This is a genomic window from Flavobacterium sp. PL002, from assembly GCF_054165825.1.
On the sequence record NZ_CM135110.1, the window covers coordinates 4,247,574 to 4,362,916 of the forward strand.

The following is a 115,343-nucleotide window of genomic DNA, read 5'->3' on the forward strand; positions in this document are numbered from 1 at the left end:
CCTTACTTCCTGTGGCGGTTCTTGCTGCTGAGCTGCGGGTATTGGCTGCACTATTATAATCATATCCTGCCAACGAAATTTTATGTGCTGACATGTTTGTCTGGATCTTAAAACTATGTAATGATGCCCCGTTGATGAGTTTTATATTACTGGTTTTAGTCTGTCCAAACTGCATGCGCATCCCGTCAAAATAAAACCATTGGCCATAACGGGTTGCTAATCTTTTTAAGAAATTAAAACTGGTCTCATTATATTGAGCCATGTATTTGAACTCCTTAAGATAGGTAGATTTTATTGAATCTCTTTGATAAAATTCGCCTGGACCTTCGGCAAAAATTCCCAAAGCAATATCGTCCATTCCGCGCTCTAAGAAGGTTCTTGATTTTTTCATGTCGTCTAGAACGATACTGTGACTTATTCCTTTTACATGTAATCCTACAGGGCTACCATGTAGATCTACAGAGGAAAGCTCCGTAATGATCCCTTTGCTCATTAACTTGATGCCAGTAAGACTCTTGAAGGTAAAAATCACTTCATCCCCTAGATAACTTCGTAAAGCTTTGGCTTGATCAGCTGGTTTGATGATTGCTTTACCAGTGTATTGCCAAACGAATGAAAAATGATGATGATCAGCCATTTTTTGCGATAGCTCTAAATCATAATATACAACATTCTGGGTAAAACTTCCTATTGTTATTTGTACTTGTTCTGAAAAATGTGCCATAATACTAAGTCTTGTTTTTAATTAGCCTTTACAATTTAATCTAAAGCGATCCAGTTATTAGAGAATTTTGCATCTCCAAATGTCAATTCTTTCGCTACTAACTCCATCGTTATCTTCATAGGAACATCTGTAGTGCTGGTAAATTGCTCATCATAACTAATACAAAATGCTTTGGTAAACGTAAGCTCTTTCATTTTGCTTAAAGCATCTCTTCTATAAAAAACAATTTTTCCATCCTTAGTCAAATCGCCATTTAACATCCAAGATAAAAAGTGGCTGTTTTGAGTGGCCTCAATAATCATTATAATCACACCACCTTTAGCGTTTCCGGTGGGTTTACTTGTGGTATCAATTTCTTGTTTGAAACTGATTTTAAAATCAAGAACGTTGTATTCTTCTCCGTCGATATGTAATTTTGATAAAAAACTCATGGTAAAAATATTAGATTGTTAAAAAAATAAAAACAGTGCAGCTTTGCAACTATCTTATGAAAATTTAAGCTTATTTAAAACAAAAAAAGGAAGCCCAATTACTGGACTTCCTTACTAGTTTCAAGCTTAATAAAGTTTGATAAAGTCCAAAGGATTATACCCAAGCATTATCAAATTCTCCTCCACCCATCGAGATTTTACGTGCAGAGATCATAAATGTTTCCGTTAACGGAGTTGCACTGTTGTGATCAAAGTTTTCTTTGTACTTAACCATGTAAGCTTCTGTAAACTTTAGTTCTTTTAAAGTAGCATTAGAATCACGCTTGATGAATTTTACTGACCCGTCTTTTCTTTCGAAATTGTTTGTCATCCATTCGAACAATTCTGTACCACCTGTAGACTCTACTTCGATCATTACTCTTCCTCCACGTGTAACCGTAGATGGACGTCCTGAAGCGTCTGTCTCTTGAGCTAAGTCATAACTCACATTTAATACTTTGTAATCTTTTCCTGCAACTGTTAATGATGTTAAAAACGACATAATTGTAAAATTTTAATTATTAATTTATTTATTTATACCGTAAATGTAATTATAAAAACAATACGAACACCTTTTTTTTAACGATAATTTACTTACTCAATTAATTTTTTCCTCAGCCCTTTATGTATTGGTACTTGCGAGGATTTTTTATAAAATAAAAGGAGATAAAGCATAAATACTTAACATAAAAAGTAGTTTTAAAATGCTCAAAAGCAGGTCTTACACACTTAAAAAACAAACAAAATGTATCATTTAGTTCTAGAAATATTTTAAATTATGATACTGTTTTTTATTAATAAAAACTACTTATTGGAGGAATAAGTAGACCTACAAAAGCAATTATTACATTGATAACTAGTTAATTTTTATCTAATAAAAATGAATATTTACTAAACTATAAAAAAAAGAGCCTTGAATAATTATCAAGACTCTTTATTATTTGCAAGAACCTTTAACTAATTCTTATTTTTTAGGTAATAAAACAGCATTTACTACGTGAATAACGCCGTTTGATTGATTAACATCAGCGATAGTTACTTCAGCCATACCCCCTTTTTCATCTGTGATGTATAGTTTTTTTCCTTTCATCCAAGCTGTTAAAGTTCCGCCACTTACTGTTTTAAGCATTGCTTTTCCATTTCCTTCTTTTATTGCTTTTGCAATATCAACTGCGTTCATTTTTCCAGAAACTACGTGGTAAGTAAGTATTGTTTGTAACATTTTTTTATTCTCAGGCTTCAATAGTGTTTCTACTGTTCCTGCAGGTAACATATCAAAAGCTGCATTAGTAGGAGCAAAAACTGTAAACGGTCCCATTCCTTGTAAAGTTTCAACTAAATCTGCCGCTTTTACTGCTGCAACTAATGTAGTGTGGTCTTTAGAGTTTACAGCATTTTCGATAATGTTTTTAGAAGGATACATTTCTGCCCCACCTACCATTACTGTTTTTTGTGCGAATGAAGTTGCTCCGAATGCTAATGCTAAAAATGCTACTGATAAAAATTTTCTTGTTTTCATGATTGTAATTATTAAGTTATATAAAAGCATTTACGCCAAAACTTAACTTATGGTTTTAAATCAGTGAAAAAAAATAATATAATACCAAAACCAATGTAATATAGCCTAACTTAATTTCTACCAAATCGAGCAAAGACAAAATGCAATAGTGGTTCACTAAATCGCTTGAACTAACAATTAAATTATTTAAAAATAGTATCATGAAAAAGCTGACTTTGAAACCCAAAAAAAGGTAGTAGGATTATACAATCCAGCTACCTTTTTTTTAGGAATAATAAACTATTTTTTTGCTTTAGATTATTACAAGTTTAAAATTACAAACTCACTTCGTCTATTTAACTCATGTTGTTCTTCAGTACAAGAATCACTTGGCTCACATTTTACAATTTGAACCGTTTCACCATAACCTTTTGCAATGACTCTTTTATCAGCTATTCCTTGATCAATAAAATACTCCTTAGTCGCATTTGCACGTTGCTCAGAAAGGTTCATATTGTAATTAGCATTTCCTCTATTATCAGTATGTGAGCCTATTTCTATAACCATCTCAGGGTATTTCTTCATCAGTTCAATCACACGGTTTAAAATAACTTTAGAATCCCTACGGATGTACCATAAATTGTAATCAAAGTAAATAGGATCTGTTTTTATAACCATACGGTCTTTAACTTTAACAACATCTTTCTCTTTAGAAACAAGTGCTTCAAGTTTTTCTTTTTTCTGAATTATTGCTTTTTCAACTTCGCGTTTATCAGCTAGTACTTTATCTTTCTTTTGTTGTAAAAGCGCTATTTCGTCTTCTTTTTTCTTTTTTTCCAGTACCACTAAAGCTGCTTTGTCTTTAGCTTCTTGAGCCAGTTTAGCTTCTTTTTCTTTTTGCTCAAGTGCTACTAATTCTTCATTTTTAATAATCTCAAGAGAACGTAAAATCATTGAGCCATCGTTTTCTTTGTCTCTTATATTATCAATACGCAGTGTCATAGACTTATTAGTAAACTCCTCTTTGCTTGCGTGGATTGTATAATTAGTATCGCATGGAGAAAGCAAATTAAATTTTCCATCTGCAGCAGTAACAAAACGTTGAATTTCTTCATCTTTATCATTTTTCAACACGACTAACGCATTATCTAATGGTTTTTTTGAATCAAAATCAGTGATTACACCTGCAATATATTGCTTGCAATTTTCAATAAGCAAAGGCAGCGTCTCTATTAATTGATAAATATCATCACTTCCTTTACCACCTTTTCTATTAGATGAAAAATAACCTTCTTTGGTTTTTGAGTCAATTGTAAAGGCAAAATCATCGTAACCAGAGTTTAATGGAAGTCCTACATTTTGAGGTTTCTTAAAATCGTTATTTTCAAATTCACTTACAAATACATCCAGAGAACCGTATCCTTCATGTCCATCTGAAGAGAAATATAATTTACCGTCTTGAGCAATAAAAGGAAATTGTTCTTTTTTTGGCGTATTTATAGTTGTTCCTAGATTTTTTGGTGTACCAAAAGTTTTTCCGTTAATACTCACGCTATATAAATCGAAGGAACCTAATGTTCCCGGCATATCAGAAGCAAAATACAATGTCTTTTCATCAACACTTAAAGCGGGATGTTCTACAGAATAATCTTCACTATTGAATGGTAAAGCAACCGCTTTAGTCCATTTATCGTCTACTAATTCTGATCTAAAAATTTGTAATGTAGAAACTTTTTTATCGTTTTTAGCTTTCCCCCAATTAGTGAAATTATTTCTCGTGAAATACATTGTTTTACCATCTTTTGTAAAGATAGCATTAGCCTCATGTACTGGAGTATTTATTTTTTTAGAGAAAAAATTTGCAGCAGAATCAGCAGCGTTTTGATTGTTAATTGCAATTGTAACTAAATTCAAATACGACTCATTATTCCATTTGAAGGTTTTGCCAAATAAAGGAATATTTTTTCTCACCGCAGAGAAAACTAATTTATCACCAAGTTTAACAGCTCCAAATTCAGACTTCTCGGTATTAAAAGCTAAATTCTTAATTTCGAATCGGTTTCCAATTGCTGATACATTATCCAAAATTTTAGCTTCTTTATTGAATTTCGCTAAAGCATCAGAATTCTTATTAGAAACTAAATAATCATTAATTAATTTATTAGCAGCTTCATATTTCCCTAGACCTTTTAAAACTTGAGAATATTTAAAATAATCAGCTTCGTCAAGATCTTTATTTGAGCGATCAAATAGCAAACTGTAATAACGTTGCGCTTTGTCAAAGTTAGCTATGTAGTAATAACATTCTGCTAAATTTTTAATTACTGTATCGGCGTTATTATAAGTAACTATTTTTTCATATCTAGGAATGGCTTCGCTATACGATGTCTTTTCAAAAAAACGATTTGCTCTTTGTAAATTTCGATCTTGGGCATTTATAGATTGTATTGAAAACACAATTATTAGGAGTAATATTCTTTTCATATTTTTCATTTTAGAAGAATCGTGGTGATTTATCATATCCTTTACTTAATAAATCTAAATCAAACAGTAAAAAAATCTCGTGTGTTCCAGAGTTGAACTGTCCAAGATTAGAAATAGTATAATCATAAGCATATCCCACACGCAAATTAGGTAATACTTTTACATTCATTAATCCGCTCACGGCATCACCTACTCTATAAGATAATCCTAATTCAAACTTTTCATTATACAAAACATTTGCAGAAATATCTAAGTTGGCTGGGGATCCTTTTACAAATTTGGTCATCAAAGCAGGTTTGAACTTAAAAGATTCTGATAAAGTAAAAACATACCCTCCTGTTAAAAAAACATGAAGATTTTCTGAACCATAATTACTTATCCCCGACTTTTGTTCAATATGTTTTGAGTTAAAAATATTAGGAGTCGATAAACCAATGTAATATTTATCACTAAAATAATACCCTCCAACACCTACGTTTGGTTTTAGAATATTAACATCCTCAAAAGCAAAATCTGGCGAAGTACTCTCAAATCTAAATCCATTAAAATTTGTTTGCAATGAGGTTACTCCCGCTTTTAAACCCAGTGAAAGTTTGTGATTATTATTAAATGATAGCACATAAGCAAAATCAGCGTAGAAATTATTTTCTTTTTTAGCACCGTCTCCAATATCATCAGAAATCATCGAAAATCCCATTTCAACTTTATCGTTTACGGGCATGTGAGCAAAAACAGTTAATGTTTTAGGAGCGCCCACAGCACCAACCCATTGCGTTCTATACAAAGAACCTAGATTAAGTACCGATTCATCAGCAGTTGCGTAAGCTGGATTTACAATATTCATATTATACATGTATTGTGTATACTGTGGATCTTGTTGCGCTGCTATTTTATTTATAAAAAAGAAAAAACTAACTAATAGTATTGTTTTTTTCATGAAGTCAAGTTTAAAGAAATGGTTAAATTATCGATTTAAGTACAAACGACCTTGTTTAGGTTTGGCATTATCTTTATTAAAATTAATTACATAAAAATAAACCCCATTTGGTGCTATACCATCAATAGTACTGTGATCAGAATTCTTACCGTCCCAAGAAGGTTTGCTCTTGTTACCGCTGAACATTAAGTTTCCATAACGGTTATAAATTTCTAAAGTAAAATTAGGGAAGATTAAATCAATATTTGGAATATTGAAAGTGTCATTGACCATATCGCCGTTTGGAGAAAAGCCATCAGGAATAAAGAAATCGTATTTTACCACATCACAGTCATATAAAGAAACTTCAACAGCAAGTGCATTGCTGGAATAACAACCTGTAGTACTCACAAAAGTAAAAGCATAATACGTTTTTTTATCTTCTAATGGATCTAATAAACTCAATTCACTACCGCCATTTAAGGAATCGAAATAAACTAAAGTTGTTACTCCTGTGGCAGACTTATCAATATTATTATCTAAGTCTTGTAGCGTTGGTTTGTCTAAACCACAAAATAAACCGCTGCGCTCATCTAATAAAATTGGTGCATTGGAATCATTTATTGTAACCTCCACAACTGCTCTATCAGAAACACAGCCTGAACTACTAGTCTCGCTTACATAGTAGTTATTAGATACTAAAACAACATCATTACTCAAAGCAGTAGTACTAGTTGCTGAAATAAACCATTTATAACTTGGACCATTTGGTAGTAAATCAGCAACTGTTTTATTTTCATCTTTACAATAGCTAACTTCATCCATAACGGTTGGAAGCAACGGAATTTCATTTACATTAAAATTAGTATCATTTGATAAAATTAATTCGCAACCAGTTACAACATCAATAAACTTAGTTATATGCAAAGTATTCGCTCCTGTAGTAGCCAAACTAGTTGCTGGAATAACAATAGTAACAGCACCGTCAACAACTGTAAATACCACGGATTGATTTGCAATTGTATTAGCTCCAGTAACATCATAATCTAAAGTAATTTGAGAAAAACTATTTAGTCCTTTTAGATTAACCTGAACATCATTACCCAAACAAACATCAGTAACAGTTACAACCATATCTGATAAGTTTATCGCTGGATTTACAATAAAATTTTTAGTAATGTTTGAAGTATTTGTGCAGTTAGTTGCAACATTAGTAATATTAGTAATCGAAATTAGCGTATTCCCACTATTTTGTATTAATCCTGCAGCAATAGGAAAAACACCAGTTCCTCCAACTATTGTAACGCTTACATTCTGAGCACTTATAGAATTCGCACCCGACAAATTGTACTTAATTTTATAATCCCCGTCTAAAAGATTACTTGATCCAGAAAATTTGACTAATGCATCAAAACCTTTACAAACAGGATCGATTGTCAAAGTTGCGTTATTTATATTGGGAGTAGTGAAAATATTTACTTCATCATTCAGTATACCTATATTATTACATGCCCCGAGGCTTGTTGTTTTTGCAATCTCAGTTATAGTAACATTATATTTACCAACTTGCTGAAAATTACTACGATCTATTGAAAAACTTAATACTCCATTAACAAAATTTGCAACTATACTATATACTGTAGACACTCCAGTAATACTATATTTAACATTGTAGCTTCCATTAGGTATGTTTTGTGCCCCTTGTGTTATAATAGCATTGTATTGAGCAGTTGCTATTTCATTTTCACAAATATCAGAACTTACATTTAAACTAGCTCCTGTAAAATCCAATTGTTTTTCTATAATTATATTTACACTGGATGATTTTACTATACAAATGGGATTTGTTGGAGAAACACGATAAGAAAAACTATAAGTCCCTTCTCCAAAATTATTATAAATATTTTCAATATTTACAAAATTATCAGCACTACTTGATAATTCTGATGTCCCGTAATTATCAATCCAACTACCATCTGCATCTTCATCAATTAGCAAACTGTTTAAATCAAAATTTGTATTCAAATTACTAGAACTACAGACTAATAAATCAGTTGGTATTCCTGAATTTGCTGCTGGAAACACTCTTACTTGTACAGTAGATTTTTGTTCGATACAAGTTCCTATTGCGGGAATAGTATAGGTGAAAGCATACGTTCCTACACCTGCTTTGTTAGCATTAAAATAATTAGCTGTTAAGGAGTTAGTCCCATTATCATCTGACCACACTCCATTTTGATGAGGACTAGGAAAATTGACCGTATTGAATGCTTGAAATAAATTATATGCCGCATCATCACTACATGCAGAGGTGATTAAAGCTTCTCCAGTATAACCACCAACAGTCACTGTAATTTTTGCAGAATTAATAGCACAACCACTCACACCAGTCACTGTATACGTATAACTGTACACTCCACTATTTTTAATGCTCTGAGCATTTAAATAACCTGTAGTTGTATTTAACCCTCCACTTAAATTGTCGTCTTTCCAAATTCCGCCAATAGTAGGAATGCCTCCTAATTGTGAGAAGAGATCAATTGTTTTACTGCTTGGGTCTGTAATATCACAAACTTCAAAATCATTATCAACACCAGCGCATTGGGCATTAGTATTGGTAGAATTTAGAAACGCATAAAAAAAGAAAAGAAAAAATATAGTTCTAAACTTTATTAAAGAAGGTAGTTTTGAGATCATAGATATTAATTGAGATGCAGTAAAAATAATCTTTTAAATGACTACATATTAAAAAAAAGTTAAATATTTTATTAAACATCTAATTAAATCAAAATTTACATGTTAACATTTAATAAACAAAAAAAGATTTACATATATCAATCAATATCATCATATAACACTGATTACTAAAATTGTATAAATAAGTAAAGCCTCAAGTTAACTTGAGGCTTTATAAACTATAGTTTCAAAATTTTTAAAATTGATTTTACATTGCTGAACTTATTCCAAATATTATAAAAACAATAAAAATTAATGCATAAAATGAGATAAAAACTAAAGAAGTAATCCCCACAAATTTAAAATGTGACTTCATAAACTTAAAGGCATCTTTCAATTTTAAATTATCATTTGTTTTAAGAGCAGCTTTAAGCTTAGTAGAAAATTTAAACATGTAGTAAACTGGAAAGAAGTATACGACTGCCATCACAATGTAGAATGTGCCAATAAAACCACCACCCATTTGATTACCCATCATACCACCAAACATACTTCCCAATTTAGAAAATAATGATTGCACGAAGAGTCCTATCATAAAAAAAATCCCCACACCTGCAAAACCAAGGATCGACAAGAAATATGTCCATTTTGCAGTTTCCTTTAAAAAACCTTGTGATTCAAAATCAATTATTAAATCTTGATTCTCTTTTGGAGTAAATTCATTCATAAATTTTAGTTTAGTTATTAAGTGATAAATATATACATTTTATCAGAAATTACAACATAAAAAAAAGCCTCACATCACTGTGAGGCTTTTCTAATATAAGAAAGTTGAGAATTATTTTTTCTCAGATTTTTCCATTTTAGCTTTCAATGCAGCTAATACATCATTGCTATCTCCTAAAGTAGATGCAGGTGCATTAGATGAATTTGAAGCTGAAGAATTATTTTCAGTGTTAGCTTTCACATTTTTCTCTTCTTCTTCACGGAAGATAGCAGTGTGAGATGCAACAACTCTTTTAAATTCTTTGTTGAATTCGATTACTTTGAAATCAGCAGATTCACCTTTTTTCAATTTCTTACCATCTTCTTTTTCAAGATGACGAGTAGGAATGAAAGCAACGATATCATCTCCAAATTCTACTGTAGCTCCTTTATCAACAATCTCAGAGATCTCTCCGTTGTGGATAGTTCCAACAGCGAATGAATCTTCGTACTGATCCCATGGATTAGGAGTAGTTTGTTTGTGACCTAAAGACAATTTACGTCCGTCAACATCTAATTCTAATACTACTACATCAAGTTTCTCTCCAACATTTACAAATTCAGATGGGTGTTTGATTTTCTTAGTCCAAGATAAATCAGAGATGTAAATTAATCCATCAATTCCTTCTTCAAGTTCTACGAAGATACCAAAGTTTGTAAAGTTTCTAACGATACCTGAATGTTTAGAACCTACAGGATATTTAGAAGTAATATCAGTCCAAGGATCTTGAGATAATTGTTTGATACCTAATGACATTTTACGGTCATCTCTATCTAATGTTAAGATAACAGCTTCAACAACATCACCTACTTTTACGAAATCTTGAGCAGAACGTAAATGAGTAGACCAAGACATTTCAGAAACGTGAATTAAACCTTCAACACCTTCAGCAACTTCGATGAAAGCTCCGTAATCAGCAATAACAACTACTTTTCCTTTAACTTTATCTCCAATAGCCAAGTTAGCATCTAATGCATCCCATGGGTGAGCGTTTAATTGTTTCAATCCTAATTGAATTCTTGTTTTCTCATCATCGAAATCAAGGATTACAACATTTAATTTTTGATCTAATTCAAGAACTTCAGATGGGTGGTTGATTCTAGACCAAGAAAGGTCAGTAATGTGAATCAATCCATCAACTCCACCTAAGTCAATAAAGACACCATAAGAAGTAATGTTTTTAACAACACCTTCTAATACTTGTCCTTTTTGTAATTGACCGATGATTTCTTTTTTCTGTACTTCAATATCCGCTTCAATAAGCGCTTTGTGAGATACAACAACGTTTTTAAATTCGTGGTTGATTTTCACAACTTTGAATTCCATTGTTTTGTTTACGTAAACATCGTAATCTCTAATTGGCTTAACATCAATTTGAGATCCTGGTAAGAACGCTTCAATTCCGAAAACATCAACGATCATACCACCTTTAGTTCTGCATTTTACAAAACCATTAACGATTTCACCTGTTTCGTTTGCAGCAATAACTCTATCCCATGATTTGATAGTACGTGCTTTTCTGTGAGATAAAACTAGTTGTCCAGTTTTGTCTTCACGGATATCGATTAATACTTCAACAGTATCACCTACTTTTAAATTTGGGTTGTAACGGAATTCGTTTAATGAAATAACACCTTCCGATTTTGCGTTGATATCAACGATAACGTCTCTATCTGTAATTCTAACAACTGTTCCATCAACCACTTCTTCTTGGTCAGTAGCGATAAAAGTTTTTGTTACTAATTCTTCGAATTCTTTTAAGTGCTGATCATCAACTGGATCGATACCTTCTTCAAAGTTATGCCAGTTAAAGTTTGCTAAAAATTCTTCTTGAGATTGGATTTGTTCAGACATGCTGATTAAAATTTGTATTCTGCATTCTCTCGAGTTTCATAAAGCAGTAGAAAACAACAGAAGTTGTTTGTATAATTAATTGATACCTAATGGAAACTCTTATCCACCAAAAGGTGTGCAAAAGTAATACTTTTATTTGAAACAACAAAAATATTCAACAAAAGATAACCTACTGAAAATCAGAAGCGAAACAATAGGCTTCTTTACCGGCATGGTTTCCCGCTCTCCCCTTTATCTCTCCGTCCCAAAAAAAGGGACTACGAGGATACCGGCTCCATCGGGGCTCATATCTTTGTTATAGTTACAAAATGATAAAATACTTATCTTTAAAATAGTAATAATTGATAAACAAAATGAAGTTGCAAAATTCTATCGGGGCCAGATACGTTTAGTACGATATTGTAAGTTAGGTTAATCAACTTCATTTTAATTACATTTCAAGTCGCAATAGTACTTAAGCACTAGGTTTTTAATTTAGATGCAGTATAACTAATGAGCCAAGACCCATGTAGTTTTTTGTTTGTCTTAAACAGCCAATGTTATGACTTTAAAGTATTCTGTAGGATTAGATGTTTCTAGTAAAAAAATAGACGGATCTATTTGTGTGATCGACCAAAATCAGCAAGTTCAGTTTATGTCTAAAATTACATTTAACAACACTGTCTGTGGTTTTAAAAATTTAGACTCCTGGATAACAAAATGGCATAAAGCTACGGAGTTACCTTTGGTTGTTTGCATGGAAGCCACAGGTGTCTATCATGAAAATTGTGCCTTATATTTATTTGAAAAAGGATACCAACTATCTATTGTTTTACCCAATAAGGCAAAGAAATATTTAGAATGCTTAGGTTTAAAATCAAAAAATGATAGTATTGACGCTAGAGGGTTAGCACAAATGGGAGCTGAACAATGCTTAGGACTTTGGCAACCGCTAGGTCGGTATTATTATGAATTACGCAATTACACTAGGCAACATCAAAATATACAAGAGTTAAAAACAGTTATAAGTAACCAAATTCATGCATTAAAGCACGGTATGTATCCTTGTGAAATGACAATTGAACAACTTAAAACCACTTTAGCCCTTTTTGATTCTCAGTTGAAAGAGTTAAGTAAAAAGATGAAATTACATTTAAAATCAGATGATGTGGTTTATAGAAAATGCTTAAATATTCTAGCAATGAAAGGCTTAGGTTATTTAACAATTGCAACTTTAATAGCAGAAACTAATGGTTTTGAACTATTCGAAAATTATAAGCAATTGGTATCTTATGCTGGTTATGATGTTGTAGAAGCCCAATCTGGAACAAGAGTAGGAAAGACTAAAATATCAAAAAAAGGTAATTCAAGAATAAGAAGAGCACTTCATATGCCGTCTTTAGTGGTTATAACGTGTAAAGAAAAACCGTTTTTAGATTTATATAATAGGACATTTGAAAAACATGCTATAAAAATAAAAAGTTATGTAGCGGTACAAAAAAAAATATTAGTGATGGTCTATCATTTGTGGAAGAAAAATGAGCGATACGATTCTGATTATCAAATAAATATTCAAGAAAAGGAGCAGGAGCTTTCTTCTCTGCTTGCCTTTGAAAAAGGCACAAACGCAAAAACGGATAAAAAAATTAGCCCCAAACAAGTTGAGGTTAAACAAGGTAAACATTCAACGAAAAATCGCAGTACGTTTCCTCTCTGCTAATCCAAATATATTGAAAATAAATTAAAACAAATTAGGTTTTAAAGATAGTACCTAAGCAGCTAACACCCTTCATTTTCAGCCACAAAAAAACCCGATATCTATCAACATCGGGGTTCTATATATAAAGGTATAAATCTTAGTGATTTAATTTTTCAACTATTTTAGGATCATGCTTGTGCTTAAACAATATCGCAAATGCAATTGCAATAATCAAAGCATACAATGCAAATGAAAGCCAAATTGTATGCCAGTCTTTCATAAATATCTCACGACTAAAAATTCCGTTAGACGCTACCTTTACTCCTTGTCCCTTTATAAAATCTCCCATTAAAGGATTATTAGGTTCTGTTTTTAAAAAAGTAGAAAGCGTTTCAGTCGAATTAAAAGATTTTGTAAAAAAATGATCAATTGCCCAACCCGAAGTAAAACTTCCAAGAATAGCTCCAAAACCATTAGTCATCATCATAAACATCCCTTGAGCCGAAGAACGGTTTTTAGGATCCGTATTCGTTTCTACAAATAATGAACCTGAGATATTAAAGAAATCAAATGCCATTCCGTAAACAACACAAGACATAATAATCATCCATAAACCATCTACTGGATCACCGTACGCAAAAAAGCCAAAACGCAATACCCAAGCCAACATACTGATCAACATTACTCTCTTAATCCCGTATCGTTTCAAGAAAAACGGAATCGCTAATATAAATAAGGTTTCTGAAACTTGAGAAATTGACATAATAATTGTAGAATACTTCACTACAAATGAGTCGGCATATCTAGGAAAATGTTTAAATTCATCTAAAAAAACATCGCCATACGCATTAGTCAACTGTAAAGCGCCTCCTAAAAACATAGAAAAAACAAAAAACAGCGCCATTTTATAATTAGCAAATAACTTAAATGACTCTAAACCCAACATTTCCATTGTAGAAGCATTCTCCTTAATCAAACGTTGTGGCTTGCTTTTAGGTAATGTAAAAGCATAAATACCTAAAATCAATGCCGCAATTCCTGCAATATAAAATTGATATGAAGTTGATTTATTTCCAGTAAGGTTTGTAATCCACATGGCAACAATAAAACCTATAGTACCAAAAACACGAATAGGCGGAAAATCCTTTACAATGTCATTCTTATTTAATATTAAAGCATTATAAGAAATCGAGTTACTTAGTGAAATAGTAGGCATATAGAAACACATTGCTACTAGAATTACATAAATAAAAGTAGTAGGCTCGGTTACCATTGGTAAATAAAACAACACTGCTGCATAAAGTATGTGCAAAACTCCGTATAGTTTTTCAGCATTTACCCATCTATCGGCAATGATACCAGTTAATGTTGGCATAAATAAAGAGGCAATCCCCATGGTACTAAAAACCAAACCAAATTGCGTACCATCCCAATTTTTTGTCCCAAACCAGTAGTTTGCAATTGTAATCAACCAAGCTCCCCAAACAAAAAATTGAAGAAAACTCATTAAAATCAATCTGTATTTAATTCCCATTGTGATGAATTGTATTTATTTCAAAAATTTACAAGGCGTAAATCTAGTATTAAAAATGATATCTACAAAAAATTATAACGTTTTAGTAACTTCATTTGCTAATGCAATCACTAAATCAAACTGCTCGTCTCTACTTAAATTTGAATTATCAATTTCTGTAGCATCCTCAGCAACGATTAAAGGAGAATCAGCTCTGTGCGTATCAATATAGTCGCGTTCTTCAACGTTTTTCAACACCGCTTCATAAGTTACTTGATCACCTTTAGCTTGCAGCTCATCATAACGCCTTTGTGCTCTAGTACTTGCAGTTGCATTCATGAATATTTTAAGTTCTGCTTCTGGAAAAACTACGGTCCCAATGTCTCTTCCGTCCATTACGATTCCTTTATTTCTCCCCATTTCTTGTTGCTGTTCTACTAATTTAGAACGAACTTCTGAAATTTCTGCAACCTTACTTACAAAACCAGAAACTTCAATTTTTCTAATTTGCTTTTCTACATTACTATCATTCAAAAACATTTCACCAAAACCTAAATCAGAATTGAATATAAATTGTAATTTTATTTTTGGCAACGCCTTAATTAAAGCTTCTTTATTAAAAAATTCAGCAGAAATATACTCCTTTTGCATGGCATACAAAGTAACAGCACGGTACATTGCACCAGTATCTACGTAGATATATCCTAATTTATTAGCCAATTGTTTTGCTAAAGTCGATTTTCCAGTTGATGAAAATCCGTCTATTGCAATTGTAATTTTTTTACTCAAAATATTATTATTGAAAATTAATAGTTAATCCAAACAAACTCGAATTTCCGGCTAAAGTATACCTAGAATACGAATAGTTAAATTTTAATTTGTTAAATCTTAATCCAAAACCTAACGAAGCTCCTGAAAAGTTACGCTGGTCTACTATTTTTAATTCTTCTCCTCTTTTAAAGTTATATCCTAATCGCAAATTAAATGCTTTTTTAGGAAAAAGCTCAACTCCTACTATTACATGTCGCAAAGCATTATTTACAAATGACACTTTCTCCTCAGTTACCGTACCATCTATAGCTGTTGTCGCTCTTTCTGGATTTGCAAAAGCAATATTCCACTGTTGTAGATTTTCAAGCGTTAAATGCCATCGTAACGGTACGTGCTCTAATTCCTGTGAAACCCCAGCAATTATTTCTAAAGGCAATTTTTCTCTAAATTCATTATAAGCAGTGAATTGTGTCCCTATATTTTTAATCACTAAAGCCCAATTAACATCATTACGTTCGTCTATGAATATACCTCCTAGGTCAATTGCTCCTCCTAGTGAATTATAACTCTCTAAGGTAGACGAAATCAATTTTGCATTAGCTCCTAAATAGATCGTAGTAAACGGGATATTGTAAGCATAACCAACAGATAAAGCTATTTCGCTCCCTGTAAATGAAGATGTTGCTTGACCGTTTTCATCATATCCTTCAAATGATCCGTAATTTACATAATTTACAGCTGCATGAAAAGTATTTAAATGTTTATCATAGGTGTAAGCGTAAGATGCATTTCCATAAGTTACCTCCCCGTAATAACTTCCATAATTCAAAGCCAAATGATTGTGCATTTCATCATTGATAACCGCAGGGTTAAAGTTGGCTTGATTGACATCATCGTCATAAATTGTAATCGTTTTACCTCCTAAAGCAGCTTGCCTAGGGGAGGAAATTAAATTCAAAAATTGGTAGGTACTCTTTCCTCCTATCTGGCCATACGAGTAGGCAGATACAAATAATAAAAAGTACAAAATCCATTTTTTGAAAACGCTCATAATATTGTTTTGTGCAAACGAAGATAAAATTATAATGCTATAAAAAGCTGTTTTTCTATCGCAAAATTCCAAACAAACAAAATTCCAAAATCCTCGTTTGTGTTTTAAACTTGGATTTTGGAATAAAATTTCATTTTTAGAAGTGTCTAACTACAACTTCTTAGCATTTTTAACATCTTGATCTGTTAAGGCAAATTTTAAAACTTCACTCATTTCTTTTACAAAATGAAAAGTTAATCCCTCAACATACTCTGGTTTTATCTCATCAATGTCACTTTTATTCTCGTGACATAATATGATTTCTTTAATATTTGCTCTTTTAGCAGCTAAGATTTTCTCTTTAATTCCACCTACTGGCAATACTTTTCCTCTAAGTGTAATTTCACCTGTCATAGCAATATTTTTCTTCACTCTCTTTTGTGTAAACAAAGAAACTAATGAAGTCAACATAGCGATACCAGCACTTGGGCCATCTTTAGGAGTAGCTCCTTCTGGAACGTGTAAATGAATGTTGTACTTAGAGATAATATCAGGATTAACACCTAAATGTGCCGCATTTGCTTTAATATATTCTAAAGCAATGGTAGCTGATTCTTTCATCACGGTACCTAAATTTCCAGTGATAGTCATAGTTCCTTTTCCTGGCGAAATTAGCGATTCAATAAATAAAATATCACCTCCTACACTAGTCCAAGCAAGCCCCGTAACAACTCCTGCCACATCATTACTTTCGTACTTATCTCTAATTAATCTAGGAGTACCTAAAACTTTTATGATATCTTCGTCAGTAACTTTTTTATTATATTCTTCCTCCATAGCAACAGATTTTGCTGCATTACGGATTACTTGAGCAATTTTAGCCTCTAGTCCACGTACCCCTGATTCACGCGTATACCCTTCAACAATTTTTTCTAATTGTTTTTTTCCAATGGTTAAGTCCTTGGTTGTTAGTCCGTGTTCTTTTAATTGTCTTGGAAATAAATGTTGCTTGGCAATTTCTACTTTTTCTTCAATAGTGTAGCCAGTCATTTTTATAATCTCCATTCTGTCACGCAATGCGGGCTGTATTGTGCTCATATTGTTGGACGTAGCAATAAACATTACTTTTGATAAATCATAACCCATTTCTAGGAAATTATCATAAAAAGAATTGTTTTGCTCTGGATCTAAAACTTCTAATAATGCCGATGATGGATCTCCTTGATTGCTGTTTGATAACTTATCAATTTCGTCTAAAACAAAAACTGGATTAGATGTTCCTGCTTTTTTTAAACTCTGAATAATCCTTCCTGGCATTGCTCCTATATAGGTCTTTCTATGTCCTCTAATTTCAGACTCATCACGCAATCCTCCTAAAGAAATACGTACATATTCTCTACCTAAAGCTTCTGCAACAGAGCGCCCAATTGATGTTTTACCAACTCCAGGAGGTCCTGTCAAGCATATTATAGGTGATTTCATATCATTACGCAGTTTTAGAACTGCCAGATGCTCAATCATTCTTTTCTTAACTTCTTCTAGACCAAAATGGTCTCTATCAAGAATTTTCTGTGCTCTTTTTAAATCAAAATTATCTTTAGAATATTCACCCCAAGGCAAGTCTAGAAATAACTCTAAATAATTTCTTTGAATACCAAAGTCTGGTGCTTGCGGATTCATACGACGCATTTTTGACAATTCTTTATCAAAATGCTTTTGCGTTTTTTCATCCCACTTCTTAGTTTTTGACTTTTGAAGCATCTCATCCATTTCTTCCTCTTGCGACACACCACCTAGTTCTTCCTGGATAGTTTTCATTTGCTGATGCAAAAAGTATTCGCGCTGTTGCTGGTCTAAGTCAAAACGAACCTTAGATTGAATATCATTTTTAAGCTCTAGTTTTTGCAATTCAATATTCATATATCGAAGCGTCTCTAGTGCTCTATCTTTCAAATTACTAATCGCTAATAAATCTTGTTTCTCTTTAACAGTTAAGTTCATGTTTGAGGTAACAAAATTGATCAAAAAAGACTGACTCTCAATATTTTTTATAGCAAAAGTAGCTTCACTAGGAATGTTTGGACTTTCTTTAATGATCTGGATAGCCAACTCTTTAACTGATTCTAAAATCGCTAAAAATTCGGTATCAGTTTGATCTGGACGACTTTCTTCAAATTCTTTAATTGTCGCTGTTAGATAAGGATCTTCAGCTACAACTGTATCAATTTCAAAACGTTTTTTTCCTTGTAGAATTACCGTAGTATTTCCGTCAGGCATTTTTAAAACGCGTAAAATTCTAGCAACGGTTCCTATAGTATGAATATCGTCTTTAGAAGGATCTTCATCTTCTTCATTTTTTTGAGCTACGACTCCTATTATTTTTCCTGCAGCATTTGCATCGTCGATCAATTTTATCGATTTGTCACGACCCGCTGTAATGGGGATTACAACTCCTGGAAATAAAACCATGTTTCGCAACGGTAAAATAGGTAATGATTCCGGCAATTGCTCGTTAATCATTTCCTCTTCGTCTTCTGGTGTTAATAAAGGGATTAATTCGGCTTCAGAATCAAATTCTTGAAGTGACAAATTGTCAATAGTAAGTATTTTATGGTTTGACATAGTATATTTAAGTCTTTTTGTCATTAAAAATTTCATGGAATGAACAAATATAAGCTAAGCTTTATATAAATATAGCTATAAATCCATATTATTCATTAGATGTTATAAAAAGGCAATCACTATGCCATTTTAACAATTTCGCTTTACGCAAAAGGCAATTAGTATTAATAACGATCAATATCTAAACCTTTAATTCATTGGTTTAAACCAAAAAAAACAGACCATTTTGAAATATTAATTAAATTATTATTTACAAAAGTGTAACAGTTCTAAAAATAATCAGTCTCTTTATAAAACCTTAACTAACTATTTGAAATTAGCCAGCAAACATATTGACGAACTAATTGCGCTTTGTAAAAAAAACGATCAAAAAGCACAATTTGAAATTTATAATCGCTACAGCAAAGCGATGTATAATGTGGCTTTTCGTATTGTAAAAGACTACCATTTTGCCGAAGATATTATGCAAGAGGGTTTTTTAAAGGCTTTCATCAAAATTGATTCTTATAAAAATGAAGTCGCTTTTGGTGCATGGCTAAAAAGAATTATTGTTAACTGCAGTATTGATTTCTACAAACAACAGAATAAATATTACAAAGAAGATTTTGATAATCTTGCAGTAACACTAGTCGAAAACGATAATGACTTTATCGATAGCGCTAGTTTTAATGAGTTAAAAATGCAACAAATCTTGGCAACATTACAAACTATGAAAGAGAGTTATAGCATGGTGCTTACTTTATTTTATATTGAAGGCTACGACCAAGAAGAAATTAGCGAAATACTGAATATTAGTTACGCTAATTGCCGAACCACATTGTGTAGAGCAAAAGAGAATTTACGATCCAAATTGATGAAATTATGAGAAATGAAAATGAAAAATTAGATCAAATGTTTAATGAACACCGATACCAGTGGGATACCGAACATTTAGAATTGAATCACGAACAGCGATTTTTAAAAAAATTAAAAAAGCAAAATCCTATACAGAAATACTTTTTCCAGATAACTGTTGCTGCTACAATTTTAATATTATTGGGAATTTGTACCTTTTATAAAGCAGAAGAAAAGTCAAAAACCTTTGAATTTGCATCTAAAGAAACAAAGCAAACCGATTCTATTTTTACTGTTTTAATAGCGAATCAGTTAAATAAAATTCAAGAAAAAAAATCACCTGAAAATGAAAAAATAATTTCGGATGCATTGAAACAAATGAAGCAACTAGACAATGATTACAATAAAATTATTATTGAATTGCAAAAAAACGGAGAGAATAAAGTGATCATAAATGCTTTGATTAGCAACTTACAAATAAGAATTTCTTTTCTGCAAAATGTATTGCAACATATTGAAACTAATGAGAAATTAATTAGCTTAAAAGATGAAAAAACAACGTAAATACCTTTTTATTTTATTTTCAATTCCTTTTTTGATGTTTTCGAATGGGGAGAAATTTACACATACCAAACAGAAAAACATAAAAAAAACCTATCTCGTTAATACTGATGCCAGTTTAGCCATTACTAACTCCTACGGAAGCATTACAGTGATACCTTGGGATGAAGACAAGATTGACCTTGATATTACGATCAAAGTAAGTAGTAACAACGAGAAATGGGTCAACCAGCGCCTGAATGACATTACAGTTGAAATTAGCGCATTAAAAGGACTCGTGAGCGCTAAGACGATAATTGGTAACTCAGGTTCAAGAAACAATGGGTCCAACAATAATTTTGAAATAAACTACATTATAAAAATCCCAAGAAATAGTAATAATGTCAACCTCAACAATAAATATGGAAGCATTATTTGTACTGATTTGTTATCGAGTACAACCATTTATTGTAAATATGGAAAATTAACATTGGGCAAATTAAGTAGTAATAACAATGACATCCAAATAGAATATTGCGATAATTCGAGCATCAGCTATTTGAATAATGGAACTATTACAGCAAAATATTCCGACTTAAATATCCAGCAAATAAACAAACTTGATTTAACCTCAGACTATACTGATATCGATATTCAAGACGCAAACGAGGTAAAATATACCAGTAAATATGGGGATTTGAATTTTCAAAATATTAAAAACTTAGACGGATTAGGTAATTATTTAAAAATAAAGGTGGGCAACCTCAACGGAAACATAAAAATAAATACCAAGTACAGCGATATTTTAATTCATACCATCACTGCTAAAGCTTCAGCTGTAGCTATTGTTTCAAATTATAGCAACTCAACTATTGGATTTGATGAAAATTTTGATTTTAATTTTGATGTTATTCTGAGTTACGCTAATTTAAAATACTCAGGAGATTTGACATTTATAAATAAAGAAGAAACAAATAACACTAAAAAGTATAGTGGTTATTATAAGAAAAAAGGAAGTAATTTAATTAAGATTTCTTCTGATTATGGAAATGTATCATTAATCAAAAAATAATAAAACAATCATGAAAAATCTATTAAATTCAATGTTGTTAAGCGGATTGCTTTTTACAACTATGGCAAACGCACAGTGGTTTTCTAAAAACACAATCAAAGGGAACGGAAAAATTGTAACAGAAAAACGAAGTACAGCTAATTATGATCAAATAAGAGTTGGAGGCTTTTTTGATGTAGAATTAGTTTCTGGTAAAGAAGGTGCTATTACAATTGTAGGGGAAGAAAACATTCTTCCTTTAGTAAGAATAGAAGTCGAAAATGGAGTTCTACTTATTTATACTGAAAAGAATAAAAGCATTAACACAAGTAAAAAATTACTCATTACGGTCCCTTTTGAAAGCATATCAGATGTTTCTCTTGGAGGATCAGGAAGCATAACTACTAAAAGCACGATAAAAACAACTAAATTTTCAGTAAAATTATCAGGTTCAGGAGATATCAACCTTACTCTTGACGTAAACGATGCAGAGGTTAATATTAGTGGCTCTGGTGATGTAAATCTAAAAGGTAAAGCAACAAACTATGACGGTAAACTATCTGGTTCAGGAGATCTTAACACGTATGAATTAAACGCTGAAAATGCAAATGCTGTTATTTCTGGTTCAGGAAACATACAACTATTCTGTTCTAATAATTTAATTGCAAGAATATCTGGTTCTGGTAGTATCAATTATAAAGGTAATCCTAAAACAAAAGATACTAAAGTTAGTGGATCTGGTAGCATTTCTGCAAAATAAACGCATTGTTATAGCATAAAAAAGCTGTTTTTAAGAATTCTTAAAAACAGCTTTTTTAATTTAATTACATCACTATTCTTTTTCTTCTTTCATAAAACTTAAAACGATAAAACCAAGCAGAAAGAAAACAGCTAGAATGAAAAAAGAATTTCGCATCGAGTCGGTTATTGCTCCTACGAACCCAAAAATAAAGGTACCTACTACAATAGCAATTTTCTCAGTCACATCAAAGAAACTGAAATAAGTAGCATGATCTTCAGTATGAGGTAAAATTTTAGAATAAGTTGAACGTGATAAGGTTTGAATTGCTCCTAATACCAGCCCTATAGTTCCTCCAAGCGCATAAAATTGTAAGTCAATAAATTCACTTTTAGCATCTAATAAATAAGCGGCTATGCAAATTCCGCCCCAAATAATAATAGTTATTTTTAAGGTTTTAATATTTCCAATTTTTTCTGATATTCTTGAAAATATATAGGCTCCTAAGATCGCAACTAGGTTAATCAATAAAATGATTATAATTAATTTACTGGTGTCTATACCTAATTCCTTTTTACCATAAAGGCCCGCTAACAAAATGACTGTTTGCACTCCAATACTATATAGAAAGAAAGCTGTTAAAAATTGTTTTAGCGCTTTTAACTCATTCAAACTCTTTAAAACTCCTTTAAGTTCTCTTAATCCTTTAAAAATATAATCTTTCTCCGGTTTTTTATGAAACACATTATTAGGTAAATAATAGAATGTCACTTGTGCAAAACCAATCCACCAGATTCCTACCGCTAGAAAGGAAATACGAGCAGGTAGCGATCCATCTGTAATACCAAACCATTCTGGTTTCATTACCATTGTTAAACTAAAAGTAAGCAATACTAGCGAACCTAAATAACCAAACATAAACCCTTTAGCACTAACTCTATCATGTTGTTCCGGATAAGCAATTTCAGGCAAATACGAATTGTAAAAAACGATACTTCCCCAGAAACCAATACTCGCCAAGATGGTTCCTAAAATTCCTATCCATAAAGTGTCTTGTCCTGTAAATAAAAACAAACTCATCACGGATAGTGAACCTAGGTAGCAAAAGAATTTTAAAAACTTTTTCTTGTTACCCGTATAATCTGCTATTCCAGATAAAATAGGCGACATTAAGGCTACAATTAAAAACGATAACGATAATGAGTAAGACAGTAGAGATGAATTATTAAATTCGGTTCCTAGAAATTGAACCTTACCATTGTTTCCATTTGTAACTGTCTCATAGTAAATAGGAAAAACAGCCGTTGCTATAACCAAACTATAAACAGAATTTGCCCAATCGTAAAAAGCCCAAGCATTAATTAATTTCTTATCTCCTTTTTGTAATGATTTCATAGGAATCTTTTTTATACGAATTTATTTATTTTATGGAGTAAATATATAAAATCTACTTTAACATTAAGGATAAAAATTTTAACAAAAAAAGCCAACTCGTGAGAGTTGGCTTTACAGATTACAGATAATCTTAATTTATTATTTGAATTTTACTCCAAATTTTGCTGCTGTCGCTTTAGCTTCTGGAACCATTGCTTTTAGATTTGCAATTCTTGTAGCATCAGAAGGGTGGGTACTCATAAATTCAGGTTGTGCAGCTCCACTAGAGTTTGCTGACATTCTTGTCCAGAAAGCAATTGCTTCCTCTGGGTTGTATCCTGCAATAGCCATTAATGTTAATCCTATTTTATCAGCTTCACTCTCATTACTTCTACTAAAAGGTAACATTACACCGTACTGTGATCCTAAACCATAAGCGGTATTAAAAGCCTGTTGTGTAGTTTCACTTTTACCTGCTGTGGCAACAGCAACTCCCATACCTATATATTCTTGTAGTTGAGCATAACCCATACGTTGTGCTCCGTGATTAGCTAACGCATGTGAAACCTCATGTCCCATTACAGTTGCTAAACCAGCATCATCTTTAGTAATAGGTAAAATTCCAGAATAGACTACAATTTTCCCTCCTGGCATACACCAAGCATTTACATCAGGACTTTCAACTAATTTATATTCCCACTCATATCCTTTTAGATATTCTGTTTGACCTAGAGAAGCTAAATATTTTTCGGCCGCTGCTTTAATTTTTAACCCTACAGACTCTACTTTTTTAGCATCTGCTGTTCCTGTTATCACTTTATTTTCTTTTAAGAAAGTACCGTATTGTTGAAATGAACTTGGAAATAATTGATCGTTAGAAACAAGATTTAAAGTTTTTTTACCCGTTAATGGATTTGTACCACAAGAGATCAATAGCGCTAAAACACCTAATCCTACTAATATTGTATGCTTTTTCATAATAGTTTTTTTAATATTTAACAAAAATACAATTATAATTGAGTAATCATTTATAAAATCATCCTCAATTGTATCATTTTAAAACTATTTTAAGCTCCCATGATGTGCAAAACATGGAATTCTTTAGCTACTTTTAAAAAACCATCTTTTAAGAAAGCTTCCTTATCAAAGGCTACTTTTTCATTATTGATTTGGATATCATTAATTTCAAAAGGCAATCCTATTAGGTTAATTTTATAATAATCGTAATTCGTTTCAAACTTACCTTCTTTGTGCAATTGTATAATAACCTCTTTATCACGTCCAGTTACCTGAAATGTTAAAAAGCTAAACCTACCTTTTTTATAATCATATCCGTCTTGTGCATCTTCATAGACTACTGACTTTTCGTTTCCTTCTTTGTAATACACGTCTAATGTCAATTCATCAAAATCCAACTCTTCTACATATTGTTGAACAGGGTATTTTGGAATCACCGCTCCTGCTTTTATAAACACCGGAATCTCATCAAATTTAGTATCTACCCACATCTCTTTTCCTCCAATAACGAGGTTGTTTGTCCAGTAGTTGTACCATTCACCGCGAGGCAAATACATTCTTCTTCCTACCGCATTAGGTTCTAATATAGGACAAACTAGGATTTGGTTACCAAAAATAAACTCATCATTACGATAATGTGTTTGGATGTCGTCTTGATCATAATATACTAAGGGTTTTAACATAGGAACTCCCTCTTCTATATATTGCCAAAACATCGTGTACAAGTAGGGTAGTAATTGGTAACGCAGGTTAATAAACTTACGAGTAATATCAATTACCTCAACATCAAATGCCCATGGTTCTTGATTCCCATGATCACCAGATGAGTGCGTTCTACAAAAAGGATGAAAAACCCCTAACTGAATCCATCTAGCATATAATTCGCCGGAAGGCTGTTCAGCAAAACCACCAATATCAGAGCCTGTGAAACCCATTCCGGAAATAGACATACGTTGCACTTGTATATTTGCAATCCATAAATGCTCCCAGGTAGCTACATTGTCGCCCGTCCATGAAGAACTGTAACGTTGCGTCCCAGAGTATGCGGATCTTGTAATAATAAAGGGCCTTTTAGGATAGGTATATTTCTTAACTCCGTGATAGGTTGCACGAGCCATTTGCATTCCATAGATGTTATGGGCTTTTCTATGACTACAAGGGTTTCCGTCGTAATCATGGCGCACGTCCATAGGGAAAGTTTTATTAGGTACTTCCATAACTGCGGGTTCGTTCATATCGTTCCACACGCCTTTTACACCTACCTCAGCAATTAATTCTTTGAATAATCCAGCCCACCATTCTCTCACTTCGGGATTAGTGTAATCAGGAAAATTACATTCTCCCGGCCATACCTTTCCTTTCATATAGGGACCATCGGCTCTTTTACAGAAATAATCATTCTTTAATGCCTCATTATAAACGTCATAATCTTTATCAATCTTAATTCCTGGATCAATAATTACCACCGTTTTAAACCCATCATCAGCGAGTTCTTTCACCATTCTTTTTGGATCCGGAAAATAGTCTTTATTCCAAGTAAAACATCTAAAACCATCCATGTAATCAATATCTAAATAAATCGCATCACAAGGAATTTTTAACGCTCTAAATTTGGCTGTAATTTCTTTTACATTACTCTCCGGATAATAACTCCATTTACATTGATGATACCCTAGAGCCCATAATGGAGGTAGTTCCGGTTTACCAGTCAGATCAGTATAAGTAGTAACTACGTCCTCCATTTGTGGGCCGTAAATAAAGTAGTAATTCATCTCTCCTCCCTCTGACCAAAAGCTGGTTACATTTCTACGCTCTTGGCAGAAATCAAAAAAGGTTCTGAAGGTATTATCAAAGAAAATCCCGTAAGCTTGTTTATTTTGTAATCCAATATAAAACGGAACTACTTTGTATAACGGTTCCTGATCTTTTTGAAAAGCGTATTGATCTGTAGCAAAGTTTTCAATTCGTTTGCCTTTTAAGTTCATTTGAGTCGCTTTATCGCCTAAACCATAAAAACTCTCTCCCTCCTTTGAAGCTTTACTCATTTTAACAATGTTGCCACCAAATTCATAACTCTCCTCCCAATGAAACCCCAATTCATCCTCAAGCAAAACCAAATCATTAAGATCGTAGATAGAGACTCTTAAGTCGGCTTTTTGAATTTTACATTTAACTTTGCTAGTTTTTATTTGATAAAAAGTCTCCTCATCTGTCATTTCTAAAAAATTGTACCCGTGAGAATGGCTTTGATCAATAGCATACGAAAAGTCATTACTAAAATAACCCTTGGTAGTAAAACGAAACCGAATCAAACTATCTCTTAATACGGTGACTTTTAATATTACATTATTTTCAGTATGAAAGTAAAAAGAATCAACATTTTGTTCAAAAGAAACTATTTTTGAAGGATATAAATCTCCTTTATATTCTAATTCAGTATTTGTAATCATAAGGTATGTTATTAATTTTTAAGCCTTTATTCCTAGGTAAAATTACAAAAAAACTTGATTTCTACTTGGTAATAAAAACAATATTAACGAAAACGTTATAATGAAATAACGGCATCCAAAAGCACTAAATTATTGATTATTTATATTTTATGATTAGAAAAAAAGCATTCAATAATTAGCCGTTATTCTAAGCTAACTAAATTATGAAATTTTAAAAACGTTAACACTTAATGGTCCTAACAATAATGCTGCTGAATAGTCTCTACCATCGTATGGAGAAGACTCAATTGTTACTTTTTCGTTATTTTTCACATCGCTACCGCCATATATTTTAGCATCAGAGTTAAAAATGGATACCAGTTCTCCTTTTTTAGGAATTCCTATTCGATAATTATCACGAACAACCTCTGTAAAATTGCAGACTATTATAAGATCGTCTTTAGGATTATTCCCTTTGCGGATGAAAGAGAAAACTGCATTTTGATGATCAGAATAATTAATCCATTCAAAACCCTCTTGACTAAATTGTTTTTCATACAAAGCGGCTTCCTTTTTATACAAGCTATTCAAATCAGTGACTAGTTTTTTTATGCCACTATGGTAAGGATATTGTAATAAATGCCAATCTAAACTTCCTTCAAAATTCCACTCTTCACTTTGTCCAAACTCACACCCCATGAATAATAGCTTGGTTCCAGGATGGGTAAACATATAACCGTATAACAAACGTAAATTTGCAAATTTTTGCCATTCGTCACCAGGCATTCTTCCTGCAATAGATTTTTTACCATGCACTACTTCATCATGTGATAAGGGCAACATAAAATTCTCTGAAAAAGCGTAGGTCATTGAGAAAGTCAATTCGTTTTGATGGTACTTTCTATAAACGGTTTCTTTTTTAAAATAATCAAGCGTATCATGCATCCAGCCCATCATCCATTTCATACCAAAGCCCAAGCCTCCCATTGAAGTAGGCTTAGATACCATAGGAAAAGAAGTACTTTCCTCTGCAATGGTTTGAACTGCCTCATAATTAGCATAAACTGCCTCATTGAATTCTTTTAGAAAGCTAATTGTGTCTAAATTTTCATTTCCTCCATATATATTTGGCTCCCACTCGCCTTCTTTTCGAGAATAATCTAAATACAACATTGATGCTACTGCGTCAACACGCAATCCATCAACATGATAATGTTGCAACCAGAATAATGCATTACTTATTAAAAAAGAACGCACTTCATTGCGGCCATAATTAAACACTAAACTTTTCCAGTCCGGATGATAGCCTTTTCTTCGATCTGGATGTTCATAGAGATTAGAACCATCAAAAAATCCCAAACCGTGAGCATCATCTGGAAAATGAGAAGGAACCCAGTCAAGAATCACAGCTATTCCCGCTTGATGTAATTTATCAATCAAGAACATAAAATCTTGTGGTTTTCCAAAACGTGAAGTAGGTGCAAAATACCCTGTTAATTGATAGCCCCATGACGGATCATAAGGATACTCCATTACGGGCATAAATTCTACATGAGTAAAACCTGTTTCTTTTACATAATTCACTAAATCATCAGCAAATTCTATATAAGTCAAAAAACGGTTTCCATTATCATGTCTTTTCCATGAACCAAGATGAACTTCATAAACGGAGTAGGGTTTGTCTAATCCATTGTGATTTTGACGCACATTCATCCAGTTCTTATCTTTCCATTTATAGTCTAAGTCCCAAACTACTGAGGCCGTATGAGGTGGCTTTTCACAATAAAAAGCAAATGGATCTGCTTTCTCTGTTACAATATCATTGTTAGTTGATTGAATTTTATATTTATAAATAGCGCCTTGTTGTACATTTGGAATAAAACCTTCCCAAATACCTGATGAATCCCAGCGCACTTCTAATAAATGCGCTCCTTGTGTCCAGTAATTAAAATCACCTACAACAGATACTGTCTTTGCAGTAGGTGCCCAAACGGCAAAATAAACGCCTTGTACCCCCTCTTTTTCTATTAAATGTGCTCCTAACTTTTCATATAAACGAAAATGCTTGCCAGCTTTAAACAAATCAATATCAAAATCAGTAAAAAGAGAATGTGATAATACGTTACTCATATAAGCGTGTATAATGCTAACTATAAATTAGACTATTAGTATAAAAATAATTTTTGATCGCTATTCTATTCTATAATTATCTGGTATAATTGCCCCTTTTTTAATGACTACAATACCTTCTTTAATAGCATATAAATCGTTATTAAAATCTGCAAGATGTTGTCCACCATTGATATAAATATCATTCCCTAGTCTGCAATTTTTATCTACAAGAGCATTATTTATAAAACACCTTTCTCCTATTCCTATTAGTGTTTTGTTGTTGGCTTTATCTTTATCCATATCCTCTAGGCTTTGATAAAAATCATTACCCATTACATAAGTATTTTGAATTACACTTCCTTCTCCTATTCGAGAACGAATCCCAATAACCGACTTCTTTATCTCCTTAGCACTAATAATACACCCTTCAGATATTAAGGATTTTTCAATTAGCGAATTATTAAATTTAGATGGTGGTAATAAACGCGGTCTGGTATATATTTTATTGTCATTATCGAATAAGTTAAATTTTGGAATGTCATCGGTTAGACCAATGTTTGCCTCAAAAAACGAATCTATATTACCAATATCAGTCCAATAACCCTCATATTGATAACTTAATAACTTGCGTTTCCCTACAGCTTGCGGAATAATTTCTTTTCCGAAATCTTTAGTGTCTGGGTCAGCCATTAACTCAATCAACAACTCTCTATTAAAAATATAGATTCCCATAGAAGCCAAGTATAATTTACCCTCGCTTCTCATTTGATCACTCACCTCCGACTCCCAGTCAACTAATAATTCCTTAACTGGTTTTTCTATAAACGATTCAATACCGTTCTCATGGTTTGTTTTTAATATTCCAAAATCAGGTGCATCTTTAGCATTTACTGGTAAAGTAGCCACAGTGATTTCGGCACCAGAATTTATGTGGGCTTCAATCATATCGTTAAAATCCATTTGATACAACTGATCTCCGGATAAAATTAAAGCGTAATCAAAATCATGATTTAAAAAATGTGGCATGCATTGTCTTACTGCATCTGCTGTGCCTTGAAACCACGTAGGGTTGTCTGGAGTTTGCTCCGCAGCTAGAACATCTACAAATGCTTGACTAAAAGCATTAAAAGTATAGGTGTTTTTAATGTGCGCATTTAAGGAAGCTGAGTTAAATTGGGTTAAAACAAACATTCTCTTAATGTCTGAGTTCATACAATTTGAAATAGGAATATCAACTAATCTATATTTCCCAGCAATAGGCACTGCAGGTTTTGACCGTGTAGCAGTTAAGGGATATAATCTTGAACCTTGACCTCCACCTAGAATAATCGAAACAACATTTTTCTTTTTGACTCTCATACTTTTGCTATTAATAATTTGTACATTTCTAAATACTCTTGACAAACTCGCTCCCAGGAATGGTCTGTGCTCATTCCTAATTTTATTATTTTATTTAAATGATCTTTATCTTGGTATAAATTTATTGCTCTTTGAATAGAATAAAAAATGTCTCCTACTGAAGCCTGATCATGACATATTCCATTTCCTCCATCTCCAAAATCGATTACGGTATCTTTTAAACCGCCTGTTCTCCTAACAATAGGCACCGTTCCATAGCGCATAGCGTACATTTGGTTCAAACCACAAGGTTCTACACGTGACGGCATCATTAAGAAATCAGCACCACCGTAAATTAGATGGGCTAACTCTTCATTATACCCTATGTAGGTATTGTAATTGCCTTTATAATCAATTAGCAAACTATTGAGGTCTTTTTCTATTTCAGTATTCCCAGAGCCTAGAATTAGAATATTAATTTCTTTATAATTTTGTGATAATGCTAGTGCAGCAGCTTGTGGCAATAAATCACCTCCTTTTTCTTCCAGTAATCTTCCTATAAATGAAAATAATGGTTTGCTTGGATCCAAATTGAATAATTTACACAAGACTTTTTTATTGTCGCTCTTTCCCGATTCAAATGCTGTAATGTCATAGTTATTTTCTAGCATTTTATCCGTTTCGGGATTCCAAACGTCAGTATCTATTCCGTTTAAAATGCCTATTGATTTATAACGCACCATGTTAAATAACGGTTCAAGACCATTTGCAAACTCATTAATTTCATCTAGATAACTAGGAGAAACAGTAGTTACTTGCCAAGCACACTTTACCCCTACAGCAAGAGAGTTAATACAATTGCCCCATTCTAATAAATTAGCATGTTCTAAATTAAATTCAGCTAAGTAATTTAGTTTATCAAAACCAAATTGCCCTTGATACAAACCATTATGTATGGTAATAATAGAAGGCACTCTTCTTAATTTCTCGTATTTATAACTATACAACATCATAAACGGAATCAAACCTGTATGATGATCGTGACAATTTATAATATCCGGCATACACTCTCGAGAAACAATCCAGTCTAACGTTGCAATTTGAAAGGACACAAAACGCTCTATGTCGTCTTCGTAACTATATACATTAGGTCGGTCAAATAATTCTGGTATGTCAACGAGGTAAAATTCAAAACCCAATATATCTGTGGCTTCTTTAAGTATGTTAAAACAAAAATCAAACTTACCTAGCTTAACACTACCTGAATAAACGCTCTCAAAAACATTCTCTTTTTTAAACTTGGTGTCATAACACGGTATTATAACTTTTACATCTTGGTTGGCTGCTTTTTGATACTTAGGTAATGCACCTACTACGTCAGCTAAACCTCCTACTTTTGCAACTGGGTAACATTCTGCACTAATGTGAAATATTTCCATTCGTTAATTTTGAAATGCTGTTAATTATCTGGTTTTTAAAAGATAGCCTTATTTCTAACACAACAACCGTCATGTAAGTCATAATAAAGGCAGTAATTATTTATAAAATACAGTACATTTATCTTTTTCTAAAATTAGTGAAAAATAAATAAAATAAAAGAGCTCTTAAAAATTTATTGATATGTCAAAAAAGAAACCTAATACTACACAATCCACAAAAATTCCCGCCATAATTACGGGAACAAGCAAACTAATCTCATATATTTCTCCAAAATTAACCACACTTTTTGCTTCTAAATTATTTACAACGCCTATAAAACACAAAACTCCTAAGCGAGAATTTGAAATGATTGCTAACAGTATTCAAAAAAAAATTCTTATCCCTGAAATAAAAAAGGAAGTTGTAGTCTATGAATATGGTATTAGTGACAAAAAAGTTTTACTCGTTCATGGATGGTCTGGTCGCGGGACGCAATTAGTAAAAATTGCAGACGAATTTATAAAAGCAGGCTTTTCAATAATAAGCTTTGACGCGCCTGGACACGGTAAATCTCCTGGAAACAATAGCATCATGGTCGATTTTATTGCCACAATTCATGAAATAGACAAACTATATGGTCCGTTTGAAGCTGCCATTGGACACTCACTTGGTGGCATGTCAGTAATTAATGCCATTAAAGAAGGGCTTAAAGTAAAAAACGCTACGATTATAGGTAGTGGCGATGTAGTTCAGGATATTATTGATGATTTTATATCTAAATTAAAATTACCAGCAAAATATGCAGTATTACTTAGAGAGTTTTTCGAAAAAAAATACGGCGGAAAAATGAGTGACTATTCTGTTTTCAAAGCAGCTCAGAGCCTCACAATTCCCGTTTTAGTAATTCATGACAATCAAGACTATGAAGTTCCTGTATCTGCAGGTCTTAATATATACAAGCATTTAGCTAACGGCGAACTAATGCTAACTGAAAATTTAGGACACCGAAAAATATTAGGCGACACCCAAGTTATCGAAAAAGTCGTTAACTTTACACGTACTCATCTATAAAAAATCACAAAATGGAATATCCTTTAAATAAAACTGAAGAACAATGGAAAGAAGAATTAGGTGAAGAAAGATACCAAATTCTACGCCAAAAAGGAACTGAAAGAGCACACACTGGAGCATATAATCTAAATTACGAAAAAGGGACTTATTGCTGCGGTGCTTGCAAGGAACCGCTTTTTGCAAGTGACTCTAAGTTTGATGCTCACTGCGGTTGGCCCTCTTTTGACGATGCCATTCCCGGAAAAGTAAAAAATGTACTTGATAAATCACACGGCATGATTCGTACCGAAATTGTTTGTGCAAATTGTGGAAGTCATTTAGGACACGTTTTCAATGATGGTCCCACACAAACAGGGCAACGTTTCTGTGTAAACTCCCTTTCTGTGGATTTCGAGAAATAGTAAAATAAGATTAGCTTGGAGGTGCCCTTCCTAAAAAGTCAGGTCGCGCTATCCGCTACAAGTCCGCGCTCTTCCTGCGTCAGGCTGTGGGCTTTTCGCTACTATCCCTCACCCATAAAAGTGTATAAATCACTCATAAAAATAAAAAAGCTATTATATCACAACCGGATATAATAGCTTTTTTTTATAGGATATTTGTCAAAACAAACATTGTAATATTAAGAACAAATTCGGTCAACAATTTTAGAAACAGTACTTATTTCAGTCGTGTTTTCAATTGTAGGACCAGCAACCCAAACCGTTTTATACGTAACCTCAGTTGCCGCTTTTGTCACTGCATTAGAACCTATCATGTAACGGATCATTTTAACCCATTTTTTTAAGGTTTTATTCTTATTTAAGGTTCTTTCAATCCAGGATTGTCTAGTACCTACTTTTTGAACATAAGGCGTGTTAATTACGGTACAAGGCGTTCCTGAAATTTTCTCAGTCAATACAATATCTTTTGCATTATAATCTACACAAGCTTGTTTGTATTCTTCTGAAACTCCCGACTCTATTGTCGCAATAAACGGACTACCCACTGATACCCCTACTGCACCATACGACATCATTAAATCCAATTCTTTCTTAGTACTCACACCACCTGCTGAAATTACAGGTAACATAGTATTTTCGTTTAATTCTTTGATTAATTTCTCTGGCGAAAGATTTCCGCGGTGCCCTCCTGCTTGATTGTTTACTGCTATTAAAGCATCTCCTCCAAGACTCTCTACTTTTTTGGCGAAAGCCAAATCAGTTACGTCACAAAAAACTTTAATTCCAACTTTATGAGCTGCATTAATCGTTTCTTCAGGCGAGCCTAAAGAGGTAATGATAAAGTCTACTTTTTCCTCACATAAAACCGCTAGTTGGTCTTTATATTTGATATTCGATTTATTCACAATTAAATTATAACCAAAACTTCCACCAGGAACTTTAGCCGCTTTCAATTCTTGAATCGAAGCACGCAACTCTTCTAGCGTACGGTAATTCAATGCTGGAATGCATCCAGCAACACCCGCTTTCATTCCTTCGATTACCATTTTAGTATTCGAAACAAGAAACATAGGCGCCATAATTAACGGACGATTAATTTGCAATAGCGATGTAAGCGTAGGTTTTATCATTTTTGGGATTTTTTAATTTAACAAATATATACAAATTTACTATGCGTGCCTAGTATATTTGTCTCAAACCAAATTATAGGAATTCCTTTTAATCACTTTTATACCATACAATTTCAAAAAACACAAATATAAATTACCCTACTTTAAAAGCAATAAATCGTAACTATTTGATAAATAGTATTTTAATTTTTAAATTATTTTAATTTAAAATATCATTTATCATAACAAGAAAATTTAAACACTTTTTCTTTTATTATTTGAAATAAATCATAACTTTGCAATTCAAAGTACTTTAATTATGAGTCAAAAACACCAAGAAGATTTAATGCATATTCGTTCCATGATGGAACGCTCTTCCCGTTTTATATCCTTAAGTGGATTGTCTGGCGTATTTGCAGGACTTTCTGCCTCAATTGGTGGTTGCTATGTGTACTTTAGATTGAAAAACATAGGAGTTGATTATCTAAATAATGAAAATAAGTATTATGATCGTGCCTTGGTCAATGAGTTTTTTATTGTGGCACTGATTGTTTTATTTTTTGCTTTGACTTTTGGGATATTTTTCACTTTACAAAAAAGTAAAAAAAACAAGCTCCCTATATGGACATCAACTACTAAGAAATTATTAGTAAATCTAGCGATTCCTTTGTTTGTAGGTGGTTTATTTTGCTTATCACTATTATTACACGATTTGTTTGTTTATATAGCACCCACAATGTTACTCTTTTATGGTTTGGCGTTAATCAATGCTGAGAAATATACTTTTTCTGATGTGATATACCTTGGATACCTTGAGCTACTTTTAGGCTGTGTATCATTATTTTTTCTAGGAAAAGGACTTTTATTTTGGATTGCTGGTTTCGGGATATTACACCTACTTTATGGAATTATTCTGTATAAAAAATACAAATAACCATGAGTATTATAGGCAAACTAAATAAGGATTTTGAAAGCAGAGTAAGATTGGGCATTATGTCTATCTTACTGGTGAATGATTGGGTAGACTTTAGCGAAATGAAAGCCTTACTTGAAGTAACTGATGGAAACCTAGCCAGCCATTCTGCTGGATTAGAGAAAATGAATTACATAGAAGTAAAAAAAGAGTTTGTAGGTAAAAAACCGAGAACTTCATACAGAGTAACCAATATTGGGCGCATCGCTTTTAAAGAGCATTTAAACTTTCTTGAAAAATTAATAAAATCAAAATAACCTTTTTTTTAACTTTTTACTTTGAAAAACAAAGTACTTTTAAATACTTAATTATGAAAAAACACCAATTAATCCTCGTTTCTACAGCTATCTTCACGTTACTATTTTACAAAGAAGGTATCGGTCTTAATTTAGCGCTCTTTTCTTTACTCCTAATTGGTTTGATTATTTATCAAACGACTAATAAAAGTTTGTTTTTTAAACTCTTAACTGGTACGGCATTATTGTCAGCATGCTCATTTGCTTGGTATGGAGATATAGCTTCTTTTATTGCCGTTTTTTTATCATTAGTTTTTTTACAATTTCAAAATAAAGACAGTCAAATAAAACTTATTCAAACGATTCCCATTGTTATCATTAATGCCATCACATCAATTGGAAGACCGTTTATCTTTAGCCAATGGTTTCCAAAAACAAAAATAGGTAACGATACCGCCAAAAAAATAATAGCGTATTTCTTGATTCCTACCCTTTTTATTGTGGTGTTTTTTGTAGCCTACTCTTTTGGTAGTGATACTTTTTCATCCCTTTTTATATATGAATTAGACATAGATTTATGGCAACTAATTTTAATTTCACTATTAGGCTTTTATATTTCATTCAGTTTTTGGAATTACTTTGTACCTGAATATTCTAATAAAATAAATGTTAAATTAGAAAATGATTTTTCATCAGAATCGAAAGATAAAAACAACCGAAGCTTTTCTTTTTTAGATTTAGAATTTGAACGAAAAAGCGGGGAAATTTCACTGATCTTACTTAATATTATGTTACTCGTTTTTATTGTAACTTATAATTACGAGCAATTTTTTAAAGTAGAAACGGTTACTAATCTTAGTGTCGCAATTCATGATCGCGTAAATGCTGTAATCATTTCGATAATTATGGCTGTAGGAGTTATTCTATTTTACTTTAAAGGAGGTTTCAATTTTGATACTAAAGCAACATTACTAAAGCTTTTAGCAAAAATATGGATTGGCTTAAACGGAATATTGATTATTAGTTCAGCTATAAAAAATTCAGAATACATTATGCAATATGGACTAACCTATAAACGACTTGGTGTTTATGCTTTTTTAGGAATCACACTAAGCGGTTTAATTTTTACTTATTTCAAAATCAAAAAACAAAAAACAAATGCTTATTTATTTAACCAAATGGTTTTATGTTTGTATGGTTTGGTTTTACTATGTGCTTTTTTTAATTGGGGAAATTTAATAACAACATATAATATTAAAACAAATAAAGGAGTAGATGCAGAGTTCTTAAGCGATTTAAATTTTAATGATGAAGCTCGAAGAGCATATTTTATAGATCAAAACTTAAATGGTGATTATAATGAGGTGTATAGAGAAAAAAACATTTATCGAAATCAGAATGAGCATTTTCTATCTAAAACACTTTATTACGAATCAATTCCAAAAATAAAAGTCGTGCCAGTACAGAAAATAAATAGATAATAAAAAAAGCTGACAGAAATTAAATTCTGTCAGCTTTTCTATTAATTAACCAACCAAGTAATTATCTATTATACATACTACTTTTCGGTTATGTTTATAGTAGATTTAGGGCGAAATCTTAACTATTGTATTGTTGTAATTCTCTTCAAATATATGCTTTATTCAGACAAAAGACGAAATAAACCCGACGAAATACATCTTATAATTATGTATTACAGAAAAACATTACATCAAGGAGATAGTCTTTCAATTTTCCAGCTGTAATCATCTCCGCTAGTATAACGTATTCTATCATGCAATCGATTGGGTCTTCCTTGCCAGAATTCAACTTCTACAGGAACCACTAAATAACCGCCCCAATGTTTGGGTCTCGGAATTACAATACTATCATAATCCTTTTCTAATTGCAATAAATTTTCTTCTAAATAAGCACGAGAAGGAACCACCTCACTTTGATTTGAAACAATTGCTCCAAGTTTACTTCCGTCAGGACGTGATTGAAAATAATTATCAGAAACATGCTCGGATACTTTTTGAGCTATTCCTTTTATAATCACTTGTCGTTCCATACTGTGCCAAAAAAATGACAAACAAATATGTGCATTTTCGGCTATAGCCTTTCCTTTTTCAGAATTATAATTGGTATAAAAAATAAAACCTTCTTCGGTAAATTTCTTTAATAACACCACCCTAGCCTTTGGAAAACCATCAATTCCTATTGTAGAAACAGTCATAGCATTTACTTCTTCGGTACCCCCAAAATCTTCTATTTCATGAAACCATTTGTTAAAAAGATTAATTGGATCTTCAGGAACATTTGTTTCTAATAGTTCACTCTTTTCATATGATTTTCTGTAATTACTTAAGTCGTTCATATTGTTTCTTTTTGGATAATAATAAAATTAAAAATTGTCAAACTTTAAAATTCAAAGCTTTTACCATCATCAGCTAACAACACATTTGGAAAAATAGTAATAGCTTGCTCTTTGAATAATTCAATATTGTCATAACGGGTTGAATAATGCCCTAAAATTAACTGTTTCACATTTGCTTTAAGCGCTATTGTTGCCGCTTCCTTAGCTGTAGAATGCATAGTTTTTCCTGCTAATTTCTCTTCTGATTCTAAAAAAGTACTTTCATGATACAATACATCTACGTTTGCGATTAACGGAATAATAGCTTCATTATAAACCGTATCAGAACAAAAAGCATAACGCATAGGTAAAGGTGGATCTAGTGATAATTTAGCATTATCAATCACCCGACCATCATCTAGAGTAATGTCTTTTCCGTTTTTTATATTTTGATAATAACACTTATCTATTTCATAGCTTTGAACAGCCTGAATATTTAATTTACGTGTTTCTGTTTTTTCTTCAAATAAATAACCATTAGTATAAATACGGTGTTTTAACGGAATAGTGCGCACTAAAACCTTGTCATCTTCAAAAACTACCACACTTTCTTTAGCTTCTAGTTCGTTAAAATGAAGATTGAATGTTGGCCAAGAATTCGATAATTTCAATTGCAATTTAATAATCTCTTTAATTCCCTTAGGTCCGTGAATATATAAGTCGGTTTTCCGTCCCAATAACATAAAGGTCGAAATTAACCCAATAAGTCCAAAAAAGTGATCGCCATGTAAATGCGAAATGAAAATATGGCTAATCTTTGAGAATTTAATTTTGTTTTTGCGAAGTTGCACTTGTGTTCCTTCACCACAATCAATAAGAAATAATCGGTTTTTAATTTCTAAAATTTGAGCTGTAGGATTGGTAAATGTACGTGGTGTGGCTGCATAGCAACCAAGTATAGTTAAATTCAATTGTAAAGTTTATTCGGTTAATCCTAATTGGCATTCGATTAAACAATCTAAGAAATAGTTTTTTTTTTAAAACCCTAAATCGCGTTCAATCTCTTCCATTTCTATAATATCATGTGCTTCTAAAAGTGACGGAACAACCGTAAGTTTATCAGAAACAGCATTAAAATCAATGTCATTAGCAACAATTACAAAAGATTTTTTAGCTTTATTATGTAGTGTAGCAAGCGGTAAAAACAATTCAATATCTTTTGCAGTTAAATCACTGTGGTACGAGAGATCAATCGTAATATTTTGTTTTTCGAATGTTTTATATTGATGAGTAACTTTCATTAAGAAAGCAGTAAAATCACCTTGAGTATCTTTAATTATAACAGTATGTGCTTTTTGATCTACTTTCATTATCGTTTATTTTAAAGAATTTATAGGAGCTAAGGTAATACCCTTTTTTTAAATTATTGAATTTTTGAAGCCAAAAGATAAATTACCGCCATTCTAATTGCTACGCCGTTTTCTACTTGATTTAAAATTACAGATTGGCTAGAATCAGCCACGTCAGATGTGATTTCGACTCCTCTATTTATAGGTCCTGGATGCATTACTACGATTTCTTTATTTAAAGAATCCAATAAGGCTTTATCTAAACCATATTGTTGAGCATATTCTCTTGTTGAAGGAAAAAAATTGACATCCATACGTTCGTTTTGCACGCGAAGCATGTTAGCCACATCACACCATTCTAAGGCTTTTCTAAGATTAGGTTCTACAGTAACACCTAATGATTCAATATACCTAGGAATTAAAGTTTTAGGACCACAAACTTTAACTTCTGCTCCTTGCATTTGCAATGCGTAAATATTAGAAAGAGCTACTCTAGAATGCAGAATATCACCTACAATAACCACTTTTTTTCCTGCTACGTCTCCTAGTTTTTCTCTAATAGAATAACTATCTAATAGCGCTTGTGTAGGATGTTCGTGAGCACCATCACCAGCGTTTACAATACTCGCTTTAACATTATTAGATAAAAAATGGGCTGCTCCAGGAGTAGCATGACGCATGACCACCATATCTACTTTCATGGAAAGAATGTTGTTGACAGTATCAATTAATGTTTCTCCTTTTTTTACAGATGATTGTGCTGCCGAAAAACTAATTACATCGGCTGAAAGTCTTTTTTGAGCTAATTCAAAAGAAAGCTTGGTACGGGTACTATTTTCGAAAAAGATATTGGCAATAGTAATATCACGCAAAGAAGGTACTTTCTTTATAGGTCGGTTAATAACTTCTTTAAAATGATCTGCTGTTTCAAAAATAAGGTCAATATCATTCTTGTTAATGTATTTGATACCTAATAAATGATTTACGCTTAATTCTTTCATTCTTTTTCGATTAAATATTTTATAAGATTAACTCTTGAATGGTCTAATTTGTAATTAAATAAACACCGTCTTCACCATCTTTCTCTTTCCAGTTTACCTTCACTTTTTCATCATTAATAGCATCGACTTGTCTGCCTCTATAGTCTGGTTGAATAGGTAAATTGCGACTAAAACGTCTGTCAATTAAAACGAGTAATTCAATTTCTGATGGTCTCCCAAAAGATTGAATCGCTGTCAACGCAGCACGAATACTTCTTCCTGTAAACAAAACATCATCAATAAAAATGACTTTTTTGTTTTCGACAATAAAATTGATTTTAGTTTTATTTGCTTCTAAAGGCTTATCGGTTCTACGAAAATCATCTCTAAAAAAGGTGATGTCTAAATAACCCAACATGATTTCAGGCGTATTGTATTCCTTTTCTAGAATTTCCTTTAAACGTTCAGCCATAAAAGTTCCTCTAGGCTGAATCCCTACTATAATTGTATCCTTAAAATCGAGATGTTTTTCAACTAATTGACAAGCCAAACGGTGTAGAATGATGTTGACTTCTTTTGAATTAAGTAAAACTTTTTGAGTCATAGTAAGATATAATGTTTGGTTGTGCAAATATACAAATTCAAATGTATGATTTCTAAAATAAAGACGGAGAAAATGCATCTCATAATTTCACAACTCTTTAATATAATTATATAATTAGGTCCACACACTAACTTTGTAATTTTACTTTATCAAAATTTAACACTTAAAATCAAAATCATGAGAAATAAATTAACTCGATTATTAATGCTAAGCATAGTATTATTTTCATTCACAAGTTGCGAAGTTGTAGGCGGAATATTTAAAGCAGGAATGGGTGTAGGTATCTTTATTGTGATTGCAATTATTGCCTTAGTTATTTTTGTAGGCGCAAAAATGTTTGGAAAAAAATAAAATCATAAAAAACTCCTGTAAATTTAATTACAGGAGTTACTATTTTAGTATATCAATAAACAATTGTTTATTTAGCGTACATTTTTGTTCTTAATTCTTGTGTTTTCTCGTCATCTAGATACTCATCAAAAGTCATATAGCTATCAATTGCGCCGTTAGGTGTCAACTCTACTACTCTGTTACCAACCGTTTGTGCAAATTCGTGGTCATGAGTGGTAAAAATAACCGATCCTTTAAAGTTTTTCAAAGAGTTGTTAAATGCGGTAATCGACTCTAAGTCCAAGTGATTTGTAGGTTCATCTATCATCAAAACGTTAGCTCTTTCCATCATCATTCGGGACATCATACAACGTACTTTTTCTCCTCCTGATAACACTCTACATGTTTTTAATGCTTCTTCTCCAGAGAAAATCATTTTACCTAAAAAGCTACGAATATTTACTTCATCACGTTCTTCCTCTGTTTTAACCCATTGACGTAACCAGTCTACAAGAGATAAATCATTTTCAAAAAAAGCGTGATTTTCAACTGGTAAATAGGCTTGATTAGTTGTTACACCCCAATCATAGTTTCCAGTGTCTGCTTTTCTATTTCCATTTAATATTTCATAAAAAGCAGTTGTAGCTCGAGAATCTTTAGAAAATAATACAATCTTATCTCCTTTTGCCATATTCAAATCTACACCTTTAAATAAAAGTTCACCATCAATAGAAGCGCTTAGATTTTGGATGTTTAAAATTTGATCTCCCGCTTCACGTTCTTGGTCAAATATAATTGCCGGATAACGACGACTTGAGGGTTTAATCTCTGAAATATTCAATTTCGAAATCATTTTTTTACGAGAAGTAGCTTGCTTAGATTTGGCAACATTGGCACTAAAACGACGAATAAACTCTTCCAGCTCTTGTTTCTTTTCTTCGGCTTTCTTGTTTTGTTGTGCGCGTTGCTTAGCTGCTAATTGACTAGACTCATACCAGAAAGTATAATTACCTGAATAATGATTTATTTTACTAAAATCAATATCCGAAATATGCGTACAAACTGAATCTAAAAAGTGACGGTCATGCGATACAACAATTACCGTGTTTTCATAATTTGCTAAAAAGTTTTCTAACCAAGCAATGGTTTCAAAATCCAAATCATTGGTAGGCTCATCCATGATCAATAAATCCGGGTTTCCAAATAAAGCTTGCGCCAAAAGGACACGAACTTTTATTTTCCCCTCAAGATCTCCCATCAAGTTATAATGATGTTCCTCACCTATACCTAAATTAGATAACATTGAAGCAGCATCTGAGTCGGCATTCCAACCATTCATCTCTTCAAACTGTACTTGTAACTCCCCTATTCTATCCGCATTCTTATCGTTATAGTCTAAGTAAAGTTCGTCCATTTCTTTCTTAACAGCATACAAAACTTTGTTTCCCATTATTATGGTTTCCAAAACAGTGTGCTCATCAAACATATTGTGGTTTTGGTTTAAAACCGACATACGTTTACCTGGTTCAAGATGAATATGTCCTGAAGTAGGATCCATCTCACCTGAAATTATTTTAAGAAATGTTGATTTTCCAGCACCATTGGCTCCAATAACCCCATAAATATTACCGTGTGTAAAGGTGGTATTTACTTCGTCAAATAGGATTCTTTTTCCAAATTGTACTGATAAATTATTAACTGTTAACATGAATGTCTTTTTATAAATTTGTGCAAAATTACAAAAAAAATACGGATTCTAAGAATTGCTTTACGCTTTAAATACACCCCTCAAATTTCTTAATTTTATAAGTTTACCAACCGTTATAAATAGATATAAATCAATCAAATGCTTCAAAAACTATACATTGTATAATTTTATCAAGTTTTTTTTAAATATATTTTTTTTTGATAGCCTTTAAATATACATTTACGTTCGAACTAATAAGCTATTTTAAAACTAATCACTAACTATTATGAATTCAGAAAATGTACAAACCAAATGGGGACAATTCATCTCGCTGATCATTGTTTTCTTTTTTTGGGGTTTTGTTGGGTCTGCTAATGACATACTAATACCCGTATTCAAAAAAGTATTTACATTATCTCAGGTACAATCACAGTTAGTAGCCTGGGCATTTTATGTAGCCTACTTTGTAGGATCAATTATCTTTTTCTTGATTTCATTAAAAGTAGATGTTTTACAAAAATTTGGATACAAAAAAACATTATCAGCAGGTTTGTTACTATCAGCAGTTGGATCATTCTTATTTGTACCCGCAGCTACAATGCAAAGTTTTCCTTTTTTCTTGACTGCCTTATTTACAGTAGGTCTTGGATTTTCTATTCAGCAAATTGTAGCGAATCCATTAGCAATTAAAATGGGAAGTCCCTCTACTGGCGCACACCGCTTGACTTTAGCTGGTGGAATCAATTCATTTGGAACTACAATTGGTGCCATTTTATTAGGAATAGCATTATTTGGAATGGGGAATGATAAAAAAACAACCCTTTCTCTTGAAGATATAAAATTACCCTTCATCATTTTAGGGATAGCGTTTATTGTGGTTGCCATTTTTATGAATTTTTCTAAAATTGAAAATCCTACAAAAATTGAAAAAACAATTATAAATGAAGGTACAGATAAATTCCGAATTCTAGATTACCCACAGTTGTACTTAGGAATGTTAGGGATTTTTATATATGTAGGAACTGAGGTAACTATAATTAGCAACCTACCGGCATTGCTACATACTGCCGAGTTTGGCCGAATTCTAGAAGATGCCATTTCTCCTTTTATCGCTTTATATTGGGGAAGTTTAATGATTGGCCGCTGGAATGGCGGTGTGAATGTATTTAATACTTCAAACCTTGTCAACACAGCGCTTAAATTTATCGTACCCGCAATAGCATTTGGAGTTATAATTGGAGCCAACGTTTTTGCACAACATGATGTTTCTTCCTTTTATATTTACCCAATCTGGATTTTACTATTTATTGGAGTAAGTTTTGTAGGTGGTAAAAATGCTGGAAAAACATTGATGCTTTTTGGTCTTTCTGGATTATTAATGATGTTTGCAGGTCTCGTATGTACCGATACTGAAATTGCTAAATTCTTCTTTATATCTGGAGGGCTATTCTTATCAATTATGTGGCCTTCTATTTTTGATTTAGCTATAGCGGGATTAGGAAAAAATACTGGTAAAGCATCTTCTTTCTTAATCATGATGATTCTTGGAGGAGGAGTTATTCCGCTAATTCAAGGAAGTATTTGCGATATCGATCTTACTAGTCCTAATGGAATATTTGGTATTTCATGGACGCATTTCTCTTATGTAATTCCGTTACTTGGTTTTGCATATTTAGGATGGTACGGTTTTTACTGCCCTAAAATTTTAAAAAGACAAGGAATTAACCATGTCGAAACCGAAGGCGGAGGGCATTAATGATAAACTAACACATCAAAACCATCAAATCTACTTTGATGGTTTTTTTATGGCATCAATTTTGAAATCATAGCTTATATAAAATATATTTGTCTAAAATTAGCATTATGAAAAAAACAATACTCTTATTCACTTTTATACTATTTATCGCTTCCTGTGGGGTTAAAAAAACTCAAAACTTATTAAGTGAAGGTGATTATGATGCCGCTATTGATCGCGCTGTAGAAGGTTTGCGTTCCAATAAAAATGCTAAAGGAAAACAAGATTATGTTTATTTACTTGAAGAGGCTTTCGCCAAAGCTAAAGAACGTGACTTACGCAATTTAGACTTACTTGCTAAAGATGGGAATCCGCGTAACTATGAAGTGATTTACAAAACGTACTTACAATTAAACAACCGTCAAGATAGAATCAGACCCATACTTCCTTTGCCATTATTGAATAAAGGTAGAAATGCTTATTTTCCTTTCGACAATTATAATGACAAGATTATCTCTAGTAGAAATACTTTATCTAAATATTTATACGATAATTCAAAAGCATTAATGCTTACCAATGACAAATTAATATTTCGTCGTGCTTACGATGATTTGAATTATTTGAACCAAATTAACCCCAACTATAAGGACGTTGTTAAATTAATGGATGAAGCACAATTCAAAGGAACTGATTTTGTTAATATTGCTTTAAAGAATGAAACAAATATGGTTATTCCAACACGTTTGCAGCAAGATTTACTTGATTTTAGCACTTACGGAATGAATGAAAAATGGACAATCTACCATAATGTGAAACAAAAAGGCGTTAACTACGATTATGGACTAATTATAAATTTTACCAACATTATGATTAGCCCTGAACAAGTTAAAGAGAATGTTTTTTACAAAGAAAAACAAATTAAGGACGGCCTTAAAACACTACTTGATAATAGAGGAAAAGTGGTAAAAGACAGCCTAGGAAATGCAATAAAAATTGATAATTTTAAAACTGTAAAAGCACGAATTTATGAGTCTAACCAGTTTAAAGCTTGCCAGGTCACGGCCAACGTTGATTATGTAAACCTGAAAACTAACCAGCTATTACAATCGTTTCCTATAAACAGTGAGTTTATTTTTCAAAATAGTTATGCAACTTTTAAAGGAGATAGAAGAGCTTCTGATGAGGAGTATAACGCGTATTTTGACCGTGACTACTTACCATTCCCTACAAATGAGCAGATGGTTTTTGATACTGGTGAAGACTTAAAAAATAAAGTGAAAAATATTATCCGAAACAACCGACTCGGAAATTAATTTTAAAACTCACTAATAAGCAGCTCTTTAAGACTACAATCTTAAAGAGCTATTTTGTTTTTAATAACATCCTACTTTAATTTTGTGATAATTTTTTTTTTTTAATCAATGTATTATATTAATATGTACTTTTGCAGTAATGAAAAATAAAAGTTTACATATAACTTCTATCTCACGGATAAAATTGACTCCTGCTTCGCCCGAAGTACGGACACTATCATTATAGTGTTTATTTAAGTCATTCGATTTTATTCATTTTTTCATTTTCCTGTTTTGAAATTCCAACTGTATTCCATTGGATTTACATATCCAAAAACCTGTATTATAACTGTATTGATACCATTTTTAACTAAATGTTATTCAATTACTTATACTCGTTTATTAAATAATAAATCGGTAACTTTCAGTCGTATTTCTGCTACTATCAAACAATCATTTTTAACTCAAAAATTCATCTTTTAAAATGAATATCTCCATTATTATAGCACAGGAAGAACATTTTAAGTACGCACAAGTTATATGCGATACCATAGAATCATCTGCCCTATTGAGAGGAACCGGAATAGCCAAACGTACCCCAGAATACATCCAGAAAAAGATGGAAAATCAAGATGCCGTAATTGCACTAGTTGATGGTATTTTTGCAGGTTTTTGTTATATCGAAAGCTGGCAAGAAAGCAACTATGTCGCGCACTCTGGATTGATTGTACATCCTGATTTTAGAAACCTTGGCTTAGCCAAAAAGATTAAATCTAAAGTATTTGAATATTCATTGAAGAAGTATCCCAATGCAAAAGTATTCGGAATCACAACTGGTTTAGCAGTAATGAAAATCAACTCTGAACTAGGCTATAAACCGGTGCCGTTTTCGGAGTTAACCACCGATCCTAGTTTCTGGAAAGGCTGCCAGACGTGTACTAATTACGAAATCCTAAAAAGTAAAGACAATAAAATGTGCTTGTGTACTGGAATGTTGTATGATCCAAAAGAGAAACCAAAAGTACCGCCAAAACATACGTTCAATACCCGGATTTGGAACCGATTGAAAAAAATAAAGCAAGCGCTTTTCTTAGAAGATTAATTCCTAGTCCTCCCAGAAAAATAGGGAGATATAACAGGGAAATACCGAGAAGCATAGAATAATTAATTAAAATAGTAACCCAATAAACGTCCATTCCTTCAGAAAGGTCGTTGGGAATAAAAATAAAATCAAAATGAAAAAAGTTGTATTAGCATATAGTGGCGGTTTAGACACATCCTACTGCCTTAAATATTTAAAAAACGAAAAAGGATACGAAGTTCACACTGTTTTAATCAATACCGGTGGATTTGATGACGAAGAATTAAAAGCAATCGAAGAAAGAGCCTACGAGCTAGGAAGCGCCAAACACGCTAATCTAACCATCGTGGACAAATACTACGACAAAGCCATTAAATATTTAATTTATGGGAATGTTTTAAAGAACAACACCTACCCATTATCAGTAAGTGCTGAGAGAGTTTTTCAAGCGATTGAAGCTATTAAATACGCCAAATCTATTGGTGCAGAGGCTATCGCACACGGTAGCACAGGCGCAGGAAATGACCAAATCCGTTTTGATTTAATTTTCCACACCATCGCTCCCGAAATCGAAATCATCACGCCTATTCGTGACTTGAAACTTTCTAGACAAGAAGAAGTCGATTATTTATCAAAAAACGGCGTGCATTACTCTTGGGAAAAAGCGCAATATTCAATCAATAAAGGACTTTGGGGAACAAGTGTTGGCGGTAAAGAAACGTTGACTTCGCACCAAGCATTACCGAGTGAGGCTTATCCTTCTCAATTAACAAAGGAAGGCGAAGAAAAAGTAACACTTGAATTCAAACAAGGAGAAATTGTTGCCGTAAATGGTAAAAAAGACAAACCCTCTAATAATATCGTTGCTTTAGAAAAATTAGCAAATGCGTACGCCATAGGTCGTGATACCCACGTAGGTGATACAATTATCGGGATCAAAGGAAGAGTTGGTTTTGAAGCCGCTGCTCCGTTAATTATCATCAAAGCGCATCATTTACTTGAGAAACACACGCTTGGTAAATGGCAACAATACTGGAAAGAGCAACTAGGTAACTGGTACGGAATGTTATTTCACGAAGGACAATTTCTTGATCCTGTAATGCGTAACATCGAGGCGTTTCTTGAAGATACTCAAAAAACAGTAAATGGAATCGTGACTGTTTCCTTGAAACCGTATCATTTTTCGCTTGACGGAATCAAATCGGATAATGACTTGATGACAAATAGTTTTGGACAATATGGCGAAATGAACAATGCCTGGACTTCGGATGATGCGAAAGGATTTATCAAAATTTTAGGTAACGCCCAAAACATTTATTCAGCAGTAAACAACGAAACTTACGAATAAGATAAAGTATATTTTTTGGAGCAGAAACATTTTGTTCCTCAAGAAATCCAGTCCCACTTTCCGTTACAATCTTTTCCTTTTTCAAAAAAAAGGAAAAGGATTTTCACTACAATCGGGGCTAATTAAGAACATTTTGATTTATCAAGATGTTTCTCAAAATAAGAAAGTTGAAGCTATAAAATTTAGACTTCGAAAAACTTTCTAACCATTAAGAAATTAAGTTTCATTAAGCTTAATTTGCCTTAATTCCTTAATGGTTAGAAAATAAAAATGTTTTAAAATTTAGATTGCGTTTTTGATAAACAAACAATCTTAAAAATAAAAATTATGATTAACATAGGAATAATAGGAGGATCAGGATACACAGCAGGAGAATTAATAAGAATCTTGATGTTTCACCCTAATGCAAAAATTGATTTTGTTTACAGCACCACAAATGCTGGAAAACCCTTATCTGTTGCGCATCAAGATCTAATGGGAGATATCGAAATGAATTTCACCGATACTGTGAACCCCAATGTTAATGTACTTTTTCTTTGTTTGGGACACGGCAAGTCGATTTCATTTTTAAAAGAAAATCAGTTTGCAAGTCACACAAAAATAATCGACTTAGGGAATGATTTCCGTCTTATCAACAACAAAGAGTTCGACGGAAAATCTTTTGTTTACGGATTACCGGAACTAAATAAAACCAGCATTAAAAACGCCAACTATATCGCCAATCCAGGTTGTTTTGCAACCGCCATCCAACTGGCATTATTGCCACTAGCTGCTGACGGATTGTTGAGCGAAGATGTGCACATTAACGCGACAACTGGAAGTACTGGGGCAGGTGTAAGTTTATCAGCTACTTCACATTTTAGTTGGAGAAACAACAATTTCTCGCATTACAAAGCTTTCGACCACCAACATTTGGGCGAAATAAACCAAAGCATCAATCAATTGCAAGCATCGTATGCCAACGAATTGATTTTTGTACCCAACAGGGGAGATTTCCCTAGAGGGATTTTTGCTACGCTGTACACAAAATCAGAGGAAAGTTTAGAAGAACTGCTTACAAAATACCAAGCGTTTTATAAAGACCAACCCTTTGTAACTGTTACCACTGAAAACATCAACATGAAGCAAGTAGTGCAAACCAACAAATGCATTATCAGTTTAATGAAAAAAGGAAACCGGGTTTTGATCACCTCAGTGATTGATAATTTACTAAAAGGCGCCTCTGGACAAGCCGTTCAAAACATGAACCTCATGTTTGGACTGGACGAAACCACAGGGTTGCATTTGAAACCATCAGGTTTCTAAAAAATTGTTTCAAGTTTAAAGTTTCATGTTTTACGCGAACTTGAAACTTTAAACCTTAAACTAAAAAAACAAAAAACCATGAACTTATTTGACGTTTACCCATTATACCCTATCACTCCTGTAAAAGCACTTGACTGCACCATTACAGACGACAAAGGAATCGAATATTTAGATTTATACTCTGGTCACGGAGTGATATCTATCGGACATACGCAACCGTATTACGTTGCTAAAGTTAAAGAGCAGTTGGACAAATTGAGTTTTTACTCGAATGCGATTCAGAATCCATTGCAAGTGGAACTAGCGGACAAACTAGGCAAACTTTCTGGCTATACCGATTACAGTTTGTTTTTATGTTCATCTGGTGCCGAAGCAAATGAAAATGCTTTAAAAATGGCCTCTTTTCATACTAACAAAGCAAGAGTAGTCTCTTTTGAAAACGCTTTTCACGGACGTACGTCTGCTGCTGTGGCGACAACGGATAATCCGAAAATTGTTGCACCTATCAATGCACAACAAGTAGTGACTTTCCTGCCATTGAACCAAATCGATTTGGTAGAAGCCGAATTGAAAAAAGGAGATGTGGCTTGCGTAATCATTGAGCCTATTCAAGGTGTAGGTGGTCTAGACCAAGGAACAACCGAATTCTTTCAAGCACTCGAAAAAATATGTAAAGCACATGATGTGGTTTTAATTATGGATGAGGTACAATCTGGTTTTGGAAGAAGCGGGAAGTTTTTTGCACACCAATTTCACGGCATTACACCAGATATTATTTGCATGGCAAAAGGTATGGGGAATGGTTTCCCGATTGGTGGTATTTTAATTGCTCCTCATTTCAAAGCAAGCTACGGATTGCTAGGAACTACTTTTGGTGGTAGTCATTTGGCTTGTGCTGCAAGTATCGCTGTTCTTGAAGTAATGGAAAAAGAAAACTTGATGGCAAACGCTACCAAAGTTGAAGCTTATTTCTTGGAAGCGATTAAAATAATACCCGAAATTATTAAAGTAAAAGGAAGAGGATTGATGCTTGGAGTCGAATTTGATTTTGACGTAAGCGCTTTGAGAAAGAAAATGATTATCGAAAAACACATTTTCACCGGTGGAGCAAACAATAAAAACTTATTGAGAATTCTACCTCCTTTGACGATTACTACTGATGCTATTGATACTTTTATAGTGGCTTTGCAGGAATCGTTGGCAGAGTTGAAGTAGTTTCTTAAGTTTTTGAGTTGCTGAGTTTGAGACATAAACTAAAATCTGCGTAAAAATAATTGCACGCAGATTTTAAAATATTTTAAATATTTACTGAAATACACCCCGGTCAAACAGGTGTAATTTAAAGAATATAATCAAAGATAGTGTGCGTGAGGGATAGCAGTGAAGCTCTTTTTTTATCAATTGCCACGGGTTTTAACCCGTGGTAATTGATAAAAAAAAGCGGGAACGAATAGCCCGACCCGATAGGGACACGCCCAAAAAAATATAAATAAAATGAGCAAAATACTTCCAATCGAAAAGAGAAATGCTGTTTTAAGTACAATGGCAGTACTTTTAGGGCAAGAAAGAGCGAACCTTAAAGCAGTAAACCAACAGGATCTAAGCAATTATTCTGGAGATGATTTGGCTATGGAAAAGCGTTTGCTTGTTGATGACGCGAAGATTGACGGAATGATTTTGTCATTACAGCAATTAACGAGTCAGGAAGATCCTGTGGGTAAAGTCCGTTTTGATTTTACACACGAAAACGGAATGAAAATCAGCAATAAAACAGCTGCTTTTGGAACAATTTTGATCATTTATGAATCGCGTCCAGACGTAACAGTAGAAGCAGGTGGAATTGCTTTTAAGTCGGGAAACAAGATTTTATTGAAAGGCGGAAAAGAGTCTTTGCTGTCTAATTTAAAGATTGTGAGTCTTTGGCATCAAGCGCTAAAAGATAATGATGTTGCTACTTCATGGGTGGAATATTTGAATTATGACCGCACCGAAACACAGGCTTTTTTAGAAAACCCAACACAAAAAGTGGACTTGATTGTACCTCGTGGTGGCGAACAATTAATCGCTTTCACAAAGAAGCACGCTACCTGTCCCGTTATTGTAAGTGGTCGCGGAAACAACTTTGTATACGTAAATAAGGAGGCCGATTTAGAAAAAGCAATAGCAATAATAATTAACGGAAAGACCTCAAATATATCCGTTTGCAACGCTTTGGATAAAGTATTAATTGATACCAACGTTCCAAACTGGGAGATTTTTGCAAAACAATTAGTGACAGAATTACAGCTGTTTAATGTAACCGTTTTAGGAGATGCAGCTGTTGCAAAAGCGACTGGAATAAAAGCAATAGAGTCCGATTTGATTTGGTACGAAGAGTTTTTAGATCATAAAATTGTAATTGGCGCGACCAATTCTGATCAAGAAGCGATTGACAAAATCAACAAATATTGTGGCGGACATTCGGCTTCTATAATTACAGAAAATAACGCAATCGCGCAGGAGTTTATGGATAACGTAGACACGGCAGCCGTTTATCAAAATGCCTCTACCCGATTTACCGATGGAGGACAATTTGGACTTGGTGGCGAACTCGCAATAAGCACAGATAAACTGCACCAACGTGGACCAATAGGATTGCAGCATTTGGTGACTAATAAATGGTATGTGTACGGAGAAGGACAGATAAGGTAGTTCAAAATAGGCTTTCGGCTATGAGCTGTGGGCTATTTAAAAAGGCGTTGTTAAAATCGATCCCTTTAAAAAATTAATTTATTTACAAAGCTAAAAGCCCATTGCTGATAGCTGTATGCCCAAAGCTCAAAATTATGGCTAAAAAAAGAATATTACTAAAAATAGGTACCAATACCTTAACCAGAGAAACCAATCATATTTCGAGAGGAAAGATTGAGGATATTGGAATGCAAATTGCAGCTTTGAACGAAGAATATGAGTTTATCATTGTAAGCTCAGGCGCTATTGCTGCTGCAAAACAATTTGTGAAATTGGAGAGCAAAGGCAAAGAAATAGTGGTTAAACAAGCGTTGGCTTCTATAGGACAACCACATTTAATGCGGATCTTCCATGAAAATTTTAGTGATTTAGGATTGCTGACTTCGCAGTGTCTACTCTCCTATTCCGACTTTGAAAAAGACCAGTCAAAAGTAAATATTGTCAATACGATTAATGTTTTAGTGGAGAATAATTACATTCCGATTATTAATGAAAATGATACTGTTGCAACGGATGAAATTCGGTTTGGTGACAACGATAAATTAGCGGCATTAGCGGCAGTTTTATTAAAAGTAGACATACTAATCATAGCTACTAATACAAATGGAATATACACAAAATCGTCTATTCATGACGCTGTACCGGAAACGATTACTTTAGTTACAGACCTACAACTTCTAGACAAAGAAGTAGGCGATGCTAAATCATCACAAGGAACCGGTGGCATGCAATCTAAGATAGAAGCTGCTGCAATTGCAAAAGCAGCTAATATTGAGACTTGGGTTGTGAATGGTTTAAATGATAATTTCATTTTGAATGCGATAAACAACAGCATTCCTTTTACCAAGATCGTGTAACGAAAAATGGTACGCAGATGACGCGGATTCGCTATGGCGAAAACGCTGATAAAAACAGATTTTAAAATATGGAATTACTACATGCAAACTTAACAGATGCTATCATTAAGACTTTTTACGAGGTTTATAATGAACTTGGATATGGTTTTTTGGAAAAAGTATATCAAAATGCCTTATTTTTAGAATTGAAAAATAAAGGATATCAAGTTGAAGCTCAAAAGAAAATCAAAGTTTACTACAAAGGAACTGAAGTTGGCGAATATTACGCTGATTTAATAGTAGAGAACCTAATTATTCTTGAATTAAAAGCAGTAGATTATATTGTTAAAGATTTTGAAAACCAAATTTTGAATTACTTAAGAAGCACAGATTGCGAAGTAGGTTTACTTCTCAATTTTGGCAAAAAACCAGAATTTAGAAGGAAAATATTTGAAAACAATAGAAAAAAATAAATCCGCCGCATGAGCAGCGTAAAAGAAAAATAGAAAACATTTAAAAAAATCCGCACTTATCCGTGTCTTCGCGATAGCGAATCCGTTTAATCAGTGTCTAATAAAACAGATTATGAATTACACTTCAATAAAAGATATCGACTCCCTCTCTAAATGGGTAAAGTCGGCAATTAAAATTAAGAGCAACCCGCTTAAAAACAAAAAATTAGGTAAAAACAAAACATTAGGAATGTTGTTTTTTAATCCAAGTTTGAGAACGCGTTTGAGCACACAAAAGGCAGCTTTGAACCTAGGGATGAACGTCATGGTGATGAATTTTACTAATGAAGGTTGGACACTAGAGTTTGAAGACGGTGCAGTAATGAACCAAGGCGCTTCGGAGCATATCAAAGAAGCTGCAGAAGTAGTGTCTCAATATTGTGATATCATTGCTGTAAGGGCTTTTGCTGGTCTAGTCGACAAGGAAAAAGACAATGCCGAAACGGTTATGGCTGGATTCTTAAAATACGCGACTGTGCCTATCGTGAATATGGAAGGCTGCACGGGTCACCCTCTGCAAGCCCTTGCTGACGCCATCACAATGGAAGAACATAAGACAGCATACAAACCAAAAGTCGTATTATCATGGGCGCCACATCCTAAAGCTTTACCGCAGGCAGTTGCTAATTCTTTTGTAGAAATGATGCAGTTGCAAGATGCCGATTTTGTAATTACACATCCAGAAGGCTACGAACTAAATCCTGAAATCACGAAGAATTCAATAATAGAATACGATCAAAATAAAGCATTCGAAAATGCCGATTTTATTTACACTAAAAACTGGAGTAATTACAACGACTACGGCAAAATCACCAACAGTGATCCAAGTTGGACGGTAACCGCAGAAAAGATGGCACTTACAAATAATGCTAAATTCATGCATTGTTTGCCTGTGCGTCGTAATGTTGTAGTAGCTGACGAAGTATTGGACAGCGAAAACTCAATTGTAATCGAACAAGCCAATAACAGAACCTATGCGGCACAATTGGTGCTTCAAAAAATACTAATCCCCCTAGCCCCCAAAGGGGGAATAAAAACAAAAAAGTCTAAAAAGAAAAAATAATGACTATACCGTTAGAAAACTCCAACATATCAATTTTGGGAGGGCTGCGTAAATTAGTAACCCTTGTGAAAATTGGTGGAAACATCATTGATGACGCCCAAGAACTCAAACAATTTTTAGTGGATTTCTCTAAAATTGAAGGCTATAAAGTACTGGTGCATGGTGGCGGAAAGTCAGCTACCAAAATGGCACAAAGTATTGGTCTGGTTCCGCAAATGATTGACGGTCGCCGTATTACTGATAACGCTATGCTGGAGGTTGTAGTCATGATTTATGCAGGACAAATCAATAAAAATATTGTGGCTCAACTGCAAGGGAATAATACAAATGCGATGGGATTTTCTGGAGCGGATGGAAATTTAATTCAGTCCGATAAAAGAAACCATCCTACAATCGATTACGGTTTTGTGGGTGATGTAAAGTCAGTCAACACTCCCCTACTATCAACGTTATTAGAGAGCGGTATCGTTCCCGTTTTTTGCGCGATTACCCACGATAAAAACGGACAATTATTAAACACAAATGCCGATACGATTGCTAGCGAATTATCGATAGCGTTATCCGAAGTATTTGATGTAACTTTGAATTATTGTTTTGAGAAACCAGGCGTATTATTTGATTCAGAAGATGATTCGTCTGTAATATTAAACATGAATGCCGACTTATACTCAAAATTAAAAGAAGAAAAAGCCATTCATTCCGGGATGATTCCAAAACTAGATAATTGCTTTAATAGCTTATCTAAAGGAGTTCAGAAAATACGAATTGGTCACCATAGCATGTTACAAAATAACGAAGCTATTTGCACAACAATCCAACTTTAAAAGTTAAACACAAATTACACAGATTTGCACAAATTAATCTGAGCTAATTTGAGTAATCTGTGTTAAAAAATTAGAATAAATGAAAAACAAAGAAACACTTACTCAAGAAGCGATTGCCTTATTAAAAAACCTGATTGAAACTCAGTCTTTTTCTAGTGAAGAAGAAAATACTGCAGTCTTAATCGAAAACTGGTTTGCGATAAACGAAATTCCGTTTGAGAGAGAAAATAACAATATTTGGGCCTACAATAAGACATTTGATAAAAGCAAACCAACACTTTTACTGAACTCACACCACGACACCGTGCGACCCAATCAGGCGTACACTAAAGACCCACTGAAAGCCATTGTAGAAGACGGAAAACTATACGGTTTAGGGAGTAATGATGCTGGTGGTTGCTTGGTTTCTCTATTGGCAACTTTCGTACATTTTTATGCCGCAGAAAATTTACCTTATAATATTGTAATCGTAGCTTCGGCTGAAGAAGAAAGCAGCGGTAAAAATGGCTTAAATAGTGTTTTAAAACATTTACCCGAGTTAGAGTGTGCCATCGTAGGTGAACCTACATTAATGCAATTGGCTATAGCCGAAAAAGGATTACTAGTTTTGGATGTAAAAATCAAAGGTACACCCAGTCATGCGGCACATCAAAATGAAGACAATACTTTGTACAAAACAATTCCCGTGATGGAATGGTTTAAGAATTATACATTCGACAAAGTATCTGATCAGTTAGGACCAGTAAAAATGACCGTTACGCAAATCAATGCGGGAAAACAGCATAATGTGGTTCCTTCAGAATGCGATATCGTTGTTGATATTCGCGTAAACGATTGCTATACCAATCACGAAGTTCTGGCAATTGTAAAAGAACACGTAAATGCCGAGGTTACGCCACGCTCTATGAATTTAAGTTCCTCGTCTATTCCCGAATCGCATGGATTAGTACAAGCCGGAATCGCTTTAGGACGCACCACTTATGGCTCTCCTACCCTTTCTGACCAATCGGTTTTGAGCTGTAAATCATTGAAATTAGGACCTGGAGATACGCTGCGGTCACACTCAGCAGATGAATTTATATATGTAAACGAAATCGAAGAAGGAATCGACTTGTACATCAAAATACTAGGCGATTTTTTAAAGCAATAGAATAATTAGGAGCAATTTCCCGCTATCCGCTTTATCTTTTCCTGCTTAAGAAAGCAAGAAAAGGATGCCGCTTCTATCAGGGCTAGAATTAAGTGCACTGATAAAACATTTGCGACTCTCTGGGCGACCTTCTAGAAGCTCTGCGAAACAAAAAATATAAACAAAGCGACAACATAAAAACTTGAAACTTTAAATAATAGAAAAAAAGCTTTGCGACTCTCTGGGCAACCTACGAGAATCTCTGCGAAATAAAAAACAATAGTTAAGCTTCAACCAAAACTTGAAACTTTAAACCTGAAACAAAAATAAAATATGAAACTTTGGGAAAAAGGAATACCTACTGATAAACAAATCGAACATTTCACTGTTGGAAACGACCGTGAATTGGATTTGGTTTTAGCAAAATACGATGCCTTGGGTTCTATCGCTCACGCTAAAATGCTAGGAAGCATTGGTTTATTAACCACTACCGAAACTGATTCATTAGTAGTTGCTCTAAACGAAATCATTGCTGATGTAGCCGCTGGAAATTTCGAAATCGAAGATTCATTTGAAGATGTACATTCGAAAATCGAATATTTATTGACGGTAAAACTAGGAGATGCGGGTAAAAAAATACATACCGCACGTTCTCGTAACGATCAAGTTTTAGTGGATGTCAATTTGTATTTGAAAGATGTTGTTATCGAAATGAAAACGCAAGTAAAATCACTTTTTGATTTGTTAATGGAATCTGCTGAGAAGTACCAAAACGTTTTATTACCTGGATATACGCACCTGCAAATCGCGATGCCGTCCTCGTTCGGAATGTGGTTTTCTGCCTATGCGGAGACTTTGATTGACGATATCACCATGTTGAACGCGGCTTTAAAAGTAGTCGATCAAAATCCGTTAGGTTCTGCTGCAGGATATGGTAGCTCCTTCCCTATTGATCGTACTTTTACGACAAAGGAATTAGGATTCGAAACTTTAAAATATAACTCTGTAGCCGCTCAAATGAGCCGTGGAAAATCAGAGAAAACACTGGCTTTTGCCATGAGTAGCGTGGCTGCAACTTTAGCGAAGTTTTCTATGGATGTGTGCTTATACATGAGTCAGAATTTTGATTTTATCGGTTTACCGGCGCATTTAACTACTGGCTCGAGTATTATGCCGCACAAGAAAAATCCCGATGTATTCGAATTAATTCGTGGAAAATGCAACAAAATTCAAGCCTTGCCTTATGAAATCACTTTAATTACTAATAACCTTCCTAGTGGTTACCATAGAGATTTGCAGCTATTAAAAGAAGGATTATTTCCAGCCATTCAAAACTTGCAAGCTTGTTTAGACATTGCTATTTTTTCAATCAAAGACATTAAAGTAAAAGACAATATCCTAGCCGATAAAAAATACAATTATTTGTTTACAGTAGACACTTTAAACGAAATGGTGGTTGCAGGAATGCCTTTTAGAGATGCCTATAAAGCCGTTGCCGAACAATTAGAAAATGGAACCTACGCATCTCCAAAAGAAACTAAACATACGCATGAAGGAAGTATAAACAACCTTTGTTTAGCAGAGATAAAAGAGAAAATGACAAAAGCTTTATAAACTACTAAAATCCATTCCAAACCGAATGGATTTTTTTTTTAAATTAAATGATCACAAACAATATAAACGAATATAATTTATACATATATTTGATCTTAGCTAACTAAAAAACCATTTATGAACCGATTTGAAGAACAAAATACACAGGAACTTTTTGACCAAAATTTTCTGACTGAATCCCAACTTACCCAAGTTAAAGCTTATCGAAACCTACGGATTTTTTCTCTGCATGGAGAGTTAAAACTATTTTTATATCTTTCAGTTTTGTCATTTACAACAGGAATTGGAGTATTAATTTATCAAAATATAGATACGATTGGTCATGTTGCCATTTTAGCTATTTTATTAGCAGTGACCGTTGTTTGCTACTTTTTCAGTTTCAAGAATGCAAATGGATTTCAAAAGGGTGAAACTAGTTTTGAAAATCCCATTTATGATTATATTATACTAGCGGCATTGCTACTCAGTTGTATTTTTATAGGCTATTTACAATTTCAATACACGGCTTTTGGTACACACTACGGTTTAGCAACTTTAATTCCTACCGCCATTGGTCTGTTTTGCGCTTATTACTTTGATAATAAAAGTATTTTATCCATCGCTATTACTGGTCTTGCTGCTTATATTGGTTTATCTGTTAGTCCACAATCCCTACTTGATAATAATTTTTATGATACAAACACTTTAAGCTACTCGGCTATTGGACTGGGAGTGGTACTTATTCTGTGGTCAATTTATTGCAACCAAATTGACTTAAAAAAACATTTTACACTAGTTTATCTTACTTTTGGACTGCATCTTATTAGTATATCTTGTCTAAACAATTTATTCCAACCCTATTGGTTTGTATTTGCTATAATTCTGGCAGCTACATTATTTTATTTTTATAAAGCAAGTTATCAATATCAAGCTGTTTCTCTTTTAATATTCACAGTTATATATGCCTATATTGATGCTAATATTTTTCTATTCAAAATCATTGAATTGATTCGTATCGAGGATTTTTTAATTCCCTTTTTCTTTATAGTACCATTTTACTTTATTGGTTCTATTATCCTTTTTATCAAGTTGATAAAGCAATTTAATAAACAAAAAATATAATGATAGTTTACGATAAAAAAATGTTGGATCATGCTAATTTGCTTGATGAGGCAAAGTCCTTACAAAAGGCAGGGTTCATAGTCAAAGAACAATACGAAACTATTGCTAAAAACTTAACTGTGCCTAAAACCCACAACAATCTACTTATTAGATTTCTTTTTTTTATATTGGGAGTATTTTTATATTCTTCAATATGTGGCTTTTTTTCTTTACTTGCTGTCGATTCAATTAATAGCAACTATGAATATCTTGTATTTTTCTTTGCTATTATTGGCTTTTCGGGTGCTGAAATTCTTAGTAGATCAACATATTATGGTCATGGATTAGATGATACTTTTATTTTAGGCTCCCAACTCACTTTGGCAATAGCCATAGGAATCACATCTGATTTTAACGAATTAATAATGGGAGCATTTATAACAGGAACTGCATTATTGAGCTACCTCCGTTACTTACATTTATCAATGGCGTTGCTGTTTTCTTTAGCATTAACCTACACCATCGTTTTGGGTATATTTGAATTGAATGAGTCAATACAAGCCTTCTTACCATTCATCATGATGGCTTTTGCTTTAGCTATATATTTTAGTAGCAAAACAGCACTACAAAAATTAGCTACTCCTTTTTATTACAATGGGCTTTTATTAGCCAAGAATTTCGCTTTAATCCTTTTTTACTTTTCAGGAAACTACCTAATAGTGCGCGAACTTTCTATCGATTTGCTAGGGCAAGATGTTGCACCTGGAAGCGATATTCCCTTTGCTTATCTATTTTATGCTTTTACCTTTATTGTGCCTGCAAGTTATTTATATTTTGGTTTGGTAAAAAAAGACCGAATCTTACTATGGATTGGTTTGTTAAGCTTGTGTTTCTCAGTGTTCACAATCCGATATTACTATTCCGTTTTACCCGTTGAGATTGCCTTAACCATTGGAGGAGCCGTACTATTTGCAACAACGCTTTTTACGATTCGAAAATTAAAAAATAAAGAAACCGGAATCACTTTCCAACCCGATCGTTTTACAAAGACAAATGCTTTTTTGAATGCTGAGATACTTATCACATCGCAAATGGGGGGATTAAAACCCGAAGTAACAACCCAATCCTCAATGGAATTTGGAGGTGGTGATTTTAGCGGTGGCGGTTCTGGCGGTAGTTTTTAAAATAATTAAAGCCACAAATTCACAAAAATAATAGGTGAATTCGTGGCTTTAATTTTATCCCTTTTTAGATAAAAACTATACTTTAGTCTTCAATGCTACAGCATCAATATCACTATGTGAAGTATTGTAAACTGCTTTTCCGTTTTTGATTAAAATCAATTGTGGTGACTGATGTTGTACCCCAAAACGACTAGCAATATTATTAGAAATATCACGAAAAGCAATCAAATCAAGAAAATAGGGCGTTACCTTTTCTGGAAAATCAAATTCATTTTCGAATTGTTTCAAAGCCATACGGCTGATACTGCAACGCGTACTGTGTTTAAAGATCGCAACTGGCTTCTCTTTTGACAAAGTAACAATCTCGTCTAATTGTGTAATATGATTCAATGGTTCCCAATCCATTTTTATATTGGATTCGTTTTGGTTTTCAGAACTACCAAAAATATTTTTAAAAAAACTCATAATTTGTCGGTATTTAAGTCAAAATGACTGCTTTATATGATATAAATCATTTTTAGTAAGCCATTTTGTCTGTAATTTTACTATGGAATATAAATTGAACATCCATTTACAAAGATAAAATAAATTAATAATATAACCCATTAAAGTATTTTACAAATTAACAAGCGCAGGCTTGTTGTTAAAAACCAAATAAATCATGAATATAAATAAATTTACTATTAAATCACAGGAGGCTATTCAGCACTCGCAACAACTCGCTCAAGAATATGGGCAACAACAAATAGAAAACGAGCATATTTTCAAGTCAATTTTTGAAGTTGATGAAAATGTAGCCCCTTTTATTCTGAAAAAATTAAATGTCAATGTGCCGTTGTTCATTCAAGTATTAGACAGCACAATTCAGAGCTTTCCTAAAGTTTCTGGAGGAGAAGTAATGCTTTCGAGAACAGCAAACAGTACCTTAAATGATGCCGAAACGATTGCTAAAAAAATGAACGATGAATTCGTTTCTATTGAACATTTAATGTTAGCCATTTTTGCCTCAAAAAGTAAGGTTTCACAAATATTAAAAGACCAAGGCGTAACCGAAAAAGGACTAAAAGCAGCGATTGACGAACTCCGAAAAGGGGAACGAGTAACCTCTGCATCAGCCGAAGAAACTTACAATTCGTTAAATAAATACGCTAAAAACCTAAACGAATTAGCCAAAGCTGGAAAACTAGATCCTGTAATTGGTCGTGATGAGGAAATCCGTCGTGTATTGCAAATATTAACGCGTCGTACAAAAAACAATCCCATGCTTGTGGGAGAACCAGGTGTAGGGAAAACGGCTATTGCTGAGGGATTAGCACACCGTATTGTTGATGGTGATGTGCCCGATAATTTGAAAGATAAAATTGTTTTCTCTCTAGATATGGGAGCGCTTATTGCAGGAGCCAAATTCAAAGGAGAGTTTGAAGAGCGCTTGAAAGCAGTAGTGAAAGAAGTAACCGCTGCCGAGGGAGATATTGTGCTTTTCATTGACGAGATTCACACGCTTGTAGGTGCAGGTGGTGGCGAAGGCGCGATGGATGCCGCTAATATCTTGAAACCTGCACTAGCTCGTGGAGAACTCCGTGCTATTGGAGCAACGACTTTGGACGAATACCAAAAATATTTCGAAAAAGACAAAGCCTTAGAACGTCGTTTCCAGAAAATCATCATCGAAGAACCAGATACCGAAAGTGCCATTTCTATTTTACGTGGAATCAAAGAAAAATACGAAACACACCATAAAGTCCAAATCAAAGATGAGGCAATTATCGCAGCTGTAGAATTATCTGAGCGTTATATTACCAACCGTTTTCTTCCGGACAAAGCGATTGATTTAATGGACGAAGCGGCATCAAAAATTCGAATGGAAATTAATTCCAAACCTGAAGAGTTGGATGTTTTGGATCGAAAAGTAATGCAACTCGAGATAGAAATTGAAGCCATCAAGCGCGAAAAAGACGAGAGCAAGCTTAAGGTTCTAGGGATGGAACTAGCAAACTTAAAAGAAGACCGTAATAAAATTTATGCTAAATGGAAATCAGAGAAAGATGTTGTTGATAATGTACAAGCCATAAAAACGGAGATTGAAGATTATAAATATGAAGCAGAACGTGCAGAGCGTGATGGCGATTACGGAAAAGTAGCCGAAATTCGTTACGGAAAAATCAAAGAAGCCCAAGAACGCTTAGACGTTTTACATAAACAATTGCTTGAAAATCAATCTGGCGGCAGTTCCTTAATTAAAGAAGAGGTTACTAAGGAAGATATTGCCGAAGTAGTAGCCAAATGGACTGGAATTCCGGTTATGAAAATGCTACAAGGCGAGCGTGAAAAACTATTGCATCTAGAGGAAGAGTTGCACCGCCGCGTGGTAGGTCAAGAAGAAGCTATCGAAGCTGTGAGTGATGCTGTGCGTCGTTCTCGTGCAGGATTGCAAGACATGCGTAAACCCGTGGGAACCTTCCTTTTTCTAGGAACAACTGGTGTGGGTAAAACCGAATTGGCCAAAGCCTTAGCCGAGTACCTTTTTGACGACGAAAACGCCATGACGCGTATTGATATGAGTGAATACCAGGAGCGCCACAGTGTGAGCCGTTTAGTAGGTGCGCCTCCAGGATACGTAGGCTATGACGAAGGCGGACAATTGACCGAAGCGGTGCGAAGAAAACCGTATTCAGTGATTTTGCTTGATGAGATCGAAAAAGCACATCCAGACACCTTCAATATCTTGTTGCAAGTACTAGACGAAGGGCGATTAACCGATAATAAAGGACGCCTAGCCGATTTCAAGAACACTATAATTATCATGACCTCCAATATGGGAAGTCAGATCATTCAGGATAAATTTGATAATATCAAAGGCACTGTAGAAGAAGTAACAGAGTCAGCAAAAGCTGATGTCCTTAACTTATTAAAACAAACCGTACGTCCAGAATTCATCAACCGTATTGACGAGATTGTGATGTTCACCCCATTAACAAGTGAGAATATTGCCAAAATTGTAGGACTCCAACTCAAATCAGTGACTAAAATGCTGGCGCTTCAAGGCATCACCATGGACGCAACACCGCAAGCAGTTGCTTATCTAGCCAAAAAAGGCTACGACCCACAGTTTGGAGCCAGACCCGTAAAACGTGTCGTACAAAGAGAAGTATTAAACAAGTTGTCTAAGGAAATTCTGTCTGGTGCCATCACCACAGACAGCATCATTTTGCTAGACGCTTTTGATGACGAATTAGTTTTCAGAAACCAATCTGAACTAGTAGCAGAATAATTTATTTGTTGTAGTAAGAAAACACCAGTCGAAAGGCTGGTGTTTTTTTATGTCTTTTTTTTTGGAGCAGAAGCAGCTATTTTCTAAAGACCTTCCCTCCTGCTCTCGGCTATATCTCTCCGTTGCACTACGAGGATACCGCCTCGATCAGGGCTATTTATAACGAGTTATTTTTATAATAACGTTTTTTAAATCAGTACTATAGTTAGGACGTTGTTTCAAAATAACAAACACCTTAAAAGAAAGAAAAAGTTTAATAAAAAAGAATAACATGTTGAAAAGAAGAGTATATTTGATGTTATATAAAAGTTACCAGCAATTATACCTCACGAAACCTGAAAACACATCGAAAAAAATGAATTTAAATCCTAAAATTTATAAAATTAACAAGAACAACAGACTGTTAAAGGATTTAAAGGATACTGTAGCGATTTGTAAATTCATTATCAATTGTGGTCAAAAAAATTCCGACATCAATTTCAAATTAAAAGATGAAGATTTTTCATACCAAAATGATTTAGAAAATAATCTAAAATATTTCTTGTACACATTTAACTCTAATGAAGTAGAATCCGATTGGAAAAATTATTTTCCTCAATATTTAATAAAGAATTCAAATTTTATTCAGCAGAAATTATCAATCATTTTTTTTATAGAATTTGAAGATTTTCTATATGTTATAATTGGAGGGAATTCATATAGAATAATAATTCCTTTTATCGATGAAAACTTTGGTATTGACATTTATTCAAGAATTCTTGACCCTGAAAATGATGAACTTATATCAATAAAGACAAGAAGTTTAACAGGGAAAAAAGCAGGTAATTATTCTTTTTACAAAGAAAATTTTAAACTAATTGACCATATTAAATTTGGAACAGTTCCTAATGAAATAAGCTTAAAACTATCGAATGTTAAAAATGATTATTTTGGTTTTCTAAAAAGAACCAAAAATGAGAAAACTCAAATTATAGTAGGTAATTCAATCAAGTTCAGAAAAAAAATAGAATTTGAACTATTAAAATCTTTAGTTAAGGAGATAAAATATATTGAAGAAATTGAAAAAAATAATTACTTAACAACCTATATAAAAATTGAAGATGATACTTTAGAAAATAAATTAAAAGAAAAACTAATAAGTGAAATTGTAAACGATATTCCTAATATAATTCAAAGAAAATTAAATCCTACAAATAAATTTCATTTTGAATTTTGTTCACCAAAGTTTATCGATAGATTCTATGAAGCTGATGTTTATCATTTATATGAGATTAAAGAAGAAAATAAATATTTTTTGTTTGCAAAGACAATAGACAAAAATGAAATTTATGAAAAAGTAATTAATCGAGCAATAGAAAAATTTGGTTCTAATTACACATTTAAGGAAATAGAATATTATTTATATGGCGTTAAGGTCAGGAGTTATAAAAATGACGACAAAAGGCTATTAACATCAGCTTCTTTTTTAATGCACTTAAACACAGAATTTATTTTTGAGCAACAACCATATTTTCTATTAGATAACAATTGGTACTTATTACAAGATAGTTTTGTACAAGATTTAAACAGTCAGTGCAAACGAATTCTAAAAAATTATACAATTCCAAATAATATTTTATTCAAAAATTGGGATAAAGCAGTTACTAGAAAGGAATCGCAATATAATTTATTGTATAATGATATTCCAAATTATTTGGTTTTCGATACTATAACCATTGATGGAATTGAATTGTGTGATATATTATTTTATGATGAAACTAATATATATCTAATTCACGTTAAATCTGGTTTTGATTCTTCTATGAGAGAATTATATAATCAAGTAATTCTCTCTGCAAGAAGACTTCAGGATTCAATTACATCTAAAGAAAAAAAATATCTGAAAATAAATTTTAAATCAATTGAAAAGAAAAATAATGTTAAAAACATTACACAATCTGAATTTATCAAACTGTTTTCAAAAAAAATAAATTATGTGATGGCATTCACAAGTGATAGTAAAAAAGAAGTAATAATTGAAAATAATCTTGACAAAATTAAATCAAGCATTGCTAAATTTTCAATTATACAATCTTCAAGTGAAATGCGAGGCGAATATTATGATTTGTTTTTTACTCAAATTAAAAGATAAAAATAACTGCTGGTAACAGCGGTTTGCAAAAATGGCGAAATATGTGGTAAATTCACGTTTATCTTTCGCAAGAAATTTTATCTTAGCCGAAAGATTACGGTTACGAAGTTCGCCACTTCTGCAAGCCGCGACACGTTATATGCAATCGCAAAAAAATCAGGAGAAATTACAAACTTAAAATGCTATGAATAAAATCATTACGAATACAGACAATAGCAATTTAAGAGAAAAATTAGTCTTATATGCCAAAAAATCTGACAGAATAGATATTGCAGTTGCCTTTTTTTCTGATAGCGGTTTATTAAAAGAATGGGAACAAAATGGTAAAAAAATAAACCTCATAGTTTCATTAAGACCAACAACTAATTATTACTCATTAAAAGATATACATTCTTCAATTAATATTGAGACAAACTTTTTAGGCAAAGAATTTCATTCGAAGTTTATAATTTTCTACAAAGAAAACATTGCTACTTGTGCAATTTTGGGTTCTTCAAATTTCACAAATAATGGACACAGTAAAAATATAGAAACAAATATCTTTATTGATGATTTAAATACTCTATTAGAACTTGAAAAGCACTACAAAGAATTATATCAAGAATCAAATTTGCTACAACCTTCAGACCTTGAAGCTTACAAAACCATTTACTTAAATTTTTTAGTTAATAAGAAAGAAGCCGAAAAAGAAATAAATACTTTTATTAATAAAACATTAAAAAATAGAACTAAAAGAAAGCAAAAAATAAAAATTAGTAAAGACGCAAAACGATATTTTGACTATTGGAAAATTGTAGATGAAGTCAAAGATATGGTCAAAGATATTTCTGAAAAAGAATATCCAAATATTCCATACTACTTTACATTAGACCATTTTTGGCATTATGTAAAAGCTGAATGGAATAAGAAAACGGGGGAAACTTTAAATCTAAATAATCAACGTGTTGAAATTCCAAAACTTTTTAAGGAATACATAAAATGGCATAAAAAAAACAATGGAAGAAGTTTTCCAAAATGGATGATGGATCAATCAAAGAAAGTTTTTCAAGTTTATTTATCACCGAAAAATATTGACCAGTTAACAAAATCTCAAGCAAAAGAAATTTTCCAAAGTTTGCATTCAAGTAGTATGCCAATACAAAGGTTTTCGGCTGACGAAGGATTTATTAATGAAAATAGTATTGGAAAAATTAGAATGTCATTAAAATATTTACTTTACTCAAATGATGAAATGGATTTAAGAATACATAATTTAACAATAAATCCTAAATATAAACTCAAAAGATTGGGTCCATCAGGCGTTCAAGAAATAAATGGCTGGACTAAACCAACTATATATCCTATTCGAAATGACAAAGCAAATAAGGCAATTGAAATATTAGGATACAAATTGGAATAAAAGCGACAGCACATAACAGCCGTTACCTACAAGCAATAAAAAAATAACGTAAACAAAACATAATCAGATTTTTAAAAAAGTAAAACTAAAAATAGAAAAACAGAAACTTGAAAAATTTAGCGCATAAAAACAGAACTTTGAAAATATTAACTTGAAAATAAAATGAACAATGCAAAAAAAACAAAATGAAATCATAACTAAAAAAGAAGGTTACAAAGCAATGTTGTATGTATTGAAAACATATTGGGAAAATAGCGGTTCTAATGATTTAACAGACATTCTAAGTGGCGGAGAATATTGGATTGGAACTGAAAAACCAGCAGATTCTGCATTTTGGAAATATTGGATTGAGGCAATTGAGAAGGTGAAAAAAGATGGACCGATGTTTAAAATTATTACAAGAAACTAAATATTGAGCCAGCGGTCAACAACGGTTTGAAAAAATTGCGAAATATGTGCACAATGCACGTTTATCTTTCGCAAGAAATTTTATCTTAGCCGAAAACAATCGGTTACGAAATTCGCCACTTCTGCAAGCCGCAACACGTTAACTGATACTTTACGAAAAATAGTAGTAAAATGAACATTCAAGTAGAAAAAACAGTAAATAGAATCCTAAGAAATGTAAATAAAAACAAAACTGAAAAATTTATACATTTTGAAAATGAAATTCTAATTATAAATTACGGCGAAAATGAAATTTGGGGAACTTTATTCTATTTTATCTTTCTAATTTTATGTCCAATTGTACTTGTAATTTATCAAATATTAAAAGATAAAGATTTATTAGTAACTGGACTTTTAATTTTATCAATTTTAATTTTGAGCCAAACCTTGTATAAAATTATTAAAGGTGGAACTAGATTTACAATAGATTTTAATGCCGAATTGATAACCGCTGAAAATAAACACAAATTATTTAAGCTAATTTTAAAAAATAAAAATTTAAAATTTATTGAAGTCTTTAAAATAGAACTGAAAAATAAATCAATTGCTCACAAACACGGAAGGTCAAGTAAATGGCAACAATTAGTTGTGGAAAACGAAATTGGAAATATTGTTCTTTTTACAGATTTTGAAAGTAAATATCCAAACGATCATTTAGCATATGACGTAAAAAACATAATAGAAACAATAAGAAAAGAATACAAAAAAAATAAAAGCATCAGTTAACAGCGGTTTTGCGAGATTGCGAAATATGTGTTAAATTCACATTTATCTTTCGCAAGAACTTTTATCTTAGTAGAAAGGGCTTAGTTACAATCCCGATAGCTATTGGGATGTCACTTCTTGAAGCCAAGGGTAGTTAACACCCTGCTAGAAAAATATCAAAATAGAAAAATGACGCAACATAGAAAAAGAAACAAAAATTTAGGATTAGCAGAATTGATTGCCATTGCTTTGGGTGGAATGGTAGGTGGAGGAATTTTTACCATTCTTGGTATTTCCGTATCAATGATAGGGAATTTAACACCAATTGCAATTGTGATTGGTGGTTTAATTGCTGCTTTGGCTGCATATTCATATGTTAAATTAGGTTTATACTATCGAGATGAAGGAGCAACTTATTCCTTTTTTAAAAAAACCTATCCAAAATCACATTTTTCGGCATCTGCAATTGGTTGGTTTATTATTTTTGGATACATCAGCACATTGGCACTATATGCTTACACATTTTCATCCTACGCAATTAGTAGTACCGATTTTGCAAATAATATTTGGATAAGAAAAGGAATTGCTATTGGTGTAATTGGTCTTTTTACATTGATAAACATCTGGAGCGTTAATGGAATGGGGAAAATCGAAGATTTGATGGTTTATACTAAATTAGTAGTTCTAACTATTATTTCAGTTGTATTAATGCAACATGGAACAACTGATTTTGGAACATTTATAGAAAATATGGCATTAGATGCCGAAAATTCAAGTGTTTTTTCAATTTTAATAGTTGCCTCATTAACGTTTGTTTCTTATGAAGGCTTTCAATTGATTATCAATGCAGTAAATGAAATGACTAATCCCGAAAAGAATATTCCAAGAGCTATTTATTCGGCAATTAGTTTAGCAATTCTAATATATGTTGTGATTTCATTAGGTGCTTTGTTTGCTATACCAACAGAAGAAATTATAAAAAACAAGGAATATGCACTTGCCGCGGGAGCAGGAAATTTGCTTGGAAAAACGGGAACAAACCTTGTCATTTTAGGTGCAATATTAGCGACAAGTAGTGCCATAAGCGGAACCGTTTTTGGCGCATCAAGACAAATGTCAGTAATTGCAAATGATGGTTATTTTCCAAATTGGTTAGCAATTAGGAGGAATAATAGTCCACAAAATGCAATTATAGGAATGGCAGTTATGGCAAGTATTTTAATCCTAATTGGCGGACTTGAATTGATACTTGAATTTGGAAGTATCACTTTTCTTTTAGTTTCATTATTGATGGCTATAGCAAACTTTAAAATTAGAGATAAAACAGCATCGTCTACATTTCTTACAGGATTATCTATTGTTGGATTAGGAATTGGCGGAATACTTATCTTATACTATGAATTTACCACCAAATGGGAACAGATGATAGCCATTATAATACTTTATATAATACTGGCAATTGGTGCATGGATATATTCAAAAAAGAAAGAAACGAAAGAAAAAAGGACGTAACAAAATTTATAAATTAATGGATAATAGGTGATTAATTCAAATTTGGTGTTTTTTAATTAAGTTCGAATAAATCGAAAGTGAATTGCTTTTAAAATCCGAACACTTAATTAACAGAGCTTTTAGATATATTTTACCAATAAATAGCATTAGAAACAAAAACTATTTTAAAATTGTAAATGGAATTTAATAAAGAAATTGAAATTATTTTTAAAGATTGCAGAAGTTTGGCAATAGAACTAGCTTCTGACCATTTATTATCGTATCATTTTATTTTAGCTTTGTTAAAAATGGATAACTATCCAAATGTAATTTTCACAAACAAGAAATGGGAGTTTATAGCGTTGCAAAAATCTATGGTGGAAATTGAAAAAAAATATTGTGAAAATTATTTTCTAACTAAAGAATTTGAAAAAGCATTAAAAAACTCAAAATATTATGCCTGGATTTACAATCAGAATGAGATAAAATCAGAACATATAATTTTTGCATTATTATCTGATAAGAAAAGTTACGCGTGTAAATATTTAAATTCAGTTGGAATGAATTATTTTAATTTTAAAACTGAATATGAAAAAACAGCAGAATTTGAACCAAATATTTTTTTAGAAATCATTGTAAATAATGCATTTTTGAAAAGAATTAAGACACCAAATTTAGTTTATAATGTACTAAAATAATGTGGAGTAACTGCTCCATTTAACCCAAAATTAATGGAGTGTTATAAACAGTAATTGGAACCATAAAAAGCAATACAATTCTTGAAATAATTAATAATGAAAAAAATAATATTAGAAAGAAACTTAGATTTTAATCAGTTTAAAAATGTTTTTATTTTGAATTTTATTTGCTTTTTTATTTTACTAATGCTTATAAAATCTGATGCAAATCCCTCAATAATAAATTTGTTGATTTTTACACTATTCCTTCTAGTTGGCTTATTACTATTACGAAAAGGATTAGTAATTGAAAAAAACGAACAAATAAGAACAGCTTACTTCTTATTTGGAATGCTATTAAAAACGAATATTATTGAAACCAAAAAGATGAATATCGTTTCGGTATTAACTTTTAGGAAAAGATCAAATTATAAATATCCAAAACGGTGGAATTCTTTCAATCGTTGGGAACCAAATTTAGAATATAGCGCTACTTCATATCAATTATATTTACTAAATGAAAATCATAGTGTCAAAAGAAAATTAATTAGCTTTATGAAAGAGGAAAATTCTATAAAAGCATTAAATTTTTTATTGCAGAATACAGGGATGAAAGTAGCAGTTTATAATCCAAATAACAGTAAAAAGACGAGTTATTAACTGCATTTACACATTAAAGATGTTTCTTACTTTGAAAAAAACTATAAAATGCGATTCAAAATTTGCAATAAAAAACGGATTGAAATTTAAAATTCCAATCCGTTTTTTTATCGTTATTTGAGTAAACGATGTCTATTTTATAAAAATCAATTCAGCAGTACGTGTTAAAACCTACTATTAGGATATCTTTAAAATTCTATTGATTGGGATTCCTACTCCTTTTTTTAACACGACACTTTCATCAGTAACTGCCCAAACGGTAGTTTCAACCATTTTTTTTGAAAAATCATCTTCAAAGTAAATTTGGATTTTTGAATGTTCTAGATTTCCTAGAGACATTGCGCGTTCTAATTCGGTTCTTCTTTGATTGATAGCATTATCGTCTTGTAATACTTCAGTATGTGGGAATTTTAAAGTTTCTATATTTTCTTTCTCAATAGATTCAAAATTTATAGTCATAATCTTTTAATTTATTTTAATAAATAGTTTCAGTGATTTGGTACACTAACTGTTCTTAAATACAGATAGTCTAACAAATATAATTACATTTCTGTTGCTCTATCCTCGCATTATTATTATTTTAACATACCGTGATATTAGGAATCAATTGTTGGATTATGAACTCTCAATCAAGCTATTTATGGCAATGCAGATATTAACGACATTGATGTATTTCTTGCAACAGCTACATTATTATGATTACTTAATACGCTACAATTATTAAGCTTATACTAATTTTATAGAAGATTTTTTGATAATTAAATAAATGAAAACTATTGCCTAGATTATTGTAATGAAATTTTATTTTTTTATTGTATTTTAGTTTTGAAGAACCTTTTAACCTTTAAATATGCTAATATCAGTAACTCTACAACATTTTAATTCCTGCTTTTAAACATTGCTACTTTTTAAAATTCATCAACTATGAAAAGGTATTACAAACTAATTTTAAGCCTATTATTACTATTTATATTTGTTGTGATTGAGCCAATAGTACGTTGGTTTGCAAACTATACAAATATTGATTTTTCTTTTTTAATTCGGCATAAAACTAATTTATTAATTGTTGGTTTTTCATGGCTCATAATTATTTTATTACGCCGCATTAAATTTAATATTCTAAAGAGATACGATATCACGAAGGAAGATAATTTAGTATCTAGAAAATTACACACACAGATTAATATCCTTGAAAAAGTAGTGATTTTTATAATTGTACTTATTGCTACAGGTTTAATTTTACTTTCATTTGATGGTATCCGACAAATTGGAATTGGGATATTTGCTTCGGCGGGAGTTGCTGGAATTATAATAGGTCTATCGGCTCAAAAAGTTGTAGGTGCACTGTTAGCGGGGATTCAAATTGCGATTACACAACCTTTTCGTATTGATGATGCCGTTCTTGTAGAAAATGAATGGGGCTGGATTGAGGAAATAAATTTGACTTATGTTGTGATTCGTATTTGGGATAAGAGACGACTAGTACTACCCTCAACTTATTTTTTAGAGAAACCATTTCAAAACTGGACACGCAACAGCGCTGACATCATTGGGACTATTTTTTTATATACCGATTATATGATTCCGTTTGATGAATTAAGAAAAGAGTTGACCAGGCTGTTAAATACTACGGAATTATGGGATAAAAAAGTAGATGTGCTCCAAGTAACCGACTCAAAGGAAACTACTATTGAGATAAGAATTCTTGTTAGTGCTAAAAATTCGCCAACAGCATGGGATTTAAGAGTGTATATTAGGGAGAAAATGATTGAGTTCATCCAAAAAAATTATCCCGAAAGTTTACCAAAAACACGAATTACCTTAAATCAAGAAATAAACACTAAAATGTTATAATAAATATAAGGACTTAAAAATGTTGCTCGAAAGCTTTACTTATAAATTAAACAAATAGCTGTTCGCCATTTTACACTCCGCCCCAGACCTCAGCGACAGCCCCGAGAATTTGATGGCTATTTTTTACAGACAATAGAGAGCGACTAAAAGAAGCTCCTCTATTGTCTAGAAAAAAAAGCCAGCGAATGGAGGGCTACAGCGAAATGCTGGAATAGGCGCATAAAAAATCAGATTTATTAAAATGGAATTTAGAAGCTATATATTTCTTAATTAAATCTTAAAAACTTTAAAAACTACTTGTTTAACTACTGTTTTATTATATTTGGTTACTAATCTAAAAGTGGCTTGCTATAAGACTTTGTAGCGCTAATAATGCCAGAAAACAAAACAATTTACGGTTATGAAAATTAAATTATTGACAAGTGTATTACTAGGTCTTTCGCTGGTGGCTTGCAAAAATGACAAGCAAACAGCAACAAGTGAAACCCAAACAGATTCTGTTAAAATAGTTGCACCAAAATTTGAAAATAAAGGACAGGAGTTAGTTTATACCATGGTTCAAAAAGTGGGTGATTTAAGCCAACTTTATGATAAGAAAGATGTTGTGTACACTTATACATACCAAACTCCTGACGGCAAAACGGATATCACAACTGAGAAATATATTTTTGACGGTCAACTATCCTATGGTGCATATAAAAAACACGAGCGCACTTTGCCAGATCTCAGCGGATTAATAGAGCAAGGATATGATGGGAATGAATTTTGGCTTAAAAATAACGGTAAAAGTCTCACAGATGAAAAACTCTTGAAAATGGTTGCTTTTAATAGACCAACTAATTTTTATTGGTTTACTATGATGCAAAAATTGCTTGATCCTGGCGTTAATTATGAATACTTAAATGAGAAAACTATTGATAGCGTAAATTACGATGTGGTTAAAATTACATTTGAAAGCACAGATGGAAAACCAAAGGATACTTATCAATTGTACCTTAATAAAGAGACTCATTTAGTAGATCAATTTCTTTTTACTGTAGCTGATTTTGGTAAAATTGATCCTTTGTTGATGAAGTTAGAATATGAAACAATTGATGGTTTAATGATCCCTACAAAGCGTAAATATAAAGCGTCTAACTGGGATGCCAAAGTAACTGATGAACCGTGGATACAAGTTAATTGGACCGATATTAAATTTAATAACGGATTGAAAAAATCAGATTTTAAGAAATAGATAATTCAAAATCTTGATCTCAATAGAAAACCCAACAATATGCTATAAAAGCGGTACTGTTGGGTTTGTTGGTTTCTAATAAATTAGCTTGGTAACAAATTCACTTTAATTCTTAATGAGAATTAGAAACTTAACTAATAGCTGTTGCATATAATATTATACCGTTTTTATAAATCTAATTGTTACATTTAGAAACATCACTAGTAAATGTTTTGTGTATCAGAATTATTTCACTATTTTTATTATCACAACCTACAACCATATCATTTAACTATTTCATGGATAAGAATAAGCCCCAAAATAGTCTTAGAAGCATCTCTAAATTCGGTAAAATTGATAATTTAAGCTTTTATATTTTCACTATGCAGTTTTTTATTGTAATGGTGGTACTTGGTTATTTAGGTCTCACAGATGGTGCTTGGGCAACAATTCCAGTTATTGCTACTTTCCTTTATTTTTCTATTTCAAAAAAATACAGTTTTCTTCAAAAATCCATTATTGCCATATCGGTTATTACTGCGTACTACACCTTCGTGTTTTTATGCTACGGAAAATCAATTCCTATAGTAGTGATAACTTACGTGACACCACTTATATTATTAATTACAATACGCTTTAACAAATTACTTGCTTTCTTTAGTTTATTGATATTTGCTATTGTTTCTATTATTCTTTATAACGATTTTTTTGGTTTTGACTTGGGTAACATTAGGTATTATGAGCAAGATGTACGCATGCAGGTATTTTATTTTGTAGTCTTAATGATTACTATATTTTTGGTGGTATTAATCTCTGCTAGGACAAAAATTATGACCGATATTATCAATGAATTGAAATATAAAAATATAGAAATAGAAGAGTCACGAGCTGAATTGAAAAAATTACAAATAAATAAAGAATCTTTTTTTGCTATAATGAGCCACGAAATTAGAACACCCCTTAATGCTATAAAAGGGATTTCGGATATCTTAAAAAATAATTCGGATTGTCAAGAAGATCAAAATCTTTTAGAATTGATGGATTATTCTACCAATCATTTATTAGCTTTAGTAAACAATATTCTAGATTTCACAAAACTCAATGATGGTGCATTCTCATTGCAATACTCTGAATTCGATTTAGCCAAATCCTTAAATTCATTGTTTAAAATGAATGAAAGATTAGCTATAGAAAAAGGATTAGCATTTAAAATTGAAACTTCTAAAAACATCCCTAATATTGTTTATGGTGACAAAAATAGAATCAATCAAATTGTTTTGAATCTATTAAATAATGCCATTGAATACACTAGCAAAGGAGGAGTCTCTATGATTGTGGATGGAGAATATTCTGAAGATAGTAAGCATGAATTTGAACTCCAAATTACAATTTCTGATACAGGAAAAGGAATTGATAAGCATTTAGGTGAAAAACTTTTTCAAAAATACGCCTCATCAAACACATCAAAAAATAGCGTTGGTTTAGGGTTAACAATTTCAAAGGGACTTATTGATTTAATGAACGGAAGTATTTCTTATCAATCTAAACTAAATCAAGGAACTACTTTTAATATTACGATACCATTACCTATAGTAGAAAAGAGTGCTACAAATACAAATGATATTGAAAGCAATTTTCATAATGCTGCCCTAAAAATATTGCTAGTTGATGATAATAAAATCAATTTATTGATTCTAGAAAAGCAGCTGAAAAACAAATTAAAAAACAGCCAAACTACAGTTGCCTATAACGGTCTAGAAGCATTGAATATGATTAAATCAAATGAATATGACATTGTATTAATGGATATCGTTATGCCAGTTATGGACGGAATTACCGCCACAATACACGTAAGAAAACTGGAAGACGAAAAAATAAAAAACATACCCATAATTGCGCTTACAGCAAATGTAGGTGAAAAAGAATTGAATGAATGTTTACATGCTGGAATGAATGATTTTGTAACAAAACCATTTGAAATTAATGCCTTATTAAAAATAATTTGTGACCAAACACAAACTTGTAAAAAATAGTATTGATTTGACATAATCCTACTGATTGATGTATCTCTAAAAAGCCATTATTGAAACTATTTTACTCTTTACAGAAAAAAATATCTTGGCCACAATCTACAATACTACGCTACTTTCACTCTTGTTATAAATTAAGGAAATCATTAACATTTGAGAGTGGTTTTTCACATAATTTTAAAATAGTTTTTCACTAACTTAGCTCATACAAAAACAAGTTATAATAGCAACAATTTATTTTCGATATATTAATGTTTACTCCTATTCAAATACCTACAGCGAATAGAAAAAAATAATATGCTACTGATTCTAAAAACTTTTATGTTTAAGATTCATCGTCCGTTTTTACGAAAATAAATTTGGCAGAAATGCCTACTATTATCAATACTAATAAAGAGAAGTTTTTACTAACAATGCTCTTAAAATAAAACAGTAAATTATGTCAAAAAAAGTAGCCGATCAAATAGTAGAAATGCTGGTTAGTAATAATGTAAAAAGGATTTATGCAGTAACAGGCGATAGTCTAAATGAACTTAATGATGCCGTTAGAAGAGATGGAAGAATTAAATGGATTCACGTTCGCCATGAAGAAGTTGGCGCTTATGCTGCTGCTGCAGAAGCAGAATTAGATGGACTTGCTTGTTGTGCAGGAAGTAGCGGTCCTGGTCATGTACATTTGATTAACGGTTTGTATGATGCTAATCGCTCTGGCGTTCCTATTATTGCAATTGCATCTACTATAAATACACCTGAATTTGGGGTTGATTATTTTCAGTCAACAAACACGTACAAGTTATTTGATGACTGTAGTGTTTATAATGAAATTGCGACTACACCAACGCAAGTACCTAGAATGTTACAAACAGCTATTCAAAATGCTATTCATAAAAAAGGAGTTGCCGTTTTTGGTTTACCTGGTGATGTATCGGCTATGCCAGCTATACAAAGTACTACTTCAATGTACAATTATAATAGTGAAACAGTCTTTAGACCATCAGATAATGAAATGCAAAAATTAGCTGATTTAGTAAATAAACATCCAAAAATTTCAATATTTTGCGGAATAGGTGCTAGAGAAGCGCATGATGACATTGTAAAACTAGCTGGTCTTTTAAAAGCGCCAATCGGGTATTCATTTAGAGGAAAAATGGGAATGCAGCACAATAATCCTTATGAAGTAGGAATGACTGGTTTGCTAGGTGTACCATCAGCTTACCACGCTATGCACGAATCGGATGTGGTAATCTTATTAGGAACCGACTTTCCTTATGAACATTTTATGCCTGTAAAAAACAAAATTGTGCAGGTCGATGAAAAACCAGAACGATTAGGAAGACGTGCAAAATTAGAGATCGGTTTAACCGGAAAAATAACCGATACTATTGCCGCATTATTACCCTTAATTAAACTAAAAGAGGACGATAGTTTCTTAAAAGCGCAATTAGAATTTTATAAAAAAGTAAAAGAAAATCTGAATATTTATGTTGCCGACTCAGGTTCTGAAAATCACATAAGTCCGGAATACGTTGCTGCAACAATAGATGAAATGGCAAATGACGATACCATCTTCACTGTAGACACAGGTATGTGCTGCGTTTGGGGAGCAAGATATATTCGCGGTACAGGTAAGCGAATGATGCTGGGTTCATTCAATCATGGATCTATGGCTAATGCAATGCCAATGGCTATAGGCGCACAATTAGCCTATCCTGATAGACAAGTTATTGCGTTTTGCGGTGATGGTGGTCTATCTATGTTATTGGGTGATTTAGCTACTATTAAACAATACAATCTTCCTATAAAATTAATTGTATTCAATAACCGCTCTTTGGGTATGGTACAATTAGAAATGCAAGTAGAAGGGTTGCCCAATAATGAAACGAATATGGTAAATCCTGATTTCGAATTAGTAGCTCAAGCCATGGGATTTAAAGGAATTACGGTTAATCATCCTGATGGTGTTAAGAAAGCATTAGAAAACGCTCTTTCACACGATGGTCCCGTTTTAGTTAGTGTATTTACTAATCCACAAGCCTTAGCGATGCCTCCAAAAATGGAATTCGATCAAATGAAAGGGTATGCTTTATCAATGAGTAAAATGATTTTAGGTGGAAATATGGATGAAGTTTTAGAGATGGTAAAAACCAATTATAAGCATCTAAAAGAGGTATTGTAATTTTAATAGTTTTCAAAAAAATCCATAAACTTGTTCTCTTTACTCATAAAAGATCCTCTTGTTTATGGATTTTAATTATAATACAAGGTCATCTTGTGTTTGTATAAGTATTAAATTAGACAAGTAACCAAGAAAAGTAAAACACCTAGAAACACTAGGTATTCAAGTATAAATCTACTATATCACTCTACTTATTAAAATATTACTCAATCTCAATAGTGCTATAACCTGCTCCTGTGCGAACTAATTTAATTTTGGTTCCAATACGGTCTTTTAATTCCCCAACGTGAGAGATAATCCCGATAGATTTGTTGCTTTCGTTTTGCATATTTTCAAGAATACTAATTGCCTGATCTAAAGATTCTGGGTCTAAAGAACCAAATCCTTCATCTATAAATAGTGATTCAATTGAGACATTACGAGCTGCTAAATCAGATAAACCAAAAGCGAGAGCCAAACTCAGTTTAAACGTTTCACCACCGGACAAAGAGCTAACAGAGCGTTTTGTATTCCCCATGTAAGTATCAATGACTTTTAATCCATCAGAGTCATTTGCAGTATCCAATAAATAACGATCTGAAAAACCTATTAGTCGCTGGTTACCATACTCTAACAACTGTTTTAACGTTAAGTCCTGAACAAAATTAGAGAATTTTTTACCTGTAGCATCGCCAATTAATAAGTTCATTTTACTCCAAAGCGCTAAGTCTTTTTGTAAACCATCCATTATTTTCTGACTATCTTTTAGCTTTTCTCTATTCTTAATATCAATTTCAATTTTGTTTTGTTGATCCCAAATATGTTTATTCAATACCGTTATTTCTTCAATTATTTTTGGTAAAGAAACCGTTATCTCTTCTAACGTAATTGACGCATCATCTAAAATTTTATCGTCTTCTAATGCTTTGTCAATAGTTTTTTTATCTGTTTTTAAACGAACTTCGTTTTCAATCAATTGTTGTAAAGTTTTACGAATTTGGCTAGCGGTGTTTTCGTCTAAAATTTTAGCTTTTAATTCTTTTAATGAAGCTATTCCTTTTTCCTCAAGTCGAGGTAAAAGATTGGCTAGTAACTCTTCCTTTTCTTTTATTGTTTCAGTTTTATTCTTTTGTAAGTCAGTTAATTGTTCTTTTAAACTCTTTATCGTAGAATGGCAAGAGCTAAAATCATTGCTTAATTTACTAATTTCATTCATTATATCTTTTCGGTCATAAACTAACAATAAGGTTTGTTTAGCCTCATTATATCCCTTTTTAAGTTCCAAATAATCAGTAAATAATTGTTGCATTTCCTTAAAAACGACTTTGGCTTTTATGTGATTTTCAAGTTTGTCCAGTTCTTTTAACTCTCGCTGAAAATCATTTGCATCTAGTTGCCATTTTTCAAGACTATCTTTTGTAGTCCATTTTAACTGGGTACATAATTCGGTTATCTTATTTTCTAAAATTTTGAATTCTGCTATCCTATGATCTAAGTTTACAGTTTCAGTTGCATTTATATTCTGCAAACTTTGAAGCTTTACTTCATTTTCAAGTAATGCTTTTTGCAAACCTTCTAATTGTTTCGTCAAAGATTGAAAATTCTCTTCCAATGAATTGACCAATGTTGTTGCAATCTCCTGAGCAAATGGATGCGTTTCAGACCCACATAATGGGCAGGGTTTTCCGTTTTTTAATTCCTGGCGGTGTTCGTCTAAACTTTTACGTTGTTTCCAGTCATCAAGTGCATCTTTCGCTAATTCAACCTTTGGTAACAGCTTTGCTAATGTCTCTTGTTGTGATTTTTCTAAACTAATTAACACTACTATTTCATCTTGTTGCTTTTTAATTTTAAGCTGCAACTCCCCTATTCCTTTATTTTTTTCATCAAATAACTTCCTATCACCAATTAACTGATTTGCTGGAATCATCAATCGTGTTAAGTCTTCTTTTTTAGATCTAACTGCATCGACAGAAGTAATTCCTATTTGACTAATTCCAGCATCAATTGTTGTTAATTCAGCCTGAATTTGTTGAGATAAAGTATCATCTATAGTCAACGTTATTCCGTAACCAATAAGCTCCTTACGTTTGTCTTCTATACGTTGTGATTGTTGTTTGGCATGAGATAAGCTATTTTTTTCAGCTTCTTGTAAAGCTAGAACACGAGTTCTAAAATCAGTTATCTCGGCTTCAAATTTTTCAGCAGTAACTTCTTTTTTGATTAATGAGTTAGCTATCAAAATCAACTCCGCTTTCACTTTTTCTTGTTGGGAAAGCTTATTATTTGCTACAGTGCTACTTTCTAAAAGTTCCTCTACTTTTTTTTCAGCATTAGTTATAAATAGCATTTGATCTTTAAAAACAACTAAGCTATCATGCGATTTCAGTTCGTTTTCTTGAGTTACAAATGCCGCTTTATCTTTTGCAAAAGCGGTCCATTCAATTTCATTAGCCTCTTTTAATTTAGCGTTTTTAAGAATATTTTCTTTCACTATTTTCTTCTTTGCTAAAACATCATGATGATTTTGTTGTGCAGCTAACAAAGGTTTTTGCAATAAAACATCCTCCTGAATTTCTGTAACCATTTCAGTCGTTAATAAAATGGTTTCTCCCATTTTAATATTTTGTGTTTTCACAGCATCTTCCACTCCACGAAATCTTTGAAAAACGGATCTCCCAATTTTTCGATAAATAGAAGACCCCGTAATCTCTTCTAACAACGCGTTTCGATCATCTTTTTTAGCCAAAAGCAATTTAGAAAACTGCCCTTGAGCCAATATCATTGACTGTACGAACTGGTTGTAATTCAGACCAATAATACGTTCGTTCTCACTAACTACTTCTTGTACTCCTGAAACTAAAATCGCCCCTGTACTTAGTTTTATTAATTCTTGTTTTCGTTTATCTAATGAGCCTGTTCTTGTCCTTCTAATCGACCATGAAGAGAGGTATCTTTCGCCTTTAACTTCATATTCCACTTCGGCATAACAGTCTGGAGCATTTTTAGTCAAAATCACTCCTTCGTCCTCAATAACTTTCTCTGAAATAGCTTTATCAATTCTAGGAATCTTGTTGTATAAAGCTAATGTAATCACATCTAGCAACGTCGATTTACCCGTACCTGTAGCGCCGGTAATCACAAAAAGACCTGCTTCTCCCAGAATACCATTTTCAAAATCAATAGTATGTTCGCCTTTTAAAGCGTGTATATTTTTAAATTTTATCTTGCAAATTTTCATAGTAAAGTAGTCGTTGTAAGCTATTATTCCGTTGTTTCAGAGCTTTGTAATCCTTCTAATATTTCTCTAAAAGCATGGATTAATTCCTCTGTATTTTCTAGTGAATCGTCTTGTTGTAATCTTTTTTCGAATAATTGAACTGCAGAAAAATCCTTAATATCTTCACCTTTAGAAAGTAATTTTGAAGTCCCTGAAACTCCCGTTTTAAAGTTGATACTTCCTTTTAATATCTGCAATCCATTTTCTGGTTCTGAGGTCAATAAATCTTCTAAAGCTTTGATATGTGCAATATTTTCATTGTCCTCTTCAATTATAATTTCAGCAAGGTCAGTAAGAATTGAATCTGACTGATAATCAGTTATTTGATTAGTTACTTCTTCAACTGTTCCTTTAATAGTTAATAGCTTTCTGAATTTGGGAATTGGCAGTGAATTTACAGTGAAATTATTATCCTCTAAAGTAAGCATAACCACTTCTTTTATATCTTTTTTTTCACTAAAACTCAATGCAATTGGAGAACCGCTGTAGCGAATATTTGGCTTCCCTACCATTTGTGGTCTATGAATATGTCCCAAAGCAACATAATGTGGTTCATCCCCAAAAACTGCCGATGCAACACCCGCTTGATTTCCTATTTGTATCTCGCGTTCACTTTCAGAAACCGAAGCTCCTTGCGCAAACAAATGAGCCATTACAATAAAGGGAGTATTGTCATAATAAGCTTTATAATATTGGTTCACATTTCTAAAATAGGTCGCAATACCCTCCTTTATTAATTCAATTTTATCACTGTACGATTCTCCTGGAACGGCATTCCTAATGTCTTTATCCCGTAAAAAAGGAACTGCAGCAACCACCACTTTTTCATTACCTACAGCAATTTCTACAAATAGATCAGCTATATTTTCTGGAATACCTCCTACTACTTTTATTTCAAGAATCTCTAATAACTCTTTAGGCGCATTAATAACGTGTGGAGAATCATGATTACCCCCCGTTAGGATTACTTTGCATTTAAGTGGCAATAATCGTTTTAAAAAGCCATAATACTGCGTCATTGCCGCTTGTGAGGGATTTGCTTGATCAAATAAATCACCAGACATCAATAAAACATTGATATCGTTTTCTTGGATACATGTAATTAACCAATCAAAAAAAAGATCCATGTCTTTTGCAAAATCGATTTTTAGTAATTGTTTTCCAATGTGCCAATCAGAAGTATGCAAAATCTTTATGCTCATAATTTATGACTTTTATTATTTAAAATTTCAGAAAAAGTAGGATTCTGAAGTAATTTTTGACAGTACTATCTCAAAATAAAAAAGATTATCCTTCTATTTTTTAAGCAAACAAATTTAACTTTTAAAAATTAAAACTTGAGCAAATCTAAACTTAAAAAAGATGCCCTCTTTACGGAAAACCATAAAAAAGACACCTTTTTTTATTTGTTACAATACTAACTACGTGATAGTATTTGTATTGCTTATTTACGCTCTAAAATATAATTTGCAAAATACTTCTTACTGTCTGTTATTCTATCAATAATTTCAAAGTCGGTTTTACTCAAAATTTTGTTTAGAATTTCATCATTGTATTTTCTAGATATTTCCATCAATATTTTTTCTCCTTCATCAAAGTTAAATGTTTTATTAAGTTCAGCGATGTAAACTTTTTGGACCTTGGTACTAACCAAATAACTTTTAGCAATTCCATCCTTTTCATCATACTCTGGTAAATGTTTAAAGTCATCTACTTTAAAGTCTGCTTCTAATTCCCTATTTATTCTGTAAAGTAAATTTAGATTAAAAGCAGCAGTCACTCCTTGATTATCATTATAAGCAGGAAGAACTACCGAAGCTGGTTTTATCAAATCGACACCTAAAAATAATTTGTCCCCTTCTTGTAAATTAGCACTTAATTTCGAAATAAAATCGGTAGCAACTTCATCAGACATGTTTCCTATATTGGACCCTAAAAACAAAATCACTTTGGGGTGTTTATTTTCTTTCAATGATTCTAAAACTTCAAAATAATCACCTTGTTTTTTCTTAATGGATAAATTGGGTAGTTGAATATTTAAGTCAGCTTCGAGGCTATCTAATGCGTTTTGAGAAATATCCACTGGCAGGTAATCAAAGGTGTAGTTTTCACGATTGAGCTCTTTTAAAAGTTCTTTGGTTTTTAAACCATCACCAGCACCAAGCTCAATTAATTCAAAATATGTATCTGGTTTAAGTTGCAAAGCAGTGATGATTCCGTTGCTTTGTTGCTTGAAAATTTCATGCTCAGATCGGGTAACATAATACTCTGGTAAATGCATGATTTTAACAAAAAGAGCGTCTCCTGTTTTATCGTAAAAATATTTAGATGGTAATGACTTTTCTGGATTGCTCAATCCTTCATCAACCTCTTTTTTAAGTTGGTCAATCATAATATTAGTGGGATCTATTTTATTTAAAGTGTTTGTTTCTTTCATCTTGTTAAGATATAAATTATTTAAAATTAAAAAAGCTTAAATACTAGCTTAAGACTCTTGTGTAGCAATAGGTTCTTGTTTTTTTAAAATTGTATTTTTAAAAAATAAAAAGATAATATAGCCGTATAAAAAACTAAAAGGTAAGGCCATAATGACTAATAAATTACTTATTCCGCTGAGTAATTCACTGGTACCAATGGCTGTTAATCCAAGTGCTGTTGCTGTTATAATAAATCCCCAACCTAATTTATGCTTTTTAGATGGGTTTTCGTTTCCTTTATCGCTGAACATTCCTAAAACAAAAATCGCCGAATCAACTGAGTTGATTATCGAAATAAGCACTAACAATCCTGCTATAAAAAAGGTTATACTGTGTAACGGAAAATGTTCTAAAAACACAAATAAGGAAGTAAAAACGTCATTAAATTGTGTTTTTTCTCCTTTACTAATAATTTCAAAAGCCGAATTGGCAAAAATAGAAAACCAAATAACGGTTGCTAGTGTCGGTATCAAAATTGTCGTAATTAAAAACTCTTTTATTGTTCTACCCTTAGATATTCTAGCAATGAATATTCCGGTAAAAGGCACCCAAGCCAACCAAAAAGCCCAATAAAAAACCGTCCAGTCTTTTGTAAAACTTTCGGAGGTTTTGTAACTTCCTATCGATAAACTCATTTCAAAAAAATGAATTACATAATTATAAAAAGCGATTGCTGTATGATAAATAAAATCATTAAAATTTAAAAACAACGCAATAAATAACATTAGAATTATTGAAAAAGTAAAATCTAAGTCGGCTAAAAACTTAATTACTTTATTCAATCCCGTAAGCGCCGAATAGGTAGCGATTACTCCAATAAGTACAACCATTGCTAATAGAAAATTATTACCATAATCAACTTTAAAAGCATAGTTGATGCCGTTTACTACTTGTGCGGTTCCCAATCCTAAGGAGGCAATTACTCCTGTAATGGTAATTAAAACAATAAATAGCGTGGCAATATATTTTACAACTTTACTTTTAGTATAAGGTACAATAGCGTCTAATAAATTTGTTGTTTTGTTGACATATAGATTGTAAGCAACAATTAAACCGAACAAGCTATACATAGCCCACGGCGTAAACCCCCAGTGGAAAAAAGTATATTGTAAAGCTGTTATTTTATTGTTAGTAGTTGCAACGGGAGCATTACTAAAATAATAAACAGGCTCTTGAACTGCACGTAATAACAAACCTGAACCCATTCCTGTACTATACAATAGAGCAACCCAACTAAAATACGAGTACGCCGGTTTTTCATCACCTAATCGTTGCTTTCGCAAAGGTAAAACCAAAATAATTAAAGCTGCAACAACTGTAATTAAACCTACCCATAAATAATAAGTGCTAAAAACTGATAATAATTTCTGGTTTATTTCATTTAAACCTTGCGTTAATAAATCAGGAGCTAATAAACCCGTAAAGAAGAAAAATACACCAAACATTGCTCCATAAAACAGCAAGCTATTTGACCGTAGATGACCGTATAGTTTTGTAATCAAAGCGCTATTGTTTTGTTATTGGTTTTAAGTTTTCTAACATTGTAGGAATCAGTTCAGTCACTGTAGGATGAATGTGAACTGCATCTCTAAAAACGGTGTACGGTTGTTTAGCATACATTAGATTTGTGATACTGCTAATAATTTCATCACCACCAACTCCTAAGATGCTCGCTCCTAAAAACTGATTTGTTTTAGCATCAATTATTGCTTCCATAAATCCTTTAGTTTCTCCTTTTTCTTTAGCACGACCTATTTTATCCATTGGTCTGTGTGCAATTAAAATATCAAAACCTTTCTCTTCTGCTTCTTTTTTTGTCATTCCTACTCTACCTAAAGGTGGATCAATAAATAAACCATAGGTAGTAATTCTATCACTTATTTTTCTGTTTTTATTCCCTAAAATATACTCTTCTACAATTTGAAAATCATTATAAGAAGTATGTGTAAATCCCCCTTTTCCGTTACAATCTCCTATCGCAAAAATTCCATCAACGTTAGTCTTACAGTAATCATCTACGTTTATAGTTCCTTTTTCACTCACGTTTATTGTAGTATTTTCTAAATGCAACGTATCTGAATTTGGTACACGCCCAATAGCTAATAAAACATGTGATCCTTTGATCTCCTTATCCTCTTCATTTAATTTTATCGAAATTCCGTTACTATCTTGAGCCAATTTAATCTCTTTCGCATTAAATTTAATTTCTATTTCCTCAGATTGCATAATTCCTGCAACCGCTTCACTTACATTTATATCTTCTCTACTAATCAATCGATCACCGCGTTCAATAATGGTTACTTTACTACCAAAACGCTTGAACATTTGACCAAATTCTAACCCAATGTAGCTTCCGCCAATAATCAATAAATGCTCTGGTATTTTGGTTAAACCTAAAATATCAATATTTGTTAAATAATCAACATGGGCATATTCATTTGGGATTACAGCCCTACCCCCTACATTTATAAAAATTTGTTTCGCCGTAATTTTGTCTTCGTTAACCGCAATTTCATAATTTGATAAAAAATGTGCTTCTCCTCTGTAGAGTGTAATATTATCATTATTGGCAATACTTTTTTCAATCCCTTCTCGGGAACCATTTACTAAAGTATCTTTTCTGGCTTTGATTTTTTCCATATTAGCTTTTGCGCCAGCAGGAATTTCGATTCCCATTTCTTCACCATGCATGCTATCCCACATTCTACGTGCGCTAGCTACATAAGCTTTTGTAGGAACGCAACCATTATTAACACAGGTTCCGCCTACTAAACTTCTTTCAATGAGTGCTACTGTACCTTTTTTAGATAGGCTAAATGCCAAAGGTATTCCTGCTTGTCCACTACCTATTATTATAAAATCAAATATTTTCATGACAGTATTTTAAGTTAACGACTTATTCTTCAACCGAAACATTTTTCCAAAATGCTACATAATTTTTTATTTCCTTAGCGGCATCTTTTGGATCTTTGTAAAACCAAGCTGCGTTTTCGCTACTATCGTCATCTACATTGATCGTATAATAGGAAGCCTTCCCTTTCCAAGGGCAAGTGGTATGGTGTGTCGTTTCAGTAAAATAATCACGATGAATACTTTCTACCGGGAAATAATGATTTCCTTCTACTACAATTGTTTTGTCACTTTGAGCAACAACTTTATTATTAAATATTGCTTTCATACTATTTGTTTAAAATTATTTAGCTAATCGTATTCCATTAAATTGCCAGCGCAGATTTGGATGGAAAAAATTACGGTATGTTTTTCGGCTGTGTCCATCTGGAGTAGCAACAGATCCTCCTCTAAGAACCATTTGATTAATCATGAACTTACCATTGTATTCTCCTAATGCTCCGGGAGATTTATTAAATCCCGGATAAGCAAGATAGGCGCTATTTGTCCATTCCCAGAGTTGTCCCCATTGCAATTGATCACTGGCTATTTCCCACTCAAATTCAGTAGGTAATCGGCAGCCTTTCCATTCACTATATGCAAAAGCTTCATAGAAACTAACATGCATTACAGGTAAATCAAGAGCGACTTTTTCTAAACCGTTTAAGGTATAATTCCACCACTCATTTTCAATTTTGTACCAATATAACGGAGCTTCAATTTTACTACTGTTAACCCAGCTCCATCCTTCATCATGCCAATAATTAAAATCTTGATATCCACCAGCGGTAATAAATTCTAAGTATTCCCTATTAGTCACCAGTTTATTACTGATTTCAAAATCACTAACATATACTTTATGTTTCCCTAATTCATTATCAAAACAAAAAGTGCTTTCTTGATGTCCTATTTCATAAAGTCCCTCTTTGATTTTGATAAAGCTTCCTTCTTGAATTTCGGGTTTAGTTCTATAACTATTTTCATAAACAGGAAAGGTGGGCTGGTTTCCTAAAATATATTTAATGTCATATACTAAAAGTTCTTGATGTTGCTCCTCATGATTGAGGCCAATTTCAATAATTGCTAAAATTTGCTCGTTTGGGTTTGTTGCCAAGAAAGCTTCCATTGCCTCAGTGACATATTCACGATATTTATACACTTCTTCAACAGAAGGTCTGGTCATTAAACCTCTTGAAGGACGCAAAACACGTATGCCTACGTTATTATAATAACTATTAAAAAGAAATGAAAAATCTTCATTATACACCTTATACCCCACGGCATATTTTGTCAATACAAATTCTTCCCAAAACCAAGTAGCATGAGCCAAATGCCATTTAGGAGGAGATACAAACTCACTGGCTTGAACCGAATAATCCTCGGTGATTAAGGGTTTACAAAGCTGTTCTGAATTTTTTCTGACTTTTAAAAAACGATTAATCATAAATTGGTTGTTCTAATAATGATAAGAGGACGTAAGTTACTAAATTATTTTTTGTCGAAAATTACATTTAAAAATGCTTTTATTATGGAATTAAGCTATTTTTTCAGATTTTTAAAATCTGAAATTTCATTAAATACTTACTCCTTTTTACTTGTGGCAAATATTAACCCAATAACCATCCAAGATTGATGCAATTGAATATCTTATTGCCTCTAAAAATTAATGAATTAAACATTTATAAACGCAAAAAAACCCTTCAAGAAAAGGGTTTGTTTTAAATAATAGATAAACATCTTTCAATGTATCTTTAATAAAAAAGGTTGAGGCTTTTGCACAAAGATTTTAGATAAACTACAATAAACCATATTAAAATAATTTATAAACTCAAAAAAATCCAAAACAAAACCACCACGTTACTTTATGAAAAGCCTAACCTTTTTAAATCCATGCTAAGTAAAATAGCTCTATTTTTTTAATGAAACCAAGCAGCCACTTTTAGTTTTCTATTTTTAATGGTAATATTCATAATGGTAGCTAGAGAATTACTTGCCTTGTCCTAGATTACATTGCTGGCGTGAATACTGATTTCTTTTACAAGAAAAATTTATTCTATCAACTCAAATATTACAGCTTAATTAACAACAACTTAATTATGTATTTCCTTAACTACACAAGTCCCTATTCGTCATTGATAATCTAGTATTAAGAGTGCTGATAAGCCATAATTCGATAAGGAAACAGCTCCATTAAAACAAAACCAAAATAATTAGTATTATAAATATCCGCTTGAGAATTTCTCAAATTCTTTCTGTAAAAAGACGGAATAAAAATTAACTAAAAATGGCTACTATATTCATCATTATATATATCGTATTATATTCCTAAAGCTTGACCTCCTCCAATTTGGATTGTCTCTGCTGTTATGAATGAAGCATCAGTACTAGCTAAGAAAGAAACAACCGAAGCCACTTCTTCTGGTTCACCTAATCTTCCTAATAAAATACTGTTTTTCCAAGAAGCAAAAACTTCTGGCTTAGTCGCTTTAATTTGAGCATGAAAAGGAGTGTCAATTGTTCCCGGAGAAACTGCATTCACTCTAATTCCGTATTCAGCTAAATCTTTAGCCAAAGCTCTAGTAATTGCATTAACACCCGCCTTAGATGTACCGTAGATTCCTGCTCCAGGTCCACCTGCGTTCCAAGCTGCATTTGAAGTATAATTAATTATAGATGCATTTTCTCCTTTTTTAAGGTAAGGAATTGCTGCTCTTGAAGCAAAAAATACTGAATCAAGGTTCAAAGCCATAACTGATCTGTAGAATTCAGTTGTCATATCTTCAAATCGAGATCTTCCACCTAAACCACCTGCATTATTAACTAGCACATCAATTCTACCATATTTATCACCAATTTTTTTAATGTTTGCAGTTACTTCTTCGTCACTAGTAACGTCAAACCCGTAGTATTCTGCTTTTATTCCGTCAGCTGTAAGCTCTGCCACTTTTTCTGCTCCTTTTTCATCTTCGATACCGTTTAAAATTACCGTATATCCATCTTTACCTAATCTTTTAGCTACTGCAAAACCTATTCCTCCAGTTGCACCCGTAATCACGGCAACTTTTCCTGTTTCTTTACTCATCTTAATTTATTTTATATTTACTATTTTATTTTTCTACTGGTTCTATTTTCTTAATCAGTACCATTATTGACACTATTGATAATGGTGCTAAAACTGCAATAATTATAAATGCAGGAGTGTACGAAACAGTTGTTATTTTTGGAATCAACCAGTTCATAATAATTACTGATAACGCTCCTATACTTCCTGCTAGACCTGCTAAAGTTCCCACAGATGGTCCTTTAAATAAATCACTTGATAGTGTTTGTAAGTTTCCAATGGAAAATTGGAATCCAAAAAGTACTAATCCTACGATATAAATAAATGTCATTGGACTATCACCATCTACTAGAAATATAATTCCCAATAATCCTATGAAAATTAATCCACAACCTATTGCTATTGCTATTTTTCTAGCCGCATCTACAGTTTTAGTTTCAATAAGTTTACCGCAATACCATCCTCCTACTATACTTCCAGCCATTCCGCCTAAGTAAGAAATCCAGATTGTAGAACCAATTTCTACAATGCTAAATCCAAATTTAGAATGTAAGTACAACGGCATCCAACCTACAAATAACCACCAAATAGGCTCTATGAAAAAACTTGCTGTTAATACACCCCAAGCCTCTTTGTATTTCAATATATTCAGAACACTAAGCCCTTTTTCATTTGGATTTTTACTATGACTTGCATCCCCGCTTGAAACAATTAAATCTAATTCTTCTTTAGTGATCCAAGGATGTTTATCCGGTGTAGATTTATTAATAAATAACCATGGAATAACCCATAAAACACCTATTGCTCCAATAATTATATATGTTGATCTCCATCCAAAACTGCCATACAAAAAAGCAATTAAAACGGGTGCAATTACACTACCTAAAGAAGCACCTGCATTAAAAATACCTTGTGCAATTGCTCTTTGCTTTACTGGAAACCATTCTCCGTTACTTTTTACAGCACCGGGCCAGTTTCCTGCTTCTCCTAATCCTAACAATCCTCTAAAAAGTGTTAATGAAAATAATCCTCGAGCAAAGGCATGAAAAATAGAAGCCACAGACCATAAAATAATGGATACCGTAAACCCTAATCGTGTTCCTATTATATCATATAGCTTTCCTGATAAAAATTTTCCCGCAGCATAAGTAATCATAAAAATGTTTAACATGATGGCGTAATCAGCCTCATCCATTCCTAGATCTTTCCCCATTTCTGGCCACATAATTCCAAAAGCTGTTCTGTCAATGTAATTAATTACAGTTGCAATACATATCATTGTAATAATCCACCATCTCAATCCTTTTACTTTCATGTGTCTGTTTTTTTGTTCTATTTTCACTTAAAAAAAAAGCGTAAGAATATCTGCATCACTGTTTTTAAAACAGGATGAAGTTGTTTTTTAATAGTCTAAATTGTTAATTTAAAAAGCTTATCGTATCAAGATAACAATAAATAAAATCATTTTATTTAAGTTCTCTTATCACAAAGATAATTGCGCAATTACCTATGATCCCTACTTATACATTATAGCAATACTGATATAATGCTTTAAAATGCTCTTTCATTTTTTGTTTTGCTAATTGCGGATTTTGTTCTTTAATCGCTTCGTAAATAGCAACATGCTCTTGAATACCTTTCATGGCTTGATTTTCATCACAAACATGGTGTTTTTCAAAATTGGTAATAATTTCTGGTGTGATAATCAACATCAAAGTATTGATCGTACTATTTCCACTAGCTTTGGCTATAGCCAAATGAAAAAGCAAATCTTCTTGAACTGCTTCTTTACCATTTTCTACTTTATCAGTGTAAGCATCGAGAGCGTCTTTCATTTTAATAAGATCAGCTTCAGTTCTTCTAGTAGCAGCTAATCGTACTGTTTTTAACTCTAATAAAATTCTGGTTTCTACCAAAGACTTAAAGTCTGATTCTTCTAGTCTCAAAATATCTTCGATAATTCCGTTCATTGCAATTACACCAATATTTGCAACAAAAGTTCCACTTTGAGGAATCGAATTTAGAATCCCATAAAACTCTAGCTTTTGAATCGCTTCTCTAACCGAATTCCTACTTACTTCAAATCGTTCAGAGAGCATTCTCTCAGAAGGTAGTTTATCACCAGGTTCTAAATTTTTAAAATTCATATAATCTCTAATCTTAGCAATTATATTATTTACAACCTCTTTATTATCTTTTTTAGTAAGTGCCTCTAAATTCATATATCCAATTTTAAATTAATATCTGGTTAACCAGATTGGTCTGTTAAAATTATAAAAAAAAAACCTAAAAAAAAATAAAACAACTACTTTTTTAATAGCGGTTAACTAATTATTAATGAGAAACTTTGAGTGAATAATATTTAACTTTGGCGAAAGCCCCATAATCATTCGTTTGTAAATAGTTACCCGCTTTAAAATAATTTTCAAAAACCCCCCATCTTTTTATATCCCAAGAACGGTAAACCACAGTTTCTTTATTGTTTAAAATTACTTCTAGACGTCCTTTTTGAACTTTTACCTCGAGTGTGAATTTGTTAAAACCAACCTTTTCTTTAAACTTATATCCTTTATCATCTTTCCATGCTTTGGTATTTAATACCTCTAAATCAGAAGCATCAGAATCCTTCATAATTTTAGTCTTGACACGTATTTTTCCATTATCCCAATAAATTTTTAAAATAGGAGGTGCATTATTATCATCCTCTTCAATTAGATCTTTTTGAGAATCAGTTAATCTACCATGAATTTGCATGATTATAACTTTATGATATTTCCCTTTTAAATCTTTAGAAACATCACCCATTGCGAGTGTCCCTTTTAAATTGCCACCATCACTAAATGTCCAATTTGGTTTATCCTTACCAGATACCATTTGTTCTCTTAACTCTGTACGCGAATAATGCGTATTTGTAGTAGTGACTCCAGATGGATATGCGTAAAACACAATCGAACCATCAGGATCATTGTACATGTATTTATTAATTTCAGGATTGGTGGCGTAATCCATAATTTCAGGAAAACCAACAGATGTTGGCTTTCCCTCCGGTATGGTAACTTTCCAATGACTTAAATCAAAAGGAGCAGCTGTTTTTTCAACCGTTTCCTGTGCATAACAAAAACTTGTAAGAAGCAACGCTCCTACTGTAATTTTTGCAATTCTATTTTGTTTTAAAATCATAGTATTTGTTTCAATTAATTTATTGTGGCGTGATAACAAAATCATCAATTCTAGCCTCAACAGATTCATTGGTTACTAAAATCGATATTGAAGAATTATCTCCCGAATTAAAATTCACTACCCCTTGTACATAAGCGTTAGCATCAGTTTGATCAGTAAGATTAGTTGAAGCTAAAGTAGCACCAGCTACCGCTGCTAAAGTATTTACTTCTCCTGCTAACACAGCAACATTTAAACTTCCTGCAGGCGATGTTTTTAAAGTATAATAAAAAGATAAACTATAAATTTTATTTTTTTCAACTGTAATTGTTTGATAAGCTATCCTAGTTCCATCAGATGGAAATTTACCTGCTTGAGTTCCTACAAAAACTGGACTACCTGTAATTTGTGGCGCACCACCTAGCGCGGAATTTAACCAACTATCAGTTCCTGATTCAAAACCAGCATTTAAAATCGTTGGCTTAAAAATATCTAATGGTTTTTCTACCAATACTTCTTTTGTAACAATATTTTGAACACCTAACTTATCTGAAGCGGTTAAACTAACTGTATAAGTACCAAAATCAGCATAATCGTGAGACGGATTTGCATCAATACTTGCTGCACCATCACCAAAATCCCAAGCATAAGTCGTAGCACTGGTCGAAGCGTTAGTAAAATCTACTGTTTTATTATTTGCAATATTAACCTTCGCTATAAAATCAGCTTTTGGTGGAGTTACATCAGCAATTGAAGCTTCATCAGGCCACTCAGACCCATAACTATCGCAAGCCTGTAAACTACATGCAACTATTATTGTTAATATTATTAATCTTACACTTGAAAAAGTGTGCTTATTTTTATATTTTTTCATAGTATTACTATTTTATTTTATTTTGATTGCTACTAGTAACCAGGATTTTGAAGTAATAAACCACTACTTACATTGATCTCAGCTTGTGGAATAGGTAATATTAAATCTGTAGCTGAAAATGTTACACCTGTGCTTGTTGCATAAACAGATAAAACATTTTGAGCTTCACCAAAACGAATTAAATCATACAAACGGTGATTTTCAAAAGCAAGTTCAATTCTTCTTTCATCCATTAGCATTTGCTTTGTTAGTTTAGCAGTTCCATCTTCTGCAAGTGTGCTCATTCCTGATCTTGCACGTACCCTATTGTAACTCTTAATTGCCGCAACACTTGCTGTTTCAGCCTGTCCTGCCATAATTGCTTCCGAATTTAATAAAAATACATCTGCTAAACGCAATACAATCCAGTCATTTCCACATAAACGTGCATTAGACGAAGTAGTTAGAAACTTACCATTTGCTTTAGTATCTAATTGATTGATTAAAACTGGTATTCTTTCTGTATCCAATGGACTGATTGCACCTGCCAAATTATCAGTAACAAAATCAAGTCCGCTTACTTGACCACCTTGTGTCATTTCAAAAGAAAAATCTTGTGATTCGTTAACATCATCGTTTGTATAAGGTATAGCAAACATGATTTCACTATTCTTTTCTGAATAAAAAACATCACTATAATTAGCTTGTAATGCATATTGCGAATCTCCCACTAATTGAGCTAAAATAGGTTGGGCAGCAGTATAATTTCCTTGAGTCATATATACTTTAGCAAGAATTCCTTTAGCAGCACCACTGGTAGCTCTTCCAAAAGAAGTATTAGCTTGAGATGGTAAGTTTGCAGCAGCAATTTCTAAATCATTTTGAATAAAACTTAAAACATCGCTTACCGAATTTTTATCTAAATAATCTTGATAATCAGCATCTGTAGGGGTAACCACTTTATCTAAAATTGGTACTTCACCATAAGCTCTAACCAAATTGAAATGAGCTAGTGCTCTTGTAAAACGTGCTTCTGCATCAAATTGAGCTTTTTTAGTTGCATCTCCTACAGCATCAATATTTTTCAATACTACATTTGCTCTAAAAATTACATTGTAATTTGCTCTCCAGTAAGTAACAATAGCCACATTGGTACTTTTAACATTAAAAGTTTCAAATTGTGCCCAATCTCCTTCTTGCGATTTTGATTTTGCGTTATCTGACCTCATTTCTGTCAAAGCAAATTCACGTAAAGGTACCTCTTGTAATCCATCATAAATGGCGATAACTCCTCCTTCAACTTCGTCATCATTTGTATAAAAACCATTGTCTCCTATTTGTGATATCGGTGCTAAATCTAAATCATCTTTACCACAAGAATAAGTTCCTGCGACTAGAAGCAATACTCCTAAAATTTTATATATATTTTTCATATTTTTTATGCTTTTAAAATTCAACATTTAAACCAAATGACACTGTTTTATAGATTGGTGCCGCACCTTTTTGATACCCGTAAGTCAATGGATTATCAGAACCATCAGTGATTCCCTCTGGGTTATAACCTGTATAATCTTTAGACATAATGTACATTAAGTTTTGACCAGCTACATACAAACGCATTTTGTTAATACCAAATTTTTTCACCATGTCTTTAGAGAAAGTATATCCTAAATTTACATTTCTAAGTGCAACATAAGAAGCATCTTGAACATCATCACTAGTAAAAATTCTTTGAGTCGTAAACTCTGGATTAGGAAGATCAGAAGTTGAATCTTGATTAGATGCAAACTCATTATTGATGTATTGTGAGTTAATGTTTCTCACCTCAGCACCAAAAGAGCCTTGCAACATAAAACTTAAATCAATATTTTTATACTTGAAGTTATTAGAAAAACTCCAAACTAAATCTGGGTAAGGCGTTCCTAAAATTGTTCTATCATCAGTATCAATTACACCGTCACCATTAATATCTTTTACATAAACATCTTGTGCTTGTGCATTGATTGGGTAAAATGGGTTTTTGATAAATTCTTTGTCAATTTGACTGCTTACCACATAACCATAGAAAGATGAAATTGGATGCCCTTCTAATGAAATCCATTCTGATGGACGTTTGTCATCAATAATACTAATTAATCCACTTGAACCAGCAAAATCAACTAATGTGTTTTTATTTCGAGTAAACAAAGCAGAAGATGTCCAAGAGAAATTTTTAGTTTTAATATTTTTTGAACGTAATTCTAATTCGAATCCTTCATTTTTAACCTCTCCTCTATTTACTAAAGCTGTTTCAAAACCAGTGATAGCTGCAACAGGTAAATCAATTAATAAATCTTTACTCGTTCTAGTATAATAATCAAAAGAGAAGCTAAAAATACCTCCAAATATACTTGCATCAATTCCTGGATTGAATTCTACTAATTGTTCCCAACCTAAATTAGGATTGGAGATATTAGTGGTATTAAAACCATTCGATACTCCGTCAAGACCTGTTCCTACTGGCTGTACTAAACCTATGTAATCGTACTCACCAATTCCAGAATTACTTCCTGTAACCCCATAACTTGCTCTTAATTTTAAATCTCTAACAAAATTACTTCCTGCTAAAAACTTTTCATTAGATATTCTCCATCCTACAGAAGCTGCTGGGAAGAAACCGAATTTTTTATCTGGTCCAAATTTTGAACTACCATCAGTTCTAAAACTTACTGCTAATAAATACCTATCATCATAAGAATAATTTACTCTCGATAAGTAAGAAATTAATTTTTCTTTATATTCACTTGTTGAACCACCTGTTAAATTTGCAGCTGGAATAGTTTGAATATAATCATTAGTATAACCTGCAGCAGACAATCCTACGTTTTCAGTAGACCAATGCTCTGTTGTAAAACCAGCAATTGCACTTAAGTTGTGTTTTCCAAAGTCGTTACTATAACTAAATAAACTCTCTGTTACAATATGTGTTTGCTCACTTGAATTATAAAAAGATCCAGAATCTGCAGCACCATTACGTGTTGCTTGAACTCCTCTAAATTCTTCTGATTTTACAAATCGATAATCACCACCTAAAGTTTGTTTGAAATTGAAATGATCTGTAATGTTGTATTTGAAATAGGCATTAGCAAAAAATTTAGTTTGGAATTTTTCCTCATTAATTTCATTCACTTTTGCATAAGAGTTTTGATTAGAAGTAGCACTAATACTAGTTCCTCCTGAAGCAAGTGGAACACCGTTTACTAAATCATAGTTATCAAACATTCGCTCCATAGCATAATCACCAACTTGTGCATTAGCCCATCTTCCGTTTTCTCTTAATCGGTTTACGTATTGAATAGAATTTTCATCTAAATAAACTGGCAGCCAAGGACTTTGACGAATGGCATCTACTAAGTTTATAGGAAACCTACGCTGTTTAGTAAATGAAGGATTAATCATTACACCAAATTCTAGGTTATCAGCTTTAGAGTCTAAGTTCAAACGTAAGTTCAATTTTTTGTAATTGTCATTAAGTAAAACACCTTCATCACTATTGTAACCTATAGAGGTTCTAAATTTTGTATTTGCTGAACCACCACTAATAGATAGGTTATGATCTGTTATGATTCCACCATCCATAATTTCTTTTTCCCAATTAGTATATGTACCTAATTTTTGTATGTATTTCATTTGGTCAGTTAACTCGCCACCATTATTATCAGATACATATTGTGCCCATTTATCAGGAGTAGATAAAATATTTGTTCTAGGCACAAATTTATATCCAGTATACGTATTGTAGGAGAATTTAGTTGGTCCTTCTTTCCCTTTTTTGGTTGTAACCATAACAACCCCATTTGCTCCTCTTGAACCATATATAGAAGATGAAGAGGCATCTTTTAAGATCTCAACAGACTCTACATCATTCATATCTAAACTCGATAAGAAATCAGCATCAGTTCCTACTACTATTCCGTCAACTACAATTAAAGGGTTAGATGAAAACGAGATCGAACCTTGTCCCCTTACCTTAATTGTAGGTGCTTCACCAGCTCCAGGATTTGTTTGTTGAATATTTACACCAGCTACCTGACCTATTAAAGCATCATCAACACGGGAAACCGGAATTTGATCAAGATCTGTATTTGTTACTTTAGAAATAGATCCAGTCACGTTAGCTCTTTTTTGAGTTCCATAACCTATTACTACTACTTGTTCTAATTGATTACCTGCTTCTGTCAAACTTACGTTTAGAACAGTTTGGTTGGTAATAACAATTGTTTTCGTTTCATACCCCAAGTAACTAAACTGTAGTTTGTCTCCTGAAGTAACTGAAATAGAAAAGGCTCCATCAAAGTCAGTTACTGTTCCTGCTTTAGAATTTGTTACTATTAGATTAGCACCCGGAATAGGAAGCTTATCTGAACTAGCGGTTACCTTACCTGTTACGGTGTATTTCTTTTGAGCAAATACTGCAACATTAAAAAGTAAAATAACCAATAATGAAAGTTTAATCTTTAAATTCATAATTTACTTTGTTTGGTTTAATGTGTTTTGTTTTTTAATTCAATTAAGTTTTAGCTTAATCATTAATAGCTCACTACATATAATTTTCAAAGTGACAAGGGACTAATCAAGTCTAAAAATTTAGCGAATCTGGTTTTCCAAACTGGTTTTCCAGTTTAGTTTACCAAATATAGTAATTAATATAAGAAAAACATAAAAATCATAAAATTTTATTAAAAAAAACGAATAATGCTTTTTTAGAGACTTTAAAAAGAGAATTAAATAAGTAATAAACAGCAAACAGATATTGAGCTATTCTAAGCAATAAAGAATTCATAAAAAAAAAGACTGAAATCCCTTTGTCAATTTATTTAAAAATAAAAGAACACAAACAAGTAATAATAAGTACCCCTATTAATGGTATATATATTAAGGTATAAAAAAAGCAATAAATTTGTTATTGATAAGTGATTTCTCAACACAAAAAAGTTGAAACAATTAAGAAAATAGTACATTTGATTATTAAAACAATGTTAAGCCTATGGGTTTATTATTAGAACTAAAAATAAAGAAAACAATAATGACTTTAGAAGAAAAAATTTTAAAAGCTGAGACACGAATATTTAAAGCTGTTTTTCCTAGTACCACAAACCACTATGACACTTTGTTTGGAGGTACCGCATTATACCATATGGATGAAGTGGCTTTTATTGCTGCTACGCGTTTTAGCCGACAAAAAATGGTTACTGTAAGTAGTGATAAAATTGATTTTAAAAAACCTATTCCGGCAGGAACCATCATTGAACTTGTAGGAAGCGTTACGCACGTAGGTAATACTAGTTTAAAAGTAAAAGTCGAAATTTTTATTGAACAAATGTATTCTGACAATAGAGAAAAAGCTATTACGGGCGAATTTACTTTTGTTGCTATCGATGATGACAAACAACCTGTTTCTATTATAAAAGATTAAGCAGCTGCTTTTAGTAATAAATTGAAATAAGAAAGCCCAACTCCTAGCAACTAAGTGTTGGGCTTTAATTTTATCAAAAAGGTTTAAAAAGCGATTGGTGCTGCCAAACAAGAATCTGGAATAGCAAAAGCATCTACCAGCGCCACAGCCGATGGACGGATATCCCAACATAGTTGATTGACCATTTTACGAATTGCTTTTGTTTTTACTGCTTCCATATAACCATCTTCTAAATACCACGATTTATTTTTCTCTAATTGAGAAAGCGCATACAACTGATTCAGTTTTATCAAAATAGCTTTTGTTTTTTCATCTCCAACAGTTGCAATTACTAACTGAAACTGTTCTAAAACAACGCGTTCTAGATAAGCTTGCGCTACATCAATCATTTGGTGCTGTACAACATTAAAAGCATCATAAGGTTCTAAGCCATTATCTATAAGTTTTTTTAATCTTTTTGCTGCCGATGCTAAAATCGTTTTTTCTCTATGTTCAAAAGCTTGAAAATGAAATTGACTATCTAATAAATGCTCGGTATCTGTATTGCGGGTTGTAATGGGATTTTTTTCAGTAATAGCTGTTTTAGCATTTTCAAAAACATAATTAATTATCCCTAGAGAGCCCATTTCTCCAAAGGCTTTTCTAAATTCTGACAGCCTATTTTTTGCTACTAATTGCATTAAAACAGTATTATCGCCTTCAAAAGTGGTGTATATTTCCGTATCGTTTTTTAAAGCATCAATTCTGTTTTCTGATAAATATCCTTTTCCGCCGCAAGCTTCTCTACATTCTTGTAAAATTGCAGTTGTGTTCCAAGTAGAATATGCTTTCATACCTGCTGCAAGTGCTTCAATTTCTTGCATCTCAGATTCTTTTTTATTTAAAAACCGCTTTGTTACATATTGTAAGGCAAAATGCACGGCATAGGTTTTAGCTAATGGCGGTAACAACCTTCTTTGATGCATGCGGTAATTTAAAATAGGAACTTCGGAACCGCCTTCGGGACCAAATTGTCTGCGTTGGTCGCTATATTTTATTGTTATTGCTAATCCACTTTTGGCTGCAGCCAAAGCAGAACGCGGAATCCCAATTCTCCCTCCTACTAATGTCCCCAGCATTGTAAAGAAACGCCTGTTATCACTAGGAATTGGACTTTCGAATTTGCCTTCTTCATTCACCGAAGCAAATCGATCCAACATATTTTCTTTAGGAATCACCACTTGATTGAACTGAATTGTTCCATTATCCACTCCGTTTAAACCCATTTTATGTCCGCAATCCCCTATTTTTATTCCTTTTAAGGTTTTTCCACTTGTATCTCGTAACGGTACAATAAAAGCGTTTACACCATAATCGTGATCGTCTATAATAAGTTTGGCGAATACAGTCGCCATTTGGCCATGAACTGCAGCATTACCTATATATTCTTTTTGCGCTTTTTCGTGAGGCGTATGTATTGTAAATGTTTTATCATTATGATTGTAAGTAGCTGTAGTCTCAAGTCCTTTTACATTAGAACCATGATGTGTTTCAGTCATTGCAAAACATCCTGGTATTTTAAGCGAACCAATGTCTTGAAGGTATTTACTGTAATGTTTTTCAGTCCCTAAAGATTGTACGCTCATTCCCCAAAGACCAAACTGTACACCAAATTTAATTACCAAACTCAAATCATGATAACTTAAGGTTTCCATGATAGCAAAATAATCGGCTATATTTTCTCCCCCGCCATATCTTGCTGGGTAAGCCATGTTTCCAAAGTTTTCTTTTGCCAAAATTTGACACCATTCATACACTTTTTCTCTATAAATCGCAGTATCTGTAGTGGTGCAATAAGCAAATTCAGGTCTAGAAATAACCGCTTTCACTTTGTTTATAATCGCTGCTTGTTCTCCGTCTAAAAGAGCCGTAATCGTAGGGATATCAAAATTGGTAGTAGTTTGATAATTTGAAGTAAAGGAATTGGCAACAGTTTTAAAGTTGCTAATCACTTCCTCGGTTAAAATCCCTAAGTCCGATTCTAATTTTGTAAACTCCGTTTTTAAATCTACGATGGCGCTATTATCATTAGAGAGTACTAAAGCCAAATCAAAAACTGATTTTATTGCAGGACTAGCTTGAACTGTCCTCTGAATTTCATAATACCATTCCGTGATTGTTTCTCGTGATGGCGGGTTTGTTATTGCTATTTTAGACAATACCTCTTCTTTTTCCTTTGGCGAAAGCCAAGACTGATTTGTAACAAAATGTTGTAGTGTAACAAACTCCTTTTGCGTTAACAAATCATCAGACCAAATCAGGTAAAAAAAGGGAATAAAGGCTTGAATTTTATCGTTTTTCATAATCAATGTAGTACTAGCGTTGAAAATTGTATTTATAATGCTTACTAATGGTAAAAAAAGCAGCAATGAAAAATAATCAATACTATTGATATATGTTGTTAAGATTCTGGTAATTTATTATATAAAAAAAGAGCCAGACAATACTGCTGGCTCTTTCGGTTTTTGAATGAGTTAATTCCATCCACCTCCTAAATCTCTGTACACATGTACAAAAGCGTTTAGTTGGTCTTTTTTTGTTTCGATTAATTCTAATTTAGAATCAAGTGCGTCACGTTGCGTCATTAAAACTTCAAAATAATCTGCCCTTGCTGATTTGAATAAATCACCAGCAATACTTATGGATTGATTCATTGCTGCTACTTGTTGTGATTTTAAATTATAGCTTTTTTCTAAATTATTGATATTAGCCATTTGGTTCGAAACCTCCAAGTACGCGTTCAAAACAGTACGTTCATAATTGTATAACGCCTGAAGCTGTCTCGCATTTGCCGAAGCAAACTCTGCTTTTATAGCGTTTCTATTAATTAGCGGTGCCGTAATATCCCCTATCAAGTTATACAATAAAGACTCTGGAAATTTCACTAAATAAGAAGTTTTAAAAGCTTGTAAACCAAAAGCTGCCGAAATATCTAACGATGGATAAAACTCAGCACGAGCTACCTTAACATCCAATTTTGCTGCTGTTAACGCTAACTCTGCTGCCTTAATATCAGGGCGATTCGCTAATAATTGAGAAGGAATACCTGTACGAACTGCAGCGGGTAATACATTCAAAAAATTACTGCTCTCACGTTTGATTTTCTCAGGGTAACGTCCTAGTAAAAAATTGATTCGGTTTTCAGTCTCTACAATTTTTTGATTAATATCAAATTCCATGCTTTTAGACGAGAAAACTTCGGCTTGAAATTTTTGAACAGCAAGTTCAGTTGTTCTAGCCGCTTCCTTTTGAACCTTTACAATTTCAAGTGCATTTTGTTGCAAGTCGATATTTTGTTTTACAATTTCAAGTTGGTTGTCTAAAGCTAATAATTCATAATACGAATCAGCAACCTCAGCAATCAAGTTAGTCACTACAAAATTCTTCCCTTCAACAGTTGCTAAATACCTACTAACAGCCGATTTTTTAGCATTGCGTAGTTTTTTCCAGATATCCACTTCCCAGTTAGCGTAAGCACTAACATTGAAATCAGTTAAAGCCTCTGGAAACTCTTTGCCTGGAGCAATATCAGTAGAAGCATCACCCGCACCTTGACTTGTGTAGCGTCCTACTTTTTCGACACCTGAACCTGCTCTAAGCCCTACAGAAGGTAACAAAGCGCCTTTACGAACGCGAATATCATTCTTTGCGATTTCTATTTCTTGCAAAGTAATCATCAATTCTTGATTGTTTTGTAAGGCAACTTCAATAAGCGCAGTTAAATTAGGATCTTTAAAGTAATTCTCCCAAGTAATTTTTACTGTATTGGTAGTGTCTTTGCTAGTCCCAAAACTTTGAGGAATAGCTTTATTTTCGGGCATAATCACTGATGAAGGTGCCTTACAACTTACTGCAGTAAGGCCAATCATCATTACTATACCATAGCGATAAAATTTTGTTTTATACATTATGATTAATTTCTTCAGTTAATGGATTTTCATCTTCGTCTTTAGAGAGCTTGTGTTTTTCGGATATTTTAGCAAAAATTAAATACAATCCCGGAATTAATACAACCCCACATACAGTACCTATAAACATTCCTCCCGCTGCAGCTGTACCTAAAGTTCTATTACCAATTTTACCTGGATCAGACGCTAAAGAAAGTGGAATCAAACCAGCGATAAATGCAAAAGAAGTCATTAAAATTGGTCTGAAACGCACCATGGCTCCTTCCATGGCTGCATCAATAACAGAGACGCCCTGACTGTGCTTCTGGGCAGCAAACTCTACGATCAATACGGCATTCTTACCTAATAATCCAATCAGCATTATTAGCGAAACCTGAGCATAGATGTTGTTTTCTAAACCAAATAATTTTAAGAATAAAAAGGCTCCAAAAATACCCGCCGGAAGTGAAAATATCACGATCAATGGCAATACAAAACTTTCGTACTGAGCAGCAAGAACCAAATACACAAATCCAAGGCAAATCATGAAGATATAAATAGCCTCGTTTCCTCTAGCCACCTCATCAGCAGAAATACCAGCCCAATCAATACCAAATCCTCTAGGAAGTGTTTTTGCAGCTACTTCATTCACAACTTGAATTGCGGTTCCACTACTATATCCTATAGCCGGAGCACCACTAATTTCGGCTGCATTGTACATATTATGTCTAGTAATCTCTGATAAACCGTATACTTTTTTCATTTTCATAAAAGCAGAAAAAGGCACCATCTCGTCTCTATTATTTTTTACATACAATTTCAAGATATCCTCTGGCAATGCTCTATATTGTGGTAATGCTTGTACAATTACTTTGTATTGACGGTCGTATTTAATGAAACTCGTTTCATAATTACTACCTACAAGAGTGGATAGCGTATTCATGGCATTCTCAATACTTACTCCTTTTTGTTGTGCAATATCATTATCAATATCTAACATGTACTGTGGGAAACTGGCACTGTAAAATGTAAATACCGATGTTAATTCAGGACGTTTTTTTAATGCAGCCACAAAGTCCCTACTTACTGTTTCCATTTTTTTGTAATCGCCTGAACCTGCTTTATCAAGTAAACGCAATTCAAATCCACCTGCAGCTCCATATCCTGGTACCGCTGGAGGTTGGAAATATTCAATTGTAGCACCCGAAATATTTTTAGTCTCTTCCTCTAATTTCTTGATGATTTCTTCCACATTTTCATGACGATCTTCCCAACTTTTTAAGTTGATCAAACAAGTACCTGTATTGGCTCCTGTTCCTTCAGTTAAGATTTCGTATCCTGCTAAGGCAGAAACCGATTTTACTCCATCAATTTTCTCGGCTACTTTTTGAAGTTGTTCCGCAATTTGATTGGTTCTTTCTAATGATGATCCTGGAGGCGTTTGAATAATAGCATAGAACATTCCTTGATCCTCATTTGGAATAAATCCAGAAGGCAAACTGTTGTTGATGAAAAAGATACCCACACAAAAAGCTAGTAAAATACCTATTGAAACTGATCTTCTATTGATGAATATCGTAAGGACTTTTCTATATCCTTCAGACAAATGGTCAAACTTTTTATTAAAACCATCTAAAAACTTATTAATTAAATTTTTAGGACGTGGTTTACCGTGATTGTTTTTTAACATCAATGCGCATAATGCCGGTGTTAATGTCAATGCCACAATTCCTGATAAGATAATTGCTGTAGCCATTGTGATCGAAAACTGACGGTAGAAAATCCCTACTGGACCAGACATAAATGCTACGGGGATAAATACAGCCGCCATCAGGAAGGTAATCGCTATAATTGCTCCACCAATCTCTGACATCGCTTTTTTAGTCGCTTTTCTAGCAGAGAGATGTTCTTCTTCCATTTTAGCATGGACCGCTTCAATTACAACAATTGCATCATCGACCACAACACCAATTGCCAATACTAAAGCAAATAAAGTGATCAAATTTATGGTGATCCCAAAAAGTTGCATGAAAGCAAACGTACCAATCAATGAAACCGGAACCGCAATTGCAGGAATAACTGTAGAACGCCAGTCACCAAGAAATAAGAAAACAACTAATCCTACTAATATAAAGGCTTCAACAAGTGTGTGAATTACTTTTTCGATAGAAGCATCTAAAAATTTAGAAACATCATAACTAATTTCGTAATCCATTCCTTTGGGAAATGATTTTTTTAAATCTTCTAATTTTGCTTTAACATCTTTAATAACCTGACTTGCATTACTACCATACGATTGTTTGATTGTAATTGCCGCAGAAGGTTTTCCGTTGATACTAGAATAAATATCATACATTGAACTACCAAATTCTACATCAGCAACATCTTTTAATCGAAGTAATTCTCCATCAGCGCTAGAACGCACTACAATATTTTCATATCCTTCTTTAGTAGTATAACGTCCTTTGTATTTCAATACATATTCAAATGCTTGTGATCTCTTACCTGAACTTTCCCCAGTTTTACCTGGTGATGCTTCTAAACTTTGATCACTTAAAGACTCCATAACTTCATCAGCAGAGATTTTATGGGCTAACATTCGGTCAGGTTTTAACCAAATACGCATCGCATAGTCACGATTTCCTAAAATATCTGCAACTCCCACTCCATTGATACGTTTAATATCCGAAAGGATATTAATATCGGCATAGTTGTAAAGGAATTTTTGATTGGTATTAGGGTCTTTACTGAATAAGTTGACATACAAAAGCATGTTAGGCTCTTCACGAGTAATTTTTAAACCTTCTCTAACAACCAATGGCGGCAATTTATTAATTACAGATGCCACACGGTTTTGAACATTAATAGCAGCTTGATTAGGATCAGTTCCTAAGTTAAAAACTACTTGAACAGAAGCCTCTCCATCATTACCCGCATCTGATGTAATGTATTTCATTCCAGGAACTCCATTGATAGCTCTTTCTAACGGAATTACTACCGCTTTAACCATCAACTCACCATTTGCTCCAGGATAATCAGCAGTAATATTTACCTTAGGCGGCGAAATAGCAGGGAACTGCGTAACAGGTAGTCCTGTCATAGCCAGAACTCCTAAAAAGACAATTACCAACGATATCACTATCGATAATACCGGTCTTTGTATAAATTTATCAAACATCTTTATATTTTTTTATATAGTTAAACCAACTATTCTGCTCTCAGTCTCAAACTTGATAATACCTTTTTTGGACTTAAATAATCAAATTTGATTTTGTCGTTTTCATTCGCTTTTTGAATTCCGTCAAAAACAATTTTATCACCAACAGTAATACCAGAGTCAATAACATATAAATCAGGCATGTCCCCTTTTATCGTGATTTCTCTTGATTTAATCACATTGTTTTTGTCTACTACAAATACGTATTTTTTATCTTGAATTTCATAAGTCGCTTTTTGAGGAATTACAAGCGCTTGTTTTAAAGGAACAGTCATCATAACGGAACCCGTTTCACCGTTTCTTAGCAGTTTTTCGGAATTAGGGAAACGCGCTCTAAAAGCAATATTACCTGTTTCATTATCAAACTCTCCCTCAACTAACTCCACTTTTCCTTTGTCTTTGAATACATCACCATTTGCAAGTAATAAGTTTACTTTATTATCAGCGCGGTCTTTTATGTGCGTTTGATAATTCAAATATTCAGGTTCTGATACATTAAAATAGGCAAAAATCTCACTATTGTCAGAAAGGCTTGTAAGCAATTCTCCTTCATCAATTAAACTTCCCAGTTTTTTAGGAATTCTGTCAATTGTACCTGAAAAAGGCGCTCTAATTTCTGTAAATGATAAGTGTAATTTAGCTAGAGAAACCTCGGCTCTTGCTTGTTGCAATCTAGCTACGGCAACCGCTTGTTCATTTTTAGAAACAATATTTTTGTCGGCTAGTGTTTTAGCGTTTTGCAATTCAATTTCAGCAGCTTTAGCTTCTCCTTGTGCCTTTAATAATTCGGCTTCATACATTTTTGGCATAATTCTGAACAACAGTTGTCCTGCTTTTACATACTGTCCTTCGTCTACATAGATGTTTTGTAGAAAACCCTTTTCTTGAGCGCGGATTTCAATATTTCGAACTGATTTAATTTGAGATACATACTGTTTTGTGAATGATGTATCAATAACCACTGGATTTGTAACCGTAAACTTGGTTGATTCTTCCTTTTCTTCTTTTTTTGAGTTACAGCTAACAAGGAACAACGTGGCCATAAAGCCCGTAATCATGATAATTTTTTTCATGGCGTAAAATAGAAATTAAGCAATTGATTGATTGAGATTTAGGTATCTCGTTTGGTATTAAAAAAACATCAGTTGCTTCAAATTATTCCATACAAAAAGTTAACGTTAGCTACGTTATCAGTAAAGTCAGTCTAAAATTTGGCAACTAAATTATTTATTGCTCAAATCCTTAGTACTCGTAGTCTAGTAAAAATTGGAGATGAATAACCACTAAATTGTGGAATAACTTTTAAAATATTGTAGTTAAAATCTACAAGGGTAAGACCCGAAATATCTTGATACCAAACTTTAGGTAACAAGTAATTATTGACTGCTAATTTCTTAGCAAAATTACCCTTATTATCAGTACCAATATGAAAATCATCTTCTACATCAGTATCAGCATCTTCAATTAAGTCGCTGTCTTGATCTTTATGAAAAAATTTAACTTGGTGGTTTTTTGCAAGAGTAGTTGTTATGGTATAGCCAATGTGACTATCATTTGTAGTAGCATGTAGATTATTACCTCCGCTAAGCAGAAGAATACAGAAATATGTAAAATATAAAGCTACTCTCATTAGGTGCTCAAAATTAAAATGAAATTTGAGTAAGAAATCTGAATTTAAATGGATAAAAGTAGCGAAAACGTTTTCTCTTTACCGCTCTAAATTCGGGTCAAAAGTATAATGAAATTTTGAATAAATTATGCGTTTTAATACTATTTTAAGAATTATATTTTTAACGCTTTAAAATTCTTAATTCAATAAATAATCCTGACAAAAATTCTTAATTTAAAAGATTTATAATGCGAATAGTATGATAAAAAAGCAATTATCATCACTCTTAGTTTATCTTAATTATATTATATGAAAATTGGGCTCAAAATGTGCATCTAAATCTAAAACTACTGTTAAATAACTAAATTTTAATACTTGTCATCCTATTAATCATTGTGATTGCCTCTTGTAAACGGTACCTTTGCATCTTTACTATTCACAATAAAAATATTCAAAAATGAGTTTTATAAATGCAATGAAAAGTCGTTACACTACTAAAAAGTATGATGATACTAAAAGTATAGATTCCAAAAAAATTGAAGAGCTAAAAGAAATACTTTTACTAAGTCCTTCTTCTATAAACAGCCAACCTTGGCAATTTTATTTTGTATCTGATAAAAAAGTAAAAGAACAATTAGCTGCTGCTTCCTTATTTAATGCCGAAAAAATAAACAACTGTGATACTCTTGTCATTTTTAACGCTATCGATGATGTAGCTTTATTTGAAAAACAAGTAAATGAGAATTTACCTGAGTCAGCGGTTAATTATTTTAATACCTACTTAAAACAATTATCAGATCAGGATCTTAAAATATGGTTTGACAAGCAAGTCTATTTATCCCTTGGTATTTTTCTAGCCGCTTGTGCACAAATGGAAATTGATGCAACTCCAATGGAAGGAATAGAACCCGATAAATATAAAACAATACTTAAACTTGAAGGTTATAGAAGCCTTTTTGCAGTAGCAATAGGATATAGAGCTGCTGATGATACAAACCAACCTAGTGTTAAACCTAAATCGAGATTAGCACAACCAACAATAATTAAAACAATTTAAAATGAAAAAAATAGTCATATTATTACTTTCAATCCTCAGCTTCACAAGTTGTAAGAAAGAAGTAAAAAAAACTCAAGTTAAAACGGAGGAAGTAGTTCCTAAACCCATAATTAAAGAAGTTGCTGTATTTAAAGGTCAACAAGTTACTGGAGTTACCGTAACTCAGGAAGGCCGTATTTTTGTAAACTTTCCGCGCTGGAGAACTGGAGTAGAAAACGCTGTTGCCGAAGTCGTGAATGGTAAAACTACTGCTTATCCTAATGCTAAATGGAATAAATGGGAAATAGGTCAAGACGTAAATGATTCGGTTTTTGTCGCAGTACAATCTGTTGTGGCTTTTAATAATGATTTGTATGTACTTGACACCCGTAGTCCACAATTTAAAGGTGTGATTGGTGCGCCAAAGTTATTTGTATTTGACCTTACTACAAATGCATTAAAAAGAACCTATACCTTCCCTAAAGAAAGTTTTCATAAAGACTCCTATATAAATGACTTGCGAGTGGATCCAGAAAATGGAAGCGTATACCTAACAGATTCAGGTCATGCTGGGCTAATTATTCTAAATATTGAAACAGGAAATGCAAAGCGTGTTCTTGATAATAATGTTGTCACAAAAGCTGAAGTAGATCATTTAACTTTTGAAGGAAAAGAATGGAAAAACAAAGTAAACTCTGATGGAATAGCAATAAACCCTATTAATAAAAAATTGTATTTCCATGCGTTATCTGGTTATACCTTATACGCTATTGATGTACAAACATTAATAAATGGCACAGAAGCTGAGATTGAAAAAGGAGTTGAAAAGATAGCTAAAACATCGGCTCCAGACGGAATGGTGTTTGATACAAATGGAAATTTATATTATGCCGATTTAGAGCATAATGCCATTATGAAAATGGATGCAAAAGGCGTAATTAGTATTTTTGTTGAAGGAGATCAAGTTCGCTGGGCAGATACTTTTAGTATTTATAACAATACGTTATATTATACTAACTCTAGAATTAATGAAGTAACAGGTCCTATTGAAAAAATGACTTTCAGCCTTAATTCAATCAAATTATAATAGTGAACTAAATTATTTGAATTTACATTATATTTTTAAAACCCAACAATATGCTTTAGTATTGTTGGGTTTTTCTTTGAAGAACACTTTCTATATAATTATACTAAAACCGGTATAAAAGATAACAACCTGTTTTTTGTTACATCTAGTGTAGTTAGTATATTATAATGGTTCTCGACTTTGTAAAAACTGATAATTAGATGATTTTATAAATAGTATTCCTATACCATTAATAAGATTTCACTCAATGTGTTCATTAGCCCTAAATGCGATTGAGTTAATTTTTTGATTTTTAGAGTTAAATAGTTCCTCGAATATGTGCCAATTTTGCTACAACAAACAAACAATATATTTATTAACTAAAAAACAAACATTATGTTAAGATGGACAGTCATTTTTATAATTCTAGCTATAGTAGCAGGAATTTTTGGATTCGGAGGAATAGCTGCTGGTGCCGCTGGTATCGCTAAAATATTATTCTTCATATTTATTGTACTATTTATTCTTTCGCTTATAAGCGGTAGAAAAAAACTATAAAGTCATACAATCACATTCTGTTTTATCATTAAACAGAATGTGATTTTTTTTTTTTAAAATTCTAAATAAGAGCTATCATGGAAGAATATGCAAAACACGAAATAGGATACATTAAAAGGTATCAAGAAAAAGGATATGGAGCTAATTTTCTTTTTCAAGGAAACAGCTTAATTGATACTGAAACTAAATACAAATACCAACCAGAGGAAATTTATATTGTTGCACAACACAGGTATGAAGGAATGAGCAATCCTGATGATATGTCTATATTATATGTGATTGAAACGGCAAATGCAGTAATGGGAACTTACCTTTTAGGTTACGGCCCATCTGCTGATTTAGAAGCTGCTGAATTTTTTAATAAAGTTCCCAAGGAAAATTGCTCTAACAATGCTGCTATTGAATAAAACAACCAAAAAACGCTGTTAATCAAGGACTAACACTTTAAGACTAACAGCTTTTTTTATTTAAGTAATCGAAAAGTATAATTACGAAACATTACATAATAATTTTATAATAGCCAGCAATTACTTTATTACGAAATTTGAATTAATAAAAACAACGAAACATATTTACTAAAATAGGGATCGAGTTTTAAACTTTAATAGCAAGCGTAATGAAAAACATAACCATTCAGTCTGGAACATTAAAAGATTTTGTATTTGATCTTAAAAGCAATTTCAACGGCTCATTAGATTGTAATGCTAATGAATACAAATTAACGCTTGACAACGCTTTAATTAAAGGCAGTATTGAAGCAATTGCTTACCAAGAGGAAATGAAGTTCTTTGACTTTGACATTGTTTTTTTAGAAGATGTACAACTAACTATTAATTCTATTAGTTCCTCACCTACCTATTTTGCGTATTGTTCAGAGGGAACTTTAGAGCACAGTTTTGGTATATCCAAAAATATACACAGTATAAAAGCCCAGCAAAATGCGGTAATAAATACTGTAGGAGTAGTATCTAATGTATTCCATTTTAAAAAGAATATAGCCATTAAATTAGCATTAATTGGTGTAGTTACAGCTGCTATAGACGACAAAGATGCTTTGAATTCGAAAATAAAAAACACCTTTATCAATCAACAAGAAAGCTTTGTTCACATAGGAATTCAACATATAAATATCAGTCAAAAATTAGAACAATTAAGAAAAATTGATCAAAAAGGTATTGTTCGAAATTTACTTAAAAAGGGAATCTTACAAATTATTTTAGCAATGGAAATTGAGCATCACTCCAATAAGTACAATGCCACTGAGACAATTATAAATTGTTTAACGCTAAAGCAAATTGACCAAATTAAATTATTATCTAGTGTAATTCAAAAAGAGCCCGCTGATTCTTATTCTATAAAATCATTGGCCAAACAAACAGGATTATCACCTAATAAATTACAAGAAGGATTCAAGTTAATTCACAATACAACTGTAAATGATTTTATAACATTAATTCGTATCGAAAAGGCTGAAAGCTTAATTAGAAACACGGATTTAAATATTTCAGAAATAGTGTATTCAATAGGGTTCACAAGCAGAAGTTATTTTTCGAAAATATTCAAACAAAAATACAATTGCAGCCCTAAAGAATACAAATACAGTCAAAATTCGTTAGCTATTACAGCTTAATATATACTTTTTTCAAGGATTAGAGTAGGTCTAGTCCTTGAAAAGATTAAAACACGTTAGCTATTAAAGCACTAAATACCACTACTACTAAAAAAACAGCTTTTGTCCAAAAGCTGTTTTTTTGTATAACTATTTTTAAAAAGTTAAATTAGTTTTACTAATGAATATTTGATAATAATACAGCCAATAGCTATTGTAAATTATTTAAAAAATCAATAATTTCTTCAATTGTAAAAACACAATCAGGATTTGCGTTTACTAAGGCGCTTTGAGGCATAAAAGGCATTTCGGCAGTAGTTGGATTTTGTACAATTGTAGTTCCTCCTGCTTGCTTAATTGCTTGCAACCCTTTGGTCCCATCTGCATTTGCTCCAGAAAGTACAATTCCTAAAACTCTTGGTCCATAACTCTCCGCAGCTGATTCAAAGGAGACATCAATACTAGGTCGGCTATAATTTATTTTTTCAGAAGCGTCAAGTGAAATAATAGTTTCTTTTTCGAATAATAAATGATAATCTGAAGGCGCTACATAAATACAGCCAGGCAAAATTGCCACTTTATCCTCTACTTCTTTCACCCTCATAACCGATTTTAAATCAATTAAGTCTTCTAAAGTTTTGTCTTCAGTATTTTTTCGGTGCAAAACAATAACTAAAGCATAAGGAGCGCTAGATTTTAACTGCGGTAAGATTTTCATAAGTACTTGCAAACTTCCCGCAGACCCACCTATAATGACAATGTCATACCGATGACCTACTTTATCTTTCTCCATACTTTCTCTTTATTCAATTGCTTGAAATTATCGCTAATGGGAGCAAATTTCATCGTCTCTTTACTTCCTAGGGCAAGATAGCCCAAAGTAGATAAACTAGAATCAAAAAGATTCAACGCTCTTTCTTGTAAATCCTTATCAAAATAAATCAATACATTTCTACATAAAATTAAGTCAAACTCGTTAAAAGAACCATCAGACACCAAATTATGTTGGGAAAAAACCATCTTACCCGAAAATTCATCATTAAACTTTGCGAGACCATAATTTGCAGTGTAATAATCTGAAAAATCATTACTACCTCCTGAGTTTCTATAATTCTCAGCAAATTGTTTTATTGTTTGTAGTCCAAAAACACCTTTGCGAGCTTTTTCTAATACTTTCGCATTTATATCTGTAGCATAAATCAATGATTTGCTTAATAAATTAGCTTCTTTAAGTAAGATTGCCATCGAAAAAACTTCTTCACCAGTCGAGCATCCTGCATGCCATATTCGTATGAACGGTTTGGCGGCTAGATTGGGCAAAACTTCGGTTCTAAGGCATTCATAAAACGAAGGATCTCTAAACATTTCTGTAACGTTCACAGTAATCTCTTCGACTAATCGTTTGTAATACTCCGGTTCCGACCTGATTTTCGATAAAAAGTCTGAAAATCGCGTAAAGCCATCGAGTTGATAAATTCTATCTACTCGTCGTTTTAATGAAGCTCTGGAATAACTTCCAAAATCAAAACCGTAGTATTCATATACTACATTAATTAATGTTTCTAATTGTAAATCCTCAATCATAAAATTTCATTATATATTTCGCAGCGAGTCGAGTAATTTATCTACATCAACTGGTTTAGAAATATAATCATCTGCACCCGCTTCTAAACATTTCTCTCTATCTCCCATCATGGCTTGCGCGGTAACCGATACGATATAAGTTTGTTCCCGTAACGGAATTTTTTTTATCATAGGTATTGCTTCATAACCATCAATATCAGGCATCATCATATCAATAAGAATGGCATCAATGGCATCATCAGTGCTTAAGATTTTTAAAGCTTCTTCAGCACTTAAACAAGACACACATTCAAACGAACGAGCTCGTAATGTAGCCGAAAGGGCAAATATATTTCGAGCATCGTCATCAATAATTAAAACTCTCTTTTTAGTCATATCTAAAGACATTATATTTTAAAAATTATCATAAAGCCACACACGTAACAATGATAGCAACTGGTCAATATCTACTGGTTTAGTAATATAGTCAGATGCGCCTGCTTGAATGCATTTTTCTCTATCCCCAGTCATTGCTTTTGCAGTTACAGCAATTACGGGTAGGTTTTTTAGTTTTTCGTTTTTTCGAATGATACCCGCCGTTTCATAACCATCCATATTAGGCATCATCATGTCTAATAAAACAATATCAGTTTGTGGATTTTCGCCTAAAACTTTCAATGCTTCTTTCCCGTCAATGGCAGTGATTACATTCATTTTAAATACTTCTAGCGCTTTTGTAAGCGAGTAGATATTTCGAACATCATCATCAACGACTAAAACCGTTTTATCTTTTAGGATATTATTTAAGAGATTCATTTTTTTATAGACGTCTTTTTTACTACTTTCATCT

The 115,343-nt window shown here is 32.6% G+C and carries 95 protein-coding genes (2 of these 95 cut by a window edge); 44 read left to right on the forward strand and 51 right to left on the reverse strand.

The window, feature by feature from the left end:
- The 9 genes from ACVEGE_RS18585 to rpsA form a co-directional block, all read right to left on the reverse strand.
- Positions 1–724, reverse strand: the 5' portion of a protein-coding gene (locus tag ACVEGE_RS18585) for a type VI secretion system Vgr family protein (protein WP_192500933.1). 1,085 nt of this gene lie to the left of the window's left edge; only the first 724 of its 1,809 coding nucleotides appear in the window; its start codon is at positions 722–724; the stop codon falls past the left edge of the window.
- A gap of 35 nt (positions 725–759) precedes the next feature.
- Positions 760–1,155 carry a type VI secretion system tube protein TssD gene (gene tssD / locus ACVEGE_RS18590; protein WP_458008598.1) on the reverse strand — a complete coding sequence of 132 codons (396 nt, stop codon included), beginning with the start codon at positions 1,153–1,155 and terminating at the stop codon, positions 760–762.
- A 154-nt stretch (positions 1,156–1,309) separates the two neighbouring features.
- Complete coding sequence (gene tssD / locus ACVEGE_RS18595; protein WP_173856872.1) at positions 1,310–1,696, reverse strand: type VI secretion system tube protein TssD; 387 nt, start codon at positions 1,694–1,696, stop codon at positions 1,310–1,312.
- Between the two features lie 462 nt (positions 1,697–2,158).
- Entirely contained in the window at positions 2,159–2,713 is a 555-nt protein-coding gene (locus ACVEGE_RS18600; protein ID WP_192501861.1) for a fasciclin domain-containing protein, read from the reverse strand.
- Between the two features lie 300 nt (positions 2,714–3,013).
- A complete protein-coding gene (locus tag ACVEGE_RS18605) occupies positions 3,014–5,176 on the reverse strand; it encodes an OmpA family protein (RefSeq protein ID WP_192501860.1) in 2,163 nt (720 codons plus the stop codon).
- Between the two features lie 10 nt (positions 5,177–5,186).
- On the reverse strand, positions 5,187–6,113 hold the full coding sequence (locus tag ACVEGE_RS18610; protein ID WP_192501859.1) for a PorP/SprF family type IX secretion system membrane protein: 927 nt from the start codon (positions 6,111–6,113) through the stop codon (positions 5,187–5,189).
- A gap of 27 nt (positions 6,114–6,140) precedes the next feature.
- Entirely contained in the window at positions 6,141–8,789 is a 2,649-nt protein-coding gene (locus ACVEGE_RS18615; RefSeq protein WP_192501858.1) for a gliding motility-associated C-terminal domain-containing protein, read from the reverse strand.
- Positions 8,790–9,036: 247 nt separating this feature from the next.
- Entirely contained in the window at positions 9,037–9,495 is a 459-nt protein-coding gene (locus ACVEGE_RS18620) for a DUF5362 family protein (protein ID WP_192501857.1), read from the reverse strand.
- Between the two features lie 111 nt (positions 9,496–9,606).
- The gene (gene rpsA, locus ACVEGE_RS18625; protein ID WP_173853347.1) at positions 9,607–11,388 is read right to left on the reverse strand and encodes a 30S ribosomal protein S1; all 1,782 of its coding nucleotides are present in this window, start codon (positions 11,386–11,388) and stop codon (positions 9,607–9,609) included.
- A 541-nt stretch (positions 11,389–11,929) separates the two neighbouring features.
- Between rpsA and ACVEGE_RS18630 the strand changes: the two genes are divergently transcribed.
- Positions 11,930–13,087 (forward strand): IS110 family RNA-guided transposase, encoded by a 1,158-nt coding sequence (locus ACVEGE_RS18630; protein ID WP_458008599.1) that lies wholly within the window; start codon positions 11,930–11,932, stop codon positions 13,085–13,087.
- A 136-nt stretch (positions 13,088–13,223) separates the two neighbouring features.
- Here the strand turns inward: ACVEGE_RS18630 and ACVEGE_RS18635 are convergent, their stop codons facing one another.
- From ACVEGE_RS18635 to lon, 4 genes are all read right to left on the reverse strand, one after another.
- Positions 13,224–14,600: a nucleoside permease gene (locus ACVEGE_RS18635; RefSeq protein ID WP_192500942.1), complete on the reverse strand. Its 1,377-nt coding sequence runs from the start codon at positions 14,598–14,600 to the stop codon at positions 13,224–13,226.
- Between the two features lie 72 nt (positions 14,601–14,672).
- The gene (gene cmk, locus ACVEGE_RS18640; protein WP_192500943.1) at positions 14,673–15,368 is read right to left on the reverse strand and encodes a (d)CMP kinase; all 696 of its coding nucleotides are present in this window, start codon (positions 15,366–15,368) and stop codon (positions 14,673–14,675) included.
- 7 nt (positions 15,369–15,375) lie between these two features.
- On the reverse strand, positions 15,376–16,401 hold the full coding sequence (gene porQ / locus ACVEGE_RS18645; RefSeq protein WP_192500944.1) for a type IX secretion system protein PorQ: 1,026 nt from the start codon (positions 16,399–16,401) through the stop codon (positions 15,376–15,378).
- A gap of 150 nt (positions 16,402–16,551) precedes the next feature.
- Entirely contained in the window at positions 16,552–19,002 is a 2,451-nt protein-coding gene (gene lon / locus ACVEGE_RS18650) for an endopeptidase La (RefSeq protein WP_192500945.1), read from the reverse strand.
- Between the two features lie 310 nt (positions 19,003–19,312).
- On the opposite strand from lon, the gene ACVEGE_RS18655 reads away from it, so the two are divergent.
- Genes ACVEGE_RS18655 through ACVEGE_RS18670 form a run of 4 tightly spaced genes read left to right on the forward strand, consistent with a single transcriptional unit; the run spans position 19,313 to position 22,187 of the window.
- A complete protein-coding gene (locus ACVEGE_RS18655) occupies positions 19,313–19,867 on the forward strand; it encodes an RNA polymerase sigma factor (RefSeq protein WP_192500946.1) in 555 nt (184 codons plus the stop codon).
- Positions 19,864–20,400 (forward strand): anti-sigma factor, encoded by a 537-nt coding sequence (locus tag ACVEGE_RS18660; RefSeq protein ID WP_173856130.1) that lies wholly within the window; start codon positions 19,864–19,866, stop codon positions 20,398–20,400. The genes ACVEGE_RS18655 and ACVEGE_RS18660 overlap by 4 nt, the downstream gene beginning before the upstream one ends.
- Complete coding sequence (locus tag ACVEGE_RS18665) at positions 20,384–21,448, forward strand: hypothetical protein (protein ID WP_225738115.1); 1,065 nt, start codon at positions 20,384–20,386, stop codon at positions 21,446–21,448. Before ACVEGE_RS18660 ends, ACVEGE_RS18665 begins: the two co-directional genes overlap by 17 nt.
- A gap of 10 nt (positions 21,449–21,458) precedes the next feature.
- Positions 21,459–22,187 (forward strand): head GIN domain-containing protein, encoded by a 729-nt coding sequence (locus tag ACVEGE_RS18670; RefSeq protein WP_192500947.1) that lies wholly within the window; start codon positions 21,459–21,461, stop codon positions 22,185–22,187.
- A 72-nt stretch (positions 22,188–22,259) separates the two neighbouring features.
- Here the strand turns inward: ACVEGE_RS18670 and ACVEGE_RS18675 are convergent, their stop codons facing one another.
- From ACVEGE_RS18675 to ACVEGE_RS18700, 6 genes are all read right to left on the reverse strand, one after another.
- Positions 22,260–23,561, reverse strand: a complete 1,302-nt coding sequence (locus tag ACVEGE_RS18675) for an MFS transporter (RefSeq protein ID WP_192500948.1) — start codon at positions 23,559–23,561, stop codon at positions 22,260–22,262.
- A gap of 138 nt (positions 23,562–23,699) precedes the next feature.
- Positions 23,700–24,518, reverse strand: a complete 819-nt coding sequence (locus ACVEGE_RS18680; RefSeq protein WP_192500949.1) for a M48 family metallopeptidase — start codon at positions 24,516–24,518, stop codon at positions 23,700–23,702.
- Positions 24,519–24,607: 89 nt separating this feature from the next.
- Positions 24,608–27,007: a glycoside hydrolase family 31 protein gene (locus ACVEGE_RS18685; protein ID WP_458008600.1), complete on the reverse strand. Its 2,400-nt coding sequence runs from the start codon at positions 27,005–27,007 to the stop codon at positions 24,608–24,610.
- Positions 27,008–27,208: 201 nt separating this feature from the next.
- On the reverse strand, positions 27,209–29,116 hold the full coding sequence (gene glgB, locus ACVEGE_RS18690) for a 1,4-alpha-glucan branching protein GlgB (RefSeq protein WP_192500950.1): 1,908 nt from the start codon (positions 29,114–29,116) through the stop codon (positions 27,209–27,211).
- A gap of 60 nt (positions 29,117–29,176) precedes the next feature.
- Positions 29,177–30,457 carry a glucose-1-phosphate adenylyltransferase gene (locus ACVEGE_RS18695; protein WP_192500951.1) on the reverse strand — a complete coding sequence of 427 codons (1,281 nt, stop codon included), beginning with the start codon at positions 30,455–30,457 and terminating at the stop codon, positions 29,177–29,179.
- Entirely contained in the window at positions 30,454–31,875 is a 1,422-nt protein-coding gene (locus tag ACVEGE_RS18700) for a glycogen synthase (protein ID WP_192500952.1), read from the reverse strand. The genes ACVEGE_RS18695 and ACVEGE_RS18700 overlap by 4 nt, the downstream gene beginning before the upstream one ends.
- Before the next feature lie 181 nt (positions 31,876–32,056).
- On the opposite strand from ACVEGE_RS18700, the gene ACVEGE_RS18705 reads away from it, so the two are divergent.
- Both ACVEGE_RS18705 and msrB read left to right on the forward strand, forming a co-directional pair.
- On the forward strand, positions 32,057–32,926 hold the full coding sequence (locus tag ACVEGE_RS18705) for an alpha/beta fold hydrolase (protein WP_173853362.1): 870 nt from the start codon (positions 32,057–32,059) through the stop codon (positions 32,924–32,926).
- 11 nt (positions 32,927–32,937) lie between these two features.
- Positions 32,938–33,327, forward strand: a complete 390-nt coding sequence (gene msrB / locus ACVEGE_RS18710) for a peptide-methionine (R)-S-oxide reductase MsrB (protein WP_173853363.1) — start codon at positions 32,938–32,940, stop codon at positions 33,325–33,327.
- Positions 33,328–33,545: 218 nt separating this feature from the next.
- Here msrB and ACVEGE_RS18715 read toward each other — a convergent pair whose 3' ends face one another.
- Positions 33,546–34,496 carry an NAD(P)H-dependent flavin oxidoreductase gene (locus tag ACVEGE_RS18715; protein ID WP_192500953.1) on the reverse strand — a complete coding sequence of 317 codons (951 nt, stop codon included), beginning with the start codon at positions 34,494–34,496 and terminating at the stop codon, positions 33,546–33,548.
- 298 nt (positions 34,497–34,794) lie between these two features.
- On the opposite strand from ACVEGE_RS18715, the gene ACVEGE_RS18720 reads away from it, so the two are divergent.
- Genes ACVEGE_RS18720 through ACVEGE_RS18730 form a run of 3 tightly spaced genes read left to right on the forward strand, consistent with a single transcriptional unit; the run spans position 34,795 to position 37,165 of the window.
- Positions 34,795–35,409, forward strand: coding sequence for a hypothetical protein (locus ACVEGE_RS18720; protein ID WP_192500954.1), 615 nt, complete (start codon positions 34,795–34,797; stop codon positions 35,407–35,409).
- 2 nt (positions 35,410–35,411) lie between these two features.
- Positions 35,412–35,705: a winged helix-turn-helix domain-containing protein gene (locus ACVEGE_RS18725; RefSeq protein ID WP_173853366.1), complete on the forward strand. Its 294-nt coding sequence runs from the start codon at positions 35,412–35,414 to the stop codon at positions 35,703–35,705.
- 53 nt (positions 35,706–35,758) lie between these two features.
- Positions 35,759–37,165, forward strand: a complete 1,407-nt coding sequence (locus tag ACVEGE_RS18730; protein ID WP_192500955.1) for a DUF4153 domain-containing protein — start codon at positions 35,759–35,761, stop codon at positions 37,163–37,165.
- A gap of 230 nt (positions 37,166–37,395) precedes the next feature.
- Here ACVEGE_RS18730 and pdxH read toward each other — a convergent pair whose 3' ends face one another.
- The 5 genes from pdxH to pyrR all read right to left on the reverse strand — a co-directional run bounded on the left by pdxH (position 37,396) and on the right by pyrR (position 40,952).
- A complete protein-coding gene (pdxH, locus tag ACVEGE_RS18735; RefSeq protein ID WP_173856120.1) occupies positions 37,396–38,040 on the reverse strand; it encodes a pyridoxamine 5'-phosphate oxidase in 645 nt (214 codons plus the stop codon).
- A gap of 44 nt (positions 38,041–38,084) precedes the next feature.
- Positions 38,085–38,990, reverse strand: a complete 906-nt coding sequence (locus ACVEGE_RS18740; protein ID WP_192500956.1) for a ribonuclease Z — start codon at positions 38,988–38,990, stop codon at positions 38,085–38,087.
- A 66-nt stretch (positions 38,991–39,056) separates the two neighbouring features.
- A complete protein-coding gene (locus ACVEGE_RS18745; protein ID WP_192500957.1) occupies positions 39,057–39,389 on the reverse strand; it encodes a ribonuclease Z in 333 nt (110 codons plus the stop codon).
- A 53-nt stretch (positions 39,390–39,442) separates the two neighbouring features.
- Complete coding sequence (locus ACVEGE_RS18750; RefSeq protein ID WP_173853371.1) at positions 39,443–40,369, reverse strand: aspartate carbamoyltransferase catalytic subunit; 927 nt, start codon at positions 40,367–40,369, stop codon at positions 39,443–39,445.
- Between the two features lie 43 nt (positions 40,370–40,412).
- A complete protein-coding gene (pyrR, locus tag ACVEGE_RS18755; RefSeq protein ID WP_173853372.1) occupies positions 40,413–40,952 on the reverse strand; it encodes a bifunctional pyr operon transcriptional regulator/uracil phosphoribosyltransferase PyrR in 540 nt (179 codons plus the stop codon).
- A 177-nt stretch (positions 40,953–41,129) separates the two neighbouring features.
- On the opposite strand from pyrR, the gene ACVEGE_RS18760 reads away from it, so the two are divergent.
- Positions 41,130–41,303 (forward strand): hypothetical protein, encoded by a 174-nt coding sequence (locus ACVEGE_RS18760; protein ID WP_173853373.1) that lies wholly within the window; start codon positions 41,130–41,132, stop codon positions 41,301–41,303.
- 67 nt (positions 41,304–41,370) lie between these two features.
- On the opposite strand, the gene ACVEGE_RS18765 is transcribed toward ACVEGE_RS18760, so the two are convergent.
- On the reverse strand, positions 41,371–42,990 hold the full coding sequence (locus ACVEGE_RS18765) for an ABC-F family ATP-binding cassette domain-containing protein (protein ID WP_173856118.1): 1,620 nt from the start codon (positions 42,988–42,990) through the stop codon (positions 41,371–41,373).
- Between the two features lie 265 nt (positions 42,991–43,255).
- On the opposite strand from ACVEGE_RS18765, the gene ACVEGE_RS18770 reads away from it, so the two are divergent.
- The 15 genes from ACVEGE_RS18770 (at position 43,256) to ACVEGE_RS18840 (ending at position 60,702) form a co-directional block, all read left to right on the forward strand.
- A complete protein-coding gene (locus tag ACVEGE_RS18770) occupies positions 43,256–44,725 on the forward strand; it encodes an MFS transporter (RefSeq protein WP_173856117.1) in 1,470 nt (489 codons plus the stop codon).
- Positions 44,726–44,832: 107 nt separating this feature from the next.
- Positions 44,833–46,017, forward strand: a complete 1,185-nt coding sequence (locus ACVEGE_RS18775) for a hypothetical protein (RefSeq protein ID WP_192500958.1) — start codon at positions 44,833–44,835, stop codon at positions 46,015–46,017.
- Positions 46,018–46,480: 463 nt separating this feature from the next.
- On the forward strand, positions 46,481–47,098 hold the full coding sequence (locus tag ACVEGE_RS18780; protein ID WP_192500959.1) for a GNAT family N-acetyltransferase: 618 nt from the start codon (positions 46,481–46,483) through the stop codon (positions 47,096–47,098).
- Positions 47,099–47,231: 133 nt separating this feature from the next.
- The gene (locus ACVEGE_RS18785; protein ID WP_192500960.1) at positions 47,232–48,425 is read left to right on the forward strand and encodes an argininosuccinate synthase; all 1,194 of its coding nucleotides are present in this window, start codon (positions 47,232–47,234) and stop codon (positions 48,423–48,425) included.
- A gap of 327 nt (positions 48,426–48,752) precedes the next feature.
- Positions 48,753–49,730, forward strand: coding sequence for an N-acetyl-gamma-glutamyl-phosphate reductase (argC, locus tag ACVEGE_RS18790; RefSeq protein WP_192500961.1), 978 nt, complete (start codon positions 48,753–48,755; stop codon positions 49,728–49,730).
- A 78-nt stretch (positions 49,731–49,808) separates the two neighbouring features.
- Positions 49,809–50,945 carry an aspartate aminotransferase family protein gene (locus ACVEGE_RS18795; RefSeq protein WP_192500962.1) on the forward strand — a complete coding sequence of 379 codons (1,137 nt, stop codon included), beginning with the start codon at positions 49,809–49,811 and terminating at the stop codon, positions 50,943–50,945.
- Positions 50,946–51,224: 279 nt separating this feature from the next.
- Positions 51,225–52,421 carry a glutamate-5-semialdehyde dehydrogenase gene (locus tag ACVEGE_RS18800; protein WP_192500963.1) on the forward strand — a complete coding sequence of 399 codons (1,197 nt, stop codon included), beginning with the start codon at positions 51,225–51,227 and terminating at the stop codon, positions 52,419–52,421.
- A gap of 134 nt (positions 52,422–52,555) precedes the next feature.
- On the forward strand, positions 52,556–53,317 hold the full coding sequence (gene proB, locus ACVEGE_RS18805) for a glutamate 5-kinase (protein WP_192500964.1): 762 nt from the start codon (positions 52,556–52,558) through the stop codon (positions 53,315–53,317).
- Between the two features lie 68 nt (positions 53,318–53,385).
- Positions 53,386–53,769, forward strand: a complete 384-nt coding sequence (locus tag ACVEGE_RS18810; RefSeq protein WP_192500965.1) for a GxxExxY protein — start codon at positions 53,386–53,388, stop codon at positions 53,767–53,769.
- 112 nt (positions 53,770–53,881) lie between these two features.
- Positions 53,882–54,871, forward strand: a complete 990-nt coding sequence (locus tag ACVEGE_RS18815; protein WP_192500966.1) for an N-acetylornithine carbamoyltransferase — start codon at positions 53,882–53,884, stop codon at positions 54,869–54,871.
- The gene (gene argB / locus ACVEGE_RS18820) at positions 54,871–55,695 is read left to right on the forward strand and encodes an acetylglutamate kinase (RefSeq protein WP_192500967.1); all 825 of its coding nucleotides are present in this window, start codon (positions 54,871–54,873) and stop codon (positions 55,693–55,695) included. Before ACVEGE_RS18815 ends, argB begins: the two co-directional genes overlap by 1 nt.
- Positions 55,696–55,774: 79 nt before the next feature.
- The gene (locus ACVEGE_RS18825; RefSeq protein ID WP_192500968.1) at positions 55,775–56,845 is read left to right on the forward strand and encodes a M20 family metallo-hydrolase; all 1,071 of its coding nucleotides are present in this window, start codon (positions 55,775–55,777) and stop codon (positions 56,843–56,845) included.
- Between the two features lie 312 nt (positions 56,846–57,157).
- Positions 57,158–58,438, forward strand: coding sequence for an argininosuccinate lyase (gene argH, locus ACVEGE_RS18830; RefSeq protein WP_192500969.1), 1,281 nt, complete (start codon positions 57,158–57,160; stop codon positions 58,436–58,438).
- Between the two features lie 117 nt (positions 58,439–58,555).
- The gene (locus ACVEGE_RS18835; RefSeq protein WP_173856105.1) at positions 58,556–59,539 is read left to right on the forward strand and encodes a DUF2157 domain-containing protein; all 984 of its coding nucleotides are present in this window, start codon (positions 58,556–58,558) and stop codon (positions 59,537–59,539) included.
- The gene (locus ACVEGE_RS18840; RefSeq protein WP_192500970.1) at positions 59,539–60,702 is read left to right on the forward strand and encodes a hypothetical protein; all 1,164 of its coding nucleotides are present in this window, start codon (positions 59,539–59,541) and stop codon (positions 60,700–60,702) included. Before ACVEGE_RS18835 ends, ACVEGE_RS18840 begins: the two co-directional genes overlap by 1 nt.
- 75 nt (positions 60,703–60,777) lie before the next feature.
- On the opposite strand, the gene ytxJ is transcribed toward ACVEGE_RS18840, so the two are convergent.
- A complete protein-coding gene (gene ytxJ, locus ACVEGE_RS18845; RefSeq protein ID WP_192500971.1) occupies positions 60,778–61,167 on the reverse strand; it encodes a bacillithiol system redox-active protein YtxJ in 390 nt (129 codons plus the stop codon).
- A gap of 196 nt (positions 61,168–61,363) precedes the next feature.
- Between ytxJ and clpB the strand changes: the two genes are divergently transcribed.
- The 8 genes from clpB to ACVEGE_RS18885 all read left to right on the forward strand — a co-directional run bounded on the left by clpB (position 61,364) and on the right by ACVEGE_RS18885 (position 71,483).
- Positions 61,364–63,973, forward strand: coding sequence for an ATP-dependent chaperone ClpB (gene clpB, locus ACVEGE_RS18850; RefSeq protein ID WP_192500972.1), 2,610 nt, complete (start codon positions 61,364–61,366; stop codon positions 63,971–63,973).
- A gap of 355 nt (positions 63,974–64,328) precedes the next feature.
- On the forward strand, positions 64,329–66,104 hold the full coding sequence (locus ACVEGE_RS18855) for a DUF6119 family protein (RefSeq protein ID WP_458008601.1): 1,776 nt from the start codon (positions 64,329–64,331) through the stop codon (positions 66,102–66,104).
- A 184-nt stretch (positions 66,105–66,288) separates the two neighbouring features.
- Positions 66,289–67,503 (forward strand): phospholipase D family protein, encoded by a 1,215-nt coding sequence (locus ACVEGE_RS18860; RefSeq protein ID WP_192502049.1) that lies wholly within the window; start codon positions 66,289–66,291, stop codon positions 67,501–67,503.
- Between the two features lie 169 nt (positions 67,504–67,672).
- On the forward strand, positions 67,673–67,912 hold the full coding sequence (locus ACVEGE_RS18865; RefSeq protein ID WP_192502048.1) for a hypothetical protein: 240 nt from the start codon (positions 67,673–67,675) through the stop codon (positions 67,910–67,912).
- 170 nt (positions 67,913–68,082) lie between these two features.
- Positions 68,083–68,676 (forward strand): hypothetical protein, encoded by a 594-nt coding sequence (locus ACVEGE_RS18870; RefSeq protein WP_458008602.1) that lies wholly within the window; start codon positions 68,083–68,085, stop codon positions 68,674–68,676.
- Between the two features lie 168 nt (positions 68,677–68,844).
- A complete protein-coding gene (locus tag ACVEGE_RS18875; RefSeq protein WP_192502006.1) occupies positions 68,845–70,167 on the forward strand; it encodes an APC family permease in 1,323 nt (440 codons plus the stop codon).
- A 176-nt stretch (positions 70,168–70,343) separates the two neighbouring features.
- The gene (locus tag ACVEGE_RS18880; protein WP_192502007.1) at positions 70,344–70,844 is read left to right on the forward strand and encodes a Clp protease N-terminal domain-containing protein; all 501 of its coding nucleotides are present in this window, start codon (positions 70,344–70,346) and stop codon (positions 70,842–70,844) included.
- Positions 70,845–70,940: 96 nt separating this feature from the next.
- Entirely contained in the window at positions 70,941–71,483 is a 543-nt protein-coding gene (locus tag ACVEGE_RS18885) for a hypothetical protein (RefSeq protein ID WP_458008603.1), read from the forward strand.
- A gap of 177 nt (positions 71,484–71,660) precedes the next feature.
- Here ACVEGE_RS18885 and ACVEGE_RS18890 read toward each other — a convergent pair whose 3' ends face one another.
- Entirely contained in the window at positions 71,661–71,942 is a 282-nt protein-coding gene (locus ACVEGE_RS18890) for a hypothetical protein (RefSeq protein ID WP_192501851.1), read from the reverse strand.
- A gap of 465 nt (positions 71,943–72,407) precedes the next feature.
- Between ACVEGE_RS18890 and ACVEGE_RS18895 the strand changes: the two genes are divergently transcribed.
- From ACVEGE_RS18895 to ACVEGE_RS18910, 4 genes are all read left to right on the forward strand, one after another.
- The gene (locus ACVEGE_RS18895) at positions 72,408–73,337 is read left to right on the forward strand and encodes a mechanosensitive ion channel family protein (protein WP_192501850.1); all 930 of its coding nucleotides are present in this window, start codon (positions 72,408–72,410) and stop codon (positions 73,335–73,337) included.
- 400 nt (positions 73,338–73,737) lie between these two features.
- The gene (locus ACVEGE_RS18900; protein ID WP_173856097.1) at positions 73,738–74,571 is read left to right on the forward strand and encodes a DUF6503 family protein; all 834 of its coding nucleotides are present in this window, start codon (positions 73,738–73,740) and stop codon (positions 74,569–74,571) included.
- Positions 74,572–74,933: 362 nt separating this feature from the next.
- Entirely contained in the window at positions 74,934–76,583 is a 1,650-nt protein-coding gene (locus tag ACVEGE_RS18905) for a response regulator (protein WP_192501849.1), read from the forward strand.
- A gap of 436 nt (positions 76,584–77,019) precedes the next feature.
- Positions 77,020–78,756: a thiamine pyrophosphate-dependent enzyme gene (locus ACVEGE_RS18910; RefSeq protein WP_192501848.1), complete on the forward strand. Its 1,737-nt coding sequence runs from the start codon at positions 77,020–77,022 to the stop codon at positions 78,754–78,756.
- A gap of 202 nt (positions 78,757–78,958) precedes the next feature.
- Here the strand turns inward: ACVEGE_RS18910 and ACVEGE_RS18915 are convergent, their stop codons facing one another.
- The 14 genes from ACVEGE_RS18915 to ACVEGE_RS18980 form a co-directional block, all read right to left on the reverse strand.
- Positions 78,959–81,976: an AAA family ATPase gene (locus ACVEGE_RS18915; protein WP_192501847.1), complete on the reverse strand. Its 3,018-nt coding sequence runs from the start codon at positions 81,974–81,976 to the stop codon at positions 78,959–78,961.
- Between the two features lie 23 nt (positions 81,977–81,999).
- Positions 82,000–83,217 carry an exonuclease subunit SbcD gene (gene sbcD, locus ACVEGE_RS18920; RefSeq protein WP_192501846.1) on the reverse strand — a complete coding sequence of 406 codons (1,218 nt, stop codon included), beginning with the start codon at positions 83,215–83,217 and terminating at the stop codon, positions 82,000–82,002.
- Between the two features lie 242 nt (positions 83,218–83,459).
- Entirely contained in the window at positions 83,460–84,452 is a 993-nt protein-coding gene (locus tag ACVEGE_RS18925; protein ID WP_225738184.1) for an L-histidine N(alpha)-methyltransferase, read from the reverse strand.
- A gap of 48 nt (positions 84,453–84,500) precedes the next feature.
- Positions 84,501–85,994 carry a BCCT family transporter gene (locus ACVEGE_RS18930; protein WP_192501845.1) on the reverse strand — a complete coding sequence of 498 codons (1,494 nt, stop codon included), beginning with the start codon at positions 85,992–85,994 and terminating at the stop codon, positions 84,501–84,503.
- 4 nt (positions 85,995–85,998) lie between these two features.
- Positions 85,999–87,366 (reverse strand): mercuric reductase, encoded by a 1,368-nt coding sequence (locus ACVEGE_RS18935; protein ID WP_192501844.1) that lies wholly within the window; start codon positions 87,364–87,366, stop codon positions 85,999–86,001.
- Between the two features lie 22 nt (positions 87,367–87,388).
- Positions 87,389–87,670, reverse strand: coding sequence for a DUF427 domain-containing protein (locus ACVEGE_RS18940; RefSeq protein ID WP_192501843.1), 282 nt, complete (start codon positions 87,668–87,670; stop codon positions 87,389–87,391).
- A gap of 15 nt (positions 87,671–87,685) precedes the next feature.
- Positions 87,686–88,825 (reverse strand): ergothioneine biosynthesis protein EgtB, encoded by a 1,140-nt coding sequence (gene egtB, locus ACVEGE_RS18945; protein WP_192501842.1) that lies wholly within the window; start codon positions 88,823–88,825, stop codon positions 87,686–87,688.
- Positions 88,826–89,698: 873 nt separating this feature from the next.
- Positions 89,699–90,463 (reverse strand): SDR family NAD(P)-dependent oxidoreductase, encoded by a 765-nt coding sequence (locus ACVEGE_RS18950; RefSeq protein WP_173853412.1) that lies wholly within the window; start codon positions 90,461–90,463, stop codon positions 89,699–89,701.
- 25 nt (positions 90,464–90,488) lie between these two features.
- Positions 90,489–91,757, reverse strand: a complete 1,269-nt coding sequence (locus tag ACVEGE_RS18955) for an MFS transporter (RefSeq protein WP_173856087.1) — start codon at positions 91,755–91,757, stop codon at positions 90,489–90,491.
- Between the two features lie 205 nt (positions 91,758–91,962).
- Positions 91,963–92,664: a FadR/GntR family transcriptional regulator gene (locus tag ACVEGE_RS18960; protein ID WP_173853414.1), complete on the reverse strand. Its 702-nt coding sequence runs from the start codon at positions 92,662–92,664 to the stop codon at positions 91,963–91,965.
- A 112-nt stretch (positions 92,665–92,776) separates the two neighbouring features.
- A complete protein-coding gene (locus tag ACVEGE_RS18965; RefSeq protein WP_254598186.1) occupies positions 92,777–93,622 on the reverse strand; it encodes a polysaccharide lyase family 7 protein in 846 nt (281 codons plus the stop codon).
- A gap of 19 nt (positions 93,623–93,641) precedes the next feature.
- Positions 93,642–94,475, reverse strand: coding sequence for a PKD domain-containing protein (locus ACVEGE_RS18970; RefSeq protein ID WP_192501715.1), 834 nt, complete (start codon positions 94,473–94,475; stop codon positions 93,642–93,644).
- A 32-nt stretch (positions 94,476–94,507) separates the two neighbouring features.
- On the reverse strand, positions 94,508–95,887 hold the full coding sequence (locus ACVEGE_RS18975) for a RagB/SusD family nutrient uptake outer membrane protein (protein ID WP_192501716.1): 1,380 nt from the start codon (positions 95,885–95,887) through the stop codon (positions 94,508–94,510).
- 13 nt (positions 95,888–95,900) lie between these two features.
- The gene (locus ACVEGE_RS18980) at positions 95,901–98,960 is read right to left on the reverse strand and encodes a SusC/RagA family TonB-linked outer membrane protein (protein ID WP_173856083.1); all 3,060 of its coding nucleotides are present in this window, start codon (positions 98,958–98,960) and stop codon (positions 95,901–95,903) included.
- 559 nt (positions 98,961–99,519) lie between these two features.
- Here ACVEGE_RS18980 and ACVEGE_RS18985 point away from each other — a divergent pair.
- Positions 99,520–99,909 (forward strand): acyl-CoA thioesterase, encoded by a 390-nt coding sequence (locus tag ACVEGE_RS18985; protein ID WP_173853419.1) that lies wholly within the window; start codon positions 99,520–99,522, stop codon positions 99,907–99,909.
- Between the two features lie 83 nt (positions 99,910–99,992).
- On the opposite strand, the gene ACVEGE_RS18990 is transcribed toward ACVEGE_RS18985, so the two are convergent.
- The 5 genes from ACVEGE_RS18990 to ACVEGE_RS19010 form a co-directional block, all read right to left on the reverse strand.
- Positions 99,993–102,251 carry an acyl-CoA dehydrogenase family protein gene (locus tag ACVEGE_RS18990; protein ID WP_192501717.1) on the reverse strand — a complete coding sequence of 753 codons (2,259 nt, stop codon included), beginning with the start codon at positions 102,249–102,251 and terminating at the stop codon, positions 99,993–99,995.
- Positions 102,252–102,422: 171 nt separating this feature from the next.
- Positions 102,423–103,856: a TolC family protein gene (locus ACVEGE_RS18995; RefSeq protein ID WP_173856080.1), complete on the reverse strand. Its 1,434-nt coding sequence runs from the start codon at positions 103,854–103,856 to the stop codon at positions 102,423–102,425.
- Complete coding sequence (locus tag ACVEGE_RS19000) at positions 103,849–107,013, reverse strand: efflux RND transporter permease subunit (RefSeq protein WP_192501718.1); 3,165 nt, start codon at positions 107,011–107,013, stop codon at positions 103,849–103,851. Before ACVEGE_RS19000 ends, ACVEGE_RS18995 begins: the two co-directional genes overlap by 8 nt.
- Positions 107,014–107,042: 29 nt before the next feature.
- Positions 107,043–108,125, reverse strand: coding sequence for an efflux RND transporter periplasmic adaptor subunit (locus ACVEGE_RS19005; protein WP_173856078.1), 1,083 nt, complete (start codon positions 108,123–108,125; stop codon positions 107,043–107,045).
- A gap of 161 nt (positions 108,126–108,286) precedes the next feature.
- Positions 108,287–108,682: a hypothetical protein gene (locus tag ACVEGE_RS19010; protein ID WP_192501719.1), complete on the reverse strand. Its 396-nt coding sequence runs from the start codon at positions 108,680–108,682 to the stop codon at positions 108,287–108,289.
- A 436-nt stretch (positions 108,683–109,118) separates the two neighbouring features.
- On the opposite strand from ACVEGE_RS19010, the gene ACVEGE_RS19015 reads away from it, so the two are divergent.
- From ACVEGE_RS19015 to ACVEGE_RS19035, 5 genes are all read left to right on the forward strand, one after another.
- Complete coding sequence (locus tag ACVEGE_RS19015) at positions 109,119–109,718, forward strand: nitroreductase family protein (protein WP_192501720.1); 600 nt, start codon at positions 109,119–109,121, stop codon at positions 109,716–109,718.
- Position 109,719: 1 nt separating this feature from the next.
- A complete protein-coding gene (locus ACVEGE_RS19020) occupies positions 109,720–110,784 on the forward strand; it encodes an L-dopachrome tautomerase-related protein (RefSeq protein WP_173853426.1) in 1,065 nt (354 codons plus the stop codon).
- A 375-nt stretch (positions 110,785–111,159) separates the two neighbouring features.
- A complete protein-coding gene (locus ACVEGE_RS19025) occupies positions 111,160–111,321 on the forward strand; it encodes a DUF1328 family protein (RefSeq protein WP_173853427.1) in 162 nt (53 codons plus the stop codon).
- 77 nt (positions 111,322–111,398) lie between these two features.
- Complete coding sequence (locus ACVEGE_RS19030) at positions 111,399–111,728, forward strand: hypothetical protein (protein ID WP_217424413.1); 330 nt, start codon at positions 111,399–111,401, stop codon at positions 111,726–111,728.
- Positions 111,729–111,937: 209 nt separating this feature from the next.
- Positions 111,938–112,951 (forward strand): helix-turn-helix domain-containing protein, encoded by a 1,014-nt coding sequence (locus ACVEGE_RS19035; RefSeq protein ID WP_192501721.1) that lies wholly within the window; start codon positions 111,938–111,940, stop codon positions 112,949–112,951.
- A 190-nt stretch (positions 112,952–113,141) separates the two neighbouring features.
- On the opposite strand, the gene ACVEGE_RS19040 is transcribed toward ACVEGE_RS19035, so the two are convergent.
- The 4 genes in view from ACVEGE_RS19040 to ACVEGE_RS19055 are tightly spaced (at most 18 nt apart) and all read right to left on the reverse strand, a layout consistent with a single transcriptional unit that may run on beyond the window.
- Positions 113,142–113,723: a chemotaxis protein CheB gene (locus ACVEGE_RS19040; RefSeq protein WP_192501722.1), complete on the reverse strand. Its 582-nt coding sequence runs from the start codon at positions 113,721–113,723 to the stop codon at positions 113,142–113,144.
- Entirely contained in the window at positions 113,705–114,514 is an 810-nt protein-coding gene (locus ACVEGE_RS19045; protein WP_192501723.1) for a CheR family methyltransferase, read from the reverse strand. Before ACVEGE_RS19045 ends, ACVEGE_RS19040 begins: the two co-directional genes overlap by 19 nt.
- A gap of 9 nt (positions 114,515–114,523) precedes the next feature.
- Positions 114,524–114,889 (reverse strand): response regulator, encoded by a 366-nt coding sequence (locus tag ACVEGE_RS19050; RefSeq protein WP_192501724.1) that lies wholly within the window; start codon positions 114,887–114,889, stop codon positions 114,524–114,526.
- A gap of 18 nt (positions 114,890–114,907) precedes the next feature.
- Positions 114,908–115,343: the final stretch of a hybrid sensor histidine kinase/response regulator gene (locus ACVEGE_RS19055; protein ID WP_192501725.1), read on the reverse strand. It continues 3,134 nt past the right edge of the window; 436 of the gene's 3,570 nt are visible here — the last part of the coding sequence; its start codon lies beyond the right edge, outside the window; the stop codon is at positions 114,908–114,910.

What these genes read in the sequence shown, in the direction of transcription:
- tssD (WP_458008598.1), bottom strand. Translation starts at nt 1,155, where the DNA reads ATGAGTTTTTTATCAAAATTACATATCGACGGAGAAGAATACAACGTT.
- tssD (WP_173856872.1), bottom strand. Translation starts at nt 1,696, where the DNA reads ATGTCGTTTTTAACATCATTAACAGTTGCAGGAAAAGATTACAAAGTA.
- ACVEGE_RS18600 (WP_192501861.1), bottom strand. Translation starts at nt 2,713, where the DNA reads ATGAAAACAAGAAAATTTTTATCAGTAGCATTTTTAGCATTAGCATTC.
- ACVEGE_RS18605 (WP_192501860.1), bottom strand. Translation starts at nt 5,176, where the DNA reads ATGAAAAGAATATTACTCCTAATAATTGTGTTTTCAATACAATCTATA.
- ACVEGE_RS18610 (WP_192501859.1), bottom strand. Translation starts at nt 6,113, where the DNA reads ATGAAAAAAACAATACTATTAGTTAGTTTTTTCTTTTTTATAAATAAA.
- ACVEGE_RS18615 (WP_192501858.1), bottom strand. Translation starts at nt 8,789, where the DNA reads ATGATCTCAAAACTACCTTCTTTAATAAAGTTTAGAACTATATTTTTT.
- ACVEGE_RS18620 (WP_192501857.1), bottom strand. Translation starts at nt 9,495, where the DNA reads ATGAATGAATTTACTCCAAAAGAGAATCAAGATTTAATAATTGATTTT.
- rpsA (WP_173853347.1), bottom strand. Translation starts at nt 11,388, where the DNA reads ATGTCTGAACAAATCCAATCTCAAGAAGAATTTTTAGCAAACTTTAAC.
- ACVEGE_RS18630 (WP_458008599.1), top strand. Translation starts at nt 11,930, where the DNA reads ATGACTTTAAAGTATTCTGTAGGATTAGATGTTTCTAGTAAAAAAATA.
- ACVEGE_RS18635 (WP_192500942.1), bottom strand. Translation starts at nt 14,600, where the DNA reads ATGGGAATTAAATACAGATTGATTTTAATGAGTTTTCTTCAATTTTTT.
- porQ (WP_192500944.1), bottom strand. Translation starts at nt 16,401, where the DNA reads ATGAGCGTTTTCAAAAAATGGATTTTGTACTTTTTATTATTTGTATCT.
- lon (WP_192500945.1), bottom strand. Translation starts at nt 19,002, where the DNA reads ATGTCAAACCATAAAATACTTACTATTGACAATTTGTCACTTCAAGAA.
- ACVEGE_RS18660 (WP_173856130.1), top strand. Translation starts at nt 19,864, where the DNA reads ATGAGAAATGAAAATGAAAAATTAGATCAAATGTTTAATGAACACCGA.
- ACVEGE_RS18665 (WP_225738115.1), top strand. Translation starts at nt 20,384, where the DNA reads ATGAAAAAACAACGTAAATACCTTTTTATTTTATTTTCAATTCCTTTT.
- ACVEGE_RS18670 (WP_192500947.1), top strand. Translation starts at nt 21,459, where the DNA reads ATGAAAAATCTATTAAATTCAATGTTGTTAAGCGGATTGCTTTTTACA.
- ACVEGE_RS18675 (WP_192500948.1), bottom strand. Translation starts at nt 23,561, where the DNA reads ATGAAATCATTACAAAAAGGAGATAAGAAATTAATTAATGCTTGGGCT.
- ACVEGE_RS18680 (WP_192500949.1), bottom strand. Translation starts at nt 24,518, where the DNA reads ATGAAAAAGCATACAATATTAGTAGGATTAGGTGTTTTAGCGCTATTG.
- ACVEGE_RS18685 (WP_458008600.1), bottom strand. Translation starts at nt 27,007, where the DNA reads ATGATTACAAATACTGAATTAGAATATAAAGGAGATTTATATCCTTCA.
- glgB (WP_192500950.1), bottom strand. Translation starts at nt 29,116, where the DNA reads ATGAGTAACGTATTATCACATTCTCTTTTTACTGATTTTGATATTGAT.
- ACVEGE_RS18695 (WP_192500951.1), bottom strand. Translation starts at nt 30,457, where the DNA reads ATGAGAGTCAAAAAGAAAAATGTTGTTTCGATTATTCTAGGTGGAGGT.
- ACVEGE_RS18700 (WP_192500952.1), bottom strand. Translation starts at nt 31,875, where the DNA reads ATGGAAATATTTCACATTAGTGCAGAATGTTACCCAGTTGCAAAAGTA.
- ACVEGE_RS18705 (WP_173853362.1), top strand. Translation starts at nt 32,057, where the DNA reads ATGTCAAAAAAGAAACCTAATACTACACAATCCACAAAAATTCCCGCC.
- msrB (WP_173853363.1), top strand. Translation starts at nt 32,938, where the DNA reads ATGGAATATCCTTTAAATAAAACTGAAGAACAATGGAAAGAAGAATTA.
- ACVEGE_RS18715 (WP_192500953.1), bottom strand. Translation starts at nt 34,496, where the DNA reads ATGATAAAACCTACGCTTACATCGCTATTGCAAATTAATCGTCCGTTA.
- ACVEGE_RS18720 (WP_192500954.1), top strand. Translation starts at nt 34,795, where the DNA reads ATGAGTCAAAAACACCAAGAAGATTTAATGCATATTCGTTCCATGATG.
- ACVEGE_RS18725 (WP_173853366.1), top strand. Translation starts at nt 35,412, where the DNA reads ATGAGTATTATAGGCAAACTAAATAAGGATTTTGAAAGCAGAGTAAGA.
- ACVEGE_RS18730 (WP_192500955.1), top strand. Translation starts at nt 35,759, where the DNA reads ATGAAAAAACACCAATTAATCCTCGTTTCTACAGCTATCTTCACGTTA.
- pdxH (WP_173856120.1), bottom strand. Translation starts at nt 38,040, where the DNA reads ATGAACGACTTAAGTAATTACAGAAAATCATATGAAAAGAGTGAACTA.
- ACVEGE_RS18745 (WP_192500957.1), bottom strand. Translation starts at nt 39,389, where the DNA reads ATGAAAGTAGATCAAAAAGCACATACTGTTATAATTAAAGATACTCAA.
- ACVEGE_RS18750 (WP_173853371.1), bottom strand. Translation starts at nt 40,369, where the DNA reads ATGAAAGAATTAAGCGTAAATCATTTATTAGGTATCAAATACATTAAC.
- pyrR (WP_173853372.1), bottom strand. Translation starts at nt 40,952, where the DNA reads ATGACTCAAAAAGTTTTACTTAATTCAAAAGAAGTCAACATCATTCTA.
- ACVEGE_RS18760 (WP_173853373.1), top strand. Translation starts at nt 41,130, where the DNA reads ATGAGAAATAAATTAACTCGATTATTAATGCTAAGCATAGTATTATTT.
- ACVEGE_RS18765 (WP_173856118.1), bottom strand. Translation starts at nt 42,990, where the DNA reads ATGTTAACAGTTAATAATTTATCAGTACAATTTGGAAAAAGAATCCTA.
- ACVEGE_RS18770 (WP_173856117.1), top strand. Translation starts at nt 43,256, where the DNA reads ATGAATTCAGAAAATGTACAAACCAAATGGGGACAATTCATCTCGCTG.
- ACVEGE_RS18775 (WP_192500958.1), top strand. Translation starts at nt 44,833, where the DNA reads ATGAAAAAAACAATACTCTTATTCACTTTTATACTATTTATCGCTTCC.
- ACVEGE_RS18780 (WP_192500959.1), top strand. Translation starts at nt 46,481, where the DNA reads ATGAATATCTCCATTATTATAGCACAGGAAGAACATTTTAAGTACGCA.
- ACVEGE_RS18785 (WP_192500960.1), top strand. Translation starts at nt 47,232, where the DNA reads ATGAAAAAAGTTGTATTAGCATATAGTGGCGGTTTAGACACATCCTAC.
- argC (WP_192500961.1), top strand. Translation starts at nt 48,753, where the DNA reads ATGATTAACATAGGAATAATAGGAGGATCAGGATACACAGCAGGAGAA.
- ACVEGE_RS18795 (WP_192500962.1), top strand. Translation starts at nt 49,809, where the DNA reads ATGAACTTATTTGACGTTTACCCATTATACCCTATCACTCCTGTAAAA.
- ACVEGE_RS18800 (WP_192500963.1), top strand. Translation starts at nt 51,225, where the DNA reads ATGAGCAAAATACTTCCAATCGAAAAGAGAAATGCTGTTTTAAGTACA.
- proB (WP_192500964.1), top strand. Translation starts at nt 52,556, where the DNA reads ATGGCTAAAAAAAGAATATTACTAAAAATAGGTACCAATACCTTAACC.
- ACVEGE_RS18810 (WP_192500965.1), top strand. Translation starts at nt 53,386, where the DNA reads ATGGAATTACTACATGCAAACTTAACAGATGCTATCATTAAGACTTTT.
- ACVEGE_RS18815 (WP_192500966.1), top strand. Translation starts at nt 53,882, where the DNA reads ATGAATTACACTTCAATAAAAGATATCGACTCCCTCTCTAAATGGGTA.
- argB (WP_192500967.1), top strand. Translation starts at nt 54,871, where the DNA reads ATGACTATACCGTTAGAAAACTCCAACATATCAATTTTGGGAGGGCTG.
- ACVEGE_RS18825 (WP_192500968.1), top strand. Translation starts at nt 55,775, where the DNA reads ATGAAAAACAAAGAAACACTTACTCAAGAAGCGATTGCCTTATTAAAA.
- argH (WP_192500969.1), top strand. Translation starts at nt 57,158, where the DNA reads ATGAAACTTTGGGAAAAAGGAATACCTACTGATAAACAAATCGAACAT.
- ACVEGE_RS18835 (WP_173856105.1), top strand. Translation starts at nt 58,556, where the DNA reads ATGAACCGATTTGAAGAACAAAATACACAGGAACTTTTTGACCAAAAT.
- ACVEGE_RS18840 (WP_192500970.1), top strand. Translation starts at nt 59,539, where the DNA reads ATGATAGTTTACGATAAAAAAATGTTGGATCATGCTAATTTGCTTGAT.
- ytxJ (WP_192500971.1), bottom strand. Translation starts at nt 61,167, where the DNA reads ATGAGTTTTTTTAAAAATATTTTTGGTAGTTCTGAAAACCAAAACGAA.
- clpB (WP_192500972.1), top strand. Translation starts at nt 61,364, where the DNA reads ATGAATATAAATAAATTTACTATTAAATCACAGGAGGCTATTCAGCAC.
- ACVEGE_RS18855 (WP_458008601.1), top strand. Translation starts at nt 64,329, where the DNA reads ATGAATTTAAATCCTAAAATTTATAAAATTAACAAGAACAACAGACTG.
- ACVEGE_RS18860 (WP_192502049.1), top strand. Translation starts at nt 66,289, where the DNA reads ATGAATAAAATCATTACGAATACAGACAATAGCAATTTAAGAGAAAAA.
- ACVEGE_RS18865 (WP_192502048.1), top strand. Translation starts at nt 67,673, where the DNA reads ATGCAAAAAAAACAAAATGAAATCATAACTAAAAAAGAAGGTTACAAA.
- ACVEGE_RS18870 (WP_458008602.1), top strand. Translation starts at nt 68,083, where the DNA reads ATGAACATTCAAGTAGAAAAAACAGTAAATAGAATCCTAAGAAATGTA.
- ACVEGE_RS18875 (WP_192502006.1), top strand. Translation starts at nt 68,845, where the DNA reads ATGACGCAACATAGAAAAAGAAACAAAAATTTAGGATTAGCAGAATTG.
- ACVEGE_RS18880 (WP_192502007.1), top strand. Translation starts at nt 70,344, where the DNA reads ATGGAATTTAATAAAGAAATTGAAATTATTTTTAAAGATTGCAGAAGT.
- ACVEGE_RS18885 (WP_458008603.1), top strand. Translation starts at nt 70,941, where the DNA reads ATGAAAAAAATAATATTAGAAAGAAACTTAGATTTTAATCAGTTTAAA.
- ACVEGE_RS18890 (WP_192501851.1), bottom strand. Translation starts at nt 71,942, where the DNA reads ATGACTATAAATTTTGAATCTATTGAGAAAGAAAATATAGAAACTTTA.
- ACVEGE_RS18895 (WP_192501850.1), top strand. Translation starts at nt 72,408, where the DNA reads ATGAAAAGGTATTACAAACTAATTTTAAGCCTATTATTACTATTTATA.
- ACVEGE_RS18900 (WP_173856097.1), top strand. Translation starts at nt 73,738, where the DNA reads ATGAAAATTAAATTATTGACAAGTGTATTACTAGGTCTTTCGCTGGTG.
- ACVEGE_RS18905 (WP_192501849.1), top strand. Translation starts at nt 74,934, where the DNA reads ATGCAGTTTTTTATTGTAATGGTGGTACTTGGTTATTTAGGTCTCACA.
- ACVEGE_RS18910 (WP_192501848.1), top strand. Translation starts at nt 77,020, where the DNA reads ATGTCAAAAAAAGTAGCCGATCAAATAGTAGAAATGCTGGTTAGTAAT.
- ACVEGE_RS18915 (WP_192501847.1), bottom strand. Translation starts at nt 81,976, where the DNA reads ATGAAAATTTGCAAGATAAAATTTAAAAATATACACGCTTTAAAAGGC.
- sbcD (WP_192501846.1), bottom strand. Translation starts at nt 83,217, where the DNA reads ATGAGCATAAAGATTTTGCATACTTCTGATTGGCACATTGGAAAACAA.
- ACVEGE_RS18925 (WP_225738184.1), bottom strand. Translation starts at nt 84,452, where the DNA reads ATGAAAGAAACAAACACTTTAAATAAAATAGATCCCACTAATATTATG.
- ACVEGE_RS18935 (WP_192501844.1), bottom strand. Translation starts at nt 87,366, where the DNA reads ATGAAAATATTTGATTTTATAATAATAGGTAGTGGACAAGCAGGAATA.
- ACVEGE_RS18940 (WP_192501843.1), bottom strand. Translation starts at nt 87,670, where the DNA reads ATGAAAGCAATATTTAATAATAAAGTTGTTGCTCAAAGTGACAAAACA.
- egtB (WP_192501842.1), bottom strand. Translation starts at nt 88,825, where the DNA reads ATGATTAATCGTTTTTTAAAAGTCAGAAAAAATTCAGAACAGCTTTGT.
- ACVEGE_RS18950 (WP_173853412.1), bottom strand. Translation starts at nt 90,463, where the DNA reads ATGAGTAAAGAAACAGGAAAAGTTGCCGTGATTACGGGTGCAACTGGA.
- ACVEGE_RS18955 (WP_173856087.1), bottom strand. Translation starts at nt 91,757, where the DNA reads ATGAAAGTAAAAGGATTGAGATGGTGGATTATTACAATGATATGTATT.
- ACVEGE_RS18960 (WP_173853414.1), bottom strand. Translation starts at nt 92,664, where the DNA reads ATGAATTTAGAGGCACTTACTAAAAAAGATAATAAAGAGGTTGTAAAT.
- ACVEGE_RS18965 (WP_254598186.1), bottom strand. Translation starts at nt 93,622, where the DNA reads ATGATTTTAAAACAAAATAGAATTGCAAAAATTACAGTAGGAGCGTTG.
- ACVEGE_RS18970 (WP_192501715.1), bottom strand. Translation starts at nt 94,475, where the DNA reads ATGAAAAAATATAAAAATAAGCACACTTTTTCAAGTGTAAGATTAATA.
- ACVEGE_RS18975 (WP_192501716.1), bottom strand. Translation starts at nt 95,887, where the DNA reads ATGAAAAATATATATAAAATTTTAGGAGTATTGCTTCTAGTCGCAGGA.
- ACVEGE_RS18980 (WP_173856083.1), bottom strand. Translation starts at nt 98,960, where the DNA reads ATGAATTTAAAGATTAAACTTTCATTATTGGTTATTTTACTTTTTAAT.
- ACVEGE_RS18985 (WP_173853419.1), top strand. Translation starts at nt 99,520, where the DNA reads ATGACTTTAGAAGAAAAAATTTTAAAAGCTGAGACACGAATATTTAAA.
- ACVEGE_RS18990 (WP_192501717.1), bottom strand. Translation starts at nt 102,251, where the DNA reads ATGAAAAACGATAAAATTCAAGCCTTTATTCCCTTTTTTTACCTGATT.
- ACVEGE_RS18995 (WP_173856080.1), bottom strand. Translation starts at nt 103,856, where the DNA reads ATGTATAAAACAAAATTTTATCGCTATGGTATAGTAATGATGATTGGC.
- ACVEGE_RS19000 (WP_192501718.1), bottom strand. Translation starts at nt 107,013, where the DNA reads ATGTTTGATAAATTTATACAAAGACCGGTATTATCGATAGTGATATCG.
- ACVEGE_RS19005 (WP_173856078.1), bottom strand. Translation starts at nt 108,125, where the DNA reads ATGAAAAAAATTATCATGATTACGGGCTTTATGGCCACGTTGTTCCTT.
- ACVEGE_RS19010 (WP_192501719.1), bottom strand. Translation starts at nt 108,682, where the DNA reads ATGAGAGTAGCTTTATATTTTACATATTTCTGTATTCTTCTGCTTAGC.
- ACVEGE_RS19015 (WP_192501720.1), top strand. Translation starts at nt 109,119, where the DNA reads ATGAGTTTTATAAATGCAATGAAAAGTCGTTACACTACTAAAAAGTAT.
- ACVEGE_RS19020 (WP_173853426.1), top strand. Translation starts at nt 109,720, where the DNA reads ATGAAAAAAATAGTCATATTATTACTTTCAATCCTCAGCTTCACAAGT.
- ACVEGE_RS19025 (WP_173853427.1), top strand. Translation starts at nt 111,160, where the DNA reads ATGTTAAGATGGACAGTCATTTTTATAATTCTAGCTATAGTAGCAGGA.
- ACVEGE_RS19030 (WP_217424413.1), top strand. Translation starts at nt 111,399, where the DNA reads ATGGAAGAATATGCAAAACACGAAATAGGATACATTAAAAGGTATCAA.
- ACVEGE_RS19035 (WP_192501721.1), top strand. Translation starts at nt 111,938, where the DNA reads ATGAAAAACATAACCATTCAGTCTGGAACATTAAAAGATTTTGTATTT.
- ACVEGE_RS19040 (WP_192501722.1), bottom strand. Translation starts at nt 113,723, where the DNA reads ATGGAGAAAGATAAAGTAGGTCATCGGTATGACATTGTCATTATAGGT.
- ACVEGE_RS19045 (WP_192501723.1), bottom strand. Translation starts at nt 114,514, where the DNA reads ATGATTGAGGATTTACAATTAGAAACATTAATTAATGTAGTATATGAA.
- ACVEGE_RS19050 (WP_192501724.1), bottom strand. Translation starts at nt 114,889, where the DNA reads ATGACTAAAAAGAGAGTTTTAATTATTGATGACGATGCTCGAAATATA.